We start from the raw sequence: 83,669 nt of genomic DNA on the forward strand, positions 1-83,669 counted from the left end.
CGCCGGCGCGCAGCTTCTCGGCCAGCGTACCCTGGGGCGTGAATTCGAGTTCCAGCTCGCCCGCCAGGTACTGGCGCTCGAACTCCTTGTTCTCGCCCACGTAGGAGGAGATCATCTTCTTGATCTGGCGCGTCTCGAGCAGCTTGCCCAGGCCGAAGCCATCGACGCCCGCATTGTTGGAGATCACGGTGAGGTTCTTCGCACCGGAGTCACGCAGCGCGTCGATCAATGCCTCGGGAATGCCGCACAGACCGAAACCGCCGACGGCCAGCAACTGGCCATCTGCAACCACGCCTTCCAGCGCCTTGGCTGCGGAGGGAAAAATCTTGTTCACCACGATCTCCTTGCGAATGTTGGATGCGCTACGATACTACGTATCCGAATAAGTAGTACCCCGTAAAGACTTGCACTATGGACGTAGATTACCGGCTGGCGTTTGACATGGCCCCCGTGGGCCTGGTGCTGTCGCGCAACCGCGCCATGGTGGACTGCAACCGGCAGGTCTGCGAGATGTTCGGCGCCTCGCGCGAGCTGCTGATCGGGCAGTCGTTCCAGATCCTGTATCCGAGCGCCGACGAATACGAACGCCTGGGCGCGCACATGGAGCCCATCCTCAACGCCAAGGGCCACTACGCCGACAACCGCATCATGAAGCGCGCCAATGGCGAAGTATTCTGGTGCCATGTGTCAGGACGTGCATTGAACCGCGAAGACCCCCATGCATCGGGCATCTGGAGCTTCGAGGACCTGAGCTCGCAGCGCCCCGTGAAGGCCGAACTGACCGGGCGCGAGCGCGAGGTGGCCGCGCGCCTGCTCGAGGGCCTGACCTCCAAGGAGATCGGGCGCACGCTCGACATCAGCCACCGCACGGTGGAGATCTACCGCGCGCGCCTCATGCGCAAGTACAACGCGTCGACGGCCGCCGACCTGGTGCACAAGCTGCTCGCGGGGTAGTCTTACTTCTTCGGTCCGTCGACCACCTCGGCGGCCGTGCGAAAGGCGTCCACCGCGGCAGGCAGGCCGCAGTAGATGCTGGCGTGCAGCAGAACTTCCTGGATCTCGGCCGCCGTGGCGCCGTTGTTGAGCGCGCCGCGCACATGGCCCTTGAGCTCATGCTGCTTGCCCAGCGCGGTGAGGAAGGCCACGGTGATCAGGCTGCGGGTCTTCAGGTCCAGCCCCGGGCGCTGCCAGACGTCGCCCCAGGCATTGCGGGTGATGAACTCCTGGATCGGCTGGGTGAACTGCGTGGCATTGCCAAAGGCATTGGCCACGAAGTCCTCGCCCATGACCTGCTTGCGCGTGGCCAGGCCCTTGTCGAAGTCCTTGGTGGATGGGGGTTGCGTCATGCGGGCTCTCCGGTTGGTTTGAGGCCGCGATGGTAGCCGCAGGGTCGCACACAAGAAAAAATGCGCCCCCTTCAGGGGGCGCATTCAGGCCGCTCAGGCCTTGGCAACCGCCAGGTCAAAACGGTCCAGGTTCATGACCTTGGTCCAGGCCTTCACGAAGTCCTGCACGAAGACCGCCTGCGCATCGCCGCTGCCATAGACCTCGGCCAGGGCACGCAGTTGCGAGTTGGAACCGAACACCAGGTCGGCCACGGTGCCCTTCCACTTCGCGGCGCCCGTAGCACGGTCCACCCCTTCCAGCACGCCGGCATCCGAGGCCGACTTCTGCCACCGGGTGCGCATGTCCAGCAGGTTTACGAAGAAGTCGTTCGTGAGAGCCCCGGGCGTCTTGGTGAAGACACCATGGCCGCCCTGCCCTGCGCTCGCACCCAGGGCGCGCAGCCCCCCCACCAGCACCGTCATCTCGGGGCCGGTCAGCGTGAGCTGGTTGGCGCGGTCGACCAGCAGCTCGGCCACGGCGCCCTCGAGGCCGGGGCGCACATAGTTGCGAAAGCCATCGGCCAGCGGCTCCATGACCTCGAACGAAGGCACGTCGGTCTGCTCCTGCGAAGCGTCCATGCGGCCCGGAGTGAAGGGCACGCTCACTTCCTGGCCGGCACTGCGAGCGGCCGACTCGATGGCCGCGGCACCGCCCAGCACGATGAGGTCGGCGATGGAGACCTTCTTGCCACCCGCCTGCGTTGCATTGAAGTCCTGCTGGATCGCCTCGAGCTTGCCCAGCACCTTGGCCAGTTGCGCAGGCTGGTTCACCTCCCAGTCCTTTTGCGGTGCCAGGCGGATGCGGGCACCGTTGGCGCCGCCGCGCTTGTCGCCACCGCGGTAGGTGGAGGCCGAGGCCCAGGCGGTGGACACCAGTTCGGGCACCGTGAGGCCCGACGCCAGGATCTTCGCCTTGAGCACCGTCACGTCCTGGCCGTCCACCAGGGCATGGTCCACCTCGGGAATCGGGTCCTGCCAGATCAGCACCTCGGCCGGTACCTCGGGGCCGAGGTAGCGCACGCGCGGACCCATGTCGCGGTGGGTCAGCTTGAACCAGGCCCGCGCGAACGCATCGGCGAACTGCTCGGGGTGTGCGAGGAATCGGCGCGAGATGGCCTCGTAGGCCGGGTCCTGGCGCAGCGAGAGGTCGGTGGTGAGCATGGTGGGCACGCGCTTCTTCGACGGGTCGTGCGCATCGGGGATGGTCGCCTCGGCGCCCTTGGCCGTCCACTGGTGGGCGCCGGCCGGGCTCTTGGTCAGCTCCCACTCGAAGCCGAACAGGTTCTCGAAGAAGTTGTTGCTCCACTTCGTCGGCGTGGTGGTCCAGGTGACCTCCAGGCCGCTGGTGATGGCGTCACCGCCAAAGCCGCTACCGTGCTTGCTGATCCAGCCGAAGCCCTGGTCCTCGATGCCGCCGCCCTCGGGCTCCAGGCCCACCAGGGCCGCGTCGCCTGCGCCGTGGGTCTTGCCGAAGGTGTGGCCGCCGGCGATCAGCGCCACGGTCTCTTCGTCGTCCATGGCCATGCGGGCAAAGGTGTCGCGGATGTCGCGCGCCGCGGCGATGGGGTCGGGGTTGCCGTTGGGACCCTCGGGGTTCACGTAGATCAGGCCCATCTGCACGGCGGCCAGGGGCTTGGCCAGGTCGCGCTCGCCGCTGTAGCGCTTGTCGCCGCCCAGCCAGGTGGTCTCTGCGCCCCAGTAGACGTTTTCATCGGGTTCCCACACGTCGGGCCGGCCGCCACCGAAACCGAAGGTCTTGAAACCCATGGATTCGAGCGCCACGTTGCCGGTAAGGATCATCAGGTCGGCCCAGGAAATCTTGCGGCCGTATTTCTGCTTGATGGGCCAGAGCAGGCGCCGCGCCTTGTCCAGGTTGGCATTGTCGGGCCAGCTGTTGAGCGGAGCAAAGCGCTGCTGCCCGGCCCCCGCGCCACCGCGTCCGTCGGCCAGACGGTAGGTGCCGGCGCTGTGCCAGGCCATGCGGATGAACAACGGGCCGTAGTGGCCGAAGTCGGCCGGCCACCAGTCCTGCGAGTCGGTCATCAGCGCGTGCAGGTCGGCCTTCACGGCCGCGAGGTCCAGGCTCTTGAATTCCTCGGCGTAGTTGAAGCCGTCGCCCATGGGGTCGACAAGCGGAGAGCTCTGGTTGAGCGGGCGCAGGTTGAGCTGGTTGGGCCACCAGTCGGCGTTGCCACGGCCCTTGGGGGCGGCTGCCTTGGTGTGGTCGAACGGGCATTTGGCTTCTGTCGTCATGGGGTCTCTCCTTGTGTAAGCGGTTCAAGCACTTGGCGAGGCCCATCTTAGGAAGCAATCCACGGCGCATCAATTGAATCGATTGAATCCCCTCAATAGTCAATATTTATCGAAATTGCAAAGCCATTGTCACTCAGGGTGTTAGCGGGACGCGGCCAGTCCCCGCGCCAGCGGCAGGCCAGGCGCATCCAGGTGCGCCCGCAGGATCTGGCCATGGGTTGAGTCGGTCACGAACACCGTCCGTCCACCCTCCCCGCCGAACGCCAGGTTGGTGGTGGAGGCGCCGGCCGGACCGCGCAGCACCAGTTCCGGCTCGGCGCGGTGGTTGAGCACCCAGACATAGCCCAGGCCCGGGTTGGCCACCAGCAGCCGGCCGTTGGCGTCCACGGCCAGTCCGTCCGGCCCACTCGGGCCGTAGGAGGTGAAGAACTGCCCCACCTTGGCCACGCTGCCATCGGGCAGCAGCGGCACGCGCCAGACGCAGTTGCCGCGCGTCACGGCCAGGTAGAGCACGCGCCCGTCGGGCGACAGGGCCACGCCGTTGGGGCTGGGCACGTTGGCCAGCAGCAGGTCGAGCTGGCCGTTGGGGCGCAGGCGGTACAGGCGCCCGCTCGGGTCGTGCAGGCCGCTCTGGCCCTGGTCGGTGAAGTACAGGTTGCCCTCGGCATCGAACACCAGGTCGTTCACGCCCTTGAAGCGCTCGCTATTGCGGCGCTCCAGGTACGGGGACACCTTGCCGCTCGCCACATCCAGCCGCACCAAGCCGTTCTTGTAGTCGGTGATCAGCAGCGTGCCGGCGTCGAGGAACTTCATGCCATTGGGCTCGCCGTCGTACTCGGCCACCAGGGTCCAGGTACCCGCGGGATCGATGCGCAGGATGCGGCCCCAGGGGATGTCGGTCACATACAGGTTGCCGGCACCGTCGAACACCGGGCCTTCGAGGAAGGAGTCGGTGATGGCGCCCGCGCGGTTGGCATCGGCCCAGGCGCTGCGCTCGCGCCGGCGCAGTGCCTCGGGCATGGCGGTGAAGGGTTCAAGGTCACGTACTTGCGGGGCTTGCAGCAGAAACATGGGGTGATGGCTTTCGTTGGTTCTGGTCTTCACGCCGGAAGAAATCCGTAGAGCCGGGCGGGGTTGTCCACCAGGATACGGTCCATCACGGCATCCGTGCCCGCCCAGGCCTGCAACAGGTCCACCAGGTCGGCGTCGTTCACGGTGCCGGGCGGCTCGGTGGTGTGCGGCCAGTCGCTGCCCCAGACCAGGCGCTCGGGCGCGGCCTGCACCAGCGCACGGCCCAGGGGCAGCGTATCGGCGTAGCCCGGGCCCTGCACCGTGGAGCGCATGTAGGCGCCAGAGAGCTTGACCCAGGTGTTGCCCTGATCGAGCAGGCGGCGCAGGCTGCCCCAGGCCTCGGACGACACCCCTTGCGCCGGGTCGATCCGGCCCATGTGGTCGATCACCAGCGGCACGGGCAAGGCCTGCAGCACGGGTTCGAGCGCCACGATCTGCTCCGGGTGCGCGAACACCTGGATGTGCCAGCCACCGCAGTCCGCATGGCACGCCAGCTTATGCGCCAGCGTGGAAAGCATCTCCGCGGTGGTCGTGCCCCAGGACTGCGGAGAAACGAAGTTCACACGCAACCCGCGCACGCGCCGTGCGGCCAGGCGAGCCAGTTCGGCGCCATCCACCGCTGCATCCACCACCGCCACGCCGCACGCGCTGTCGCCCAGCTGGTCCAGCGCATCGAGGGTGCAGGCGTTGTCGGTGCCATAGGTCGATGGCGTGACCACGACCGTTCGCGCGATGCCCAGGCGCTGCTGCAGCTGCCGGTAGGCGGCCACGGGCGCCTCAGGCGGTGTGCGCGGCCAGTGCGGCGACGGCGCAAAGCGCGCGTCGAAGACGTGCATGTGGCTGTCGCACGCCAGGGCGGGCAGCGCGCGCAACGGACGGTTCAGGCCCACCGAATGCGGCACGGACTGCAGAAGGGGTGGCAGGCCCATGGGCGGTCAATCGAGCTTGATATGGCCCTTGCGCACCACCTCGCCCCACTTGGCGTCTTCCTTCTTCAGGAAGGCGGCAAACTCGGCGGGCGTGGAGCCCACGGGCTGGGCGCCGATGTCGGCCAGGCGCTGCTTGACCTCGTCTTCCTGCATCACGTCCTGCACGGCCTGGCGCAGCCTGACGGCAATGGGCTCGGGCGTTCCCGCGGGCAGGAACATGCCGTTCCACTCGTAAGCCTCGTAGCCGGGGACCACCGTCTCGGCCACCGTGGGCACATCGGGCATGCGCTTGGAGCGCTCGGGCGCCGACACGGCCAGGGCACGCAGCTTGCCGCCCGACACATGGGGATAGGTGGCGGCCACGGTGCCGAACATGAAGTCCACCTGGCCCGCCATCACATCGGTGATGGCCGGGCCGCCGCTCTTGTAGGGCACGTGCACCATGTCCAGGCCGAGCTGCTGGCGCATCAGCTCCGCACCAGGCGCTGCACCGTGCCGCTGCCGCCCGAGGCGAAATTGAGCTTGCCCGGCGTGGCCTTGGCGCGGGCGACCAGGTCGTTGATGTTCTTGATCGGCGAATCCGCCTTCACGATGAGCACGTTGGGTGCCAGCAGCACCAGCGACAGCGGCTGCAGCGCATTGGCCGCATACGGCATCTTCGGGAACAGGTGCGGGTTGATGGAGTACGGCGTGGCGTCGTACAGCAGGGTGTAGCCATCCGCATTGGCCTTGGCCACGTAGCTCGCGCCGATGGTGCCGCTGGCACCGGCCTTGTTGTCCACGATCACGCTGGCGCCCAGCCTGGCGCCCAGGCGCGTGGCCAGCACGCGCGCCACGGCGTCGGCTGCGCCGCCTGGCGCATAGGGCACGACGATGGTGATCGGGCGGTCGGGGTAGGCGGCGTGGGCCAGGCCGGCGGCCAGGGCGCAGGCGGCGATCAGGGGTTTGAAAAAACGCAACATGTCATGTCTCCAATCCATCATCAATTCATTCAGCCTTCAGGTCCAGATCCTTGGCGATCTGGGTGTAGGTGGCGACTTCTCGCTCGACCTGCGTGGCAAAGGCCTTGCCGCAGGTGGAATCCGCATCCAGCCCCAGGCCGCGCAGCTTCTCGGCCGCTGCGGCGCTTTTCGCAAACTCCGTCGCCACGCGCTCCAGCGTCCGGGCCACGGCGTCGGGTACGCCGGCCGGCGCCAGCACGCCATACCAGGCATCGGCCGAGTAGTTGCCGCCACCGGCTTCGGCAAAGGTGGCCACATCGGGCAGCAGTGGCGAGCGCCTGGACGATGCCACAGCCAGGGCCGTGAGCTTGCCGCTGCGGACCTGCGACAGCACCGAGCCCAGCGTGGCAAACGAGCTGTCGAGCTGGCCACCCATCAGGTCCGTCACCACCGGCGCGGCCCCCTTGTAGGGCACATGGTTGAGCTGCAGGCCGTTGGCTCGGGCGAACACCTCGGTGGCGAAATGGCCCGAGCTGCCCACGCCCGCGGTACCGGCCGTGGTGCGGCCCGGCTCCTTGCGTGCACGGGCCAGGTAGTCGGCCAGCGACTTCACGGGCAGGCCCGGCCCCACCACCAGCACCGTGGGGCTGGTGGCCACCGTGCACAGCGGCTTGAACGACTTCACCGCGTCGAACTTCACCCGGTTGCTGTACAGCCCCGGGATCATCGTGTGGTTGGTGGCACCGAACAGCAGTGTGTAGCCGTCGGCCGGTGCGCTGGCCACGGCCTGTGCGGCCAGGATGGTGTTGGCGCCGGGCTTGTTGTCGATCACGAAGGGCTGGCCCAGCGCCTGGCTGGCGTGGTCGGCAAAGGCGCGCGCCACCACGTCGGTGGGGCCGCCGGCGGCAAAACCCACCACCAGCTTCACGGGCTTGTTCGGATAGCCGGCGGCCTGGGCAAAGCAGGTGGCGGATGCCAGGGTCAAGGCAGCCAGCAACGCCGTTCTTGCGAGCGCTGGAAATTGTTCTTGCCTGTTCATTGTTGGTGTCTCCTTTGTTCGATTCTCTGGAAGGCCCCCACGCGTGGGGCAAGGCGCGCGCCCTGCACCCGTTCCCTTACGCTGCCGCGGCCGTGCTGCGCGCCAGCACTGCGAGCAGGTTTTTGGCCGCACCGACGCCCATGTTCACGTAGGCATCGCTGGTCACGCCGCCGATGTGCGGGGAGAGGATGACATTCGCCTCGCCCTGGAAGGGGTGGCCGGCCACCATGGGCTCCACGGCGAAGCTGTCCAGCCCCGCCGCCATTACCTGGCCGTTGCGCACGGCAGCGAGCAAGGCCGGCTCGTCGATCAGGCCGCCGCGCGCGGTGTTCACGACCACCACGCCGCGCCTGCACTGCGCCAGGGTGGCGGCATTGAGCATGCCGCGGGTCTCCTCGGTCAGTGGGCAGTGCAGCGAGATCGCGTCGGACTCGCGCCAGATGGTCGCCAGGTCCACGCTCTCGATGTACGCCGGCAGGCTCTTCGCGAAGGGGTCGAAGCCGAGCACGCGCATGCCCAGCGCGTCGGCCATCTTCGCAAAGCGCAGGCCGATGGCGCCCAGGCCGACCACGCCCACGGTGCGGCCGTAGAGTTCCAGGCTCTTGTGCGTGGCCTTGTCCCAGTGGCCGGCGTGCATGCGCGCGTCGAGTGCCACGACCGACTTGGCGCAGGCCAGCAGCAGGGCCAGGGCCTGCTCGGCCACGGCCGCGGCATTGGCGCCCACGGCGGCCACCACCTCGATGCCGCGCGCCTTGGCAGCCACCTTGTCGATGGTGTCGGTGCCGCTGCCATGCTTGGAGATGACTTTGAGCGAGGGCGCCGCGTCCATCACGGCCGCGCCGACCTTGCCGTAGCGCACGATGATGGCCACGGGGTCATGGGTGCGGCACAGGGCCACCAGGTCGTCCTCGGTGGGGGTCTTGCCGGCGTAGACGATCTCGAAATCCTGAAGCAAGGCCAGGGCCTGGGCCGCCAGGTCGGCGCCCGTCACGATGAGGGCCGGGCGGCTCACAGCGATTCCCCTTCCTTGAGCACGCCAGCGGCGCGCAGGGCCGCGGGCAGCCACTTGGATGCCGTGTCGCCGCGGGCGATGGCCTCGATGCGGGCGGCCTCGTCGGCCACCTTCTTGTCGGCCAGGGCCATCATCGCCGGGGCCTTGGCGCGCTCGATCACCACCACGCCATCGGCATCGCCGACGACCAGGTCACCGGGGTTCACCATGGTGCCGCCGGCCGAGATGGGGTGGTTGATGCGGCCGGGCACGTACTTCGTTGGCCCGGCGGGGTTGAAACCCGCGCTGAAGACCGGGAAGCCCAGTTCCAGCAGTTCGAGCTTGTCGCGGATCGCACCGTCGACGATCACGCCCGCCAGGCCCAGCTTCTTGCAGGCGCTGAGCATCAGCGTGCCCATCAGGGCGGCAGTCTGGTCGCCCTTGCCATCGATCACCAGCACGTCGCCCGGCTTGGCCAGCGCGATGGCGGCGTGGATCATGAGGTTGTCGCCAGGGCGCACTTCGACGGTGAAGGCCGGGCCTGCGACCTGCATGCCCTGGTGCACCGGGGCCACGCGGGCGTGCATGGTGCCGCGGCGGCCCGCCACGTCGGCGAGGATGGCGGCCTGGAAGGTGGCGGCTTTCTGGACGACCTCGGCGCTGACGCGTTCGATGTCACGGATGATTTCGGGAAGCTGGCTCATGGTGCGGTCCTTGTTGGGTTTTGGTATGTGGAGAAAGAGAAGCGCGGCGGCTTACTCGGCGGTGATGTTTCCGTCCTTGATGACCTTGGCCCACTTGGCGGAGTCGGCCTTCTGCAAATCGCCGAGCTGGCGCGGCGTGCCGCCCACCAGGGTCACGCCGAGCTTGTCGGCCAGGGCAAGGACGGCGGGGTCCTTCAAGGCCTTGCCGATCTCGTCGTTCAGACGCTGCACGACAGGTGCAGGTGTCTTGGCGGGCGCGAACACGGCCTGCCACTGCTCGACCACGAAGTCCCTGAGCCCGGCCTCGCCCATGGTGGGCACGGCGGGCAGCGCCTTCAGGCGCTGGGCCGAAGTGACCGCCAGTGCGCGCAGCTTGCCGGACTGCACGTGGGGCAGCGCGGCGGCGGCCGGCGCGAACATGAACTGCACCTGCTCGGCCAGCGTGTCCTGCAGCGCCGGGGTGTCGCCCTTGTAGGGCACGTGGATGAAGCGCACGCCGCTTTGCTGCTGCAGCAGCTCGCCCTGCATCTGCAAAATGGTGCCGTTGCCGCCCGAGGCGAAGGCCAGCTTGCCCGGCTGGGCGCGGGCCGCGGCCAGCAAGTCGGCCACCGACTGGAAGGGTTGCTTGGCACCCACCACCAGGATGTGCGGAATGGTGCCGATGGTGATCACCGGCTCGAAGCCCGCGATGGGGTCGTAGGGCAGCTTGCCCATGAGGTGCGGTGCGATCGCCTGCGGGCCGATGGAGGTGCCCAGCAGGGTGTAGCCATCGGGTGCGGCCTTGGCCACAAAGGCGGCGCCGATGGTGCCGGTGGCGCCGGCCTTGTTGTCGACGATGACGTTGGTGCCCAGGGAGGACGCCACGCGCAACGCCAGGTTGCGGCCCAGCACGTCGGTGCTGCCGCCCGGTGGGTAGGGCACGACCCAGGTGATGAGCTTGCCGGCGGGCCAGTCGCCCTGCGCAAAGGCCGGGCCGCTGGCCAGCGACGCAGCCAGGGAGCCGAGCACGCTGCGGCGCGTCAAGGAAAGAGGGGGCGACAGGGTCATGGCATGGGCTCCTGGTATCAATGGAAGGAATCGGGAAATTCGGTCTGCGCGAAGCCGTAGAGGGCACGCGGGTTGTCCACCAGCACGCCGTGCAGGGTGGCTGCGCCCTGCCCTGCACCATCGATCCACTGCGCCAGGCGGTCGAGCTGGCGCGCGTCGTCGGGCAGCGGCTGCACGCCGGCCGTGGCGGTGGCATGGGGCCAGTCGCTGCCCCAGAGCACGCGGTCGGGTGCACAGCGCAGGTAGCCGTGGGCCAGCGCATCGAGGGCCGGGTCTTCCACCGTGTGCAGCGGGCTCACGATGTAGCCGCCGGACAGCTTGATCCAGGCCTTGCCCGCCGCCAGCAGTTCCAGCAGCAGCGCATGGGCGGCATGCGTGCCGGCCTGTGCGGGTGCGATGCGCCCGAAGTGGTCGAACACCAGGTCCACCGGCAGGCGGCGCAGCACGGGCGCCAGCGATGCCAGCAGGTCGGGTGCCATCAGCAGCTGCAGGTGCCAGCCCAGGGGCGCGATGCGCGCGGCCAGCGGCTCCAGCAGCTCGGCCGTGCCCGACACGCCGAGCGAGAGGTTCAACCGCACGCCGCGCACGCCCAGGGCATGCAGGCGCTGCAGTTCGCCATCGCTTTCGCTGCCGTCGATCACCGCGACACCCCGTGCCTGTTCACCCAGCGCGGCCAGCCCTTCGAGCATGCAGCGGTTGTCGCTGCCATAGGTCGACGGCGTGACCAGCACGGTGCGCGTGGTGCCGATGCGCCGCTGCAGTTGCCCATAGTCGCCGGCCGAGGCATCGGGCGGCAGCAGGCGGGCACCGGGGGCCGGGGCAAAGCGGCTGTCGTACACATGCACATGGCAGTCGCAGGCACCGGCGGGCACGGCCACCGCAGGCCTTTCGGTGCCCACCGAGAAAGCTACGGGCGTGGCAAGGCAATCGCGGGTCATGGCGATGGTCCGGTGGGCGGGGATTCAGGGGGTCGTCAGCAGACAGCTGGCAGCGTCAGTCGAGGCTTGCGCCCGAGTCCTTGACGATCTTTCCCCAGCGCGGCACTTCGGTGCGCAGCAGCTGGGTGAACTGCTCGGGCGTGCCGCCCATCACGTCGCCGCCTTCGCTGCGCAGCTTCTCGGCCACTTCGGCGTGTTGCAGCGCCTGGTTGATGGCCTTGTTGAGCTGGGCCACGATGGGCGCTGGCGTGCCGGCGGGCGCGAGGATGCCAAACCAGGTCACGGCCTCGAAGCCCTTGTAGCCCGATTCCGCCAGCGTGGGCACGTCGGGCAACTGGGACGAGCGTTTTGCCGAGGTGATGGCCAGCACCTTGAGCTTGCCATTGCGCACCTGGCCCAGCAGCGTGGGCACGGAGGACATGTACAGATCGATCTGCCCGCCCACCAGGTCGGTCATGGCCTGGGCCGCGCCCTTGTAGGGAATGTGGCGCAGCTGGATGCCGGCAGCGTTCTCGGCCAGCTCGCCGGCCAGGTGGGCCACCGTGCCGTTGCCCGAGTAGCCCAGGGTGAGCGCGTCGGGCTTGCCCTTGGCGGCAGCCACCACATCGGCAAAGGTCTTGTAGGGCGAGTTGACGGGCGCGGCCATCACGATGGGCGAGGACGACACCAGCGCCACGGGCACCAGGTCCTTGAGCGGGTCGTAGGGCAACTTGGGGTAGAGCGTGGGGTTGATGGCCAGATTGCTGGTCTGGCCCATGACCAGGGTGTAGCCGTCGGGTGCGGACTTGGCCGTGGCATCCACGCCCAGGTTGCCACCGGCGCCGGGGCGGTTGTCGACGATCACGTTCCACTTGTTCTGGTCCGTGAGCTTTTGCGCCACGGTGCGCGCGATCATGTCCGTGCCGCCGCCGGGCGGGAACGGCACGACGAGGCGGATCGGCTTGCTGGGGTAGGCGTCTTGCGCCCATGCCGCGCCGGCGGGCACGGCTGCGGCGGCGAGGCCCAGGAAGGCGGCGCACAGGGAACGCGAAAGCGAAGGAAAGGCTGGCATGGTTTTGTCTCCGTTGTGGTGGTTCGTCACGCCGGCCTGCAGGGCCCGGCGCCGTGGGTGCGACTTTACGCAGACGTTTCAACCCATACAATGCAGTTGCACACCATGAAACGAATTGCACCATGAGCAACCTTCCTCCCAAGCCCCCTCTTCCGGCCGCGCCACCGGTACCCGGCACAGCTGGCGATGCCAGCAGTGGCGTCATTGCCGTCACGCGCGCGCTGCAGGTGCTGGAGGCGTTTGCGCTGGGCGAGTCGAGCCTGTCGCTGGCCGAACTAAGCCGGCGCTGCGGCCTGCACAAGACCACGGTGCTGCGCCTGGCGCGCACGCTGGCGCAGTCCGGCTTCATGGTCCAGCGCGAGGATGGCGACTGGCGCCTGGGCCCGGCTGCAGGCTGGCTGGGCGCGCGTTACCAGGCGGGCTTCGACGTGCAGAACGTGCTGGAACCTGCGCTGCGCGAGCTGACCCATGCCACGGGCGAGAGCGCCGCCTTCTACGTGCGCGAAGGCCAGGTGCGCACCTGCCTCGTGCGCGTGGAAGGACCCCAGGCGCTGCGCCACCATGCGCGCATGGGCGAGGGCCTGCCGCTGGACAAGGGCTCGCCGGGCCGCGTGATCCTGGCCTTCTCGGGCGAGCCGGGCAAGGCCTACGAGGAGATCCGCCAGAAGGGCTACCACTGGTCCATCGGCGAGCGCGAACAGGGCGTGGCCACGGTGTCGGCGCCGGTGTTCGGCATGCACTGGCGGCTCATGGGCTCGGTGTGCATCTCGGGCCCCGCCTCGCGCCTGCCCGCCGAAAAGCTCGAAGCACTCGCGCAGACCGTGATGGCCGCCGCCACGCAGCTGTCGTATGCGCTGGCGGGCAACACGGCGGCGCCCTCGCACAGCCCGGTACGCGCCACGCACTGGCATCCCTGATACTGGCGCATCCATAACAACACCAGGAGACCGACTTTGAACCGCTACCCGTTCCCCTCACTCGACAGCCTGCCCGAGGACATCCGCGCTCGCATCCTCGAAGTGCAGGAGAAGGCCGGCTTCGTGCCCAATGTGTTCCTGGCCTTCGCGCGGCGCCCGGCCGAGTGGCGCGCCTTCTTTGCCTACCACGATGCGCTGATGCTCAAGGAGGAAGGCAGCCTGACCAAGGGCGAGCGCGAGATGATCGTCACCACCACCAGCGCGGCCAACCAGTGCCTGTACTGCGTGGTGGCGCATGGCGCGATCCTGCGCATCTACGAGAAGAAGCCGCTGGTGGCCGACCAGGTGGCGGTGAACTACCGCAAGGCCGAGATCAGCCCACGCCAGCGCGCCATGCTCGACTTCGCCATGAAGGTCTGCGAGCGCTCGCACGAGATCGAGGATGCCGACTTCACCGCCCTGCACGCGCATGGCTTCGACGACGAAGACATCTGGGACATCGCAGCCATCACCGCCTTCTTCGGGCTGAGCAACCGCATGGCCAGCTTTGCCGGCATGCAGCCCAACCCCGAGTTCTACCTGATGGGCCGTGTCCCGAAGGCCAAACCGGCCGCCTGAGGCACCCATGCAGCCGTCCTGCCTCCTGGCTGCCGGGCTGTACGCAGCCAGCGCCTTCGCGGCCTGCGGCGCCCACGCCGCCGCCAGCGGCTTTGCACCGGGCAGCGGCACGCTGGACGTATATCCCCTGCCGGTGCAGGTGCCGGCCGGCGCACTCTCGCCCCTGTCGAGCACCCTGCCGCCCCTGCTGCTGCGCAAGGGCACGGCCGAGCCGGTGTACTACCTGGCGGCAGGCCTGGGCGTGCCGCGCTACGGCATTGCCGACCTGCCCGGTGCCGGTGCCTGGCGCGTGGTGCCCGATGCCAACTGCGCCAGCCTGGTGCCGGTGGCGCTCGACGAAGTCAAGCAGCCTTCCGTGCAGGTCGTCACGGTGCAGCAGAACCCCCTGCCCATGGCCTGTGCCGCCGCCTTCGAAGGCAGTTGCACCAGCCGTGACCAGCGCCTGCGCATCGGCACCGCCTTCCAGGGCACGCGGCGCACGGCACGCACCGGTGGCGGCTTCTTCGGCACCGAAGGAAAGATCACCACCACCTTCCACACCGGTGTGCGCACGCTGACCATCGAGCACCTGCCCTCGGGCCGCCAGTGGCGCATGGACGAGGCGCTGCAGGACTCCGCCGCCTACAGCGCACCGCAGACGGCCATCCGCTACCTGCCGGAGTGGCAGCGGGTGCTGCTGCTCGGTGTCAGCACTGGAACCGAGGGCGCGCAGGGCCGCTGCATCGCGCTGTCGCCAAGCTGATTCAGGCCATGTCGCCTTGCGGCTGGGTGGCGGCGAGCAGCGCCGTCGCGGCCTCCACGGACATCGGGCGGGCATACAGGTAGCCTTGCACCTCGTCGCAGCCATGGTCCTTGAGGAAATCGCGCTGCTCGGCGGTTTCCACGCCTTCGGCGATCACGCGCAGCTTCAGGCTCTTGGCCATGGCGATGACGGCCGAGGCGATGGCCTCGGCCTCCTCGTTGCCGTGCTTGCCCAGGTCGAGGATGAAGGAGCGGTCAATCTTGAGCTTGCTCACCGGGAAACGGCGCAGATAGCTCAGGCTGGAGTAACCCGTGCCGAAGTCGTCGATGGCGATCTGGATGCCCTTGCCCACCAGCTGGTGCAGGGTCTCCACGGCGGCATCCGTATTGGCCATCAACGTGCCCTCGGTGAGCTCCATCTCGAGCGCGCCCGCGGGCAGGTCGAACTCCGAGAGGACACGGCCCACCTCGTGCAGGAAATCGGGTGCCTGGAACTGCACTGCCGAGAGGTTCACGGCAATGGGCAGCGGCACCAGCCCCTCGCTGCGCCAGCCCGACCAGATGCGCGCCGCCTCGCGCAGCACCCAGTTGCCGATTTCCGCGATCATCCCCGAAGACTCGGCAATGGGAATGAACCGCGCCGGGGACACCGGGCCCCGCGTCTTGTGCGTCCAGCGCAGCAGGGCCTCCATGCCCACGGGCTGGCCATGCGCCAGGGTGAACTGGGGCTGCAGGTGCAACTCGAGTTCGCCGACGTCGATGGCCTGGCGCAGGTCCACCGCCAGCAGCATGTCGTCGTAGGCCGAGGCATTCATCTCGGGCGCATACAGGCGCCAGGTGTTGCGCCCGTGGGCCTTGGCGATGCGCATCGCGGCTTCGACGTTGTGCAACAGGTCCTCCGCCGTGTGCGCATGCTCGGGATAGCTGGCGATGCCGATGCTGGCGGTGGGAGAGACCGGGTGCTCCTGCGGCCCCAGGCGGATGGGCGGGGCCAGCAGCGCGCGCACCTGGCTGATCAGCAGGGCATGGGTGACGGGGTTGCCCGCGAGAACGAGCATGAATTCGTCGCCGCCATAGCGGTACAGGCCCTTGAGGTCGGCACTCAGCCCCTGCAGGCGCCTGGCGGTCTCGACCAGCAGCACATCGCCCTGGGCATAGCCGAACGACTCGTTGACGCCCTTGAAGCGGTCCAGGTTGACCAGCGCCAGCGACAGGCTGTTGTGCGGGGATACGGCCTGGGCATCGACGCTGGCAATGTACTGCGACAGCTCCTGCTCCAGCCGGGCGCGGTTGGGCAGCCCCGTGACCGGGTCATGGATGGCCAGGTACTGCGCCTGGCTCTCGGCCTGCTTGAGGCGCGTCAGGTCCGTGAACAGGTCCACATGCTGCTCCACCTGGCCGTCGGCGCCACGGTGCGCGCAGACCAGCAGACGCGCCGGGAAGACCGTGCCGTCCTTGCGGCGGATGTGCACCTCGCCCTCCCAGAAGTCTTCGGTCTGGAGGATGGCGCGCGCACGCTCGACCCCTGCGGGGTCGAGCCCCGCATTGAGGATCACCGTGGGCTGCCCCTGCAGGTCCTCGAGCGTGTAGCCGGTGATCTTGGTGAGGTGGGCATTGATCGAGACGATGCGCTTGTCACGGTCGCCGACCACGATGGCGGCGGCGGAGCGGTCGAAGAAGCTCGCGGCCACGCGCAACTGCGTCTCCACCTCGGCCTGGCGCGTGATGTCGCGGCCTATGCCCACGAAATAGCGCTGGCCCTCCGACTCGAAGCAGCCGACGGTGCCTTCCAGCAGGAAGGTGCTGCCATCGGCGCGCAACCGGGGAATGCGAACCTGGCGCGACTCGCCGGGCTGCATGGCTTCCAGGATGGCGGCCTGCTGCGCGGCGTGGTCCGGCGGCCGCAGGCGCTGCGCGTTCATGCCGATGAGTTGCTCGCGCGGGTAACCGTACACATCGACCGTCGCCTGGCTCACGTCGAGGATGGTGCCGTCGTTGTCGGTGAGGAAGAAGATGTCGGTCGAGCCACGCATCACGTGCTCGTAGTGCCGGCGCAGCCCAGCCTCGCGCGCGGCGTGGCGGTGGTGGTCGCCGCGGCGCCAGGCGGCGTAGAGCAGCGAGCCGAAGAGGATGAGCACCGCGACCCCGAGGACCAGGAAGCTGCTGCGGTCCTGCACCGCCGCATACACCGCCTTCTCCGGCATCAGGCTCAGCACCATCCATGATGGCAGCAGGGTGTTCTCGCGCCGGGCCATCACCGCCACGCCATGGCGGTTGCGCCCCTGCGCCGCGGAAACACCGGGCTCGGTCAGCAAGGACTCCACCGCGGGCCCAGCCCCTTGGAGCGGCTGCAGCCCGGGCCCGCTGGCCGGGGCCAGGACCTGCAGGCCACGTGCATCGCGGTGCACCAGAATGGTCTCTCCACCCCAGTTGGGCAGCCTGGCCTTGGCCAGGGTGTCCACCAGCCACTGCAGGTCCATCTCCATGTACAGCACATGGCCCGTCCCCGGGGCGAGCCCGGCAATGCTGCGCACCAGGGCCAGACGCAGCCCGGCTCCGTTCTCGGCAGGCAGTTCGATCCACCGCGGGTAGGCACCTGTTCCCGCCTGCACCACGCGGCCGAGCTGCTGCGCGTCCAGTGCGGCGCCACTGCTGAACACCGCCTTGGCCGTGTCGGCATCGATGACCTCGATGCTCCGGTAGCCGTAGACGCGGCGTATGCCTTCGAGATGCCGATGGATGACAGGAGCGTATTCGGCGCGTTGCGCATCGCCCTGCCCCCACTGCCCGAGTGCCTTGACCAGCAGGGGGTTGGAGCCGATGGCCTCGGCGTCGCCAGAGCGCTCCGTGAGCCAGGTGTCCAGGGAATGGGCCGACAGTTCGGAAGTGACCCGCAGAGTCTCGGACGCCGTCTGTTCGGCAGCCCGCTTGCCCTGGAAGTGCAAGGCGATCCCGAGCGCGATCACGCCCGCGACAAAGACGGCAAAGGCCAATGGATTTGCCCAGCCGGGCAGGCGGGCGTCGGATTGCGCATCGCTGCGCCCAGGGCTGCTGTCTGTGGCCATGGCCGAAACCCCCGTGACAGGCAAGCGGCGTGGCCAGGAGTTCGCACGCTCGCCCATTGCAACAATGAACCTGCACAACCCCCATCAGCTGTGCGCTGCACGCCATGGCAGACCGTGCCGATGGTTTGGATTTAGTCCGATTCGGGCGGGGGTGTCAAGGCGCCCCCGCCGTCATCCGTTGACGATGGCCAGCATCCACTCCGGCAGCGCGACCGCCTTCTTCTGGGGGAAGTCCACCCAGATCGTCGTGGCACCGCCCGCTGCGTAGACCACACCCGGCCGGTCCACCCGCTCCAGGGTGCCCCAGGTCTCGAAGGTGGTGCGGCCCGGGTCGCTCACGTAGAACTTGAGCAGCACGTCGGCCGGGTATTCGAGCTGTTGGTAGAAATTGCAGAAGGCATTGACGATGACCGGCCCCTGGCCCGTGGGGTCGGGGTTGCAGCCCACCGATACCATCCAGTCGATGCGCGCCGTCTCCAGGTAGCGAAAATACACCGTGTTGTTCACGTGCCCCATGGCATCCATGTCGCCCCAGCGCACGGGAAAGCGCATCTCGTGCACCAGTTTCTTTTTCTCGGGGATTTCAATCTTCATCGGTGTGCCTTGATGGAAGCGAGGATGCCCAATGTAAACAACACGGCGGCGGCCCACTGCGCCAGCGTCGGCCAGCGGCCATCCCACGCAAAGGAATAGACGAGCGCGAACAGCGTCTCGCTCACGATCAACTGCCCGCACAGGCTGGCGGACAGGCGCTGGCTGGCGATATTCCACAGGATGGTCGCCAGCCAGCTCGAACCAAAGCCGAGCGCCAGGCACACGGCCACGAAGGTGCCGAAGCCCGGCTGCGCGGCCAGCGCGGGCAGGCTGGAGCCGCCCGCCAGCCACAGCAGCAGGCCGCCCAATCCGGTGGCCACGCCCAGCCAGTTGGCCCAGTCGGTGGCGCGCACCTCGGGGTGGCGCTTGAGCCAGGCGGAGTTGAAGATGGCGAAGGCGGTCCAGAACACCAGGGCCACCAGGGCGATGCCGATGCCGCGCCAGTAGCTGCCGGCGCCGGGGGTTGCAGGATCGCCATGCGGAACGCCGGCCATCAGCGCCAGGCCGGCCACGGTGAGCACCAGCCCGGGCGCCAGGGCCGCCCAGCGCAGGCCCTGCGGCTTGCCCAGCAGCATGACCCAGACCGGGATGGTACCGATGATCAGTGCCGGCATCTCGGCACCCGCATCGCGGATGGCCCAGACCAGCAGCAGGTAGTAGCCCGTGAAGCCCAGCACCGACAGCCACAGCGCAGCCCAGGCCTGTGCCAGGGTGGGTCGGCGCGAACTGCCGCGCAGACCCCACAGCAGCATGGAGAGGGCCACAGCGCCATAGGCCACAAAGCGGCCCGAGGTCAGGTCCACCGAAGCGAACGAACCGGCCATGCGCGGCGCGACGAATACCAGGCCCCAGAGCGCGCCTGCGGCGAGCCCGGCAAGGATGCCGGTCAGCATCGGGGCGTCAAACGGCGCTCAGACGGCAAAGCCGTCGTCCGCCGCGATCACGGCACCGTTGATGAAATGGCTCTGGTCGCTGGCCAGCATGATGATCAGCGCATCGAGGTCCTCGGGGCTGCCCACGCGCTTGCGCGGCAGCATCTCGATGAGCTTCTTGCCCTGCTCGGTCTGCCAGTGGCGGTGGTTGATCTCGGTGTCGATGTAGCCCGGGCAGATGGCATTCGTGTTGATGCCGAAACGGCCCCATTCCATGGCCATGGCACGGGTCATCTGCACCACGGCGGCCTTGCTCATGCAGTAGGCGCCGATCTGCGGCAGCACCTTGAGCCCGGCCATCGAAGCGATGTTGATGATGCGCCCGCCCGTGAAGCTGCCGGGAGCCGCCCCGCGCGAGCGCGCCAGCATGCGCTTGCCCACCTCCTGCGCGACGAAGAAGGCGCCCTTGACGTTGGTGTCGAAGATGAAGTCGTAGTCCTCGGGCGTCACGTCCTGCAGGCGCTGGGTGGTGCTCACGCCCGAGTTGTTGACCAGGATGTCGATGGAGCCCATCTCGGTCTCGGCATGGGCCACGGCGGACTTGATGGAGGCGTGGTCGGTCACGTCGAGCTCGATCACGTGGGCGTCGCCGCCCTCGCCCTCGATGCGGGCGCGCAGCTCCTTGAGCTTTTCGATGCGGCGGCTGGCCAGCACCACCCCGGCCCCGGCGCGCGCCAGCGTGCGCGCGAACTGGGCCCCCAGGCCGCTGGAGGCACCGGTGATGAAGGCCACCCGGCCGGAAAGATCGATGCTGTATGCCATTTAGAGAGCCTCCACTGCAGAAAAAAGAACGATCGTTCGATTATTCAAATTTGGTGAATACAATCAGTCTCCAGACAGACAGAATCCTGGCCTCTGTCCGAAGACAATCACTCGATTATCAAACGCACGACGAAAAACCCATGACGAACGAAGAAATCCTCGCCCAGTATGGTCCCCGTGAAGCAATGGAATACGACGTGGTCGTCGTGGGCGGCGGCCCCGGCGGCCTGGCCACCGCGATCCGGCTCAAGCAGCTCGCGGCAGAAAAAGGCCAGGACATCTCGGTCGTGGTGCTCGAAAAAGGCTCCGAGCCCGGCGCACACATCCTGTCGGGCGCCATCATGGACCCCAAGGCCCTGACCGAGCTGATCCCCGACTGGAAGGCCAAGGGCGCCCCGCTGAACCAGCCCGTGACCGACGACGCGATGATCTTCCTGGGCGAGAAGTCGTCCTTTCGCGTACCCAATGTGTTCCTGCCGCACAACTTCCAGAACCACGGCAACTACGTGGTGCGCCTGGGCAACGTGGTCAAGTGGCTGGGCGAGCAGGCCGAAGCCCTGGGCGTGGAGATCTTCCCCGGCTTTCCGGCCGCCGAGGTGCTCTACAACGAGAACGGCTCCGTCAAGGGCGTGGCCACCGGCAACATGGGCATCGGCAAGGAAGGCGAGCCCACGGGCGACTTCCAGCTGGGCATGGAACTGCATGCCAAGTACACGATCTTCGCCGAAGGTTCGCGCGGCCACCTGGGCAAGCAGCTGATCTCGCGCTTCAAGCTCGACGCGCATTCCGACCCGCAAAGCTACGCCATCGGCATCAAGGAGCTGTGGGAGATCGACCCGCAGCGCCACCAGCCCGGCTTCGTGATGCACACCGCCGGCTGGCCCATGGAGAACGACACCTACGGTGGCGCCTTCCTGTACCACCTGGACGACAACAAGGTGACCCTGGGCTTCATCACCGGCCTGGGCTACTCCAACCCCTACCTGAGCCCGTTCGAGGAATTCCAGCGCTGGAAGACGCACGCCAACATCCGCTGGTACCTGGAAGGCGACGAATCCAAGGGCATCAAGCCGGCCAAGCGCATCAGCTACGGCGCGCGCGCCATCACGGCCGGCGGCCTGCTGAGCCTGCCCAAGACCATCTTCCCGGGCGGCGCGCTGATCGGCTGCGACGCGGGCTACCTGAACGTGGGCCGCATCAAGGGCAGCCATGCCGCCATCAAGTCCGGCATGCTGGCCGCCGAGGCCGCCTACGACGCCGTGGTGGCCGGGCGCCAGCACGATGAGCTCAGCGCCTACCCCGAGGCTTTCGCGAAGAGCTGGCTGCACACCGAACTCAACAAGGACCGCAACTTCAAGAACTGGTTCAAGAAGGGCCTGGTCACCGCGACGATCATGAACGGCCTGGAGCAGTTCGTGCTCAAGGGCAACATCCCCTGGACACTGCACCGTGACAAGCCCGACCACGTGCACCTCAAGCCCGCGTCCGAGTGCAAGCCCATCATCTACCCCAAGCCCGATGGCAAGCTGACCTTCGACCGGCTCTCCAGCGTGTTCATCAGCAACACCAACCACGCCGAGAACCAGCCGGCCCACCTGACGCTCAAGGATGCGAGCGTGCCGGTGAACATCAACCTGTCCAAGTACGCCGGCCCCGAGGCCCGCTACTGCCCGGCCGGTGTCTACGAGTTCGTGCCCGACGTGGCCAAGGGCGGCGACGCCCAGCGCCTGCAGATCAACGCGCAGAACTGCGTGCACTGCAAGACCTGCGACATCAAGGACCCGACGCAGAACATCGTCTGGGTGACACCCGAAGGCGGCGGCGGCCCGAACTACTCGGGCATGTAAGCCAAGACAAAGGGCCTGCGATGCAGGCCCTTTTCATTGGTGTCCCAGGATGCGGGGGTCAGCGCAGCTGCAGTTCGTCCGCGCCGTAGACGACCTTGATCGGCTCGATCACAACCTGCTTGGGCCCCTCTTCCACATAACCCGCGACCAGCGCCGGGACGCCGAGGCCTTGCGCCACCTCGACCACGCGAGGCGCGTCCTTGGCCGCCACGAACAGGGCGAAACCCGCCCCCATGTTGAGCGTGCCATAGGCCTCGTGGTCGTCGAGCTGGCACTCCTTCTGCATGAACGCCAGCACCGGGCTCACCGGCGGCACCTGCTGGATGCGGTAGGTCAGCGGCTTGGGGTGGCGCAGCAGCTTGCGCCAGCCGTGGCCGGTGATGTTGGCGCAGTAATGGGGGTAGATGCCGTCGGCCGCCAGGGCTTCCGTCACCGGCGAATACAGCACAGTGGGCGCCAGCAGCGCCTCGCCAAAGGTCTGCCCGTTGCCGATGTCCGTGAGATAGCCCTGCGGCAGCCGCTCGGCCAGCTTGCGGGCCAACGACACGCCGTTGGCATGGATGCCGCTGGAGGCGAGCAGCACGATGGCATCGCCCGCGCCGAGCTGGTCACCGACCGACAGCCGTGCCTTGGGGCTGATGATGCCGGTGCACGAGGCTGCCAGGTCCACCCGGCCGTCGGCCACCACCCCGGCAAGGGCCGGTGTTTCGCCGCCCCCCCAGGCCACCTTGCAGGTGTCGCAGGCGCGCTTCCAGCCCGCGACGAGGGCCTCCGAGCGCTGCGCATCGCCAAACCAGTCGGAGCCCCCCGCGGCCCAGTAGGCCTGCACGACCAGCGGGGTCGCGCCCACGGTGATCAGGTCGTTGACCGCCATGGCAATCGTGTCCTGGGCAATGCCGTCGTAGAAGCTCCTGCCCAGGAGCTTGGCCATGTCATCGGCCAGCAGGGCCTTGGTGCCCAGGCATTCGACGATGCTGGCCAGGTACATGGGGCCGACATCGACCACATAAGCCGACTCCCCGCGCGAAGCAGCCACTTCGCTGAAGCCGTGGCTGGCCATGTGCGCCCCGGTCTGGGCCGCTGCGCGCTGTGCCGCAACCTTCAAGGGGTCGATCTGTTCGTAGTTGACGCCCGTCTGGTCATAGGTCAAGGGGGCGGGAGCAGGTGCAGCGGTCATGGCGTTCTCGGCGGAGTCAGGGCCGCCATTATCGCTAAGCCGCCGCGCCCCCAGCCAGCTGGAACTGCCCCATCGCCCCCGCCAGCCGGTTGGCCTGGTCCTTGAGGCTCTGGGCCGCCGCGGCGCCCTCTTCCACCAGCGCGGCGTTCTGCTGCGTCATGTGGTCGAGCTGGTCCACGGCCTGGCTGACCTGGCCGATCTGGCTGCTTTGCTCGCTGCTGGCGGCATTGATCTCGGACATCAGCGTGGTCACCTGCTGCACGCTGGTGACGATGTCCTGCATGGTGGATCCGGCGGTGACCACCAGGCGCGCACCATCGCCCACCCTGTCCACGCTGGTGGCGATCAGGGCCTTGATCTCCTTGGCGGCGTTGGCGCTGCGGCCCGCGAGGTTGCGCACCTCGCTGGCCACCACGGCAAAGCCCCGGCCCTGCTCGCCGGCCCGAGCCGCTTCCACCGCCGCATTGAGCGCCAGGATGTTGGTCTGGAAGGCGATGGAGTCGATGATGCCCACGATGTCGGCGATCTTCTTGCTGCTGGCGTTGATCTCGTCCATGGTCTTGACCACCTCGCCGACCACGTCGCCGCCCTTCTTCGCCACCTGGGCGGCACTGTGGGCCAGGGTGTTGGCCTGGCGCGTGCTGTCGGCATTGGCGGCCACGGTCTGCGCCAGCTGCGCGATGCTGGCCGCCGTCTGCTGCAGGCTGCTGGCGGCGTGCTCGGTGCGCGCGCTCAGGTCGGTGTTGCCGGCCGCCACCTCGGAGCTGGCGACGTGGATGGACTCGCCCGAGTCGCGCACCTCGGTCACCACGTAGTGCAGGGATTCGACCATGCGGTTGAGCGCGGTGAGCAGCTCGCCGATCTCGTCGGTGCGGTCGGTGGCCATGCGCACCGTGAGGTCGCCTTGCGCCACCAGGGCCGCCGCGTCCGACGCCTGGCGCAGCGGCAGCACGATGGAGCGGCGCAGCAGCCAGCCGAACAAGGCCGACAGCGCCACCACGAAGGCCACCGCCAGCGCACTGACCCACTGGGCGCGCGAAGCATCGGCAATCATCGCGTCGGCCGCCGCCACCGAGGACTTCTCGGATTCGGCCAGCAGCTGGTCGATGGTTTTCAGGTACTGGGCCAGCGCTGCGGCGTGCTCCTGCAGTTCCTTCTGGCTGATGACCTTGGATTCGAGCGCGTTCTGCACCAGGGTGTCGCGCAGGGCCGCGTACTGCTGGCGCTGCGCCTGGGTCTGCTTCCACGCAGGCACCGTGCTCGCGGCCGCGGCCGAGGCGGCCAGCGCCTCGTCGATGCGCTTGCGCATGCCGTCCTCGGCGGCCAGCTGCGTGCGCATCTCGGCCACCAGGGGAAACACGTCGGTCGAGCTGGTGGCGCGCAGGGCGATCTGGCCGATGTGCACGGACTGGGTCTTCCACTCGCGCACCGAGCGCTCGATGGGCAACTGCTTCGCCGTGAGCAGCCTGGCCTGGCGCGTCGTGCCCTGGCCCGTGAGCCAGGTGGTGGAACCGAGCAGCGCCACCGCCACGCCCAGCAGGCCGAAGGCCGCGGCCAGCTTCTGGCCCACGGTCAGGGTGCGCCTGGCACGCGGGGCCTGCGCGGCAGATGACCGGGGTTCCGCCAGGGGCGCAGCCGCCGGGGATGCCGTGACGGCGTGGGTGCTTGTGGCACCGGCCGTGGCGGGAAGGTAGTTCATGGCTCTCTCCGTGGTGTTGCGTGTCGCTCTCGTCCACCCCATCGGACGATGGGGTGGTATCCCCTGGCAATGCAAGCCCTGTGCCATGAGGCACAGGCCGCGCTCCATCAGTCAACGGCGGCCATGCATTCGCCAAAGCCCCCGCCGCCGGGCGTGGAGATCTCGAACACGTCGCCGGGCTCCATGAGCGCCGCGCCGATGTGCGCCAGGTCTTCGACCTGGCCGTTGGCGCGCAGTACGCGGTTCAGGCCGGTGAGGCCGGCCTGCCCGCCGGCCATGCCGAAGGCCGGCTTGACGCGGCCGTTGGACAGGATGCTGGCCGTCATCTGCTCCAGGAAGCGCACGCGGCGCACGCCGCCGTTGCCACCCGCCCAGCGGCCGCGGCCGCCCGAGCCCTCGCGGATCTCATAGCTGTCGAGCACCACGGGGAAGCGGAACTCCAGGATCTCGGGGTCCGTGAGGCGCGAGTTGGTCATGTGCGTCTGCACCACGCTCGTGCCTTCGAAGCCGCGCACCACCCGGCCCTCCCCATCGAGCACCGCGCCCGCACCACTGCCGCCCGCGATGGTCTCGTAGTACTGGTACTGCGCATTGCCGAAGGTGAAATTGTTCATGGTGGGCTGGCTGCCGGCCATGACGCCGAGCGCACCGAACAGCGCATTCGTGATGCAGGTGGAAGTCTCCACATTGCCCGCCACCACCGAGGCCGGCGGGTTGGGGTTGAGCATGGAGCCCTGCGGAATGAGGACCTGCAGGGGCTTGAGGCAACCGGCGTTGAGCGGGATGTCGTCGTCCACCAGGGTGCGGAAGACGTAGAGCACCGCCGCCATGCACACCGCGCGCGGGGCGTTGAAGTTGTTGACCTGCTGCGCGCTGGTGCCGGCAAAGTCGATCACCGCGCTGCGCTCGGCGACGTTGACCCTGACCGAGACGCTGATCTGCGCGCCGTTGTCCAGCGGCAGCGTGAACTGCCCGTCCTTGAGGTGGGTGATCACGCGGCGCACCGACTCCTCGGCGTTGTCCTGCACGTGGCGCATGTAGGCCTGCACGACGTCCAGGCCGAACTGGTCCACCATCTTCGACAGCTCCTGCACCCCTTTCTCGTTGGCGGCGATCTGGGCGCGCAGGTCGGCCAGGTTCTGGTGCGGGTTGCGGCTCGGGTACGGCGTGGTGCCGCCACCCGTGGCCAGCAGGTGGCGCACGGACTCTTCCTGGAAGACGCCCTCGGCCACCAGCTTCACGTTGTTGATCTGCACGCCCTCTTCCTCGATGCGCGTGGAAAACGGAGGCATCGACCCTGGCGTGGTGCCGCCGATATCGGCATGGTGGCCGCGCGAGCCGACGTAGAAGGTGGGCTCCTTGCCGCCGGCCACGTAGACGGGCGTGATCACGGTGACGTCGGGCAGGTGGGTGCCGCCGTGGTAGGGGTCGTTGAGCATGTAGACGTCGCCCGGCTGCATGCTGCCGGTGTTCTCGCGGATCACGGTCTTGATGCTCTCGCCCATGGAGCCCAGGTGCACGGGCATGTGCGGCGCATTGGCGATCAGGTTGCCGGTGGCGTCGAACAGTGCGCAGCTGAAGTCCAGGCGCTCCTTGATGTTCACCGAATAGGCCGTGTTCTGCAGCTGCAGGCCCATCTGCTCGGCGATGTTCATGAACAGGTTGTTGAACACTTCGAGCAGCACCGGGTCCACCGTGGTGCCTGCCGCGTATTGCACCGTGCGCGCGGTCACGCGGTCGAGCACCAGGTGGTCGAGGTCGGTGAGGCGGGCCAGCCAGCCGGGCTCCACCACCGTGGTGGTGTTCTTCTCGGCAATGATGGCCGGGCCGGGGATCGTGTCGCCGGGCTGCAGGTCCTCGCGCACCACCAGGGCGGCGTCATGCCACCGGCTGCCCGAGTACATGCGCACGGTTTCGCGCCGCGGGTGCACGCGCTCGGCATGCAGGGGCAGGCGCGGCTCGGCCGGCGCATCGCCGGGGATCACGGCCTCCACCGACACCGCCTCCACCACCAGCGACTTGCCCACCATGAGGAAGGCGAAGCGCTGGCGGTAGGCCGCCTCGAAGCCGGCCTGCACCGCGGCGATGTCGCCGAAGGGCACGACGAGCGCCGAGTCGGTGCCCTCGTAGCGCACGTGCACGTTGTGGCGCACCTGCACCGGGTGCTGGCTGACCTGCTGGCGCGTGAGCTCGGCCTGGGCGGCTGCGCCCAGCACCTCCAGGCGCTCGGCGATCAGCGGCAGCGAGGCCGGGGCCAGCGGCAGTTCCACGGCCTGTTCACGGATTACCGTCTGGTCCGCCAGGCCCATGCCGTAGGCGCTGAGCACGCCCGCCAGCGGGTGCACGAAGACGCGCGTCATGCCCAACGCGTCGGCCACCAGGCAGGCATGCTGGCCGCCCGCGCCGCCAAAGCACTGCAGCGTGTAGCGCGTCACGTCGTAGCCGCGCGCCACCGAGATCTTCTTGATGGCATTGGCCATCTGCTGCACGGCGATCTGGATGAAGCCCTCGGCCACCTCCTCGGGCTGGCGCTGCGTCTGCGCGGCCAGCTCGGCGAAGCGCGCGCGCACGGCCTGCGCATCCAGCGTCTCGTTGGCCGCCGGGCCGAAAACGCTGGGGAAGTAGCTCGGCTGCACCTTGCCGACCATCACGTTGGCATCGGTCACGGCCAGCGGGCCGCCACGGCGATAGCTCACCGGGCCGGGATTGGCGCCGGCACTCTCAGGGCCGACGCGAAAGCGCGCACCGTCGTAGCTCAGCACCGAGCCGCCACCCGCGGCCACGGTGTGGATGCTCATCATCGGCGCACGCATGCGCACCCCGGCCACATGGGTCTCGAACTCGCGCTCGAACGCACCGGCGTAGTGGCTCACATCGGTGGAGGTACCGCCCATGTCGAAGCCGATCACGCGCTCCTGCCCAGCCAGGCCGGCCGTGCGCGCCATGCCCACGATGCCGCCGGCCGGGCCGGACAGGATGGCGTCCTTGCCCTGGAAGGTGGTCGCGTCCGTCAGGCCGCCCGAGGACTGCATGAAGAACAGCTTGACCCCTGGCATCTCGCTGGCCACCTGCTCCACGTAGCGGCGCAGGATGGGCGAGAGATAGGCATCGACCACCGTGGTATCGCCCCGGCTCACGAACTTCATCATCGGGCTGGTCTCGTGCGAGGTGCTGATCTGCGTGAAGCCCACCTCCTTCGCGATGCGGCGGGCCATCTGCTCGTGCTCCGTGTAGCGGTAGCCATGCATGAAGACGATGGCCACGCTGCGCAGGCCGCGGCCCCAGGCGGCCAGCAGGTCGCCGCGCAGGCTGGCTTCGTCGAGCGGCTGCATCACCTTGCCGTGCGCTCCGACGCGTTCGCGCGCCTCGACCACCTCGGTGTAGAGCAGTTCGGGCAGCAGGATGTGGCGGTCGAACAGGCGTGGCCGGTTCTGGTAGGCAATGCGCAGCGCATCACGGAAACCGCGCGTGGTGACCAGCAGCGTGGGCTCGCCCTTGCGTTCGAGCAGTGCATTGGTGGCCACCGTGGTGCCCATCTTCACGCATTCCACCAGGGCCGGCGTCACGGCCTCGCCGGGCGCCAGGCCCAGCAGGTGGCGGATGCCGGCCACGGCCGCATCCTTGTACTGTTCGGGGTTCTCCGACAGCAGCTTGTGCGTGACCAGCGTGCCGTCGGGGCGCTTGCCGACGATGTCGGTGAAGGTGCCGCCCCGGTCGATCCAGAACTGCCAGCGGGGAATCTGTACTTGGGGTGTATGGGTGGTCATGGTGGCTCCGATGGAAGAAGAAAAAATGGGGAGTGGCACGGTTCAGGCTGCGGCCGCGCAGGCCGGAGTCAGGCGCTGCAGGAGTTCGCGCACCACGGGGATGGGCGGCGCGCTGGCCAGGGCATGCGCCCGCGGGCACCAAGGGCCTCCGAGCGCCGTGGCCCAGGCCATCACGGGCAGGATGTCGGCCGGTGGCAGGGTCTGCATGGCCTCGATCACGATGCGCAGTTCCTGCGCGAGCCGGTTGCCGGGCGCAAAGCGCCAGTGGTACTGGCCGCAGCCCACGCGCACGGCATGGCTGTCCTTTTCGGTCATGGCCACGAGCCAGTCGCAGTGGAAATCCGCGCAGTCCGGCGCGGGCGGGTCGGCCAGGCAGAAGGTGTAGACGTTCTCGAAGCTGCGGTTGAAATTGCGCACCAGGGTCTCGGCAATGGCCTCGCGCCCCTGGGCCGAGGGCGGGAAGACCATGCCGCCCTGGCGCAGCTCCATCTGCAGCAGCGCACCGCCGGCAAAGGCCTGGGCGATCAGGTGCGGCCGGTTGCCGTCCTTGGCGCGCAGGTAGGTCTCGACGGAATCCTGGGGGGTGTGCATGGTGCTTCTCCTGAGGCGGGTGGGAGGAATTTCAGCGCTGCGTGTAGTAGGGAATGAAGATCTGGTTGGCCTCGCCGCCCACCGAGCGCACCCACTCGCGCGAGAAACGCTCGCCCAGGCGCTTGAGGTCGGCATTGAGCTCGGCGCTCGCGCGCTCGACCTTGATGCCCTTGCGCTGCAGCTCGGCCACGGACTCCTGCGCGATGGACTCGCTCATGGCCCAGCCTCGTGTTTCGGCCTCCGATGCCGCCCGGGTGACGGCCTGGCGCACCGGCGCAGGCAGCGCGTCGAAGGCCTGCAGGTTCACGAAGACGACGTTCTTGGGAAACCAGGCATCGATGCCGTAGTACTGCCGGACCTGGCCCCAGACCTGGTTCTCCACCCCGGTCAGGGCCGAGGTGATCATGGAGTCGAGCTGGCCGGCCGCCAAGGCCTTGTTGACCTCGACCATGGGCACGTCCACGGAAGCGGCGCCCAGCATCTCGGCGATGCGCACCGTGGCCGGGTTATAGGTGCGCATGCGCGTGCCCTTGAAGTCGGCGGACGACTTCACGGGGGTGATGGAGAACAGGCCCTGGGGCGGCCAGGGCACCGCGTACAGCACTTTGAGCCCCTTGCGGGTGAAGTGCCCTTCGATGAGCGGGCGCTGCAGGTCCCACAGCCGGCGCGCATCGGCATAGCTGCGTACCACGAAGGGCACGGCGTCGGCCCCGGCGATCGGCATGTCGGCCACCAGGCTGGTCATGATGGTCTCGCCCGCCTGGGCCTTGCCGCCCTGCACCGCCTGGGGAATGTCGGCCAGTTTGGCCAGGGTGTTGTTGGCATGCACCTCGATGCGCAGGGCGCCCGAGGAGGCCGCTTCCACCTGCTGCGCAAACTGCACCAGGTTGCGCGTGTGGAAGGTTTCCGCACGGTAGCCGGTGGCCAGTTTCCACTGCGCCTGGGCGTGCACCATCGGGACCGCGACGAGCGCGGCCAACCAGACCATGTGCTTCATGGCAAGCTCCTGAAGGGGGACAAGGGGCCGGTGCGGCAGCGCGCGCCGGCAGACACGGTGGAAGGCCGCAGGCCTACTTGGATGCGCCCATGACGAGGTCCGGGACGATGGTGACGATCTGCGGGAAGACCGTGATCAGGCCGATGCACACCACCAGGCAGAAGAAGAACGGGATGGCTGCCTTGGCGATCAGGTTGCTGTCCTTGCCCGTCATGTTCTGCAGCACGAAGAGGTTGAAGCCCACGGGCGGCGTGACCTCGGCGATCTCGACCAGCAGGATCACGAAGATGCCGAACCAGATCAGGTCGAAGCCGGCCTTCTCGATCATCGGCATCACCACCGCGGCGGTGAGCACGATCATGCTGATGCCGTCGAGCGCCGTGCCCAGCACCAGGTAGACCCCCACCAGGCAGGCGATCAGCGCATAGGGCGACAGGTGCATGGAGTCGACCCAGGCAGCCAGCTCGCGCGGGATGCCGGTGAAGGCCATGGTCTTGGTCAGGAAGGCGGCGCCGGCCAGGATGAACATGATCATGCAGCTGGTGCGGGCCGAGCCGGCCAGGCCTTCCTTGAAGTTCTGCCAGGTCAGTGCCTTGCACCAGGCGGCCAGTGCCAGGGCACCCACCACGCCATAGGCGGCACATTCGGTCGCCGTGGCCCAGCCGGCCACCAGGGACCAGCAGATGAACACGATGAGCAATGCGCAGGGAATCAGGTTGCGCGACAGGTGCAGCTTCTGGCGGAAGCTCAGCGCCGGCTCGTCGGGCGGCATGCGATCCTTGTTGCGCACCGACCACCAGGCGATGTAGCCCGAGAACAGCAGCATCAGCAGCAGGCCGGGCAGAAAGCCCGCCAGGAAGATGCGGATGATGGAGGCATCGGCCGCGACCGCGTACACCACCATGGTGATGGACGGCGGGATCAGGATGCCCAGGGTGCCTGCCGTGGCCAGCGAGCCGATGGCGATGCTTTCGTCGTAGCCGCGCTTCTTGAGCGCCGGCAGCGAGACCTTGGCGATGGTGGCGCAGGTGGCCGCCGACGAGCCCGAGACCGAGCCGAAGATGCCGCAGCCCAGGATGGTGGTGTGGAACAGCCGCCCGGGCACCTTGCCGAGCCAGGGCGCCAGGCCGCTGAACATGTCCTCGCTGAGGCGGGTGCGGAACAGGATCTCGCCCATCCAGATGAACAGCGGCAAGGCCGCCAGCTCCCAGCTCGCATTGCTCTCCCAGAAGGCGGAGAAGAGGTTCAGCCCGGCATGGCTGTTGGTGAAGAAGGCCTGGCCGACCCAGCCGCAGATGGCCAGCGTCATGGCGATCCAGACACCACCGGAGAGCATGAGCAGCATGATCACCAGCAGGAAGGCGCCGATGGAAAGAATGTCCATGGTCTTGCTCCTTACAGGTCCGAAGAGAAGTCGCCCTTGGCGTGGCGCTCTTCCACCAGGCGCACGAAGGTGGGTACCCCGCCGCGCGCCACGATCCACCACTCGTCAACCACTGCCACGAGGAACAGGATGGAGCCGATGGCGAAGCTCATCTGGGGGATCCAGACCGGCACCGCCCACAGGCCCTGCGCCACTTCGTTGAATTTCCAGCTCTCGTAGGTGAAGGCGCAGGCCCACCAGGTGAGGTAGCCGATGGCCAGCACGGCGACCGACAGGCAGGCCAGCTCGAAGGTGCGGCGCGTGCGGGGAGAGAGCTTTTCGAGCACCAGCGTCACCCGCACGAAGTCGCCGTGCTTGAAGGCATGGGCCATGGTCAGGAAGGCGGCGGCGGCGCACAGCCAGGCCACCACGTCGTTGATGGCACCGGTGGGAAAGCCGAACTGGCGTCCCAGGGACTGCACCACCATGAGCACGCAGATGCCGGCGATGCACCAGGCACCGATGGTGCCGGCAATGCCATAACTGGCGTCGAGCACCCGCCGCAGCAGGTGCGGCGGTACGGCCACCCCGGCGTGCACACCGGCGGGGGCCGGAGAGGTTTGGGTCAGGGAAGACATGGTGGCCCCATCACTTTCTGGTGTTGAAGGCTTCGATCACGGCCTTGCCTTCGTCACCGGCGACCTTGATCCAGTCGGCCGTCATGCGCTCGCCGATCGGCTTGAACTCCGCCTTCAGGCCTGCGGCCACGGTGTCCACCTGCATGCCCTTGGCCGCAAGCTCCTTGAGGTATTCCTGGTCCTTCTGCTCGCTCAGGGCCCAGCCGCGGCGCTCGGCCACGGCGGCCTGTGCGAGCACGGCCTCCTGCGTGGGCCTGTCCAGCGCATCGAAGGTCTTCTGGTTCACCACCACGGCATTGCGCGGCAGGAAGGCCGAGACGGCGTAGAAGTACTTCACGCTCTCGTAGAGCTTGCTCTCCACGCCGCTGGCGCTGGAGGTGAGGAAATTGTCCACCGTGCCGGTGGTCAGCGCGGCGGGCAGCTCGGCCAGCTGGATGGTCACGGGCTGGGCGCCCACGGCCACGGCGATGCCCGAGGTGACGGGGTTGAAGGCACGCATCTTGGTGCTCTTGAGGTCCTTGAGCGCCGTGACGGGCTTGGTCGAGTACAGGCTTTGCGCGGGCCAGGCCACGGTGTACAGCAGCTTCATGCCCTGGGACGCGAGGGTCTTGTTGAGCATGGGGCGCGAGACCTGGTCCAGGCGCTTGGCATCGGCATAGCTCGTGGCCAGGAAGGGGATGGAATCGAGGCCGTAGGCCGCCGACTCGTTGGCCGCGCCGGAGAGGATGAACTCGCCTGCCGGCACCTGGCCCGACTGCACCGTGCGCTTGATTTCGTTGGCCTTGAACAGCGAGGCATTGGGGTGCACCGTGATCTTGAGCTTGCCGCCCGTCGCCTTGTCCACGTCCTGGGCGAACTGCTGCAGGTTCTGCACCTGGAAGGTGTTGGTGGCGTAGCCCGAGGGCAGGTCCCACTTGGCCTGGGCCTGGGCGATGCTGGCGAACGCGAGGGCACACATACTGAAAGCGATGGTTTTCATGGGGAGGCTCCTGGTTTTAGAAACTGGCGAGTTGGTGGTTGAGGAGGTCGGAAATCAGCATGCAGCCCGGGGCATGGGTGATGCAGAACGCCGGCTGGGCGTGCAGGATGGCGGACTGAGGCGTGACGCCGCAGGCCCAGAACACAGGGATCTCGCCGGGCATCAGCGCCACGGCATCGCCGTAGTCGGGCTTCGTGATGTCGGCGATGCCGATCAGCGACGGGTCGCCGATGTGCACGGGTGCGCCATGCACATTGGGAAAGCGCGAGGTCACCTGCACGGCGCGGATCACGTCGGCCGCCGGCATGGGCCGCATGGTCACCACCATGGCGCCGCCAAAGGGGCCGGCCGGCTCGGTCTGCAGGCTGGTGCGGAACATGGCCACGTTCTTGCCTTCGTCGACATGGCGCAGGCGGATGCCGGCCTCGATCAATGCCGACTCGAACGAGAACGAGCAGCCCAGGATGAAGGTCACGAGGTCGGGGCGCCACAGGGCCGCGATGTCCGCCACCTCCTCGGCCAGCTCGCCGTGGCGCCAGACGCGGTACAGCGGCACGTCGCTGCGGATGTCGATGCCCTCGCCCAGCGTGGGCAGCGTGAACTGGCCAGGCTCGCTCACCGCCAGCACCGGGCAGGGCTTGGGGTTGCGCTGGCAAAAGCGCAGGAAGTCGCCGGCCTGCACCTCGGGCAGGATGACCAGGTTGCCCTGCACATGGCCATCGGCCAGGCCGCTGGTGTGCGAGGTCCACAGGCCCTGGCGGATCACGCTGCGCACGTGTGCGGCGTTGCTGCTGCCTGCGGAACCAAAGACCTGGGGCGTGTTGTTGTGTGTGGAGTCCACCGTGGGTTCCTTGCGTTGCGAAATGTCGGATGCGGGGCGATGGGTGGATTGTGTTGGCGCCGCATCGCCCCTGGCAAATTCAAAAATTTTCTCTTAGCTCATCGATTTTTTCGATGCACTGCGCTGGAGCACAGTTCACCCAACTTGGTGCTAAGTGAAAACCCTAGGGGAGCAGAAAGTGGGCACTTCGGCCGCTCTGGAACGCGTGTGCATGTCGGCGAGAGCGGCGCTCCACGGCGGTGACGGTGGATGGGGACACGGGCGGGCGAGTGCCCATCGATCCCTGGCAGGGACGAGCGCGGGGGCCTGCATGCCGTCGCCAGGCTGCACCAACAACAGGCACGGCCGGTCCGAAGCGGCGGCCCAGGACCTGCCGGGTGCCCGAAAACGGGGGGGCAAACCGCTGCGCGGCAGCCGACAGGCCTGCGCCGAAGCAGCGCCCGGTGCGCCTTGTCAGCCAGGCTTCAGCTTTTGGCGCGGCCCTTGCTGCGCTCGGCCTGCAGCTCGACGAAGGCCAGGGCCGAGCGGACCACGCCCTCCACGGCCGGCGAAGAGGGGTCTTCGCGGTAGCTCAGGTGGATGGGCAGCGGGCGCAGCTCGGCCTCGCAGGCCAGCGGGCGCAGATCGGGGAACGCCAGCAGCCGCTGCACGGCCTGGCGCGGCAGCGTGGCCACGCCGAAGCCGCCCTGCACCAGTTGCACCATGGCCGAGATCGAGGAGATGGTGTGCACGCAGCGCGGCTCCACCTGTGCCTGGCGCAGCACGTCGAGCAGCGAGACATGCGGCTGCGAGCCGCGCTGGAAAGTGAGGATGTCGGTCTCGGCAAAATCCGCGAGCGCATAGCGCCGCTTGCGGTGCAGGGTGCTGTTGCCCACGAAGACCATCTCCATGGGGGTGAGTGCCTGCGTGCGGATGCCCTCGGCCGACGCCGGCAGCGCGGCGAACACCGTGTCCAGCGCGCCGCGGCGGATCTGGTCGAGCAGCACGGGCGTGGTCTCCACCGTGAGTTCGAGCTCCAGCAGCGGGTTGTCCTTGCGCAGCTGTTCGATCCACGGGATCAGCCAGGAGTGCAGCACCGATTCAATGGCCCCCAGGCGGATGGAGACCTCCATGGGCGCGCCCGAGCCCATCTCGGCCTTGAGCTGGCGCTGCAACTCCAGCATGCGCTTGGCGTAGGTGAGAAAGCGCGTGCCCGCCACCGTGAGCTTGAAGCGCTTGTCGCTGCGGTCGAGCAGCAGCACGCCGAGCTCCTCTTCCAGCGCGGCCACGCGGCTGGACATGGCCGACTGGGTGAGGAACAGCTTCTCGGCAGCGCGCGTCACGCTGCGCAGGGAGGCAACCCAGTAGAAGGCTTCGACGAAACGCAGATTCATGGTTTTTCCGTGGGGCGGCGGCGCCAGGATTGTGCGCCTGCCAGGAAGCTGCGGAGCACCGAACGTGCCAGTGGCGCAGCGGCCTGCCCTATTCCGCGAACAACGGCAGGTCGGCCTTCTTGAGCGTGCGCAGCACGAAGCTCGAACGGCTGTGGCGTATGCCCTTGATCTTGTAGAGCTTCTCGCGCAGCAGGCGCTCGTAGTCGCGCGTGTCCTTGACCACCACGCGCAGCAGGTAGTCGTAGTCGCCCGAGACCAGGTGCGCCTCGATCACCTCGGGGATGCTGGCCAGCGTTTCGCCGAACTTCTCGAGCGTGTTGTCCGAATGGCTGTCGAGCGTGACCTGCACCAGCACCGTGTCCGACAGGCCCAGCGCCTGCGGGTTGAGCCGCACGGTGTAGCCCTGGATGACACCGGCCTCCTCCATCTTCTTGATGCGGCCCCAGCACGGCGAGGGACTCAGGCCCACGGTCTGGCCGATCTCCTGCAGGCTGGCGCGTGCATCGCCCTGCAGCACAGCGAGAATTTTTCTGTCCAAGCGATCCATGGCCCCAATTATTCATGAATTTCTACATATGCAGCAAATTTTTCTGCATTATTGGAATATCGAGCGAAAAATGGAAAGAACTGCTGCGCCTTGCAGCGCATACTTTGGACATCAAGGCGCTCTTACCGGAGCGCACAAACTGACAGGGCCCCGGACTGGTTACCGCCAGACCGGGGCACTTGGCAAACCGCACCGGAGCAGCATGGCCTCCACCCGTCCTCCCCCTCTCGCACCGCCTTCTCCCTGGCGATCAGCCCACTTTGTCGCCCAAGCGACCATTGGCACGGATTCATGGCGTTGATAAGCACGCTTACCAGCACAAACCCCGATGCCCGGCGCCATGCTGCAGCGCCATAATTTTTGAGGCTGCGGTTCCGTGCTGCACCGCCACCCGGGCACGCCACGGACCCCGGCCAGAAACATACTTACAGGAGACACCATGCAATTGACTTCCCTCGCTGCGGGCCTGGGCCTTGCGCTCGGCTTGATGGCCACCGCCAGCGCGCAGACCACCACGCTCAAGATCGGCTACGCCACGGCGCCCGATTCGCACTACGGCGTGGGCTCCAAGGTCTTCTGCGACGAAGTCGAGAAGGGCACGCAGGGGCGCTACAAGTGCCAGTACTTCCCCAACTCCGCGCTGGGCGGCGAGCGTGAGCAGATCGAAGCCATCCAGCTCGGCACGCAGGACCTGGTGAACACCTCCACCGGCCCCGTGGGCAACTTCGTGCCCGAAGTGAAGATCGTCGACATCCCCTTCCTGTTCCGCGACTACGACCACGCGCGCAAGGTGATGGACGGCCCCATCGGCCAGGACATCCTGACCAAGTTCCCGAGCAAGGGCATCATCGCGCTGGCGTGGACGGAAAACGGTTTCCGCCACATGACCAACAGCAAGCGCGACATCATCAAGCCCGACGATGCCAAGGGCCTGAAGATGCGCACCATGGAAAACAAGGTGCACATGGACGGCTACCGCACCTTCGGCATCCTGCCGACGCCCATGGCCTTCCCCGAGCTGTTCGGCGCCATGCAGCAGGGCACGGTGGACGGCCAGGAGAACCCCATCCCCGTGATCCTGTCGGCCAAGTTCTCGCAGGTGCAAAAGCACCTGTCGCTGACCGGCCACGTGTATTCTCCGGCGCTGCTGCTGCTCTCGCCCAAGGTCTGGAACAAGCTCAATGACGCGGACAAGAAGGTCTTCACCGACGCCGCCAAGAGCGCCTCGGTGGCCCAGCGCAAGAAGGTCAACGACGACGAGAACAACGGCATCGCCCTGCTCGAGCAGCAGGGCATGAAGGTCATCAAGACGGTGGACGGTGCCGCCTTCCGCGAGGCACTCAAGCCCGCCTATGTCGGCTATGCCAAGGAGTTCGGAGCGGACAACATCAAGAAGATCCAGGACGTTCGTTAACTCTTTTGAGCGACTCACACAGCCCTCCTGGCGTCGTTGCTGCGTCTTGCCGTACTGGTTGTACTGTCTGCGACGCAACGCCTAGCCAGGACCGCTTCGCTGGGCTGTTTGAGCCGCTCTTGACCCGCGCCCCGCATCGCCCGGCCCACACAAGGCGCCGGGCGCTTTTGCTTTGACCCTGTACGCCCTTGTCCAAGACCGTCCCGTGAAAACCTTCGAACGCTATTTTCTGGCCGCCAACCGCTGGGCATTGATCCTGCTGCTGGCGGCCATGTCCATCATCATCTTCACCAACGTGGTGATGCGCTACGTCACCCACAACTCGCTCGAATGGGCCGAGGAGGTGTCGCGCCACATGATGATCTGGCTGACCTTCCTGGGCGCCGGCCCCGTGCTGCGCTATGGCGGCCACATCGCGGTGGAGAACCTGCAGGACGCCCTGCCCCGCGCCGGTGCCATCGCCCTGCGTGCCGTGGTCGCGGCATTGCTGTTCGCCTTCTTCGGCTTCATGGTCTGGTACGGCTGGCTGTACATGCAGCGCACCATGTTCCAGATGACGGCCGTGACGCAGGTCCCGTTTGCCTACATCTACAGCGCCATGCTGATCGGCGGCGTGCTGCTCATCGTGCACTTCCTGTTCATCGTGCGCGGCTACGTCATGGACCGCACGTTCGCGGCCGACGCGCACTTCGATGCGAATGCGAGTGCCTCCCTATGAGCGCGTCCATCATCCTCATCGTATCGGCCTGCCTGTTCCTGGCCATGGGCGTGCCCGTGGCGTTTGCGCTGGGCCTGTCCACCGCGGCCACGCTGATCCTGGCCGAGAGCTACCCGCTGATGGTGCTGCTCAAGGAGACCTTCACCGGCATCGACAGCTTTCCGCTGATGGCCGTGCCCTTCTTCATCCTCGCGGCCGAACTCATGAGCGGCGGCTCGCTGACCGAGGTGCTGCTGCGCTTTGCCGGCCAGTTCGTGGGCCACAAGCGCGGCGGGCTGGGTTACACCAACGTGGTCTCGCTGACCTTCTTCTCGGGCATCTCGGGCTCGGCGCTGGCCGATGCGGCGGGCCCGGGCTCGATGCTGATCCGCATGATGGACAAGGCCGGCTACGACCGCTCGTACGCGGCGGCGCTCACGGCCTCCACCGCCATCGTCGGGCCCATCATCCCGCCGTCCATCATCATGATCATCTATGCGCTGCAGGACGAGACCGTCTCGGTGGGCGCACTGTTCGTGGCCGGCCTGCTGCCGGGCCTGCTGATCGCGGTGGCCATGTGCGTCGTGAACTTCCATGTCTCCAAGAAGCGCAACTACAAGGGCGACGGCCGGATGCCGCCCCTGGCCGAGATCCTGCAGACCACCTGGAAGGCGCTGCCTGCCATCCTGCTGCCAGTGGTGATCCTGGGCGGCATGCGCGCCGGCTGGTTCACGCCCACCGAGGCTTCGGTGGTGGCGGTGTTCTATGCGCTGGTGTGCGGCAAGTTCGTCTACCGCACGCTGCAGTGGAAGGCGCTGCCCGACATCCTGGCGCGCTCGGCCCTGCTGTCGGCCTCGGTGCTGATCATCATCGGGCTGTCGGCCGCGTTCGCGTGGATCCTGACCATCGAGGGCATTCCGCAGCAGATGGCCGACTGGCTGGTGGGCATGAACCTCTCACCATGGATGTTCCTGATCATCGTGAACATCTTCTTGCTGCTGTTCGGCATCTTCATCGAGCCGCTGCCGGGCGTGATGGTGCTCGCCCCCATCCTCGCGCCCGTGGCCGTGAAGCTGGGGATCGACCCGATCCACTTCGCGATGGTGGTGATCTACAACCTCACGCTGGGCATGATCACGCCGCCCGTGGGCGGGCTGCTGTTCGTCACCTGCAACGTCTCGCGCGTGCCCATGTCGCAACTGGTGCGCGAGCTGGTGCCCTTCCTCTGGGCCCATGGCGTGGTGCTGGTGGTGCTGACCTTCATCCCGCAGCTGTCGACCTGGCTGCCCAAGGTGCTCGGGTTCATCAAGTAGCGAGGCTGTTGGCCCGACGCTGCCCTCCAGCGGATATACTTGCGCCCGTCAGGAGAGAGTCCCCTTCGCGGGGGCCGCCGAAGGCGCAGGGACACCCCGAACGCTCAGGCAAAAGGACTGGCAAGCGCCTGCAGGGATGCAGGCGTTCCCTTGCTGGAGAGAGGTGGCCGCGCAGCACAGCGCAGGCCATCCACCGAAGGAGCAAGCCGCAGCCGCCAGCCAGGGTGGTGCGGTGAATCTCTCAGGTAAAGCGGACAGCAGGGCAAATCCCGCAATCCATGCACGGGTTGCGGCTTTCATTTGCCCGGAGTCCGCCCCATGTCTGCCCCTGCCGCTACCGCAGCCCCCCTGCTCACCACGCCCCTGAACGCCCTGCACCTGGAGCTGGGCGCCCGCATGGTGCCGTTCGCCGGCTATTCCATGCCCGTGCAGTACCCCGCCGGCCTGATGGCCGAGCATGTGCACACCCGCACCGCAGCCGGTCTGTTCGACGTATCGCACATGGGCCAGCTCCAGCTCGTCGGCCCGGATGCCGCCGCGGCCTTCGAGACGCTGGTGCCCGTGGACGTGGTCGACCTGCCCGTGGGCAAGCAGCGCTACGGCCTGCTGCTGACCGACGAAGGCACCATCATCGACGACCTGATGTTCTTCAACCAGGGCAACGACACGCTGTTCGTGATCGTCAACGGTGCCTGCAAGGTCGGGGACATCGCACACATCCAGGCGCGCATCGGCCAGCGCTGCGACGTGGTGCCCATGCCCGACCATGCCCTCCTGGCGCTGCAGGGCCCGCAGGCCGTAACCGCACTGGCGCGCCTGGCCCCTGGCATCGAGAAGCTGGTGTTCATGACCGGCGGCAGCTACACCATCGCCGGCTGCGACTGCTTCGTGACGCGCAGCGGCTACACGGGCGAGGACGGTTTCGAGATCTCGGTACCCGCGGCCCAGGCCGACACGCTGGCCCGCGCCCTGCTGGCACAGCCCGAGGTCAAGCCCATCGGCCTGGGCGCACGCAACTCGCTGCGCCTGGAAGCCGGCCTGTGCCTGTACGGCAACGACATCGACACCACCACCACCCCGCCCGAGGCAGCGCTGAACTGGGCGATCCAGAAGGTGCGCCGCACCGGCGGCGCGCGCGCAGGCGGCTTCCCCGGTGCCGACAAGGTGCTGGCACAGATCGACAACCCCACCAGCCTGCCACGCAAGCGCGTGGGCCTGGTGGCGCTGGAGCGCGTGCCCGTGCGCGAGCACACCGAATTGCAGAGCACCGATGGCCAGAAGATCGGCGAGGTCACCAGCGGCCTCTTAGGCCCCACGGTGAACGAGCCCGTGGCCATGGGCTACGTGAGCCCCGCGTTTGCCGCCATCGGCACCCGCGTGAACGCCATCGTGCGCGGCAAGGCCGTGGCCATGGAAGTGCGCGCCATGCCGTTCACGCCTGCCAACTATTTCCGCGGCTGATTTCACACCGCTGCGGGCCCGGCCCGCTACATTGCAGATTCCTTCATTTTTCAAAGCCCCAGGAGCTTTCCCCATGACCGTCAAATTCTCCAAAGACCACGAATGGATCAACGCCGCCGACGCCGACTCCGCCGTCGTGGGCATCACCGTGCACGCCCAGGATGCCCTGGGTGACGTGGTGTTCGTGGACCTGCCCGAAGTGGGCAAGAGCTTCGCCCAGGGCGAAGTCGCCGGCGTGGTCGAGTCCGTGAAGGCCGCCGCCGACGTGTACATGCCCGTTTCCGGCGAGATCGTCGAAGTCAACGAAGCCCTGCGCGCCGATCCGTCGCTGGCCAATTCCGATCCCCTGAACGCGGGCTGGTTCTTCAAGGTCAAGCTCAGCGATGCCGGCCAGCTCGACGCGCTGCTGTCCGAGACCGACTACACCGAGTTCGCCAAGAACGCCTGAGGCGCGCTGAACGCCCCGCCCTCTCCTCAAGAAGCCTGAGACCTGCCCCATGTTGATGCAATCCGCCCTGCCGCTCGGCGCGCTCGAAAACGCCACCGAATTCCTGCCCCGCCACATCGGCATCGACGCGGCCGACGAAGCGCACATGCTGTCGGTGATCGGCGAGGCCTCGCGCCGCGCCCTCATCGAGAGCATCGTGCCGCGCTCGATTGCACGCAGCACGGCCATGGACCTGCCCCCCCCCGTGACGGAGGCGGCGGCCCTGGCGGAGCTCAAGGCCATGGCAGGCAAGAACCAGGTGCTCAAGAGCTTCATCGGCCAGGGCTACTACGGCACGCACACGCCGGGCGTGATCCTGCGCAACATCCTCGAGAACCCGGCCTGGTACACGGCCTACACGCCCTACCAGGCCGAGATCTCGCAGGGCCGCATGGAGGCCCTGGTCAACTTCCAGACCATGGTCTGCGACCTGACCGGCATGCCGATTGCCAACGCCTCCATGCTCGACGAGGCCACGGCCGCGGCCGAGGCCATGACGCTGGCCAAGCGCTCGGTCAAGAGCAAGAGCAACCGCTTCATCGTCGCCGGTGACGCGCATCCGCAGACCATCGAGGTCATCCAGACCCGTGCCAAGCCGCTCAACATCGAGGTGGTGCTGGCCAATTCCGCGCCCGAGTGGCATGCCGCGCTCGACGGCGAATACTTTGCCGTGCTGGCCCAGTACCCCGCCACCAGCGGCCGCATCGACGAGCTGCGCGCCGACGTGGAGAAGGCCCATGGCAAGCAGGCCGCCTTCATCGCCGCCGCCGACCTGCTGGCGCTGACCCTGATCACACCGCCCGGCGAATGGGGCGCCGACATCGTCGTAGGCACCACCCAGCGCTTTGGCATGCCCATGGGCGCGGGCGGCCCGCACGCCGCCTACATGGCCTGCCGCGATGAGTTCAAGCGCTCCCTGCCTGGCCGCCTGGTCGGTGTGAGCGTGGACACCCATGGCAAGCCCGCCTACCGCCTGGCGCTGCAGACGCGCGAGCAGCACATCCGCCGCGAAAAGGCGACTTCCAACATCTGCACGGCCCAGGTGCTGCCGGCCGTGGTGGCCAGCATGTACGCCGTGTACCACGGCCCCGAGGGCTTGAAGCGCATCGCCCAGCGCGTGGCCAGCTACACCGCCATCCTGGCCAAGGGGCTGGAGCAGCTGGGTGCGCCCGTGCGTCCGCAGGCGACGTTCGACACCCTGACGCTCAAGACCGACGGCGCCACCCAGGCCATCGCCGCGCGCGCCGTGCAGCTGGGCGCCAACCTGCGCGTGTACTTCGAGCACTACCTGTGCATCTCGCTCGACGAGACCACCACGCGTGCCGACATCGCCCTTCTGTGGAAGGTCTTCGCCAAGGACGGCCAGGCCCTGCCGACCTTCGACGCCTTCGAGAAGGGCGTGGAGCCGCTGATCCCGGCCGAACTGCGCCGCACGAGCAGCTACCTCACGCACCCGGTGTTCAACACCCACCACAGCGAAACCGGCATGCTGCGCTACATCCGCCAGCTGTCGGACAAGGACCTGGCGCTGGACCGCAGCATGATCCCCCTGGGCAGTTGCACCATGAAGCTCAATGCCACGAGCGAGATGATCCCCATCACCTGGCCCGAGTTCGCCCAGGTGCACCCCTTCGCACCGGCCGAGCAGCTCGCAGGCTACCGCGAGCTCGACGAGCAGCTGCGCGCCTGGCTGTGCCAGGCCACGGGCTATGCCGGCATCAGCCTGCAGCCCAATGCCGGCTCGCAGGGCGAATACGCAGGCCTGCTGGCCATCAAGGCCTACCATGAGGCCCAGGGCCACGGCCACCGCAACATCTGCCTGATCCCCAGCAGCGCGCACGGCACCAACCCTGCCAGCGCGCAGATGGTGGGCATGCAGGTGGTGGTGACGGCCTGCGACGCCAACGGCAACGTGGACCTCGTGGACCTGCAGGCCAAGTGCGAGCAGCACAGCGCCAATCTGGCAGCGGTGATGATCACCTACCCCAGCACGCACGGTGTGTTCGAGACCCAGGTCAAGGAGCTGTGCGCCCTGGTGCACCAGCACGGCGGCCGCGTCTACGTGGACGGTGCCAACATGAACGCCCTGGTGGGCGTGGCAGCGCCCGGCGAGTTCGGCGGCGACGTGAGCCACCTGAACCTGCACAAGACCTTCTGCATCCCCCACGGCGGTGGCGGCCCCGGCGTGGGCCCGGTGTGCGTGGTGGAAGACCTCGTGCCCTACCTGCCCGGCCATGCCACGGCCGGCGTTGCTGGCGGCGTGGGCGCCGTCTCGGCCGCGCCCCTGGGCAATGCCGCCGTGCTGCCCATCAGCTGGATGTACTGCCGCATGATGGGCGCCGAAGGCCTGCAGGCCGCGACCGAGACCGCCATCCTGTCGGCCAACTACATCAGCGCGCGCCTCAAGGACCACTACCCCACGCTGTACGCCAGCGCCAACGGCCATGTGGCGCACGAGTGCATCCTGGACCTGCGCCAGTTGAAGGACACCAGCGGCGTGATGGCAGAGGACGTGGCCAAGCGCCTGATCGACTACGGCTTCCACGCGCCCACGCTGAGCTTCCCCGTGCCCAACACGCTGATGGTGGAGCCCACCGAGAGCGAGACGCTGTTCGAGATCGACCGCTTCATCGACGCGATGATCGCCATCCGCGAGGAGATCCGCCAGATCGAAGCCGGGGCCTGGCCGCAGGACAACAATCCCCTGAAGAATGCGCCGCACACGGCGGAGAGTCTGCTGACTGGCGAGTGGACGCGGCCCTATGCGCGCGAGGTGGCTGCGTATCCCGTGGCGGCCTTGCGCTCCAGCAAGTACTGGTCGCCTGTGGGGCGGGTGGACAATGTGTGGGGGGATCGCAATCTGGCGTGCAGTTGCATTCCGGTCAGCGATTACGCTTGATCTTTCGTTTCTTGGCGGGGTCTGTTATGGCTTCCTGCCGGTGTTGAGGGCGGAGGCCGGGATGTGCGCCCGGCGGCGCAGTAACTTTCTCTTGGGCCGCCAAGAGAAAGTCACCAAAGAGAAGGCGGCCCCCAGTCTGCGTCCCTTCGCTTCGCTGCGGGCAACCTGCGATGCTCGGATCTGGGGTGGACGTCGATGAACTCGCTTCGTTCTTCGAACTCCGCTCAGACAGCATCGACGAGCCAGACGACGAAGTGCATGTGTCCTTCGGCACATGCACCCACCCCAGCTCCTGCGCTTCTCGGCGCAGCCAGCAGGGGTGGGGAGCGGGTACCACCCGGCTGCTGCCTTGGCAGCCGCGCCAGGTGTCGGTTACGCGCTGCGCGCTGCCGACGCAACTGGCACAGCGAGGCAGATCGGGCCGAGCGAAGCAATGGCCCGTGTGGAGCCCGTTCCCACCCCCTTCTGACTGTGCCGAGAAGCGCAGGGCCTGGGGTGAGCGCGTGCCGAAGGACACGCGCATCGTTGTCTGACTCACCGCGGATGTTTGAGCGGAGTTCACCCGCAGGGGGAACGCAGCGAGTTCCGCGGTGCACCCCAGGATCGAGCATCGCAGGTTGCCCCCTCGTACGAAGTGCGAGGGGGACACGGGCAGCGGGGTCGCCTTTCTTTGGGGTACGTTTCTTTGGCGACGCAAAGAAAGGTACCTCGGCCGCCGGGCCGAGACCCGGCTCCCGCCCTCCATCAAAGCATGCCGCCAAACCAGCCCAGCCGCCGGGCGCACATCCCGGCCTCCGCCCTCAAAACAACTACAGAAGCACCCACCGAAACAACATCGAACGGACACCCACAAGAACACGACTAAGATCGCGCCTGTTTGAAATACTCGAAGGAGAACCCCTTGCGCCACACCCTGTGCCTGCTGCTCGCCACCCTCGCCATCGCCCCCGCCGCCATGGCCCAACAAGCCAAACCCGTCACCACCTCCAGCGGCCTGGTCTATGAATCGATCAAGGACGGCACCGGCGAATCGCCCAAGGCCACCGACACCGTCAAGGTGCACTACAAGGGCACCTTCCTCGATGGCAAGGAGTTCGACAGCTCCTACAAGCGCGGCGAACCCACCTCGTTCCCGCTGAACCGCGTGATCCCCTGCTGGACCGAAGGCGTGCAGCGCATGAAGCCCGGCGGCAAGGCCAAGCTGACCTGCCCACCCGCCATCGCCTACGGTGCCAACGGTGCCGGCGGCGTGATCCCGCCCAACGCCACGCTGAACTTCGAGATCGAGCTGATTTCCGTCGGCAAGTAACCAGAACCACCGGCGCGCGGGCCACTTTCATCCATTCCTTGCACATGCTGCTGAAAGTCGGGGAACTGGCCCGCCGCACCGGCCTCACGGTGCGCACCCTGCACCATTACGACGAGATCGGCCTGCTCGCGCCCTCCGGCCGCTCCGAGGCCGGCTACCGGCTGTACAGCCAGGCTGACGTGCAGCGCCTGCATGGCATCCAGACCATGCGCCAGATGGGCCTGGCGCTCAGCGACATCGGCGAGCTGCTGGCTGGCGAGGGCATGGCCCCCGAGCGCATCATCGGCCAGCAGATCCGTGCGCTGGACCAGCAGATCACGCAGGCCACCGAGCTGCGCGCGCGCCTGACCATGCTGCGCGACGGCCTGATGGCCGGAGCCGAGCCCGACATGGGCAACTGGCTTGAAGCGCTGGCCTTGATGACGACCTACGGCAAGTACTTCAGCTCCGCCGAGCTCAAGCAGATCTTCACCAACTGGAGCCTGATCGAGGCCGACTGGCTGGTGGTCAAGGACCTGGTGCGCAATGCGATGGACCGCCAGCAGCCCCCTGACAGCCCCGAGGTCCAGGCCCTGGCCTACCGCTGGATGGCGCTGATGCTGCACTGGATGGGTGGCGACCTGGAGCTGCTGGACCGCTGGGGCCACATGTTCCGCACCGAGCCCAGCACCCAGGGACGCAACCACGCGCCGCCGGGCGACATGATCGAGTTCGTCGAAACCGCGATCAAGATGCGCATGGCGCTGCTCGAGAAGTACCTGACCCGCGAAGACCTGCGCCGGCTCGGGCATGTGCCGCACACGCAATGGGAACAACTGGAGCGGGACGTGCAGCGCTTGCTGGCCGACGGCGTGCCCGCCCACCAGCCCGAGGCGGTTGCGGCGGCCCTGCGCTGGGATGCCCTGTTCGGGCAACTGACCAGCCACGACCCCGTGCTGCGCGAGAAACTGCTCACGGCATCGGCGCAGGAACCGCTGCTGCGCGCCGGCTCCCCGCTGAGCCAGGCGGTGCGCAACTACCTGCTGGAAGTGCTGGCGCAGGCGGCCCCGGCAGAGCAGGCATCCGGCCGGCCCAAAAAGCGTTGAAAAATGCTTGACCCTCACGCAACGTGAGGGCCCACAGTCGGACCCCAGAGCTTCTGGACCGACCATGACACCCGCTGACGACAACGCCCCCGCCGACCGCTTGCACGCCCTGGACAACCTGCGCGCGACCATGATGTGGCTGGGCATCGTCCTGCACGTCGCGGTGATCCACCTGCTCTCTCCATCGCCCCTGCCCTGGCACGACGACCGCTCCACCCCCGTGGCGGACCTGCTCATGGCGTTCATCCATGCGTTCCGCATGCCGGTGTTCTTCATCCTCGCGGGCTTCTTCGTGGCCTTGCTGGTGCAGCGCCGGGGAGCCCCCGGCATGCTGCGCCACCGCATGCGCCGGCTGGCGCTGCCCTTCGCCGTGTTCTGGCCGCTGCTGTACGCCGCCTGCGCGGTGCTGGCCCTGCTGTTCCTGCACCGCATGGCGCACGGAACCTGGGGGCTGGACAAGGGCCTGCTGCAGCCACGCCCCGGCGTGCCCCAGGGGCTTTCCACCATGCACCTGTGGTTCCTGTGGCTGCTGCTGTGGTTCTGCGTTCTCTCGGTGCCACTGCACTGGGCCCTGGTCCGGCTGCCGGACCGCGTCCACGCTGCCCTGGCGGCATGCGTCAGCCACCTGGGCGAATCGCCCTGGGGAGCCTTGGTACTGGCGCTGCCCCTGGCCTGGCTGGGCAGCCGCTACCCCAACGGAATCCTGACACCGAGTGGCGCCTTCCTGCCACCGCTGGCCGAATGGCTGCACAACGGCTTGTTCTTCGCGTTCGGCACCGGCGCGTACCTGCTGCGCGAACGCCTGTTCGCGCACTGGCAGAGGCACTGGCCGCTGTACGCAGCGGCAGGCGGCGTCTGCTTTCTGCTGACGGGCATCCTCATGGAAACGCTGGCGCACCCGGAGGCCTCGGCCTTCGCCCTGTTCCTGGCCACGGGCGTGCTGGCCGAGGCCGCCACGCAATCAGGCGCTGCCCCGCAAGCCCTGCTGTTCGCCATTGCATTGGTCTACAACACCGCGTCCTGGCTGTGGAGCTTTGCGCTGATCGGCATCTTCCTGCGCCATGTGCGGGGCCGCCATGCATGGCTGGCCTGGCTGGCCGACAGCTCCTACTGGGTGTACCTGGTGCACCTGCCCTTGACCATCGGCTTTGGCGCGCTGCTGTACGGCCTGCCCCTGCCCGCGCTGGCCAAGATGCTGATCAACATCAGCGCTACCACCGCCGTGTGCCTGGCGAGCTACCACTTTCTTGTCCGTTCCACGGCCGTCGGCGCGCTCCTCAATGGAAGCCGCCACCGCTCCCACCCTTCTTCCGGAGAACCCACCCATGCGCACTGAGACGAACCCGAACGCCGACCCGCGCGCCGCGCTGTGGCGCGACGCCAATTTCCGCTGGCTCACCAGCGGCTCGGCCCTGACCATGCTGGGTGACCAGTTCACCCTGATCGCACTGCCCTGGCTGGTGCTGCAGATGACCGGTGACACGCTGGTGCTGGGCACCGTGCTGGCACTCATGAGCGTGCCACGCGCGCTGTTCATCCTCATCGGCGGCGCGCTGGTGGACCGCTATTCCCCCAAGCAGGTGCTGATGCTGACCAAGTACATCAACCTGGTATTGCTGGCGCTGCTCAGCGGCCTGGTGCTCACGGGCACGCTCACGCTGTGGATGGTGTATGTGCTGTCGCTGGCGATCGGCCTGTCCACGGCCTTCAGCATCCCTGCGGGCACTGCGATGATGCCCCACGTGGTGCCGCGCGCCCAGCTGCAGGCGGCCAACGGCATCAGCCTGGGCCTGCGCCAGCTCACCATGTTCCTCGGCCCCCTGCTCGCGGGCCTGCTGATCGCGCTGTTCGGCGACGGCAGCGCGGGCACCGGCGCGGACGCCCGGGCCAATGCGACGGGCATCGGCATCGCCTTCGCGCTCGATGCGCTGAGCTTCGGCATCTCGGCCTGGACCCTGGCCAAGGTGCGCACGCTGGCGGCAGCCGCGCCAGCTGCCGGCACGGCGGCACCGCAGGCCGTGCTGGCCTCGGTGGCGCAGGGCCTGGCGCATTTCTGGCGCGATGCCGAGTTGCGCACCTGCTTCCTCTACTGGAGTGCCATCGCCCTGTTCATCATGGGCCCGATCCACATCGCCGTGCCGGTGCTGGCCAGCAGCACGCCCACGCTGGGTGCGGCCGCTTTCGGCACCATGCTGGGCGCCCACGGCGCAGGCACGCTGGCGGGCATGGTGGCCTCGGGCATGTTCCCGCGGCTGCGTGTGGGCAGCCTGGGGCTGACCATCCTGGTCTTCGATGCCGTCATCGGCCTCTTGTTCATCCCCATGGGCATGATCGACGCCACATGGCAGGGCGCTGGCTTGATGCTGGCCATCGGCCTGCTGGGTGGTTTCATGCAGGTGCGCGTGTTCACCTGGATCCAGCAGCGCGTGCCACCCATGCTGATCGGCCGGGCGATGAGCCTGTTCATGTTCATCTTCATGGGCCTGGCGCCGATCTCGGCGGCCGTGACGGGCTGGCTCATGAAGAGCATCACGCTGGCCCAGCTGTTTGCCGCCAGTGGCGGCGCCCTGGTGGTGCTGGTGGCCCTGGCCTTCGTGCTCACGCCGCTGCGCCAGGTCACGGATGCGCCCAGTGCGGTGCGCTGACCTGCGCAGCAACGCAAAAAACCGCCCGGCACCTGGGGTGTCGGGCGGAACGTCTCAGAGACGGCGGAGGAGAGAGAGATGCAGCAACCGCGCCCGGTCGGCCCGCGCGGGCCAGCCGGGGCGTTTCATCACACTTCGGTGACGAACTGTTCGCGTGGGCGGCGCACCTTCTTGAGGTTCACCAGCCAGTCGCCTTCGCTGGCGCGGTAGCCCAGGGGCAGGATGGCGACGCTGCGCAGGCCGCGGGCGTTCAGATCCAGGATCTCGTCCAGGGCCTTGGGGTCGAAGCCTTCCATGGGCGTCGAGTCCACGCCTTCGAAGGCGGCGGCCATCAGGGCGGCGCTCAGGCCGATGTAGGCCTGGCGGGCGGCGTGCTGGAAGTTCACTTCCGCATCGCGCTGAGGGTACATGCCCAGCAGCATCTGGCGGTAGTTTTCCCAGCCTTCGTTCTTGAAGCCGCGCTGCTCGTTGGTCAGGTCGAACATCATGTTGATGCGCTCAGCCGTGTAGTTGTCCCAGGCGGCGAACACCAGCAGGTGCGAGCCGTCGGTGATCTGTGCCTGGTTCCAGGCGATGGGCTGGATGCGGGCACGCACGGCGGGGTCGGTCACGACGATGATCTCGAACGGCTGCAGACCGCTGGAGGTGGGCGCCAGGCGCGCAGCCTCCAGGATGCGCTCGACCTTGTCGGCCGGCACGCTCTTGGCGGCGTCCATCTTCTTGGCGGCATAGCGCCATTGCAGCTTGTCGAGCAGCGGGTTGGCGACGGTGGTGTGGTCGGCTGTGGTCATGGACAGTGTTCCTGAAGTATCTTGGTTGAGTGGACGGCATCGCAATGCCGATGGATGAACTGTAGAGAACGGGAATGGGTTCGGTAAGGGGCGGCGGGGAAAAGGATTGTTCGGATTCGGTCAACAATCGCCCCATCCATGCGCGGTATGGGGACTCCAGGGAGGCTTACACTTGTTTTTTCCTCCCACCTCCCCTCTTCGCGCGGTGCTGCCTTGCTGATCGCCCCCTGTCCATGAGTGAACCGGACCTGTCTTTCCTGGACCCCTCCCGGCGTTCGCCTGCATCCGGTGCAACGGCGGACGATGCGGTCGCGGCCAGCGACGGCACGGCAAGCACTGCGGGCAGCCCCGCCGAGGGCCTGGTGGCCGAGCTGCGCGCCTACCAGGCCGAGCTCGAGAGCCAGAACAAGGTGCTGCGCTACAGCCAGGCCGTTGCCGAGAGCGCCTCGGAACGCTTCGAAACCCTGTTCGCCAGCATGCCGCTGGCGCTGATGGTGATCGACGAGCACGACATGGTGGTGCAGGCCAACTCCATGGCGCACCGCTCGTTCCAGCCCACCGAGCGCGACCGCCCCCTCACGTCCCTGATGCCCTTCGTGAGTGCAGCCGACGTGGACCGGGTACACAATGCCTTCGCCCAGGCCGAGAACCTGGGGCGCAGCGAAGTCAACGAGGTGGTTTTCGACATCGGCGGGGAGCTGCGCATCAAAGGCGATCTGCACATCGCCCACATCGAGGCGCCCCAGGCCGGCGGCGGCCCACCCGTGTCGCAGTACCTGTGCGCGGTGATCGACCAGGGCCCGCTGCTCACCGAGCGGCGCGCACTGCAGCACAGCGCGCAGGCCCTGCAGCAGCGCAACCAGCAGCTGTATGCCAGCGAGAAGCGGCTGGAGGCGGTGATCAACTCCGCCCTGGACGCCATCATCTGCGTCGACCAGCACCAGCGCATCACCGTGTTCAATCCCACGGCGGCGGCATTGTTCCAGTGCAGCGCCAGCGATGCGCTGGGCAGCCCGCTCGAACGATTCCTGCCCGGTGCGACGCAGGGCCTGACCTTCGCGCAGCTCACCACGCAGGCCATGCTGGGCGAGATGACGGCGCTCACGGCCGGCGGCAAGGAGCTCGCGGTGGAGGTGAGCGTCTCGTTCGAGCGCCATGCCGAGGGCGAGACTACCACCGTGTTCGCGCGCGACCTGACAGGCCGCAAGAAGGCGGAGGCGCACCGCAGCGAGCTGGAGGCGCAACTGCGCGAATCGCACAAGATGCAGGCCGTGGGCACCATGGCCGGGGGCATCGCGCACGACTTCAACAACATCCTTGGCGCCATCCTGGGCAACGTGGAGCTGGCCAAGGCCGACAGCGCCCCGGGCTCGCCCGCGCTGGAGAGCCTGCGCGAGATCGACAAGGCCGGGCGCCGCGCGCGCGACCTGGTGCGCCAGATCCTGACCTTCAGCCGCAACGAGCCGCCCAAGCGCACGGCCGTGCCGCTGGTGGAGGTGGTGCACGACACCGAACGCCTGCTGCGCGTGACCCTGCCCCCGGCCATCGAGCTGCACATGCAACTGCAGCTGGACCTGCCGCCGGTGCTGGCCGATGCCACGCAGGTCGAGCAGGCCCTGCTCAACCTGTGCACCAATGCCATCCACGCCATCGGCGCCGCGCGCGGCAGCATTCATGTGGAAGCCGCCGCCGTGCAGCCCGACCAGCGCCTGAGCGAGCGCCTGGGGCTGGCTGACGGCCACTACGTGGCCCTCGCCGTGCGCGACAACGGGCCTGGCATCGAGGCGGCCACGCTGCAGCGCATCTTCGAGCCCTTCTTCACCACCAAGCCCGTGGGCCAGGGCACGGGCCTGGGCCTGGCCGTGGTGCATGGCGTGATGCGCACGCACGAAGGCGCGGTCGACGTGAGCAGCATCCCGGGCCACGGCAGCCGCTTCACGCTGTACTTTCCGGTAGCACCGGGCAGCACCGAGGCAGCGCCGGCACTGGTACCGCCCCCCGCACCCGCTCCGCTGGCCACGGCGCAGGTCGACCAGCGCAAGCCCCATGTGATGTACGTGGACGACGACCAGGCCCTGGTCTTCCTGGTGCAGCGGTTGCTGCGCCGCCGTGGCTACGAGGTGAGCGGCTACACCGACCCGCACGAAGCCAGCGCCGCATTGCGGGCCGACCCACAGCGCTACGACCTGCTGGTGACCGACTACAACATGCCCGGCTTCGTCGGTACCGACCTGGTGCGCGAGGCACGCCAGATACGCCCGGACCTGCCAGTGGCCCTGGCATCGGGCTATGTGACCACCGAGATCGAGCAGGCCGCCATGGCCGAGGGTGCGAGCGCCCTGATCCACAAACCCAATGATGTGGAGGAACTGGTGGCCACGGTGCACCGGCTCATCCACGGCCATGGTGCTGCCTGACGAGTCCCTGCCCGCGCAGGCACTGCACGAGGACGCGGACATCCTGGTGCTGTACAAGCCTGCGGGCCTGCTGTGCGTGCCCGGCCGCGGGCCGGACAAGCAGGACTGCCTGAGCGCCCGCGCACAGCAACGCTGGCCCGGCGCACTCATCGTGCACCGGCTGGACCAGGCCACCTCGGGCCTGGTGCTCATGGCGCGGCACATCGACGCCCAGCGCCGCCTGGGCCTGGCGTTCGAGCAGCGCCAGGTGCACAAACGCTACGTGGCGGTGGTGCAAGGACACATGGGGTTGGTCGATGGCGGCACCTGGGCCGATATCGACCTGCCCATTGCCGCCGACTGGGAGCGCCGCCCGCTGCGCGTGATCGACGCGGCGGCGGGCAAGCCCAGCCTCACGCGCTGGCGTGCCGATGCCCACGACGCGGCAGCCCACACCACGCGGTTGCTGCTCGAACCCGTGACTGGCCGCACCCACCAACTGCGCGTGCACCTGGCCGCCGTGGGCCATGCCATCCTGGGCGATGCGCTGTACGCCGATGCCGCCACCCAGGCGCGCGCACCGCGCCTGCTGCTGCATGCGAGCGAGCTGGCGCTGGCGCACCCGGTCACCGGCGAGTTGCTGCAGTTCCATCTGGCGCCCGATTTCTAGCTGCGCTCGGCCTGCCGCGCCATGGCCCACTGCACGGCCAGAATGCTGGCCAGCACCACCACCACGCCCACCAGCGAGGTGCCGCGCAAGGCCTGTCCGAGCAGCGCCCAGCCCAGCAGCACGGCGGCCACGGGGCTGAGCAGCCCCAGCGACGACACGGCCACCGACGGCAGGCGCGCCACGCCGCGGAACCACAGCGCATAGGCCAGCAGCGCCCCTGCGATGCTCAGGTAGGCGTAACCACCCACCTGCACAGCCGTGAGCGCGGGCAGCGGCGGGTCCACGGCCCAGGCCACGGGCAACAGCATGGCGCCGCCAGCCAGCAGTTGCCAGCCCGTGAAGGCCAGCACCGGCAGGCCGCCGGACTGCCAGCGCCGCGCGAAAAAGGTGCCAAAGGCCATGCACACCGTGCCTGCCAGCGCAGCCGCCACGCCTACCATGTCCCATGCGGCGCCGGGGGACAGCAGCAGCGCCGCCATGCCCGCCACGCCGAGCGCCCCGGCCGCCATGGCCAGGGCGGGTGGGCGCCGGTGGTCCACAGCCCAGGTCAGCGCCATCATGAGCAGGGGCCCGATGGCCCCCACCACCGCCGCCACGCCGCCCGGCAGCCGGTAGGCAGCCACGAACAGCAGCGCCTGGAAGACGCCGATGTTGAGCGCCGCCAGCAACAGCAGGCGCGCCCAGCCGCGCCCATCGCCCCAGGCCGGTGCCTGGCGGCACCACAGCACCAGCAGCAGGCCGGCGGGCAGCGTGCGCAGCAGCGCGGCCGTGAAGGGCCGGTCCGGCGGCAGCAGCTCGGTGGTGACGATGTAGGTGGAGCCCCAGATGGCGGGCGCCAGCGCCGTCAGCAAAACATCGCCCCAGGCGACGCGGGAAGGTGTCTCGGTCATGATTTTATCTTCAATTCAAGATAAATCACTGTACCATAAAATCTTGAAATCAAGACAACCTGCACCACCATGCCAGCACCCTCCACCCCGCCCGACGCCGTGGATGCCATCCTGGCCCAATGGCACCGCGAGCGCCCCGACCTGGACGTCAGCCCCATGGGCCCCATCGGCCGCATCAAGCGCTGCGCGGCCCTGCTGCAGCGCCGGCTCGACGAAACCTTTGAGGAGTTCGGCCTGAGCTTCTGGGAATTCGACATGCTGGCCACGCTGCGCCGCTCGGGCGCGCCCTATTCCCTGGCACCGACCACGCTGTTCTCCACGCTGATGGTCACCTCGGGCACCATGACGCACCGCATGAACAAGCTCGAAGCCAGCGGCTTCGTGGCGCGCCTGCCCAACCCCGAGGACGCACGCAGCATGCTGGTGCAGCTCACGCCCGCAGGGCTGGCGCTGATCGACCGGGCGGTGCAGGCCCATGTGGCCAACGAGCACCGCATCCTCGCCCCCCTGAAGGCCGCCGACCTGGCGGTGCTCGACGCCAAGCTGGCCGTGCTGCTGGCCGCCCTGGAAGCCCCGCCTGCGCCGCAGGCCCGGCATGGCGCAGTACGATAAGGGGATGTCCCAAACCCAACACCTCTTCATCCTCACCGGCGCCTCGCGCGGCATGGGCCTGGCCATGGCCGAGCAGCTGCTGCAAAGCCCCGGCAACACCCTCGTCTGCCTGGCGCGCAACACCCAGGACGCGCTGACCGCCGCCGCCAAGGCCTCTGGCGCCACACTCGAACAATGGCAGCAGGACCTCTCGCAAGGTGAGCAGGCCGCCGCCCGCCTCAAGGCCTGGCTCGCCGCGCAGGCCCCGGGCCGGTTTGCCAGCGCCACGCTGATCAACAACGCGGGCACGATCCCACGCATCGCCCCGCTGTCGGAGAGCGATGCCGCCGACCTCGCCAACGCCCTGCGCGTGGGCCTGGAGTCGCCCATGCAGCTCACGGCCGCCTTCCTGCACGCCACCGAGGGCTGGACCGCCACGGCGCGCAAGGTGCTCAACATCTCCTCAGGCCTGGGCCGCAAGGCCATGGCCTCGCAGGCCGCCTACTGCGCGGCCAAGGCCGGCATGGACCACTTCACGCGTTGCGTGGCGCTGGACGAAGCCCACAAGCCCCACGGCGCCAAGGTATGCTCGCTGGCCCCAGGCGTGATCGACACCGACATGCAGGTGCAATTGCGCGGTGCCGCACCCGAGGCCTTCCCGGACCGCCAGAATTTCGCCAACCTCAAGACGGGTGGCCAGCTCACCTCGCCCGCCGACGCCGCCATCCGCGTGCTCGCCTGGCTGGACCGCGCAGACTTCGGCACCAACCCCGTGGCCGACGTAAGAGACGCTCAATAGAACCAACAGACCTCCCTCCAGAAAGGAAACTCCCATGACCCGTGAAGTCGTCGTCGTCAGCGCAGTGCGCACCGCCATCGGTACCTTTGGCGGCAGCCTCAAGGACATCCCGCCCACCGAGCTGGGCGCCCTCGTGGTGCGCGAATCGCTCGCGCGTGCCAACGTGGAAGGCAAGGACGTGGGGCACGTGGTGTTCGGCCACGTGGTGAACACCGAGCCCAAGGACATGTACCTCTCGCGCGTGGCGGCCATCAACGGCGGCTGCAGCGAGAACACCCCGGCCTACAACGTGAACCGCCTGTGCGGCTCGGGCCTGCAGGCCATCGTGAACGCCAGCCAGTCCATCCTGCTGGGCGACACCGACGTGGCCATCGGCGCAGGTGCCGAGAACATGAGCCGCGCCCCGTTCGCCAGCCTGAATATGCGCTGGGGCGCCCGCATGGGCGACACCAAGATGGTGGACATGATGATCGGTGCGCTGCACGACCCCTTCCACAACATCCACATGGGTGTGACGGCCGAGAACATCGCCGCCAAGTGGGGCATCAGCCGCGAAGACCAGGACCAACTGGCCGTGGAAAGCCACAACCGCGCCGAGCGCGCCACCGAAGCCGGCCTGTTCAAGGACCAGATCGTGCCCGTCACCCTGAAAAGCAAGAAGGGCGACGTGCAGTACGCGACCGACGAGCACTTCCGCCCTGGCGCAACCATTGCGGACATGGCCAAGCTCAAGCCCGTGTTCATCAAGGAGAACGGCACGGTGACGGCCGGCAATGCCTCGGGCATCAACGACGCCGCCGCCGCCGTGGTGCTGATGGAAGCCGGTGCCGCCAAGGCGCGCGGCGCCAAGCCCCTGGCGCGCCTGGTGGCCTACGCCCATGCCGGCGTGGACCCGAAGTACATGGGCATCGGCCCGGTGCCGGCCACGCAGCTGGCGCTCAAGAAGGCCGGCCTCACGGTGGCCGACCTGGACGTGATCGAGGCCAACGAGGCCTTTGCCGCCCAGGCCTGCGCGGTGACCAAGGACCTGGGCCTGGACCCGGCCAAGGTCAACCCCAATGGCTCGGGCATCTCGCTGGGCCACCCGATCGGCGCCACGGGCGCGCTGATCACCGTGAAGGCGCTGCACGAGCTGCAGCGCGTGCAGGGCCGCTATGCGCTGGTGACCATGTGCATCGGTGGCGGCCAGGGCATTGCCGCGATCTTCGAGCGCATCTGATAACCCGGGGCTGCCATCGCCACCGGCGATGCTGCCACCCCGCATTGGCAAGGCAGCACCCGCGCCGGATCAGCGATCATGGCGAGGTGCTGGCCCAGATCAGCAGAGTGGAGCGCGCGCCAAGCAGCCGCGCCCAACCATTGAACCGACGGAGACATCTTTCACCATGATTCGCACCCTGATTTCCTTTAGTGCGCTGGCCCTCGCCCTGGGCGCCACCGCCTATGCCCAGGCGCCCGCTCCCGCTGCCGGCTACCCCAACAAGCCCATCCGCCTGATCGTGCCCTTCCCGCCGGGCGGCGGCACCGACATCCTCTCGCGCCTGGTGGCCACCAAGCTCACCGAAAGCGCCAAGTGGACCGTGGTCGCCGACAACAAGGCGGGTGCGGGCGGCACCATCGGCATCGGCGAAGCCGTGAAGGCCGCGCCCACGGGCTACGACATCGTGATGGGCCAGAAGGACAACCTGGTCATCGGCCCCTGGCTGTACAAGAACCTGCCCTGGGACCCCACCAAGGACCTGACCGCCGTGGCCCACGTAGCCTACACGCCCGTGGTCATCGCCACCAGCGCCAACTCCAAGTACAAGACCCTGGCCGACGTGGTCGCCGCCGCCAAGGCGGCCCCCGGCACTGTCACCTACGGCTCGCCCGGCAACGGCACCTCCATCCACCTCGCCGGCGACCTGTTCGAGAAGGCCGCGGGCTTGAAGCTCAGCCACATCCCGTACAAGGGATCCAACCCCGCGCTCATGGATGCATTGGCCGGCAACGTGGACCTGCTGATGTCCTCCGTGCCCTCGGCCATGGGCCAGATCAAGTCGGGCAAGCTGCGTCCCCTGGCAGTGACCTCGGCCAAGCGCAGCTCCTCCATGCCCGACGTGCCCACCGTGGCCGAATCGGGCTTCAAGGGCTTCGACGTGAGCACCTGGTACGGCGTGTTTGCCCCCGCTGGCACACCGGCCAGCGTGGTCACGGCCCTGAATGCCGAGATCAACAAGCTCCTGGCCACCGAGGACATGAAGGCCGCCATCCACGCCCAGGGCGCCGAACCCGAAGCCATGTCGGCCGCACAACTCAACGCCCTGCTCAAAGCCGACTACACCAAGTGGAAGGGCATCGTGGAAGCCTCCGGCGCGAAGATCGAATAAGCGCTTTTACCGCACCCATGAAAAATGGCTCCCTCGGGAGCCATTTTTTTGTCAGGCGCCGAAGGCTCAGGTCCGCACCACCAGCACGGGCACGTGAACGGCACCCAGCACGCGCTGGGTCACGCTGCCCAGTACCAGCTTCTCCAGGCCGCGGCGACCGTGCGATCCCATCACCACCAGGTCGGCGCCTGTGCTCAGCACGGCGCTCAGGATGCCATCGTGCACGGTATGGCCTTCACCCACCACGGTGCTGACCTGCACGCCGGCGGCCGCGAGCTCGGTGCGCGCCTTCTCCAGCGCGGCATTGGCTTCTGCCGTGGCGGCGCTCAGGTACTGCGCCTGGCCATAGGCAAAATCGGCGCCCACGCCCGTGAACGGATAGGGATCGACCACGTACAAGGCGGTCACGTCGCTGCCAAAGGTCTTGGCCAGGCCTGCCGCCTTGGCCACTGCCAGCGAGGCAATGTCGGAACCGTCGATGGGAACCAGAATGTGCTTGAACATGGTGTCTTCTCCTTGCATTGAATGCACCCTCGGTGGTGTCCGCAACCAGCTGTCCGCTGGCCCTGGGCGCCGCCTTTGGTGCGATGAGGGACAGTGTGAACCTGCACCATACATCGCATCTTGATCGACATCAAACAGCAAGCGGTCGATCCTGCCATTTGCCCACCATGACGACGCCTTGTCCTACACACGTGGATCGGTCTACCCGACCACATCCGCGCCCTGGAACCCTCCGCGCCGGCAGGTGACCACCAGCGTATCGCGGTAGCCGCCGGGGGCGACGGGCTGGATGGGCGTGGACTCGTGGATCATGCGTGCGTCGTCGAGCAGCAGCAGCGACCAGGGTTCGGTGAGCGTGAAGCGCTGGCCACCAGGGCCGTTGGCCTCGAAGACGCGGGTCTCGCCGCCCTTGATGCCCTCGCGCGCCACCAGGAACACGGCCACCAGGTCCACGCCATCGCGGTGTGCGCCCTCGGGCGTGGGCCGGCCGATGCCGCCTTCGGTATCGATGCGGAACTGGTGCGCCTCCACGGACCAGGCCTGGGGCACCTGGCCCGGTGCAAACACCGCGTCGGAAACACCGGCCAGTGCCACCAGCAACTGCGACCACGCGGGCTGCGCCACGGTGCCGGCCTCCATGGGCGCAAACCAGCGCTCCATGCCGCCATGCAGTGCGTTGTACTCCACAGGCTGCCAATGCGCGCGGTGCGGTACCTGCTGCACCTGCCCCTGCTGCACCACGAAGCAGGAATGGCGCCGGCGCCGGTAGCGCCCGCCGTCCTTGAGGAATTCGTCGGGCGGCAAGGCCTGCCAATCGGCGTTGAATGCCAGCAGCTCGGACAGCGGACAGCCGATCCAGGCCGCCACATCGGCGGGCGAGAGCACGGCGAATCCCGCGCTGTGCAGTTGCGCCGCAGTCCCGGAGGGTGCGGTGAACGGGGGAGAAAAAGTGACTTGGGCCATAGGAGCCCAAGCATAAAGCCTATGCGCCGGCATTGCCCGCAGCCAGCTCGCTCAGGGTGCGCCGGCCAGCAGGGGAGATGATGCAGCGCAAACCGCTCAGACCACCACCTGCGCCGCAATGCGCGGCAGCGCACTGGCTGGCGCCGGACGCCCGAACAGGTAGCCCTGGTAGTGCAGGCAGCCCACGCTGGCCAGCATATCGCGCTGCTCGGGGGTTTCCACCCCCTCAGCGATCACGCCCAGGTCCAGGCTGTGCGCCAGGTTGACGATGGTGCGGGCAATGGCAGCGTCATTGGGGTCGGTGAGCAGGTCGCGCACAAAACTCTGGTCAATCTTGAGCTGGTCCAGCGGCAGCCGCTTGAGGTAGCTCAGCGATGAGTAGCCCGTGCCGAAGTCGTCGAGCGAAAAGCGCACGCCCAGGGCGCGCAGCGTGGTCATGCGGCGGATGATGTCCTCCACGTCGTCGAGCAGCAGCGACTCGGTGAGTTCCAGCTTCAGGCGCAGCGGGTTGGCGCCGGTGCTCTTGAGCACCTCCACCACCTCTTCCACGAAGTGCGGGTGGCGGAACTGCAATGCGCTCACGTTCACCGCCACCGTCCAGTGGGCGGTGGCCGCATCGCGCCCCCACTCCACCAGCTGCAGGCAGGCGGCCCGCAGGATCCACGCGCCCAGCGGCACGATCAGGCCGCAGGCCTCGGCCACCGGCACGAACTCGGCCGGCGACACCAGCCCGCGTTCCGGGTGCTCCCAGCGCAGCAGCGCCTCGGCGCCCACCATGCCGTGGTCCCGGCTGATCTGGGGCTGGTAGTGCAGCAGGAACTGGCCCTCGCGCAAGGCCTCGCGCAGGCCGGCCTCCAGCGCGGTGCGCGCCGTGACGGCGGCCTGCGTGCGCGGGTCGAAAAAGCGCAGCGTGTTGCGCCCCGCGCCCTTGGCCTGGTACATGGCCATGTCGCCGCGCTTGAGCAATTCGTCCACCGTGGTGTGCGGGTCGGCATACAGGGTGACGCCGATGCTGCAGGAGCTGTGGTGCGCATGGCCACCCAGCTGGTAGCTCTGCCCCAGGGCCTGCAGCACCTTGCGGCCCACGATCTCGGCCTGCGATGCGGCCTCGTGTGGCAGCGCGCTCAGGCCCTCCAGCAGCAGCACGAACTCGTCGCCACCCAGGCGTGCCACCGTGTCGCCGTTGCGCACGCAGCCCCCCAGGCGCGCGGCAACCTGGCGCAGCAGCTCATCGCCGATCTCGTGGCCCTGGGTGTCGTTGAGGTCCTTGAAGTTGTCCATGTCCACGAACAGCAGCGCGCCGCCCGTGCCCGTGCGGGCGCTGGCGGCCAGGCTGTGCTGCAGCCGGTCGGCCATGAGCCGGCGGTTGGGCAGGCCCGTGAGCGGGTCGTAGAAGGCCAGCAGGCGGATCTCCTCCTCGGCCGCCTTGCGGCTGGAGATGTCGGTCTGCGTACCCACATAGTGGGTGATGGCGCCCTGCGCCGAGCGCACGGCGGTGATGGTGATCCAGGCCGGGTACACCTCGCCATCCTTGCGCCGGTTCCAGACCTCTCCCTGCCAGGAGCCCACCGACTGCAGGGTCTCGTGCATGGTCCGGTAGAAGGTCTGGTCGTGCCGGCCGGACTGCAGCAACGCCGGGGTCTTGCCCACGAGCTCCTCCACCGTGTAGCCGGAAAGCCGCGCATACGAGGTGTTGGCCTGGAGGATGCGCTGATCAGGCCCGGTGACCACCATGCCCTCAAACGACTCGAAGACGATGGCCGCAATCTGCAGCGACTCCTCGACCCCTCGGTGGTCGGTGATGTCGGTGGAAATGCCGCACAGCGCATGGATGCTGCCGTCGGTGTGGCGCAGCGGAATCTTCACCGACAGGTAGGTGCGCACCGAACCATCGTGGAAGGTGTTGGTTTCCTCCACCTCGATGCGCTCGCCACGCTCCAGCACCAGCCGGTCGTTGGCCGTCAGCTGGTGCACCGTAGCCGCGTCGAAGATCGCGCTGTCATCGCCGCCGATCAGGCCATCGGCGGCATCGGGCCGCAGCGCCAGCATGTGCTGGTTGGCATACAGGTAGCGGTGCTGTATGTCCTTGATGTAGATGAAGGCCTCCACACTGTCCAGGATGGTGCCGAACTTGTGCTCGCTGGCAGGCCAACGCCGGGATTGCCCGCGCACCCTGCGGCGCCACACAAAAACAGCCAGGGCCGCGAGCGCCCCCGCCAACAGCAGTGCCGCCAAGGCCCACAGGACGGGACGCCCGACGGCGCTGGCGGGCGGCGCCCCGACCCAGCGGCGCATCACCTGCGCATACGATGCGTCGGACCCGTCGCGCCATTGCGCCGCCCGCTTGTCGATGGCGGCCAGCAGCTCGGGGTTGCGGTCCTTGCCGGCGGCGACGTACAGCCCCCCTGGCTGGAGCACGATGCCCGCGTCCACCAGCCCCTGGCCCTTCGCATGGGCCTGGCCGAACAGGTGGTTGGAGATGGCCGCCTCGGCATTCTTGCCGCCCACGGCACTGAAGGCCTGCTCGGGTGAGTCCACCTCCACCACCATGACCTGCAGCCCGTAGCGGCGCGTCATGGCCAGGAAATGGTCGCGCTGCAGCGTGCCGCGCTGCACGGCCACGCGCTTACCGTCAAGATCCACCACCGAGCGGATCGGCAAGGACGGCAGCCGGTACACCGCGGACCAGGTGTCCACCAGGGGCAGCGCCGTGAAATCGAACTGCGCCACGCGCGCCTGCGCACGCGGCGCATCGGGCACCAGGTCCAGGCGGCCGTTTTGCAGATCGTCCAGGCAGGCGCGCAGTTCACAGGGCACATAGCGCAGGGTCCAGCGCTCGCGCTCGGCGACCAGGTTGAGCAGGTCCACGAAGATCCCCGCCGGCCGGCCATGCTGGTTCATGAACACGGTGGGCTCGTTGGCATACACCCCCACCCGCACCTCCCGCACCGGTGCAGCCGTGCTGGCGCATACCGGCAGCAGCGCCCACAAGGCACCCACCAGCCAGCCAGCCCAACGGCCCTGCCACCGCAATGTGCGCGAACTCACGATCGGGAATCCCCACAGTGGCTGAAAGCAGTATGTTAACCAAAGGTTGCTAAAACATCCAAAAGTAACAAAAGCCGGGCCACGGCGCCTGGAACCCGGGACCGATCTTTTTGCCCGGCTTTCCAGGCCTTGCGGTAGCATGCGTCAAACCCCTCGGAGACAGCCATGCCCCACGAACGCCGCCACTACGTCCGTGTCCATTTCGATGCCCCTGCGCTGCTGACCCTGGCAAGCAACGCATTCAGCGTGCATGTGCAGGACCTGTCGCTCAAGGGGGCCTTGATTTCATTGCCCGCGCAGGCGGACGTGCGCGCCGGGATGCTGTGCCAGCTCACCATCCCGCTGCACGACACGGGCAACCACATCGGCATGTCCTGCGAAGTGGCGCACCTGGAGGGGCTGCATACCGGCCTGCTGTGCCGCTCCATCGACCTCGATAGCGTGACCCACCTGCGGCGCCTGATCGAGCTGCAACTGGGCGACCCCGCCTTGCTGGAGCGTGATCTTGCCGAGTTGACCCACAGCGCCGCCCAATAGCAGGGCGCGCGCCCTCCAGGGAAGGGGCGCGGGCTGCCCCGGAGCGCCGTCTTCTGTCAGGCCGGCTCGGCTTCCTGCAATGCGCGCCACATGACCTTGCCGCTGCCGCTCTTGGGCAGGGCATTCACGAACTGCACGATGCGCGGCGCCTTGTACACGGCCATGTTCTCGCGGCACCAGTCGATGACCTGCTGCTCGGTCGTGTCCTGGTGCGAGGGGCGCAGCACCACCACGGCCTTGACGGTCTCGCCGCGGTAGCTGTCGCGGGCCGAGATGATGCAGGCCTCCTGGATCGCAGGGTGGCGGAACATCAGCGCCTCGACCTCGGCTGGCCAGACCTTGAAGCCGCTGGCATTGATCATGCGCTTCAGGCGGTCGGTCAGGAAGAAGTAGCCGTCTTCGTCCATGCGCCCCAGGTCGCCCGAACGGAAGAAACGCTTGCCCTCGAACTCGATGAAGGCGCTGGCCGTGGCGTCGGGCCTCTTCCAGTAGCCCTCGAACACCTCGGGGCCGTGCATGATGATCTCGCCCTGCTCGCCCACGGGCACTTCCTGCAGGGTGTCAGGGTCCACCACGCGGGCATCGGTGCCCACGAAGGGGATGCCCAGGCATTGCTGCTTGGGGTGGTCCGGCGGATTCGAGTGCGAGGGCGCAGCCGTCTCGGTGAGGCCATAGCCTTCCGAATAGCGCAGCCCGTACTGTTCCAGCAGGCGCTGGGCCACGGCCTGCGGCATGGCCGCCCCGCCACCGCCGATGTAGACCAGGCTCGAGAGGTCATAGCTTGCGAAGTTCGGGCTGTTCATCAGGTCGATGACCATGGTCGGGATGTTGGTCCAGTTGGACACCTTGTAGCGCGAGATCAGGCGCCCGGCCAGATCGCGGTCCCAGCGCGGCATGATCACCAGCGTGGCGCCGGTGTAGATGGCCGCATGCATCACGCTCACCATGCCCGTGATGTGGAACATGGGCACCACCGCCAGCGTGACGTTGTCGACCGAGCCCGTGCCCCACAGCGCGCTGGCCACGGCGTTGTGCATGATGCTCCTGTGCAGGTGCATGCAGCCCTTGGGCAGGCCCGTGGTGCCGCTGGTGTAGGGCAGCAGTGCCAGGTCGGTGGGGCCCACCACCAGCGCGGGCGGCGCTTCGTTGCAGGCCAGCGCTTCGGTGAAGGCGTGCACCGTACCGCCCTCCAGCGCGGGCAAGGGGTGCTGCGTGCACAGCCAGTCCTTCCACGCTTCGGGCGGGGCATCGGGCCCGGCCACCTCGGCGTCGAAGACATCGGTGAATTGCGTCACCACCAGGTGCGCCAGGCGCTCGCCCGGGGCCAGGGCATTGCTGGCCTTGGCCAGCTCGGGCGCCAGGTCGGCCGTGGTGAAGGCCACCTTGGTATCGGGGTCGGTGATGTAGTGCTTGAGCTCCTCGGCCCGGTTCATCGGGTTCACCGGCACCACCACGGCATTGGCGCGCAGGATGGCGAAGTGCGCCATCACCAGCTGCGGGCAGTTCTGCATGCACAGCACCACCCGGTCGCCGCGCTGCACGCCCAGCTGTGCGAGCCGTGCGGCCAGCCGCTCGGCGCCTTCCGCCAGGGCCTGGTAACTCACGGAGCTGCCAAAGAACACCAGCGCCGCCTTGTCCGGGTAGCGCCGCGCGTTGATGGCCAGGTTGTCCCACAGCGAGGTGGCTGGCAGGGTGATCGAATGGGGCAGCCGGCGGGGCCAGAAAGCGTAGTGGGGGCGTGTGGACATGGAGGGTGCCAGGGGATGGAGGAGTTCTTCAGCCCCGCAGCCTAGATGCGCCACCGCCGCGTTGCATTGGGGATGCCACTTAGGTCGGGTCGCGCAGGTGACGGCGCCGTGGGTGGTCCATGCGCCGGGGCCGGCAGCACCTCCATCGCCCGAACAGATATGGTGACATTGTGTTTTTCGTCACAGCGCAGCGGTCACCGCGGTGATAAATTCTGTTTGTGCTTGCAAAGGCATGGGATATACCCTGGCATCTGCAACCGCGGCCCGAGGGCAGCTCCGCTGGGGCGGGAACGTCTTCGGCGCGGCATTGTCCAAGGGCACAGGGCAGCCAGTTGCCACCATCCAACCGCCGAGAAATTCGACACCACCATGGCCACCGTTTCCGATCTCCAAAACATCCGCTTCTCGGGCAACTACAAGGCCGATTCCCTGCTGGAGAACCCAGCCCCGTGGAACTTCTTTCCCGATGGCCGCAAGGTGCTGTACTACACCTTCGACGTGAGCATGGGCAGCGTGGCCGATCAGGATTCGAGTACCACCCTGGTCTCGTTCAACGCCTCGCAGATACAGGCGACGCGCCAGATCATGGCCTATGCCAGCCAGGTCACGGGCATCACGTTCACCGAAGTGGGCAGTTCGTCCCAGGCAGACCTGCATTTCGCGGCAACCAACCTGCAGGGCCGCACGACAGCGGGGCTGAACTCCTCGTTCTACAACTACGGCTACACGGGAGCCACGCAGACGCTGACGTCGCTCAACGCCGAATCGGTGGTCTACCTGGACAACGTGGAGTTCGCCAGCGTCAACAACACGCTCACGGCCGGCGGTCTCGGCTACGAGGTGCTGCTGCACGAGGTGGGCCATGCCCTGGGTCTGGCGCATCCCTTCGACTCCCCACGCCCTCTGCCCTCGGCCGAGGACAATACCAACAACACGGTGATGTCCTATACCGATGCGGGCCCGTACAAGAGCACGTTCCAGGCCTATGACCTGCTGGCGCTGGACTGGATCTATGGCCGTGACGGACTGGGTGGCACCTACGGGTTCAACTCGACCAGTGGCCCGACGCTGACTTTCCCCACGACGCCCACCACCCCGACCACGCCAACGACACCCACCACCCCGACGACTCCCACAACACCCGCCGGCACAGCCGGCGCGGACACCTTCATCAGCACCGGCGCGAACGATACCTTCAATGGCCTGGGTGGCCTGGACACCCTGGTCGTGCGCGGCAACCGTGGCGACTACGCGCTGCAACCCAAGGGCGATGGCGGCTGGACGCTGGGCGACGGCGTCCCCAGCCGCGACGGGGTGGACACCCTGCTGCAGATGGAGCGGATCAAGTTCACGGACGGCTTCGTGGCGCTGGACCTGGACGGCGCTGCGGGCACGGCCGCAAAGTTGGTTGGTGCGCTCGTCGGCCCTGCCGGACTGAACAACCGCAGCGTGGTGGGCATCGTGCTCAAGGCGGTGGACGCCGGCTCGACCCCCTTGCAGGTTGCACAGTTCGGCCTCAATGCGCTGCTGGGTGCCTCGGCCACGCCGGAGCAGGTGGTAAGCCTGCTCTACGCCAACCTGGTCGGTTCCGCGGCGGATGCCGCCACCGTCCAGTCGCTGGCAGCCGTCATCAAGTCGGGCGCCTACACCAACGCATCGTTTGCTGTGGCTGTGGCCAACCTGGACCTGAATGCGGCGCACATCAACCTGGTCGGCCTGAGCAGCCAGGGGTTGGAATACCTCTGAAGCGGGCCAGCCCGTCCCAATCAGGGCCGGGCAGCGACAGGCGAATCGCCCCTCATCGGCACTGCGCCAGGCGCGACAACGACGACAGGTAGTCCAGGCGCTGCAGCGGAGGTCGGGCCTGCGCGTCGTAGACGTAGACGCTGGGCTGGTCGAACCGAAGCACGTCGGTGGGGTTGTCGACGTCGGCGCCGACACAGATCGCCCCCTTGGCATAGCAGCGCAGGTGGTAGGGCGATACGGTGGAGGTCATGGTCGGGGTGGTCAGCAACTGGGGCCAGGTTTGTTCCGCCCAGTCGAGCACGCAGTCCAGCGGCTCGGAGACGCCCGTGCCACCCAGTGCCCGGGAAACATAGGCCGCCTGGGGCTTGAAAACGTTCAGCTGGGATCCGCGCATGCCCGGGCCCGACGGCGAAAAGCGCACCAGGGCCGAGCACACGCCCCCTGGCTGCAGCAAGGTGTTGCTGCAGCCATCCGATTCCGCGGGAATGGTGAAATCGGTGGAAATGACCACTCCGCACCCGATCCCGGTGCAGATCGGCGACACGGCGGCAATGGACGAGATCACCGAACCCAATTGCACCGCAGACGGGCCGCGATTGACCACCTTCAGGGTCTGCGTGGCCGATGAGTGCACCGCCACCTTGCCAAACTGGAAGTCCCCTGCAGGTTCAATGATCTCCACCTGGGCATGGGCGGACGACAGGCACGCCAGGGAGAGCACGCCCAGGGCTGCCAGGGATTGGCGGAAAAACAGGATCAAAGTCACACAAGCTCCTTGTGCGTGGCAATCGATGGCAGCGCCCACCATGAAAATGGGCCCGAAGATCCACGGCTAACCAAGTTACCCGCGAACCCGGTACCACGCCCCACCCAGGAGGGATGGGGTGTTGCAGGCAGCCCGCATGCCGCGTTGACCAGGTGCGGCGCGGGTTCTAGATTCGCGGCCTTCCGTTACTGTTTTCAAACCGCCATGCCCTCCCCTCCCCGCCCCGACCGCCACGCCCTCGCGCGCCTGCACCGCATGGCCAGCCTGGAGACGGGTGGCGTGCAGCTCATCGAGCCCCTGCTGCAGGAACTGCGCCGGGTGGTGGGCTTCGACTTCGGCTGCATGCTGTACCCCGGCAGCGATGGCGAGCTGATGAGCTATGCGCAAGAGCCCATGCAGTCGGTGGCGCAGGATTACTTCGATGCGCGCATCCTGCGCAGCGAGCGCCAGGTGCTGGTGCGCAGTCCCCGCGATTTCGGCGAGACCGTGCGCTACGAGCACGGCCCCCGGTTGATGCGCGAGCAGATGGTGGTGTCGATGGCCGAAATGCAGCGCAGCGACTACTACGACGCGGTGATGCGGGCCACAGGCGCCAAGGACTACATGAGCCTGGCCTTGCGCACCGCGCAGGGTGTGGGCCTGGGTGTGATCCATCTGTTCCGCGATGCGGCGGTGCCAGGCTTCACCCCGCAGGACGCAGCCCTGCTGGGCCGGCTGGAGGCCCACCTGGCACGTGCGCTGCAACAGGGCGAGCGCGATGCGCAGGGCAGCGAGGTGCATGGCCAGGGGGTGCTGGTCGCCACGCCCCAGGGGCGGCTGATGTGGATCTCGTCCGAGGCCGAGGCGCTGATGCCTCTGGCCTTCGGCTGGCGCTGGCGTCGCGGCGCCCAGTTGCCACCCGCGCTGCAGGAACTGCTGCGGCGGCTCAACGCGCAGCAGCCCGGCGAGATGGCCCTGCCCGCGATGGAACTGTTCACGGCGCAGGGCTGGTTCTCGCTGCGCGCCACGCACCTGACCCCGGCGCAGCAGGAGCGGCAGGACCGCCAGGCCGTGGCCCTGCACATCACGCGGCGCGTGGCGCGCGGGGTACGGCTGCTGTCGGCGCTGCAGACGCTGGGCCTGCCACAGCGCCAGCACGAGCTGGCCTGGTGGCTGGCGCGGGGCCTGCCCGAATCGCAGATCGCCCAGCGCATGGGCATCAGCCTCAACACGGCCGTGTACCACCGCCGGCAGCTCTACAACCGGCTGGGCGTCATGGGGCGCGATGAGCTGTTGGCCCAGATTGGGGGAAAACCGTGAATTAATTCACGGATGCCCGGTAAATGGGCCACGCCACAAAAAAGCCCCCGGAGCCACGAAGCACCGGGGGCTTTTTGCCCTGGCGAAGTGCAGGGCAATGGTGTCAGGGCACCTGCACGGTCACTGCCGCCGAGCGCGGCCCTTCGTTGCCCGCCGCATCCAGCATGGCCACCTGGTAGCTGTGGTTGCCGCTGGGCGCCGAGGCATCGGTGTAGGTCACACCGCTGGTCACGGTGGCAATGGCCGTCCCGTTGCGGTACACCCGGTAGCCCGAGGCACTGGCCGCGATGAAGGACTGCTTGATGGCCTGCATCGGCGGGTTGGTGCCGCCCTGCTGGGGCAGGTAGCCGTAGTTGATGGTCCACACCAGCGTGCCGCCCAGGCCCTGCTCGTGCACCCATTTGCCCTTTTCGGCGATGGAGCGCTCGTCCTCATAGCTCAGGTAGGTGACGGGCGCATCGCTGGCACGCCACCAGGGCTGGCTGTAGCTGATGTAGCTTTGCTTGGCCACGTCGTCCCAGTGGTAAACAGCGCCGGGCTGGCCGAAGGCGTTGTCTTCCCGCAGGCGCCGGTAGTTGTTCACGCCGTCGCCGCCGTTGGAACCGCTGGTCGCGGCCTGGCGCGGGCCGGTGACGGGGTTGTTGTAGAACAGGCCGTACAGACCCACGCCGATGCCCAGCTTGGCACGGGGCACGCCCGCGTTCAGGTAGGCCTGCACGGTGGAGGCGATGGAGGTGGGGTGGCTCGGGGCCTCGCCGAACAGGGGTGAGTGGTGCCACGACAGCCAGCCGCCGCCCCAGTCGCCTGCCATGCTGTAGGTCATGAGGTTGAAGCGGTCCACTGCGTGGGCCACCTCCACGTGCCAGGGCAGGATCTCCTGGAAGTTGGTGTTGACCCAGAAGCCGGGCCAGCTGATCTCGAAAGGGCTGGCCTGGTAGCGCGGGCGCTGCTGGGCGGCGGTGCGCAGTTCGCGCAGCAGCGCCAGCGCCTGGGCGCGGCCTTGCGCGGTGTCCAGGTTTTCCTCCCAGTCGATGTCGGCGCCGTCGTAGCCCTTGTGCTCGGCCTTGTCGAGGATGTTCTTGATGAAGACCGCGCGGATCTGCGGGTTGGCCGTGGCGGCCATGAAACCGGGGCCGTCGAATTCACCGCCGACCATCATGATGGCCTTGGTGCCTGCAGCATGGGCCTTGGCGATCAGGGCGTCCTCCGCCTGCGTGTGCGCGGTGCCTGCGCCTTCCATCAGCTCGCCCGCGCGCCCGCCGGGCAGGGAGCCCAGGCCCGGCGCATAGCGGCCGAAAATGAAGTGCGTCATGGTGCTCATGTCCACGGCCTCGGGTGGAAAGTCCTCCCAGAACCAGCCGGTGTAGTAGCCGCTGACCCATTTGCCACTCTTCGTCACGGGGTTCCAGTCCAGCCGCACGCCCTGCGGCGTGGCGCGGGCCGTGAGGCCGCCCACCGGCGGGCGCGGGTTGGCGGCGCCCACCGCGACCTGTGCCGTGGCGGTGACGCTTTGCCCCGCGCTGTTGGCGCAGCTGAGCGTGTAGGAGGTGCTGGCCTGGGGCTGCACCAGCGCACTGCCTTCTACAGCGCGCGTGCCGCTCCATCCACCCGATGCGGTGCAGCTGGCGGCATGGCTCGCCCGCCATGCGAGCCGGGAACTGTCGCCCGGGGCGATGCGGGTGGGGGTGGCAGCGAAGCTGTCGATGCTGGGCAGTTGCTGTGGCGGGGCATTGCGCACCGTCACCGCGGTCGAGGCGCTCGCGGTGGCGCCCGCCGCATTGCGGCAACTCAGGTGGTAGGTCGTGGAGGCGCCGGGGCTGACGCTGGCGCTGCCACTGGCAGGCCGCTCACCGCTCCATCCACCCGATGCCGTGCAGCCCGTGGCGTTGTCCACGTTCCAGGCCAGCGTGCTGCTGCCGCCCAGGTCGATGGCGCCCGGCTGCGCCACGAAAGACAGGATGTTCGGCGGCACCGGCGGTGCCGGATGCGTGTTCTCCATGACCAGTTGCGCCAGGCCTTCGCCGCCCGCCTCGAAATACTCCATGCGCACCGTGTGCGGGCCTGCCGCCAGGGGCACCGTGGCGCTGTCCATGGTGATGCCATGCCGGGTCCAGTTGTCGATCACACGCTGGCCATCGACCAGCACGCGCACGCCATCGTCGGTGAAGGTGATGAACCGGGTCGCGCCTGCGGGGAACGAAAGCGTCGCGGTCCAGCGCGCCGAGAACCCGTCCACCGGCAGGCGGGCCGGGTCGGGGCTGCCGTTCGGGCCCGTCCAGTAGTGGTCGATGGGGCCGGCTTCACAGCGCTGCAGCGCGGGGGCACCGGACAGGTGGATGTTGGGAAAGTACTCGGCCAGCCACTGGCCGGGCGCGCACTGCGGCTGCGCCATGGCCTGGCTGGCGCCAAACAGCAAGAACGAAGCGGCCAGCCAGCGTCGCAAGCCGGTTCTCAGGGCGCGGCCACAGGCCGCAGCAGCAAGGGTGGGCATGGGAAAACTCCTTGGTGGATTGGGGGAAAAAGAAATGGGCAGACACCCGGACCGGCAGCCCAGCGAAAGCAGCCGGCGGGCAAGGCTTGCGCGGTGCTGGTTGAGCCAGGTGTTCATCGGGGCGCAGGCTACAGGCCCGCAGCCGCGCGCACCCCACCCTCGGCGGATAGGGTGTTGCGCCGGTGTGTTGACCCTGCGCGGCCCGGCCCCTAGATTCGGGGTCTTGTTCCCGTCACCGCTTCACCGGACCGCAGCCGCCATGCCCTCGCCCCGCTCCACCCAGCAAGCCCTTGCGCGCTTGCAGCACATGACCCGCATGGAAGCGGGCGGGCCGCCCATGGTCGTCCCCCTGCTGGAGACGCTGCACGGTGTTCTCGGCTTCGACTCCAGTGCGTATGTGTACCCTGCGGATGGAGGCGAGCTGGCGGTGCACATGGAGGTGCCGGCCGCTCAGTCGGTGGTGGCCGACTACTTTGATGCGCGCATTCTGCGCAGCGAGCGCCAGGTGCTGGTGCGCAGCTCGCGTGACTTTGGCGAAGCGGTGCGGCACGAACGAGGGCCTCAACTGCTCGAACAGCTCGTGCGCGTACCGATGCCGGAGTTGCAGCGCAGCGACTTCTACAACGTGGTGATGCGGCCCATGGGGACGGTGGACTGCATGAGCCTGGTACTGCGCACACCCGACGGCAAAGGGATAGGCACGCTCAAGTTCTACCGCGAAGCGGCATCGCCGGCCTTCGGGCCCGGCGATGCTGCGGTGCTGGCGCGGCTGGAGCCCTGTCTGGCGCACATCCTGCAAACCAGCAAGATGGGTGCCGGAGCCGGCGAGGCACACAGCCAGGGCATGCTCATCACCACGCCCCAGGGGCGGGTGCTGTGGCTGTCGCCCGAAGCCGAGGCCCTCCTGCCCCTGGCCTTCGGCTGGCGCTGGCGGCGCGGCGCAGGGCTGCCCCAGGAACTGCACGAACTGCTGCAGCGCATGCAAGCGCAACACCTCCCGGGACTGCCCACCAGGGAGCTGCGCACGGTGCACGGCCATTTTTCGGTGCGTGCGACACCCATGAAGGCCGCCACGGGCATGGGCCAGGCGGTGGGGATCCACATCACGCAGAGCATGCCGCGGGAGGCACGCCTGCAGGCCGTGCTGCAGACCCAGGGGCTGTCGCAGCGCCAGCAGGAGCTCGCGTACTGGCTGGCGCTTGGGCTGCCGGAGTCCCAGGTGGCGGTGCGCATGGACATCAGCGCCAACACCGTGGTGTACCACCGCCGCCAGCTCTACAACAGCCTGGGCGTGCAGGACCGAGGGGAATTGCTGGCGTGGCTGTCGGCCCGCCAAGGCGGCTGAGCCACCCCGCCGAGGGCACAAAGCAAAAAGCGCCACAGCCTTGAGAGCTGCAGCGCCTTGCATATCTTGGTGGGACGTGCGGGGGTCGAACCCACGACAAACGGATTAAAAGTCCGCTGCTCTACCAACTGAGCTAACGTCCCAACATTGCAACGCCTGTGGTCCATTTCTGAACCGCAGATGCTGCAAAGCCTAAGATTATAGCTTGATTTTTGGCGATTTTTGCGTACCGGCTGCCAGGCGGTCGATCACCCAGCCCGCAGCGCACTGGCCGAAGGTGGCCGTGACGGCCACCACCGAGCCGTAGCCATGGCAGTTGAGCGAGCCATCGCCGCCGGCTTCGATCGCGCACGAGGCATCGGGCTGGGCCACGGCTTCGCGGCTGCAGACGCAAGCGATGCCGATCTTGCGGCCCTCGCGCGGGGCGCCATGGTGCTTGCGCAACTGGTAACGCAGCTGCGCGAGCAAGGGGTCGTGCGTGGTGGCGGACAAATCGTCGATGTCCACCTTGTGCGCCTGGCGCTTGCCGCCGGCCGCGCCCACACTGATGAAGGCATGGCCGCCGGTGGCGCGGGCCCACACTGCCATGGCGGTCTTGGCCTTGATCTGGTCGCAGGCGTCGATCACCGCATCCACCGGGTCACTGCCAAGCAGCTGGGGCCAGTTGCCCGGCTCCACGAATTCGTCGATGCAGCGCACGTCGCACTCGGGATTGATCAGCGCGATGCGGTCGCGCATGGCTTCGATCTTGGCCTGCCCCACCGTGGTGGACAGGGCGTGGATCTGGCGGTTGATATTGGACTCGGACACATGGTCCAGGTCCACCAGCGTGAGGCGCGACACACCACTGCGGGCCAGCGCCTCGGCAGACCAGGAGCCCACGCCGCCGATGCCCACGACCACCACATGCGAGGCACGGATGCGCCTGGCACCTTCCACGCCATACAGGCGCTCGAGCCCGCCGAAGCGCCGCTGCGTGACCTCATCGGTCACGTCATCGGCAAAGGGAACCATGGGCATGGGAGCGGTTTCGCTGCCGACCAGAAGCTCCTTGACCTCGGGGGTTGGGGCTGCCGTGGTCACTTCATCCGTGCCAGGCGTTCCTTGGCGGCCATGGCCGCCTCGGACTGGGGATAGGCCCGGGCCAGGTCTTCCAGCGTCTTGCGCGCGGCCTTGGCGTCCTTCAATTCCACTTGGCAATTGGCGATCGACAGGGCGGCTTCCGGTGCACGCGCATGCGTGGGCGCCTCGGCCAGCAGGGCCTTGAAGTTGTTGATCGCTTCCTTGTAGTCGCGGGCCGCATACTGGCCGTTGCCCAGCCAGAAGCGGGCCGAAGGCACGTAGCCGCTGCGCGGGTACTGGCGGATCAGGTTGCCAAAGGCCTGGTTGGCCTCGGGGAACTTGCCAGCGCGAAAGATGGCCAGCGCGGCTTCGAAGTCCTTCTTCTCGGCCGCATCGGCCTGGAACTCCAGCCCATCCACTGTGACCTTGACCGGCTCGAACTGGCGCAGGCGCTCGTCCACGCCCTGGGCGATGTCCTTCTGCCGGCGCTGCAGCTCACCCACCTCGCGCGTCAGTTGCTCATTCTGGCCCTGCAGGCGGGCGTTCTCGCTGCGCAGCGTCTCGATCTGGGTCTGCAGCTCCAGCAAGGCCCGGCGCAACTGGGCGCTGTCCTCATTGGCCCGGCGCAGTTCGTCGGCCGTGCGCTGTTGGGACTGCTGCAGCGCATCGACGCGCTGGCGCACTTCCAGGATGGCGCGGCGCGCCTCGCCATCCTCGAAAATGGCCGCGTGCGCGCCGGGCAGGGCCACGCAGGCCAGCACCAGGCCTGCAGCCATGGACCGCAGGGATGGGGATGAAAGGGGAAATCTGGGCATCAACGGTACGACAGCTCGGCGCGGCGGTTCTGCGCGTGCGCGTCTTCGGTGTTACCAGGAGCGGCAGGCTTTTCCTTGCCGAAGCTCACGGCCTCGACCTGGGAATCCGGCACGCCCAGCAGGGCCAGCGAACGGCGCACGGCTTCGGCGCGCTTTTGGCCCAGGGCCAGGTTGTACTCGCGGCCACCGCGGTCATCGGTGTGGCCTTCGATCATGACCTTGCGGCCGCTGTTCTGCTTGATGAAGCGCGAATGGGCGTCCAGCAGCGACTGGAACTCGGGCTTGATGACGTAGCTGTCGTAGTCGAAGTAGACGATGCGTGCCACGCCCACAGGGCCCTGGGCATTGCCGGCGCTGCCAGTCAGGTCCACGGGTGCCACGGAGGTGGTACCAGCACCACCGGTATTGGCACCACCAGGGTTGGTGCCCATGGTCGAGCTCGCGCCCTTGTCTTCCACTGGCACATCGTCGAGCTTGACACCGGAGCTGCAACCTGCAACGAGGGCGGTGACGGCGAAGGCAAGGGTAAGGCGCTTGAGTTTGATGTTCATCCAAAATTCTCCTGGAAACTAGATTGCGAAAAGTGTTGAAAAGTTCATTGCTTCTGGAACGGGCCCCAATCGGGCTCGCGGATGTCTCCAGGCTGGCCGGCCAGGCGCGCCTTGATCTTTCCGTCCAACGTGGTGGTCATGAGCGCCTCGCGGCCCTGCTGCTGCGTGGCATAGACGATGAGGCGGCTGTTGGGTGCAAAGCTGGGGTTTTCGTCGGCCGAGGTGTCGGTGATGGCGTTGACGGTGCCTGAGGCCAAGTCCATCACATGCAGTTTGAAGGCGCCGCCCACGCGGGAAATGTAGGCCAACCACTTGCCATCGGGGCTGATGCTCGGCGAGATGTTGTAGGACCCCGTGAAGGTGACGCGCTCGGCACTGCCGCCGCCCGCGGGCACGCGGTAGACCTGCGGCGCACCGCCGCGGTCGCTCACGAAGTAGATGCTGCGGCCATCGGCAGAGAACATCGGTTCGGTGTCGATGCCGGTGCTTTGCATCAAGCGCCGGGGTTCGCCGCCGTTCGCGTCGATCAGGTACAGCTGCGAGCCACCATCGCGGCTCAGCGTCACGGCCAGGTTGCGGCCATCCGGCGACCAGGCCGGCGCACTGTTGGAGCCGCGGAAATTAGCCACCAGCCGGCGCCTGCCCGAAGCGACCTCGTGCACGTAGACCACGGGCTTGCGCGACTCGAACGACACGTAGGCGATCTGCCCGCCATTGGGCGACCAGGCGGGCGAAATGATGGGCTCGGGGCTGGTCAGCGCCGATTGCGCGTTCTCGCCATCGGCATCGGCCACCCACAGGCTGTAGCGGCCACCCGTCTTGGTGACGTAGACGATGCGTGTGGAGAAGATACCGCGCTCGCCGGTGAGCTTTTCGTAGACGAAGTCGGCAATGCGGTGGGCCACCAGGCGCAGGTCGGCCTGCGACTGCACGAAGCTCTGTGCGCCAATATCCTGGCCCTTGACCACGTCCCACAGGCGAAAGCGCACGTCGTAGCGGCCGTCGGGGGTGCGCGTCACGCTGCCGGTCAACAGCGAATCGGCCGTCTTCTGGCGCCACAGTGCCAGGTCGGGGCGCGAGTTTTCGTCCAGCACCGCCCCTGCGGTATCCACCGCGCGGAACTGGCCGCTGCGCTCCAGATCGGCCTGCACGATGGCGCCAATCTTCTGCGGCGCCTGCGCTTCGCCACGGAAAGGGGCGATGGCAATCGGCAGCTGGGTCAGGCCCACGCCCGTGACCTCCACGCGGAACTGCGCGAGGGTGGGCAAGGAGGCGGTGGATGCAAGGGCGGCCGCCAGGACCTGGCGGCGCATGGGATGCGGCAAGGCCGCTTTGAGGGATGTGTTGGTGTTGTGATCTGTGGTCATTAGCAGCCGCAGTAGCCGAACAAATGCCGGTTGGCAGCGCCAATGTTACACACTGGGGAAGACCCGCTGTGACAAACTGTGCAAGGCCTTGTGGTCAATCGCTGCAGCGCAGCATGGACGCAAGCTCAGCACTGGCGCGGTGCGCCGATGCCTGGCACCTTAGAATCCGGGGCACATGCAAGCCATTGACCCTAGCGCCACGGGCCCCGCAACGCCGCCCGCCCCCCCTGCCCCCACCCTCACCGCGCGCCTGGCGCGGCTTTCCGTGTATTTTGGCAACCAGCGGCTGGCCTGGGGCCTGGCCATCGCGGCCACGCTGGTGGGCGCCGCCACCGAACCCCTGATCCCCGCGCTGCTGCAACCCCTGCTGGACCGCGGCTTCACCCAGGGCACCTTGCCGCTGTGGGCGGTGCCCCTGGCCATCATGGGGGTGTTCCTGGTGCGCGGCCTGGCGCAGTTCGTGGGGCAGTACGCGCTGGCGCGCATCGCCAACGAAGGCATGCTGCTGCTGCGCCGTGCGCTGTTCGACCGTGTGCTGGCCGCCGAGATGGGGCTGTTCTCGCGCCAATCGGCCAGCGCCCTGTCCAACACCGTGGTGTACGAGGTGCAGACCGGCGCCACCTTGCTGGTGCAGGCCCTGCTCGGCCTGTCGCGCGACGGCTTCACGCTGCTCGCCCTGCTGGGCTACCTGCTGTACCTGAACTGGCAGCTCACGCTCATCGTGGCGGTGGTGGTGCCTGGCGTCGCGTGGATCATGAAGACCCTTTCACGCCGCCTGTACACCCTGACCAAGAGCAGCCAGCAGGCCACCGATGAGCTCGCCTATGTGGTCGAAGAGAACGTACTGGCCCACCGCATGGTGCGCCTGCATGGCGCGCAGGAAGGGCAGTCCACACGCTTTGGCCGCCTGAGCCAGAGCCTGCGCGGCCTGGCCATCAAATCCACCATCGCCTCGGCCGCCATGACGCCGCTCACGCAGTTGCTGGCGGCCGCGGCACTGTCGGTGGTGATCTGCATCGCGCTGTGGCAAAGCCGTGGCACGCTCGATGCCAAGGACGTGACGGTGGGCGGTTTCGTCTCGTTCATCACCGCCATGCTGATGCTGATCGCCCCCATCCGCCGCCTGGCCGACGTGGCCAACCCCATCACGCGCGGCGTGGCGGCGCTGGAGCGCGGCCTGTCCCTGCTGGGCGATACGGGCGCCGAGCAAGGCGGCAGCTACCGCACAGACCGGGCCCAGGGTGCGCTGGAGCTGCGTGGCGTGTCCGTCTCCTTCGGCACCGACAATGCACCGGCGCTCGACGGCGTGAGCCTGACCGTGGCCCCCGGCGAGATCGTGGCGCTGGTGGGCCCCTCGGGCGCCGGCAAGACCACGCTGGTGAACCTGTTGCCGCGCTTCATCCCGACCTCGTCGGGGCAGGTGCTGCTGGATGGCCATGCCGTGCAGGACTGGGACCTTTCTGCCCTGCGCAGCCAGATCGCCATGGTCAGCCAGGACGTGGTGATGTTCAACGACACCATCGCCGCCAACGTGGCGCTGGGCCATGCGGTGGACGATACCAAGGTGCAGGCCTGTCTGGCTGCCGCCAACCTGGCGGACCATGTGGCATCGCTGGCCCAAGGCATCCACACGGTGGTGGGGCACAACGCCACGCAGCTCTCGGGCGGGCAGCGCCAGCGCCTGGCCATTGCGCGCGCTCTCTACAAGGATGCACCCATCCTGATCCTGGACGAAGCCACCTCGGCGCTGGACACGGAATCCGAGCGCCTGGTGCAGGATGCGCTGAACCGGCTGATGCAAGGCCGCACCACGCTGGTGATCGCCCACCGCCTGTCCACCATCGAACATGCCGACCGCGTGGTGGTAATGGAACAGGGCCGCATCGTGGAGCAAGGCACGCACGCCCAACTGATGGCCGCAGGCGGCTTGTACGCACGCCTGCAGAGCCGCCCCGCCACGGCGGCCAGGCCACCGGCGGCAAACGAAACCGCAGGCGTCTAGACGACGGGTATCACCACTTGCCCGCGTTGGGCTGGCGGCGGCGGATGGCGGTGGCGATCTTCTCGGCCGCCTCGGTGCGGCTCACGCGCATCGCAAAATCGACGGCGGTCAGGCCCAGCTGGTTCTTGAGCGTGGGGTCGGCCCCCTCGCTCAGCAGCAGTTGCACGGCATCGTTGGAGCCATACTGCGCGGCCATCATCAGCGGCGTGGTACCGTTGGGCGAGGTCGCATCGATGTAGGCATGGTTCTCCAGCAGCATGGCGATGATGCGCACATGCTCCTGTTTCACGCCCGAGGCCGCGTAGTGCAGGGGCGCCCAGCCTTCCTTGTTCACATCCGCATCGCGGGCGATCAGGGCCTTGGCGGCATCGACATTGCCCTTGAGGGCCGCCAGCATCAGCGGGCTTTCGTCATCGCGGTTGCGCACTTCCACCTTCAGGCGCCGGTTGGCCATGAGGGCGGCAAACACCTTGAGCGACTCACCCTGGATCGCCAGCGTCAGGCCCACCTGGCCCTTGGGGTCGCGGATATTGGGGTCAAAGCCGCGGCGCAGCAGTCCATTCACCTCGTCGGCGTCGTCACGCTCCACGGCCGAGAAGAAGTCCTCGTAGGACCCCGCCCATGCGCCCGTGGCGCCGGCCGCCAGGGCAAGGGCCCCCAACAGCGCCGTGCGGCGGCGCAGCGTGCTGTGCTTGCTCATGCTGTCACTCCCTTGAACAATGCTTCGAAATTGCGGCTGGTGGCCTCGGCCACCTCCTCCACGGCCATGCCGCGGGTCTGCGCCACCTGTTTGGCCACGTGGGGCACGTAGGCGGGGCTGTTGGTCTTGCCGCGGTAGGGCACGGGCGCCAGGTAGGGGCTGTCGGTCTCGATCAGCATGCGGTCCAGCGGCACGAAGGCCACCACGTCGCGCAGCTCCTGCGCCGTCTTGAAGGTGATGATGCCCGAGAAGGAGATGTAGTAGCCCAGGTCCAGCGCGGCCCGCGCCACCTGCATGGATTCGGTGAAGCAGTGGAACACGCCGCCGGCCAGGTTGCCAGCACCGTCCTCGCCCTCCTCCTTGAGGATGGCCAGCGTATCGTCCGATGCACTGCGGGTATGGATCACCAGCGGCTTGGCGCAGGCGCGCGCGGCGCGGATATGGGTGCGAAAGCGCTCGCGCTGCCATTCCAGGTCCGCAATGCTGCGCCCGCCCTTGCGGTCTTCCATGCCGTAGTAGTCCAGGCCCGTCTCGCCGATGGCCACCACGCGCGGCAGGGCCGCACGGTCCAGCAGGTCCTGCACCGAGGGCTCGGTCACCCCCTCGTTGTCGGGGTGCACGCCCACGGTGCTCCAGAAGTTGCCATGCGCCAGTGCCAGCGCATGCACGTCGCCGAACTCCTCCATGGTGGTGCAGATGCACAGGGCCCGGTCCACCGAGGCCTCGGCCATGGCCTGGCGGATGGCCGGAAGCTGGTCCACCAGTCCAGGGTAGGTGAGGTGGCAATGCGAATCAACGAACATGTGGTTTCAAAATGGAAAAAGCCGACCAGCCTGCGCGGGTCGGCATATGGCGCAAACAGGGTCTTAGATAGTCTGTGTCGGACGGTCCGAACTCAGTGAAGTTCCCAGCAGTTCCTCGATCTTGAGCTTGAGCTGGCGCGACTTCTCGTCCTTGGGGAACTGGATGCCCACGCCCTGGGTGCGGTTGCCTGCGGCACGCGCCGGCGTGACCCAGGCCACACGGCCGGCCACCGGGTAACGCTGGGTATCGTCGGGCAGAGTCAGCAGCACGTACACATCGTCGCCGAGCTTGTAGTCCCGCTGGGTGGGCACAAAGATGCCCCCTTCGACGAAAAAGGGAATATAGGCCGCATACAAGGCCGCCTTTTCCTTGATGGCCAGCTGCATGACGCTGGGGCGGGGTGCGGTGGATGGACTGCTCATGGTGGATGGGACGGCTTCAGTGCTTGGAGTGTAGGGTGTTTCGCGCCTGTGCGACAAGCGCCTCCAGCATCAGGCCCGCATTGAAGGGGTGATCGGCCGTGCGTGCCGCCTTGGCCAGGGCCTTGGACCAGCGTGTCAGCGGCCCGAGCGGCGGCGGCCTGGGCAGGTCGGCCGGGGCAAAGTAGCGCGGCGCGGCGCCCACGCTGGCGGCCAGCAGGTCGTGGCAGAGCTTTTGCAGTGCGTCGATCACCTGGGCGGGCGACCAGTCGCCCAGCGCCGTGGCATCGCCGCGCGCCACGGCCTGCGGCAACAGGGCCCAGGCCTGCGGGCTGCGGCCGGAGCGGGCCAGCGCCAGTGCATCGTCTGGCCTGCCGCCCGAAGCGCGCAGAAAGGCCGGCGCTGCATCGGCCGCGATGCCCTGGCCCTTGAGCCAGGCCAGCATCTCGGCCCCGGCCGGCCACACCATGGTGTGGCCCAGGCAGCGGCTGCGGATGGTGGGCAGCAACTGGTGCGCGGCCTCGCTGGCCAGCACGAAGCGCACATCGCCCGGTGGCTCCTCCAGCGTCTTGAGCAGGGCGTTGGCCGTGATGTGGTTCATCTGCTCGGCCGGGTACACCAGCACCGCCTTGCCGCGTCCCCGGGCGGAGGTGCGCTGCGAGAATTCCACCGCATCGCGCATGGCCTCCACACGGATTTCCTTGCTGGCCTTGCGCTTCTTGTCGTCGATGTCGGCCTGTGCCTTCTCGGACAGCGGCCAGCCCAGGGCCATCATCTGCACTTCGGGCATCAATACGCACAGGTCGGCATGGGTGCGCACCTCGATGGCGTGGCAGCTGCCGCACTGGCCGCAGGCGCCGTCGGCGGTAGGCCGGTCGCACAGCCAGGCCCGCACCATCTCCAGGCCCAGTGCGTACTGGCCCAGGCCGGAGGGGCCCTGCAGCAGCCAGGCATGGCCACGCTGGGCCAGAAGGGTGCTGCGCTGCGCGGCGATCCAGGGTGCCAGCGGGGGAGGTGTCGTGCCAGCCTCGCTCATGCCAGGTCCTTGGGCGTGGGCACCATGATGGACAGCCAGCCCTTGCGTACGAACACGCTGGTGAGCTGCTGCCACACGCGGTGGCGGTCCTGCGCGGCATCGAGCCGAGCAAAGCGTGCAGGCTCTACGGCGGCGCGGTCGGCATAGCCCTGTGCCACGCGCCGGAAGAACTCCACAGGCTGCGCCTCGAACCTGTCGGGCACGCGCGCGCCCGCCAGGCGCTCGGCCGCCACTTCAGGCGCCAGGTCGAACCACACGGTCAGGTCCGGGTTGCGCAGGGTGCCGGCACCGGCACCCGGCACCAGCCCGCCCTGGGCCATGCGCTCCAGGGTGGACAGGGTCATGAGATCGAAGCCCCGCCCTGCCCCCTGGTAGGCAAAGGTGGCGTCGGTGAAGCGATCGCACAGCACCACGTCGCCCCGGGCCAGGGCCGGCTCGATCACGTTGCACAGGTGGTCGCGGCGGGCGGCAAAGATCAGCAACGACTCGGTCAGCGGGTCCATGGCGTCGTTGAGCACCATCTGGCGCAGCTTTTCGGCCAGCGGCGTGCCGCCGGGCTCGCGGCTCACCGTCACAGTGCGGCCCTGCGCGCGGAACGCCGTGGCCAGCCCTTCGATGTGCGAGGACTTGCCGGCACCGTCGATGCCTTCAAAGGTGATGAAGAGGCCGGGTCGTGACATGAAAACCTTTTGGAGAAACCTGGTCCGGAGAGAAAGAGAGTATGCAGCCAGCCAGCTTATTGGGACTGCCCACGCTGGTAGCGGTTGACGGCCCGGTTGTGCTCGTCGAGCGAGGCGCTGAAGTGGCTGGTGCCGTCCCCCTTGGCCACGAAGTACAGGGCCTTGGTGCGCTCGGGCTGCACGGCGGCCAGCAGCGAGGCCTTGCCCGGCATGGCGATGGGCGTGGGCGGCAGGCCGGCACGGGTGTAGGTGTTCCAGGGCGTGTCGGCCAGCAGGTCGCGCCGGCGCAGGTTGCCATCGAACTTCTCGCCCAGGCCGTAGATCACCGTGGGATCGGTCTGCAGCAGCATGCCCACGCGCAGGCGGTTCACGAACACGCCGGCGATCTGGGCCCGGTCGCTGGCGCGGCCGGTTTCCTTTTCCACGATGCTGGCCAGGACCAGCGCCTCGTCGGCCGACTTGAGCGGGGTGTCGACCGAGCGCTGGCTCCAGGCGGCTTCGAGCTTGCGGTCCATGGCGTGCAGGGCACGGCGCAGCACCGCCAGGTCGCTCGATCCCTTGGCATAGGTGTAGGTGTCGGGGAAGAAGCGCCCCTCGGGCGCGACGCCGGGGCGGCCGAGCTGCGCCATCAGCGCCTCGTCGGTCAGGCCCCTGGAGTCGGGTTTGAGCTGGTCGTCACCGGCCAGCGCCTGGCGCACCTGGCGGAAGCTCCAGCCCTCCACCAGCGTCAGCGCGCGCAGGGCCTCCTCGCCCCGCACGAGCTTGGCCAGCAGGCCGCGCGGCGTGGTGCCGGGCGGGATCTCGTAGTTGCCGGCCTTGATCAGCCGGTCCTGCCCCGAAACACGGAACCAGGCATAGAGAAACTGCGGGTCGGTGAGCACGCCCGCGGCCACCACGTCACGGGCCACGCCACGCGGCGTGGTGCCGGGCTCGATGGCCAGCTCCAGCGGCTCATTGCCAACCATGGGCAGGGGCTGGTGCAGCCACCAGAAGCCGACGCCACCCGCAGCGATCAGCAGCACCACAACAAAAACCAGTAAGCGTCGCACAACCCTGCTGCCTGTAGATAAAGGGAGCGGGGATCATAATTCAGCCATGACCCAGCTTCTCCTGAATGGCATTGCCCCCCTGTCCCACCTTGGCGTGATCCGCGTGGAAGGCGAAGACGCCGCCAAGTTCCTCCATGGCCAGCTCACCCAGGACTATGCGCTGCTGGGACCAGACCAGGCGCGCCTGTCGGCTTTCCTCTCGGCCAAGGGCCGCATGCAGGCCAGTATGGTCGGCTTCAAGCGCAGCGCCACCGAAGTGCTGCTCGTGATCAGCCAGGACCTGCTGGCCACCACGCTCAAGCGCCTGTCCATGTTCGTGCTGCGCGCCAAGGCGAAATTGACCGATGCATCGGCCGACTTTGCCCTGTATGGCCTGGCGGGCGATACCGTGGCGTCCGTGGCTGGCGCCGCAGCGCCCGCCTGGACCAAGGCCGAGCTCGGCTCCGCCAGCGTGGTCCACCTCTACCCCGCGGCCGACCAGCCGCGCGCCCTGTGGGTGGCGCCCTCCTCGGAGCCCGCTCCCGCAGGCCCGGCGCTCGACCCCGCCCTGTGGCAGTGGAGCGAGGTGCAAAGCGGCGTGCCCACCTTGACCCAGCCGCTGTTCGAAGAATTCGTGCCGCAGATGCTCAATTACGAATCGGTCGGCGGCGTGAACTTCAAGAAGGGCTGCTACCCCGGCCAGGAGGTGGTGGCGCGCAGCCAGTTCCGCGGCACGCTCAAGCGGCGGGCCTACATCGCGCATGCCGACCGCGAGGTGGCTGTAGGGGCTGAGGTGTTTGCGGCTGGGGATCTGGAGCAGCCTTGCGGGATGGTGGTGCAGGTGGCTGCGGCGCCTGGGGGTGGTTTTGATCTGATTGTTTCGATGCAGATTTCTGCGGCTGAAGGCTTGCTGCAAGTGGGTGCTCCAGAGGGGGTGGCACTCACGCTGCAGCCGTTGCCTTATGCTTTGCTTGACGATATCTGATCCGTTTACGGGGCATGCCGCATGCCTCTTCCAAGGGCGGGAGCCGGGATGCGCGCCCGGCGGCGCACCTACCTTCTTTTGCTTCGCCAAGAGGGTGTAGAAAAAACAAAATACAATCCTGCAGCATTGATTCAACAGGAGCAATGCGATGGCAAGGACA

General features: G+C 67.8%; 71 protein-coding genes, 1 tRNA gene, 1 pseudogene and 2 riboswitches (1 of these 75 cut by a window edge). Of the genes and pseudogenes, 27 read left to right on the top strand and 46 right to left on the bottom strand.

Going from position 1 to position 83,669, the window contains the following annotated elements; genetic code table 11:
• Positions 1-334: the 5' end (the start) of a CoA transferase subunit A gene (locus AC07PF_RS22445; protein ID WP_007854411.1), read on the bottom strand. It extends 374 nt beyond the left edge of the window; only the first 334 of its 708 coding nucleotides appear in the window; its start codon is at positions 332-334; its stop codon lies off the left edge, out of view.
• 77 nt (positions 335-411) lie between these two features.
• Between AC07PF_RS22445 and AC07PF_RS22450 the strand changes: the two genes are divergently transcribed.
• The gene (locus AC07PF_RS22450; RefSeq protein ID WP_007854419.1) at positions 412-954 is read left to right on the top strand and encodes a PAS and helix-turn-helix domain-containing protein; all 543 of its coding nucleotides are present in this window, start codon (positions 412-414) and stop codon (positions 952-954) included.
• Between the two features lie 2 nt (positions 955-956).
• On the opposite strand, the gene AC07PF_RS22455 is transcribed toward AC07PF_RS22450, so the two are convergent.
• From AC07PF_RS22455 to AC07PF_RS22505, 11 genes and pseudogenes are all read right to left on the bottom strand, one after another.
• Positions 957-1,346 (bottom strand): carboxymuconolactone decarboxylase family protein, encoded by a 390-nt coding sequence (locus AC07PF_RS22455; protein ID WP_494609938.1) that lies wholly within the window; start codon positions 1,344-1,346, stop codon positions 957-959.
• A gap of 93 nt (positions 1,347-1,439) precedes the next feature.
• Complete coding sequence (gene katG, locus AC07PF_RS22460) at positions 1,440-3,638, bottom strand: catalase/peroxidase HPI (protein WP_494613327.1); 2,199 nt, start codon at positions 3,636-3,638, stop codon at positions 1,440-1,442.
• Between the two features lie 141 nt (positions 3,639-3,779).
• Entirely contained in the window at positions 3,780-4,709 is a 930-nt protein-coding gene (locus tag AC07PF_RS22465; protein WP_494613328.1) for an SMP-30/gluconolactonase/LRE family protein, read from the bottom strand.
• Between the two features lie 29 nt (positions 4,710-4,738).
• Positions 4,739-5,638 (bottom strand): amidohydrolase family protein, encoded by a 900-nt coding sequence (locus AC07PF_RS22470; protein WP_494613329.1) that lies wholly within the window; start codon positions 5,636-5,638, stop codon positions 4,739-4,741.
• Positions 5,639-5,644: 6 nt separating this feature from the next.
• A pseudogene (locus AC07PF_RS22475) lies at positions 5,645-6,600 on the bottom strand (tripartite tricarboxylate transporter substrate binding protein).
• A gap of 25 nt (positions 6,601-6,625) precedes the next feature.
• Positions 6,626-7,618, bottom strand: coding sequence for a Bug family tripartite tricarboxylate transporter substrate binding protein (locus AC07PF_RS22480; RefSeq protein ID WP_494613330.1), 993 nt, complete (start codon positions 7,616-7,618; stop codon positions 6,626-6,628).
• A 76-nt stretch (positions 7,619-7,694) separates the two neighbouring features.
• Positions 7,695-8,630 (bottom strand): NAD(P)-dependent oxidoreductase, encoded by a 936-nt coding sequence (locus AC07PF_RS22485; RefSeq protein ID WP_494613331.1) that lies wholly within the window; start codon positions 8,628-8,630, stop codon positions 7,695-7,697.
• Positions 8,627-9,313 (bottom strand): RraA family protein, encoded by a 687-nt coding sequence (locus tag AC07PF_RS22490; RefSeq protein ID WP_494613332.1) that lies wholly within the window; start codon positions 9,311-9,313, stop codon positions 8,627-8,629. Before AC07PF_RS22490 ends, AC07PF_RS22485 begins: the two co-directional genes overlap by 4 nt.
• A gap of 51 nt (positions 9,314-9,364) precedes the next feature.
• Positions 9,365-10,360, bottom strand: coding sequence for a Bug family tripartite tricarboxylate transporter substrate binding protein (locus AC07PF_RS22495; RefSeq protein WP_494613333.1), 996 nt, complete (start codon positions 10,358-10,360; stop codon positions 9,365-9,367).
• A 17-nt stretch (positions 10,361-10,377) separates the two neighbouring features.
• Entirely contained in the window at positions 10,378-11,298 is a 921-nt protein-coding gene (locus AC07PF_RS22500) for an amidohydrolase family protein (RefSeq protein WP_494609931.1), read from the bottom strand.
• A 55-nt stretch (positions 11,299-11,353) separates the two neighbouring features.
• A complete protein-coding gene (locus AC07PF_RS22505; RefSeq protein WP_494613334.1) occupies positions 11,354-12,349 on the bottom strand; it encodes a Bug family tripartite tricarboxylate transporter substrate binding protein in 996 nt (331 codons plus the stop codon).
• A 122-nt stretch (positions 12,350-12,471) separates the two neighbouring features.
• Here AC07PF_RS22505 and AC07PF_RS22510 point away from each other — a divergent pair, with 122 nt between their 5' ends.
• The 3 genes from AC07PF_RS22510 to AC07PF_RS22520 are packed head-to-tail and all read left to right on the top strand — an operon-like array spanning position 12,472 to position 14,626.
• Positions 12,472-13,266, top strand: coding sequence for an IclR family transcriptional regulator (locus tag AC07PF_RS22510; RefSeq protein ID WP_494613335.1), 795 nt, complete (start codon positions 12,472-12,474; stop codon positions 13,264-13,266).
• A 36-nt stretch (positions 13,267-13,302) separates the two neighbouring features.
• Positions 13,303-13,884 carry a peroxidase-related enzyme gene (locus AC07PF_RS22515; RefSeq protein WP_494613336.1) on the top strand — a complete coding sequence of 194 codons (582 nt, stop codon included), beginning with the start codon at positions 13,303-13,305 and terminating at the stop codon, positions 13,882-13,884.
• 7 nt (positions 13,885-13,891) lie between these two features.
• Positions 13,892-14,626, top strand: coding sequence for a hypothetical protein (locus AC07PF_RS22520; RefSeq protein ID WP_494613337.1), 735 nt, complete (start codon positions 13,892-13,894; stop codon positions 14,624-14,626).
• A 1-nt stretch (position 14,627) separates the two neighbouring features.
• On the opposite strand, the gene AC07PF_RS22525 is transcribed toward AC07PF_RS22520, so the two are convergent.
• From AC07PF_RS22525 to AC07PF_RS22540, 4 genes are all read right to left on the bottom strand, one after another.
• Complete coding sequence (locus tag AC07PF_RS22525) at positions 14,628-17,690, bottom strand: bifunctional diguanylate cyclase/phosphodiesterase (RefSeq protein ID WP_494613338.1); 3,063 nt, start codon at positions 17,688-17,690, stop codon at positions 14,628-14,630.
• Positions 17,691-17,861: 171 nt separating this feature from the next.
• Positions 17,862-18,284, bottom strand: a complete 423-nt coding sequence (locus tag AC07PF_RS22530; protein WP_007854452.1) for an acyl-CoA thioesterase — start codon at positions 18,282-18,284, stop codon at positions 17,862-17,864.
• Positions 18,281-19,177 (bottom strand): DMT family transporter, encoded by an 897-nt coding sequence (locus AC07PF_RS22535; protein WP_007854455.1) that lies wholly within the window; start codon positions 19,175-19,177, stop codon positions 18,281-18,283. The genes AC07PF_RS22530 and AC07PF_RS22535 overlap by 4 nt, the downstream gene beginning before the upstream one ends.
• 18 nt (positions 19,178-19,195) lie before the next feature.
• Positions 19,196-19,978 carry an SDR family oxidoreductase gene (locus AC07PF_RS22540; protein WP_494613339.1) on the bottom strand — a complete coding sequence of 261 codons (783 nt, stop codon included), beginning with the start codon at positions 19,976-19,978 and terminating at the stop codon, positions 19,196-19,198.
• A 140-nt stretch (positions 19,979-20,118) separates the two neighbouring features.
• Between AC07PF_RS22540 and AC07PF_RS22545 the strand changes: the two genes are divergently transcribed.
• The gene (locus tag AC07PF_RS22545) at positions 20,119-21,825 is read left to right on the top strand and encodes an electron transfer flavoprotein-ubiquinone oxidoreductase (RefSeq protein WP_494613340.1); all 1,707 of its coding nucleotides are present in this window, start codon (positions 20,119-20,121) and stop codon (positions 21,823-21,825) included.
• A gap of 58 nt (positions 21,826-21,883) precedes the next feature.
• Here the strand turns inward: AC07PF_RS22545 and AC07PF_RS22550 are convergent, their stop codons facing one another.
• From AC07PF_RS22550 to AC07PF_RS22600, 11 genes are all read right to left on the bottom strand, one after another.
• Positions 21,884-23,002 carry an AIR synthase-related protein gene (locus AC07PF_RS22550; protein WP_494609925.1) on the bottom strand — a complete coding sequence of 373 codons (1,119 nt, stop codon included), beginning with the start codon at positions 23,000-23,002 and terminating at the stop codon, positions 21,884-21,886.
• A gap of 34 nt (positions 23,003-23,036) precedes the next feature.
• Positions 23,037-24,701 carry a methyl-accepting chemotaxis protein gene (locus tag AC07PF_RS22555; RefSeq protein WP_494613341.1) on the bottom strand — a complete coding sequence of 555 codons (1,665 nt, stop codon included), beginning with the start codon at positions 24,699-24,701 and terminating at the stop codon, positions 23,037-23,039.
• Positions 24,702-24,808: 107 nt separating this feature from the next.
• A complete protein-coding gene (locus tag AC07PF_RS22560; RefSeq protein WP_494609923.1) occupies positions 24,809-28,468 on the bottom strand; it encodes a hydantoinase B/oxoprolinase family protein in 3,660 nt (1,219 codons plus the stop codon).
• Between the two features lie 42 nt (positions 28,469-28,510).
• A complete protein-coding gene (locus tag AC07PF_RS22565) occupies positions 28,511-29,059 on the bottom strand; it encodes a hypothetical protein (protein ID WP_494613342.1) in 549 nt (182 codons plus the stop codon).
• Between the two features lie 31 nt (positions 29,060-29,090).
• Positions 29,091-30,056, bottom strand: a complete 966-nt coding sequence (locus AC07PF_RS22570) for a TRAP transporter substrate-binding protein (protein ID WP_494613343.1) — start codon at positions 30,054-30,056, stop codon at positions 29,091-29,093.
• 73 nt (positions 30,057-30,129) lie between these two features.
• Positions 30,130-31,440, bottom strand: a complete 1,311-nt coding sequence (locus AC07PF_RS22575) for a TRAP transporter large permease (RefSeq protein ID WP_494613344.1) — start codon at positions 31,438-31,440, stop codon at positions 30,130-30,132.
• A gap of 11 nt (positions 31,441-31,451) precedes the next feature.
• Complete coding sequence (locus AC07PF_RS22580; RefSeq protein WP_494609944.1) at positions 31,452-31,985, bottom strand: TRAP transporter small permease subunit; 534 nt, start codon at positions 31,983-31,985, stop codon at positions 31,452-31,454.
• A gap of 82 nt (positions 31,986-32,067) precedes the next feature.
• A complete protein-coding gene (locus AC07PF_RS22585; RefSeq protein ID WP_494613345.1) occupies positions 32,068-33,036 on the bottom strand; it encodes a TRAP transporter substrate-binding protein in 969 nt (322 codons plus the stop codon).
• Between the two features lie 16 nt (positions 33,037-33,052).
• Complete coding sequence (locus AC07PF_RS22590) at positions 33,053-33,877, bottom strand: putative hydro-lyase (protein ID WP_494613346.1); 825 nt, start codon at positions 33,875-33,877, stop codon at positions 33,053-33,055.
• A gap of 464 nt (positions 33,878-34,341) precedes the next feature.
• Positions 34,342-35,250 (bottom strand): LysR family transcriptional regulator, encoded by a 909-nt coding sequence (locus AC07PF_RS22595; protein ID WP_007860245.1) that lies wholly within the window; start codon positions 35,248-35,250, stop codon positions 34,342-34,344.
• 88 nt (positions 35,251-35,338) lie between these two features.
• Positions 35,339-35,797, bottom strand: a complete 459-nt coding sequence (locus AC07PF_RS22600; protein WP_494613347.1) for an Lrp/AsnC family transcriptional regulator — start codon at positions 35,795-35,797, stop codon at positions 35,339-35,341.
• A gap of 439 nt (positions 35,798-36,236) precedes the next feature.
• Between AC07PF_RS22600 and AC07PF_RS22605 the strand changes: the two genes are divergently transcribed.
• From AC07PF_RS22605 to AC07PF_RS22650, 10 genes are all read left to right on the top strand, one after another.
• Complete coding sequence (locus AC07PF_RS22605; protein WP_494613348.1) at positions 36,237-37,211, top strand: TRAP transporter substrate-binding protein; 975 nt, start codon at positions 36,237-36,239, stop codon at positions 37,209-37,211.
• Positions 37,212-37,416: 205 nt separating this feature from the next.
• Positions 37,417-37,929 (top strand): TRAP transporter small permease, encoded by a 513-nt coding sequence (locus AC07PF_RS22610; RefSeq protein ID WP_145697232.1) that lies wholly within the window; start codon positions 37,417-37,419, stop codon positions 37,927-37,929.
• Positions 37,926-39,221, top strand: coding sequence for a TRAP transporter large permease (locus tag AC07PF_RS22615; protein ID WP_007860254.1), 1,296 nt, complete (start codon positions 37,926-37,928; stop codon positions 39,219-39,221). The genes AC07PF_RS22610 and AC07PF_RS22615 overlap by 4 nt, the downstream gene beginning before the upstream one ends.
• A 39-nt stretch (positions 39,222-39,260) precedes the next feature.
• A riboswitch (glycine riboswitch) is annotated at positions 39,261-39,351 on the top strand.
• A gap of 13 nt (positions 39,352-39,364) precedes the next feature.
• Positions 39,365-39,489: riboswitch (glycine riboswitch) on the top strand.
• A 50-nt stretch (positions 39,490-39,539) separates the two neighbouring features.
• Entirely contained in the window at positions 39,540-40,682 is a 1,143-nt protein-coding gene (gene gcvT, locus AC07PF_RS22620) for a glycine cleavage system aminomethyltransferase GcvT (protein ID WP_494613349.1), read from the top strand.
• Positions 40,683-40,755: 73 nt separating this feature from the next.
• Positions 40,756-41,130, top strand: coding sequence for a glycine cleavage system protein GcvH (gcvH, locus tag AC07PF_RS22625; protein ID WP_007860258.1), 375 nt, complete (start codon positions 40,756-40,758; stop codon positions 41,128-41,130).
• 49 nt (positions 41,131-41,179) lie between these two features.
• Positions 41,180-44,068, top strand: a complete 2,889-nt coding sequence (gene gcvP / locus AC07PF_RS22630; RefSeq protein WP_494613350.1) for an aminomethyl-transferring glycine dehydrogenase — start codon at positions 41,180-41,182, stop codon at positions 44,066-44,068.
• A 955-nt stretch (positions 44,069-45,023) separates the two neighbouring features.
• On the top strand, positions 45,024-45,377 hold the full coding sequence (locus AC07PF_RS22635) for an FKBP-type peptidyl-prolyl cis-trans isomerase (RefSeq protein WP_409963675.1): 354 nt from the start codon (positions 45,024-45,026) through the stop codon (positions 45,375-45,377).
• Between the two features lie 44 nt (positions 45,378-45,421).
• The gene (locus tag AC07PF_RS22640; RefSeq protein WP_494613351.1) at positions 45,422-46,462 is read left to right on the top strand and encodes a MerR family transcriptional regulator; all 1,041 of its coding nucleotides are present in this window, start codon (positions 45,422-45,424) and stop codon (positions 46,460-46,462) included.
• Positions 46,463-46,526: 64 nt separating this feature from the next.
• The gene (locus AC07PF_RS22645) at positions 46,527-47,798 is read left to right on the top strand and encodes an acyltransferase family protein (RefSeq protein ID WP_494613352.1); all 1,272 of its coding nucleotides are present in this window, start codon (positions 46,527-46,529) and stop codon (positions 47,796-47,798) included.
• Entirely contained in the window at positions 47,788-49,107 is a 1,320-nt protein-coding gene (locus tag AC07PF_RS22650; RefSeq protein WP_494613353.1) for an MFS transporter, read from the top strand. The genes AC07PF_RS22645 and AC07PF_RS22650 overlap by 11 nt, the downstream gene beginning before the upstream one ends.
• Positions 49,108-49,235: 128 nt before the next feature.
• Here the strand turns inward: AC07PF_RS22650 and AC07PF_RS22655 are convergent, their stop codons facing one another.
• A complete protein-coding gene (locus tag AC07PF_RS22655; protein WP_494605843.1) occupies positions 49,236-49,898 on the bottom strand; it encodes an NAD(P)H-dependent oxidoreductase in 663 nt (220 codons plus the stop codon).
• Positions 49,899-50,131: 233 nt separating this feature from the next.
• Between AC07PF_RS22655 and AC07PF_RS22660 the strand changes: the two genes are divergently transcribed.
• Entirely contained in the window at positions 50,132-52,315 is a 2,184-nt protein-coding gene (locus tag AC07PF_RS22660) for a PAS domain-containing hybrid sensor histidine kinase/response regulator (RefSeq protein WP_007850654.1), read from the top strand.
• Positions 52,302-52,964: an RluA family pseudouridine synthase gene (locus tag AC07PF_RS22665; protein ID WP_494613354.1), complete on the top strand. Its 663-nt coding sequence runs from the start codon at positions 52,302-52,304 to the stop codon at positions 52,962-52,964. Before AC07PF_RS22660 ends, AC07PF_RS22665 begins: the two co-directional genes overlap by 14 nt.
• Here AC07PF_RS22665 and AC07PF_RS22670 read toward each other — a convergent pair.
• Positions 52,961-53,854: an EamA family transporter gene (locus AC07PF_RS22670; RefSeq protein ID WP_494613355.1), complete on the bottom strand. Its 894-nt coding sequence runs from the start codon at positions 53,852-53,854 to the stop codon at positions 52,961-52,963. The two genes, AC07PF_RS22665 and AC07PF_RS22670, sit on opposite strands and share 4 nt — an antisense overlap.
• A gap of 69 nt (positions 53,855-53,923) precedes the next feature.
• Between AC07PF_RS22670 and AC07PF_RS22675 the strand changes: the two genes are divergently transcribed.
• The 4 genes from AC07PF_RS22675 to AC07PF_RS22690 all read left to right on the top strand — a co-directional run bounded on the left by AC07PF_RS22675 (position 53,924) and on the right by AC07PF_RS22690 (position 57,613).
• Positions 53,924-54,466 carry a MarR family winged helix-turn-helix transcriptional regulator gene (locus AC07PF_RS22675; RefSeq protein ID WP_494613356.1) on the top strand — a complete coding sequence of 181 codons (543 nt, stop codon included), beginning with the start codon at positions 53,924-53,926 and terminating at the stop codon, positions 54,464-54,466.
• Positions 54,467-54,470: 4 nt separating this feature from the next.
• Positions 54,471-55,244 (top strand): SDR family NAD(P)-dependent oxidoreductase, encoded by a 774-nt coding sequence (locus AC07PF_RS22680; RefSeq protein ID WP_494613357.1) that lies wholly within the window; start codon positions 54,471-54,473, stop codon positions 55,242-55,244.
• Between the two features lie 34 nt (positions 55,245-55,278).
• A complete protein-coding gene (bktB, locus tag AC07PF_RS22685; RefSeq protein WP_494613358.1) occupies positions 55,279-56,463 on the top strand; it encodes a beta-ketothiolase BktB in 1,185 nt (394 codons plus the stop codon).
• A gap of 166 nt (positions 56,464-56,629) precedes the next feature.
• Complete coding sequence (locus AC07PF_RS22690; protein ID WP_494613359.1) at positions 56,630-57,613, top strand: tripartite tricarboxylate transporter substrate binding protein; 984 nt, start codon at positions 56,630-56,632, stop codon at positions 57,611-57,613.
• 66 nt (positions 57,614-57,679) lie between these two features.
• On the opposite strand, the gene AC07PF_RS22695 is transcribed toward AC07PF_RS22690, so the two are convergent.
• The 3 genes from AC07PF_RS22695 to AC07PF_RS22705 form a co-directional block, all read right to left on the bottom strand.
• Positions 57,680-58,117, bottom strand: a complete 438-nt coding sequence (locus AC07PF_RS22695) for a universal stress protein (RefSeq protein ID WP_007850667.1) — start codon at positions 58,115-58,117, stop codon at positions 57,680-57,682.
• Positions 58,118-58,318: 201 nt separating this feature from the next.
• A complete protein-coding gene (locus AC07PF_RS22700; protein ID WP_494613360.1) occupies positions 58,319-59,080 on the bottom strand; it encodes a 2OG-Fe dioxygenase family protein in 762 nt (253 codons plus the stop codon).
• Between the two features lie 96 nt (positions 59,081-59,176).
• Positions 59,177-62,128 (bottom strand): EAL domain-containing protein, encoded by a 2,952-nt coding sequence (locus AC07PF_RS22705; RefSeq protein ID WP_494613361.1) that lies wholly within the window; start codon positions 62,126-62,128, stop codon positions 59,177-59,179.
• A 165-nt stretch (positions 62,129-62,293) separates the two neighbouring features.
• Between AC07PF_RS22705 and AC07PF_RS22710 the strand changes: the two genes are divergently transcribed.
• Entirely contained in the window at positions 62,294-62,665 is a 372-nt protein-coding gene (locus AC07PF_RS22710) for a PilZ domain-containing protein (RefSeq protein ID WP_007850674.1), read from the top strand.
• Positions 62,666-62,721: 56 nt separating this feature from the next.
• On the opposite strand, the gene AC07PF_RS22715 is transcribed toward AC07PF_RS22710, so the two are convergent.
• Positions 62,722-64,413: a long-chain fatty acid--CoA ligase gene (locus AC07PF_RS22715; protein ID WP_494613362.1), complete on the bottom strand. Its 1,692-nt coding sequence runs from the start codon at positions 64,411-64,413 to the stop codon at positions 62,722-62,724.
• Positions 64,414-64,782: 369 nt separating this feature from the next.
• Here AC07PF_RS22715 and AC07PF_RS22720 point away from each other — a divergent pair, with 369 nt between their 5' ends.
• Positions 64,783-66,159 (top strand): matrixin family metalloprotease, encoded by a 1,377-nt coding sequence (locus tag AC07PF_RS22720; protein ID WP_494613363.1) that lies wholly within the window; start codon positions 64,783-64,785, stop codon positions 66,157-66,159.
• Positions 66,160-66,211: 52 nt separating this feature from the next.
• Here the strand turns inward: AC07PF_RS22720 and AC07PF_RS22725 are convergent, their stop codons facing one another.
• Positions 66,212-66,925, bottom strand: a complete 714-nt coding sequence (locus AC07PF_RS22725; protein WP_494613364.1) for a hypothetical protein — start codon at positions 66,923-66,925, stop codon at positions 66,212-66,214.
• A gap of 204 nt (positions 66,926-67,129) precedes the next feature.
• Here AC07PF_RS22725 and AC07PF_RS22730 point away from each other — a divergent pair, with 204 nt between their 5' ends.
• A complete protein-coding gene (locus tag AC07PF_RS22730; protein ID WP_494613365.1) occupies positions 67,130-68,224 on the top strand; it encodes a helix-turn-helix transcriptional regulator in 1,095 nt (364 codons plus the stop codon).
• 103 nt (positions 68,225-68,327) lie between these two features.
• Here AC07PF_RS22730 and AC07PF_RS22735 read toward each other — a convergent pair whose 3' ends face one another.
• Positions 68,328-70,715 (bottom strand): glycosyl hydrolase family 18 protein, encoded by a 2,388-nt coding sequence (locus AC07PF_RS22735; protein WP_494613366.1) that lies wholly within the window; start codon positions 70,713-70,715, stop codon positions 68,328-68,330.
• 259 nt (positions 70,716-70,974) lie between these two features.
• On the opposite strand from AC07PF_RS22735, the gene AC07PF_RS22740 reads away from it, so the two are divergent.
• Positions 70,975-72,060 carry a helix-turn-helix transcriptional regulator gene (locus AC07PF_RS22740; protein WP_494613367.1) on the top strand — a complete coding sequence of 362 codons (1,086 nt, stop codon included), beginning with the start codon at positions 70,975-70,977 and terminating at the stop codon, positions 72,058-72,060.
• A gap of 67 nt (positions 72,061-72,127) precedes the next feature.
• Here the strand turns inward: AC07PF_RS22740 and AC07PF_RS22745 are convergent.
• The 5 genes from AC07PF_RS22745 to tolB form a co-directional block, all read right to left on the bottom strand.
• A tRNA-Lys gene (locus tag AC07PF_RS22745) sits at positions 72,128-72,203 on the bottom strand.
• 55 nt (positions 72,204-72,258) lie between these two features.
• Complete coding sequence (locus AC07PF_RS22750; RefSeq protein WP_494613368.1) at positions 72,259-73,080, bottom strand: tRNA threonylcarbamoyladenosine dehydratase; 822 nt, start codon at positions 73,078-73,080, stop codon at positions 72,259-72,261.
• 59 nt (positions 73,081-73,139) lie between these two features.
• Positions 73,140-73,898 carry a tol-pal system protein YbgF gene (gene ybgF, locus AC07PF_RS22755; protein WP_145698381.1) on the bottom strand — a complete coding sequence of 253 codons (759 nt, stop codon included), beginning with the start codon at positions 73,896-73,898 and terminating at the stop codon, positions 73,140-73,142.
• A gap of 38 nt (positions 73,899-73,936) precedes the next feature.
• Positions 73,937-74,488, bottom strand: coding sequence for a peptidoglycan-associated lipoprotein Pal (gene pal, locus AC07PF_RS22760; RefSeq protein WP_494613369.1), 552 nt, complete (start codon positions 74,486-74,488; stop codon positions 73,937-73,939).
• A gap of 44 nt (positions 74,489-74,532) precedes the next feature.
• Positions 74,533-75,801 carry a Tol-Pal system beta propeller repeat protein TolB gene (tolB, locus tag AC07PF_RS22765; protein ID WP_494613370.1) on the bottom strand — a complete coding sequence of 423 codons (1,269 nt, stop codon included), beginning with the start codon at positions 75,799-75,801 and terminating at the stop codon, positions 74,533-74,535.
• 229 nt (positions 75,802-76,030) lie between these two features.
• Between tolB and msbA the strand changes: the two genes are divergently transcribed.
• Positions 76,031-77,857, top strand: coding sequence for a lipid A export permease/ATP-binding protein MsbA (msbA, locus tag AC07PF_RS22770; protein WP_494613371.1), 1,827 nt, complete (start codon positions 76,031-76,033; stop codon positions 77,855-77,857).
• Between the two features lie 10 nt (positions 77,858-77,867).
• On the opposite strand, the gene AC07PF_RS22775 is transcribed toward msbA, so the two are convergent.
• The 6 genes from AC07PF_RS22775 to mltG form a co-directional block, all read right to left on the bottom strand.
• Positions 77,868-78,557 (bottom strand): ankyrin repeat domain-containing protein, encoded by a 690-nt coding sequence (locus tag AC07PF_RS22775; RefSeq protein WP_007862094.1) that lies wholly within the window; start codon positions 78,555-78,557, stop codon positions 77,868-77,870.
• Positions 78,554-79,360, bottom strand: coding sequence for a TatD family hydrolase (locus tag AC07PF_RS22780; RefSeq protein ID WP_007862096.1), 807 nt, complete (start codon positions 79,358-79,360; stop codon positions 78,554-78,556). Before AC07PF_RS22780 ends, AC07PF_RS22775 begins: the two co-directional genes overlap by 4 nt.
• 63 nt (positions 79,361-79,423) lie before the next feature.
• A complete protein-coding gene (locus AC07PF_RS22785) occupies positions 79,424-79,783 on the bottom strand; it encodes a PilZ domain-containing protein (protein WP_007862098.1) in 360 nt (119 codons plus the stop codon).
• 16 nt (positions 79,784-79,799) lie between these two features.
• Entirely contained in the window at positions 79,800-80,816 is a 1,017-nt protein-coding gene (locus tag AC07PF_RS22790; protein WP_494613372.1) for a DNA polymerase III delta subunit-related protein, read from the bottom strand.
• A complete protein-coding gene (tmk, locus tag AC07PF_RS22795; RefSeq protein ID WP_007862102.1) occupies positions 80,813-81,496 on the bottom strand; it encodes a dTMP kinase in 684 nt (227 codons plus the stop codon). The genes AC07PF_RS22790 and tmk overlap by 4 nt, the downstream gene beginning before the upstream one ends.
• Positions 81,497-81,552: 56 nt before the next feature.
• Positions 81,553-82,545 (bottom strand): endolytic transglycosylase MltG, encoded by a 993-nt coding sequence (gene mltG / locus AC07PF_RS22800; protein WP_494613373.1) that lies wholly within the window; start codon positions 82,543-82,545, stop codon positions 81,553-81,555.
• Positions 82,546-82,591: 46 nt separating this feature from the next.
• Between mltG and ygfZ the strand changes: the two genes are divergently transcribed.
• Complete coding sequence (gene ygfZ / locus AC07PF_RS22805; protein ID WP_494613374.1) at positions 82,592-83,509, top strand: CAF17-like 4Fe-4S cluster assembly/insertion protein YgfZ; 918 nt, start codon at positions 82,592-82,594, stop codon at positions 83,507-83,509.
• Positions 83,510-83,669 lie beyond the last annotated feature (160 nt).

It is taken from the genome of Acidovorax sp. GW821-FHT10A04 (genome assembly GCF_059415825.1).

What these genes read in the sequence shown, in the direction of transcription:
- AC07PF_RS22450 (WP_007854419.1), top strand. Translation starts at nt 412, where the DNA reads ATGGACGTAGATTACCGGCTGGCGTTTGACATGGCCCCCGTGGGCCTG.
- AC07PF_RS22455 (WP_494609938.1), bottom strand. Translation starts at nt 1,346, where the DNA reads ATGACGCAACCCCCATCCACCAAGGACTTCGACAAGGGCCTGGCCACG.
- katG (WP_494613327.1), bottom strand. Translation starts at nt 3,638, where the DNA reads ATGACGACAGAAGCCAAATGCCCGTTCGACCACACCAAGGCAGCCGCC.
- AC07PF_RS22465 (WP_494613328.1), bottom strand. Translation starts at nt 4,709, where the DNA reads ATGTTTCTGCTGCAAGCCCCGCAAGTACGTGACCTTGAACCCTTCACC.
- AC07PF_RS22470 (WP_494613329.1), bottom strand. Translation starts at nt 5,638, where the DNA reads ATGGGCCTGCCACCCCTTCTGCAGTCCGTGCCGCATTCGGTGGGCCTG.
- AC07PF_RS22480 (WP_494613330.1), bottom strand. Translation starts at nt 7,618, where the DNA reads ATGAACAGGCAAGAACAATTTCCAGCGCTCGCAAGAACGGCGTTGCTG.
- AC07PF_RS22490 (WP_494613332.1), bottom strand. Translation starts at nt 9,313, where the DNA reads ATGAGCCAGCTTCCCGAAATCATCCGTGACATCGAACGCGTCAGCGCC.
- AC07PF_RS22495 (WP_494613333.1), bottom strand. Translation starts at nt 10,360, where the DNA reads ATGACCCTGTCGCCCCCTCTTTCCTTGACGCGCCGCAGCGTGCTCGGC.
- AC07PF_RS22500 (WP_494609931.1), bottom strand. Translation starts at nt 11,298, where the DNA reads ATGACCCGCGATTGCCTTGCCACGCCCGTAGCTTTCTCGGTGGGCACC.
- AC07PF_RS22505 (WP_494613334.1), bottom strand. Translation starts at nt 12,349, where the DNA reads ATGCCAGCCTTTCCTTCGCTTTCGCGTTCCCTGTGCGCCGCCTTCCTG.
- AC07PF_RS22510 (WP_494613335.1), top strand. Translation starts at nt 12,472, where the DNA reads ATGAGCAACCTTCCTCCCAAGCCCCCTCTTCCGGCCGCGCCACCGGTA.
- AC07PF_RS22520 (WP_494613337.1), top strand. Translation starts at nt 13,892, where the DNA reads ATGCAGCCGTCCTGCCTCCTGGCTGCCGGGCTGTACGCAGCCAGCGCC.
- AC07PF_RS22525 (WP_494613338.1), bottom strand. Translation starts at nt 17,690, where the DNA reads ATGGCCACAGACAGCAGCCCTGGGCGCAGCGATGCGCAATCCGACGCC.
- AC07PF_RS22530 (WP_007854452.1), bottom strand. Translation starts at nt 18,284, where the DNA reads ATGAAGATTGAAATCCCCGAGAAAAAGAAACTGGTGCACGAGATGCGC.
- AC07PF_RS22535 (WP_007854455.1), bottom strand. Translation starts at nt 19,177, where the DNA reads ATGCTGACCGGCATCCTTGCCGGGCTCGCCGCAGGCGCGCTCTGGGGC.
- AC07PF_RS22540 (WP_494613339.1), bottom strand. Translation starts at nt 19,978, where the DNA reads ATGGCATACAGCATCGATCTTTCCGGCCGGGTGGCCTTCATCACCGGT.
- AC07PF_RS22545 (WP_494613340.1), top strand. Translation starts at nt 20,119, where the DNA reads ATGACGAACGAAGAAATCCTCGCCCAGTATGGTCCCCGTGAAGCAATG.
- AC07PF_RS22550 (WP_494609925.1), bottom strand. Translation starts at nt 23,002, where the DNA reads ATGACCGCTGCACCTGCTCCCGCCCCCTTGACCTATGACCAGACGGGC.
- AC07PF_RS22555 (WP_494613341.1), bottom strand. Translation starts at nt 24,701, where the DNA reads ATGAACTACCTTCCCGCCACGGCCGGTGCCACAAGCACCCACGCCGTC.
- AC07PF_RS22560 (WP_494609923.1), bottom strand. Translation starts at nt 28,468, where the DNA reads ATGACCACCCATACACCCCAAGTACAGATTCCCCGCTGGCAGTTCTGG.
- AC07PF_RS22565 (WP_494613342.1), bottom strand. Translation starts at nt 29,059, where the DNA reads ATGCACACCCCCCAGGATTCCGTCGAGACCTACCTGCGCGCCAAGGAC.
- AC07PF_RS22570 (WP_494613343.1), bottom strand. Translation starts at nt 30,056, where the DNA reads ATGAAGCACATGGTCTGGTTGGCCGCGCTCGTCGCGGTCCCGATGGTG.
- AC07PF_RS22575 (WP_494613344.1), bottom strand. Translation starts at nt 31,440, where the DNA reads ATGGACATTCTTTCCATCGGCGCCTTCCTGCTGGTGATCATGCTGCTC.
- AC07PF_RS22585 (WP_494613345.1), bottom strand. Translation starts at nt 33,036, where the DNA reads ATGAAAACCATCGCTTTCAGTATGTGTGCCCTCGCGTTCGCCAGCATC.
- AC07PF_RS22595 (WP_007860245.1), bottom strand. Translation starts at nt 35,250, where the DNA reads ATGAATCTGCGTTTCGTCGAAGCCTTCTACTGGGTTGCCTCCCTGCGC.
- AC07PF_RS22600 (WP_494613347.1), bottom strand. Translation starts at nt 35,797, where the DNA reads ATGGATCGCTTGGACAGAAAAATTCTCGCTGTGCTGCAGGGCGATGCA.
- AC07PF_RS22605 (WP_494613348.1), top strand. Translation starts at nt 36,237, where the DNA reads ATGCAATTGACTTCCCTCGCTGCGGGCCTGGGCCTTGCGCTCGGCTTG.
- AC07PF_RS22615 (WP_007860254.1), top strand. Translation starts at nt 37,926, where the DNA reads ATGAGCGCGTCCATCATCCTCATCGTATCGGCCTGCCTGTTCCTGGCC.
- gcvT (WP_494613349.1), top strand. Translation starts at nt 39,540, where the DNA reads ATGTCTGCCCCTGCCGCTACCGCAGCCCCCCTGCTCACCACGCCCCTG.
- gcvH (WP_007860258.1), top strand. Translation starts at nt 40,756, where the DNA reads ATGACCGTCAAATTCTCCAAAGACCACGAATGGATCAACGCCGCCGAC.
- gcvP (WP_494613350.1), top strand. Translation starts at nt 41,180, where the DNA reads ATGTTGATGCAATCCGCCCTGCCGCTCGGCGCGCTCGAAAACGCCACC.
- AC07PF_RS22635 (WP_409963675.1), top strand. Translation starts at nt 45,024, where the DNA reads ATGGCCCAACAAGCCAAACCCGTCACCACCTCCAGCGGCCTGGTCTAT.
- AC07PF_RS22640 (WP_494613351.1), top strand. Translation starts at nt 45,422, where the DNA reads ATGCTGCTGAAAGTCGGGGAACTGGCCCGCCGCACCGGCCTCACGGTG.
- AC07PF_RS22645 (WP_494613352.1), top strand. Translation starts at nt 46,527, where the DNA reads ATGACACCCGCTGACGACAACGCCCCCGCCGACCGCTTGCACGCCCTG.
- AC07PF_RS22650 (WP_494613353.1), top strand. Translation starts at nt 47,788, where the DNA reads ATGCGCACTGAGACGAACCCGAACGCCGACCCGCGCGCCGCGCTGTGG.
- AC07PF_RS22655 (WP_494605843.1), bottom strand. Translation starts at nt 49,898, where the DNA reads ATGACCACAGCCGACCACACCACCGTCGCCAACCCGCTGCTCGACAAG.
- AC07PF_RS22660 (WP_007850654.1), top strand. Translation starts at nt 50,132, where the DNA reads ATGAGTGAACCGGACCTGTCTTTCCTGGACCCCTCCCGGCGTTCGCCT.
- AC07PF_RS22665 (WP_494613354.1), top strand. Translation starts at nt 52,302, where the DNA reads ATGGTGCTGCCTGACGAGTCCCTGCCCGCGCAGGCACTGCACGAGGAC.
- AC07PF_RS22670 (WP_494613355.1), bottom strand. Translation starts at nt 53,854, where the DNA reads ATGACCGAGACACCTTCCCGCGTCGCCTGGGGCGATGTTTTGCTGACG.
- AC07PF_RS22675 (WP_494613356.1), top strand. Translation starts at nt 53,924, where the DNA reads ATGCCAGCACCCTCCACCCCGCCCGACGCCGTGGATGCCATCCTGGCC.
- AC07PF_RS22680 (WP_494613357.1), top strand. Translation starts at nt 54,471, where the DNA reads ATGTCCCAAACCCAACACCTCTTCATCCTCACCGGCGCCTCGCGCGGC.
- bktB (WP_494613358.1), top strand. Translation starts at nt 55,279, where the DNA reads ATGACCCGTGAAGTCGTCGTCGTCAGCGCAGTGCGCACCGCCATCGGT.
- AC07PF_RS22690 (WP_494613359.1), top strand. Translation starts at nt 56,630, where the DNA reads ATGATTCGCACCCTGATTTCCTTTAGTGCGCTGGCCCTCGCCCTGGGC.
- AC07PF_RS22695 (WP_007850667.1), bottom strand. Translation starts at nt 58,117, where the DNA reads ATGTTCAAGCACATTCTGGTTCCCATCGACGGTTCCGACATTGCCTCG.
- AC07PF_RS22700 (WP_494613360.1), bottom strand. Translation starts at nt 59,080, where the DNA reads ATGGCCCAAGTCACTTTTTCTCCCCCGTTCACCGCACCCTCCGGGACT.
- AC07PF_RS22710 (WP_007850674.1), top strand. Translation starts at nt 62,294, where the DNA reads ATGCCCCACGAACGCCGCCACTACGTCCGTGTCCATTTCGATGCCCCT.
- AC07PF_RS22715 (WP_494613362.1), bottom strand. Translation starts at nt 64,413, where the DNA reads ATGTCCACACGCCCCCACTACGCTTTCTGGCCCCGCCGGCTGCCCCAT.
- AC07PF_RS22720 (WP_494613363.1), top strand. Translation starts at nt 64,783, where the DNA reads ATGGCCACCGTTTCCGATCTCCAAAACATCCGCTTCTCGGGCAACTAC.
- AC07PF_RS22730 (WP_494613365.1), top strand. Translation starts at nt 67,130, where the DNA reads ATGCCCTCCCCTCCCCGCCCCGACCGCCACGCCCTCGCGCGCCTGCAC.
- AC07PF_RS22735 (WP_494613366.1), bottom strand. Translation starts at nt 70,715, where the DNA reads ATGCCCACCCTTGCTGCTGCGGCCTGTGGCCGCGCCCTGAGAACCGGC.
- AC07PF_RS22740 (WP_494613367.1), top strand. Translation starts at nt 70,975, where the DNA reads ATGCCCTCGCCCCGCTCCACCCAGCAAGCCCTTGCGCGCTTGCAGCAC.
- AC07PF_RS22750 (WP_494613368.1), bottom strand. Translation starts at nt 73,080, where the DNA reads ATGCCCATGGTTCCCTTTGCCGATGACGTGACCGATGAGGTCACGCAG.
- ybgF (WP_145698381.1), bottom strand. Translation starts at nt 73,898, where the DNA reads ATGGCTGCAGGCCTGGTGCTGGCCTGCGTGGCCCTGCCCGGCGCGCAC.
- pal (WP_494613369.1), bottom strand. Translation starts at nt 74,488, where the DNA reads ATGAACATCAAACTCAAGCGCCTTACCCTTGCCTTCGCCGTCACCGCC.
- tolB (WP_494613370.1), bottom strand. Translation starts at nt 75,801, where the DNA reads ATGCGCCGCCAGGTCCTGGCGGCCGCCCTTGCATCCACCGCCTCCTTG.
- msbA (WP_494613371.1), top strand. Translation starts at nt 76,031, where the DNA reads ATGCAAGCCATTGACCCTAGCGCCACGGGCCCCGCAACGCCGCCCGCC.
- AC07PF_RS22775 (WP_007862094.1), bottom strand. Translation starts at nt 78,557, where the DNA reads ATGAGCAAGCACAGCACGCTGCGCCGCCGCACGGCGCTGTTGGGGGCC.
- AC07PF_RS22780 (WP_007862096.1), bottom strand. Translation starts at nt 79,360, where the DNA reads ATGTTCGTTGATTCGCATTGCCACCTCACCTACCCTGGACTGGTGGAC.
- AC07PF_RS22785 (WP_007862098.1), bottom strand. Translation starts at nt 79,783, where the DNA reads ATGAGCAGTCCATCCACCGCACCCCGCCCCAGCGTCATGCAGCTGGCC.
- AC07PF_RS22790 (WP_494613372.1), bottom strand. Translation starts at nt 80,816, where the DNA reads ATGAGCGAGGCTGGCACGACACCTCCCCCGCTGGCACCCTGGATCGCC.
- tmk (WP_007862102.1), bottom strand. Translation starts at nt 81,496, where the DNA reads ATGTCACGACCCGGCCTCTTCATCACCTTTGAAGGCATCGACGGTGCC.
- ygfZ (WP_494613374.1), top strand. Translation starts at nt 82,592, where the DNA reads ATGACCCAGCTTCTCCTGAATGGCATTGCCCCCCTGTCCCACCTTGGC.